We start from the raw sequence: 101,295 nt of genomic DNA, 5'->3' as shown, positions 1-101,295 counted from the left end.
CCGTTCACATACAAACTTCACCACCTCCCCGCCGGGGGCGGGGGGGGGGGGGGGCGGGCCGGGGGGGGGGGGGGCGGGGGGGGGGCGCCCCCCCCCCCCCCCCCCCCCCCCCCCCCCCCCCCCCCCCCCTCGCCTCCTTGCCCGCCCTCAGCCCGAACTGAGTGCCTCGGTCGGTGGCAGCCGTGCCGCTCGGCCGGCCGGGTAGAGACCGGCCAGCGCACCGATCGCCACCGATGCCGCGACTCCGCCCAGGATGGCCGGCCACGGCAGCACCAGTGGCCAACCCTGGGCTCGGGCGTACCCGCTGGTGACGATCAGTCCGAGAACCACGCCGGCCACGCCGCCCAGGCCGGACAGCGTCACCGCCTCGGTCAGGAACTGCAGGCGGATCTGGCCGCGCCCGGCACCCAGCGCCCGGCGCAGGCCGATCTCCTGACGGCGTTCGAGCACGGAGATGACCATCGTGTTGGCCACCCCGACCCCGCCCACCAGGAGCGCGACCGCGCCCAGGCCCACGAACAGCCCGGTGAAGGTGTTCTTGGCGGCAAGCTGTGCCTCCAGCGCGTCGGAGGGACGGCTGACCTTGACCCCGGCGGGGTCGGCCGGATTGGCCGTCGCCGCAAGCACGTTGCGCACGTCGGCCACCGCGTCCTCGGCGGAGCGCTCGTAGATCCTGGTCGGGTGCCCGTCGAAGCCGAGCAGGTCCCGCGCCGCCGACCAGCCGACCAGCGCGGAGTGGTCCACCTCGGGCGCCAGTGGCACCGGGGCCAGGACGCCGATCACGGTGAACCACCGCTCCCCGATCCACACCTGCCGGTTCGGCCCGTCGACCCCGAGCAGCTCCGCCGCCCGGGCGCCGAGCACGACCGTCGGATAGCGCGAGTTGGCCGCGTTGAACCACTGGCCCTTCGCCACCCGGCCGCCGATCGTGTCGAGCAGGTCCTCGCGGGTGGCCGCCACGGTGATGCCCTTGGTCACGCGTGGATCGATCCGGTCGGTGCGCCGTACGCTGCGGCCGTCCAGCTGGGCGGTGGCGCTGGCCGACGTCACCGGGCCGATCCGGCGCACCATGTCCACCGCGTCCTCGGGCAGCGGCACCTTGCCGCCGAACATCGAGTCGCCGGGTCCGACCGAGAGCATGTTCGTGCCCAGGCTCCGGATCTGGTCCGTCAACCGGGCCTGGCTGGCCGTACCGATGCCCAGCACCGCGACCATCGCGGCGATCCCGATCGCGATGCCCAGGCCGGACAGGATCGCGCGCATCGGCCGCCCGCGTACCCCGAGCAGGCCGACCCGCACCACGTCGACCGGTCCCAGCCGCGCGGTGTCCGGCAGTGGCACCGGCGTCGGACGGGCGGCAAGGGTGTCCTGATCCGTCGTCGTCATCCGAGCACCCCCGCCGGCAGCGCGCTCGACACTCCGCTGTCCGCGTGGATGCGGCCGTCCAGGATCTCCACCCGGCGCGGCAACGACCGGGCGATCCCGGGGTCGTGCGTGATCACCACGATCGTGGTCCCGTCCGCGTGCAGTTCGTGCAGCAGTCGCATCACCGTCGCCCCGGAGCGCGAATCGAGCGCTCCGGTCGGCTCGTCGGCCAGTACCAGCGCAGGCCGGGCGACCAGCGCGCGGGCGATCGCGACGCGTTGACGCTCACCGCCGGACAGTTCGCGCGGGACGTGGTCGAGCCGACTGCCGAGCCCGACCCGGGCCAGCGCGTCGGCCGCGCGCTCACGCCGCTCGCGTACCGGAATCCCGTGGTAGTAGAGGCCGTTGGCCACGTTGTCCACGGCGGTGAAGTGCTCGGTGAGGAAGAACTGCTGGAAAACGAAACCGATCCAGTTCGCCCGCACGCCGGAGAGTTGACGGTCCTTCAGGCCGGCGATGTCGTGCCCGAGCAGCCGCACCACCCCCTCGGTCGGTCGATCCAGGGTGCCCATCAACTGGAGCATGGTCGACTTCCCGGAGCCGGACGGCCCGACCACGGCGAGCAGTTCGCCCGCCTCGATGGTCAGGTTCGCGTCGATCAGGGCCCGCACCCCGCCGGGGTAGGACCGGCCGACGCCGTCGAGTTCGATCACCGGTACCGTGCCGCGGACGCCGGGCGGCCCCGGTTCGGCCGCCGTGCGCGGCGCTCTGCGATGCCTCCTCATCCCTTGGGCACCCCGACCTTCAGGCCCTCGGTCACGCCGTCGCCGGTCACCTCGACCCGGCCGTTGGCGAACATTCCGAGTTCGACCTTCAGCAGTCGGGTGCTGCCGTCCGGTTCCACCGCCTCGACGCCGTAGCCGCCCTCGGTGAGCGCGAGCAGCGCATTGACCGGGACGGTGAGCACGCCCTTCTTCTCCTTGCCGGTGAAGCCGACGGTGACCGGCGCGCCGTCCAGGGTGCCGGCGTCCTTGGGCTGGTCGAGCGCGATGTCGACCGGGATGGTGGCCTTGTCCCCGCCGGGGGGCATGCCCGGGGTCGATTCGCCCTCCTTGGCCACCGTGCCGACCTGGGTGACGGTGCCGCCGGCGGTCTTGCCGCCGGGCAGGGTGACCTGCACCTTGGCGCCCTTGCTCGCCAGCGTCTGCTTGTTGACCGGCAGGTTGACCGTGACCCGACGACCGGTGCCACTCGCCTTGAGCAGCGGTCCCTGCGAGGTCGAGCCGAGAACCGCGGTGACCTCGCTGACCCGCACCGAGTCCGGCAACACCACCGCGTCTCCGGCATCGAACCGGCCGGTCTGCTTGTGGCCCATGTCCTTCTGCCACTTCTTCACCGCCGTGGCGGTCGCGTCGGTGAACTTCTCGTCCACGGTGAATCCGCCGTAGCCCAGGGCCTGCAGATTCTGCTCCAACTCCCGTACGTCCACGCCCTTGTCGACTCCGACGGACAGCGCCCGCCAGAACGGCGTCTCGCCGTAGAACAGCGGCACCTTCGTGCCGTCGCGGCCGTACACCCGATCGCCGCGCGCCAGGGTTTCGCCCACGCCGGGAAGCCAAGTGATGGTGCCGGGACCCGCGTTGTTCCCGGTGTCCGGAAGCGAACCGCCCTGGCCCCCGCCCGAACCCCCGGTACCCGGGGCGGACCCGCCGCCCGAGCCCGCACCCGGTGCGGATCCGCCGCCCGGGCTCCGACTCGGCCCCGGAGTGCCGCCGCCCTCCGGTTTGTTCTTGCCGTCGCCGGCCGGCGGGGTCTCCTTGTCCGGCCCCGGCGCCGCCGCGTTCACGGAGTACGTGCCGGCGTATCCGAGTTTGCCGTCCACGTTCTGCCGGTCGACCAGGTCCGCGCGGGTCACCGGGACCGCGTCCAGCTTCGTACGGTTCGCGGAGGCATCGGAGCCGTCGCCACCGTCGGAGAGCAGTACGGCCGCCGCGCCGCCCGCCGAGGCCAGCACCAGAGCGGCGGCGAGGACCCGACGCCGACGGCGGCGCCGACGCTCGCGCGGGTAGGCAGTGCGGTCCGGCTCGGCCGGAGCCGACACCGGCTCCCCGTCGTACTCGTACTGCTGTGGGGTGTCGATCGAAACCACGAGGCCGCCCCTACTTCTTCTTCGTCAGCGGCGGAACCTTCTTGTTGCACAAATCCATCGCCTTGGTGACCTTCTCGTCGCCCGCGTCGATGGTGACCATCGCACCGCCCGCGCCGGCGTCGCCCACGTTCACCCCGTTCTCACGCAGACAGTCCATGTGCTTGGCCTGCCACTCCTTGAACTTGGGGTCGTTCGGGTCGAAGTCGCTCTTCGGCTGGAACTTCTCGCACGCCTTCATGGCGTCCTCGGTCTTCGACGACCCCTCGTCCGCGGCCACCGCTCCCATCCGCATCGCGCCGCCCTCACCGGGCTCCGGGTCGGGCATGTCGATCCCGTGCTCACGCATACAGCTTGCGAACTTGACCATCTGGTCGCGGCGCTCGGCGTCGTCACCCTTGCCCGAGTCCGAGCCGCCGCTGCCCTCCGCCTTCGCGCCGCCGCTGCCGCCGCCCGAGGCCACCTTGGTCTTCGGCGAGCCGCCGTCGTCGCCGCATCCGGCCGTCGTCAAGGCGAGGCTGCTCGCGAGAACCACCCCGACCGCCACCCTGAGCGCCAAGGGCCGCCCCGATCCCGTGCGCCCGAACCTCGTCATCACTGCCGCTCCTGCCTGTAGTCCACCGTCGGTCGTGTGGTCACCCGTCGCCGTGCGGGCGAGGGGTACGACAGCAGGTCTACGCGGCGGCGGGTTACCCGGCCGTCTCCCGAATTGGTTATCCGGAGCTAACACGGGGTCGCGTATAAACGGTGGGGTTGGTCCGATGTGTGCAAACCCCCCATCCCCCCGGCCCGAAGCGGAGCGACGAGACCTTGCGAGTCCTGGTGACCGAGGACGAGGAACTGCTGGCCGACCTGGTCGCCCGAGGGCTACGCAGGGCGGCGATCGCCGTGGACGTCGCGTACGACGGCGACAGCGCGCTGGAGCGGCTCGCGGTCAACGACTACGACGTACTGGTCCTCGACCGTGACCTGCCCGGCACCCACGGCGACGACGTCTGTCAGGCCGTCGTGGCCGGTCGGATGCGTACCCGGATCCTGATGCTGACCGCCGCCGGCACGGTCCCCGAGCGGGTTGCCGGGCTGCGCCTGGGCGCGGACGACTACCTGCCCAAGCCGTTCGAGTTCGCCGAGCTGTTGGCCCGCGTGCAGGCGCTGGGCCGGCGCGCCATGCCGGCCGTACCGCCGGTGCTGAGGAAGCACGGCATCGTGCTGGACAACGCTCGGCGTCAGGTCACCCGAAACGGCGAGTACATCCGGCTCGCACACAAGGAGTTCGCGGTGCTCGCGACCCTGATGGCGGCCGACGGAGCGGTGGTCAGCGCCGAGGAACTGCTGGAGCGGGTGTGGGATGAAAACATCGATCCGTTTTCCAACACCGTGCGGGTGACCATGTCCAAACTGCGCGCCAAACTCGGCGACCCACAGGTCATCCGCACCGTGCCCGGCTCGGGATACCTGATATGAGCGGCCTGCGCAGACCCGGCACGAGCGGCCCCGGGGCAGCGGCCGGGAGGCGCCGCCGCAGGGCGACAACCACCACGAACAGCTCGAGGACAGCCGGTACGAACCGCCTGGTCGCGGACGGGCGGCTGATCCTCCGGGCGCTGTTCCGTCGACCGTCGGCGCGGGCCCGGCTCGCGCTGATGTACGGCGGCATGTCGCTCGTAGTCGGCACGGTGTTGCTGGGCATCGTGTACTGGTTCGTCGACCAACGTCTGTCCCAGCAGTTGCCGGTGGCGATGGCGAGGACGTTCGCGGCGGATTCCCCGTACGGCTACGACCAGAACCAGAACGTCACGGGCCGGGCAGTACCCGCCCAGCCCACCGTACCGGGCGCGGCCCAGATCACCGTGATCCCCGCCGACTCGATCCGTCGGGCCACCGATGTCGGCCAGGACGTGACGATGAGTCAACTGCTGACCGTGCTCGGCGCGGCGCTGCTGCTTCTGGCCGCGGCGTCGATCCTGGTCGGCTGGTGGATGTCCGGCCGAGTGTTGCGCCCGGTGCACAAAATCACCGCGACGGCGCGCCGGTTGTCCGAACACAACCTGCACGAGCGGATCGCGATGCCCGGGCCGGACGACGAACTCAAGCAACTCGCCGACACCTTCGACGGGATGCTCGATCGACTGGAGAAATCCTTCGACAGCCGGCGGTTGTTCGTCGCCAACGCCTCACACGAATTGCGCACGCCGCTCACGATCCAACGCACGGCGATCGAGATCGGCCTGGCCGACCCGCACTCGCCGCAGGACGTCGTCGAGACGCGCGAACAACTGCTGGCGCTGAATCGGCGCACCGAGCGCCTGATCGACGGGCTGCTGAACCTGGCGGTGAGCGAGCGCGGCAACGTCCGGGCATCGCCGGTCGCGCTGGACGAGCTGACCGCCGACGTGCTCCGGCAGACCCGGCCCGCGGCCGATCAGGCCGGCATCCGGATCGACGCGAACCTCGCCGGCAGCATGGTGTCCGGCGACCCGCTGCTGCTGCGCCAACTGATCACCAACCTGGTCGAGAACGCGGTACGCCACAACCACGCGGGCGGCTTCGTCACGGTCGGCGTCTCGGCCGGTTCCCTCCGCGTCCGCAACACCGGCCCGGTCATCCCCGCCGGCCGCATCCCCGAACTCTTCGAGCCCTTCCGCCGTTTCCGCCCCAACCGCACGGGCTCCGCCCAGGGCTCCGGCCTGGGCCTCTCCATTGTCCAAGCCATCGTGCACGCCCACGCGGCCCACATCACCACAACGGCCAACCGTCACGGCGGCCTCACCATAGCCATAGCCCTCCCCAAACCTCCCCCCGCACCCCACGACCCGAACCAACGCCGAACACCGGCCGAGCCCCGGGATCGGGCCCGCCCGGCACTCCAACCCATCGGCCCGCCCGGCACTTGAGGCCACGCGGCCCGGCGGACGGGCGGCCTCGGGCCGCCCTGTCCGCACCGGTTCCCTGCACTGCTCCACGCACCGGACGCCGAACCCCGCCGTTCCGTGACACCGCCCGATCGGTGGCCCATGTCACACGGCCACGACTGTTACGGGCGACGGGTCGCCGGCGTCTCGTGTTCGTCAGGGCACGACGCCGAGAGCCGAACGAGATGGGGAATTCGATGCACGACACCACTTCCGAGGGTGCGCCCTCCCACGCCGGGGCGGGCACGTTGGTCGTGCCGGCCCGGGTGGTGCACGGTCGTGGCGCGGTGACCCTGCTGCGGGTCGTGGCCGCCCTCGCCTGCCTCGAGACCTTGGTGCAGGGGCTGCTCGCCGGGATGCTGCTGAACGGCGACGTCGATTCGATCGACCCGCACGGCTTCAACGCCTACGTCTTCGAGTTCCTGGTGTTCCTTCAGGTCGTGGCCGCCGTCCTGGTGTGGCGCCGCAACCGCGGTCTGACGTGGCCGCCGAAGGCCACCGTCGGCATTCTGCTCGCCACCTTCACCCAAACCGCCCTGGGCCTGCACAGCTCACTCGCCGCGCACGTGACCCTCGGCGTGGCCCTGTGCGCCATGGAAACGGCACTCGTCCTACGAGCCTTCTCACTCCACCCGGAGAACCCCACCACCCACCCGGCCGGCACCTGAAGCCACCCCAAGACAACCAACAGCCAACACACCAACACCAAATCCAGCCCGGCCGGCGCTTGAGGCCACCCCAAAACAACCAACGACCAACGCACGCCAACACCACATCCAGCCCGGCCGGCGTTTGAGGCCACCTCGGCCGGAGGCCGGGTCCAATCAGCCCGGCCGGCGCTTGAGGCCAAGCCCGGCCGGCGACTGAGGCCAACACCCGTCGGCGACCCGCAACAACGCGTCGGCCACCCGGTCCGCGGCATCGCCCGTCCCCTCCGCCGCCCACCGCCGCATCGCCACCCGAACCGCAACGTTCGCCACACCCGCAGCCAGGTCCACCGCGAGCCCGTCCACCTCCACCGCCTCCGCCGCCCCCGCGCGCGCCGCGTCCACCGCGCCCACCCGCGCCGCGATCACCGGCCGCAACCGCTCCTCGCAGTCGTGGTGCACCCCCAACCACACCGCCCGCAATGCCGGATGCCCGTCCGCGGTCCGCAGCACGACCCGCAATTGCGCGTCGTCCACCCCGTCCACCTCCCGCGCATGCCGCATCGCCGCGCGATAACTGGTGGTCATCGCCTCCAGCAGGCCGACCGCCGGATCACACGCCGCCAGCCGCTCCACCCAGTCCGCAATCCCGGCCGACAACACCGGCGCGACGGTCTCCTCCTTGCTCCGGAAGTAGCGGTAGAAGGTCCGCAGCGCCATTCCGGAGGCCTCCGCGATGTCCTCCACGGTCGTCTCGTCGAACCCGCGCTCCGCGAACAACCGGATCGCCGCCCGCGACACCTCGGTCCGGGTATCGGCCTTCCGCCGCTCCGTCAACGACGGCCGCCCGACCCGAGCAGACCCCCCACGCCGAGCCACCCGATCCGAACCCACCGCATCCGAAGCCACCGAATCCACCGAATCAACGGAATCCACCGAATCAACCGGGCCCACCGGGTCCGAGCCGACCGAATCCGAACCGACCGCAGCAGCATCCATCAGCCCAGTCTAATGACCCTCAAGGAATTAATGGCACAACGTGCACGTTAGGCGTAGCGTGCAAGAACGGGAACGACCCCGACCCACCCGCCCGGAAAGAAGGACTCGCATGAACCGCTTCGACACCCGCCGCATCCTGGTCACCGGCGCCGGCTCCGGCATCGGCCAGGCGACGGCCCTACGGCTGCTCCGCGAAGGCGGCCGGGTCGTCGCGGCCGACGTGGTCCCCGACGGCCTCGCCGGCACCCGCGACCTCGCCACGAAGGAAGGCACCGCCGAGCGCCTCACCACCCTCGTGGTCGACATCGCCGACGAGACCTCCGTAGCCGAAGGCGTCCGTACCGCCGTCACCGAACTCGGCGGCCTCGACGTGCTGGTCAACGCCGCCGGCATCCTGCGCGCCGAGCACACCCACCTGACCTCGCTCGACATGTGGAACCGGATCATCACGGTCAACCTCACCGGCACGTTCCTGGTGACGCGCGAGGCGCTGCCCGCCCTCCTGGCCACCGGCAACGGCGTCGTCGTCAACTTCAGCTCGACCTCGGCGGCCTTCGCGCACCCGTACATGGCGGCCTACGCGGCGAGCAAGGGCGGCATCCAGTCCTTCACACACGCCCTCGCCCTGGAATACGGCAAGCAGGGTCTACGTGCCGTCAACGTCGCCCCGGGTAGCATCAAGTCCGGTATCACCGACGCGACTTCGGGTTACCTCCCGGCGGACACCGACTGGGAGCTGTTCGCCAAGCTCTCCCCCATCCTGGCCACCGACCTCGAATCCGGCGGCGCCCCGATGGCCGGTCCCGACGCCATCGCCGGCGTCATCGCCATGCTCGCCTCCGACGACGGCGCCTTCATCACCGGCACCGAAATCCGGGTGGACGGCGGCACACACGCCTGACGGCCCCCGGGTACGCGCGCGCTCACCCAACCGCGTACCCGGGCCACACCCCCCATGGGCCCACCACGCCAGGGCCCCTCAACCGTCCGCGCCCACCCGCCGGGCGAGAGGCGCAGGCAGCGGATACGGCTTCTCCGCCGGCAACAACCGCTGTGCCTGTGCCGCGCGGCCGTCCTTGAGCAGCCCTGCCACCCGCCGCACCAACGGCGTCAGGTCGGTGATGCCGACGATCCACTCGTCGTTGAAGGTGCGAATCAGCTCGCGCCCGATCCCGACCTGGATGCTGTAGTGGTTCAACGCCGCGCCACGCAGGGACCGTTCCGGATCCCACTGCACGTGCACCGCCGCGCCCGCCACCGATCCCTCGGTCGACACCGCCCTCCCGAGCGCGTGCTCGAACCCCGACCGGCTGATCCGCACGGCCAACACCCGTTCCTGGCCCGCCTTCCGGCCCCAATCGCTGCGATGCATCAGCCAGCGGAACGACGGCTTGACCCACGTCATCCGCCCGAACGAGAACGGCGCCACGAACCGCCCCTCCCGCAACGCCGGTTCGGCGATGGCCGGCGCATACGCCTGGTACACCACCAACGACGCGGCATCGAAATCGGCCCGAACCTGCCGCGACATCACCATGCCGCGTCACGCTGCCAGGCCCCCGCCCCCCGAGCCACGCATTTTCCGGGCCGCTCTCGGGCCGAACCCGACGGCGGCCCGGAAGTCGGGCGGCGCTCAGGTGCCGACGTATTCGAAGACCGCGCCGTCCGGGTGGCGCAGGACCGCGCGGCGGCCGTTCGGCGTGGGCGTCGGCGGGGCGATCGAGGTGGCGCCGTGGGCGGTCAGATCGGCGATCGTCGCGTCCAGGTCCTCGACGCCGAGGGTGGCGGCCACCGCGGCGAAGCGGGCCGCCGGCTCGTCCGGGCCGGTGAACACCAGGAACGGCCCGATGGCCGCCAACTCCAGCCCGGCAAAGGCGAATCGATTCGCCGGTTCGCCGCTCAGCCGCTCGTAGAACACGATCGCCGCGTCCAGGTCGGGCACATGTCGACGCACTGTCACCGATGTGATCGTCATGCGCACAGTCTTCCGCACCGGGTCGGGCCTCCCCCGCAGGCCCCTGCCCGCCCCACTCCGCACCTCAGCGCAGTACGCCGCGCTCCGCCCGCATGTGCGGCGCCACCAGGTTGCGCGGCCGGTTGAACAGGATCACCGTCGCCTCGATCACCGCGACGGCCAGCAGGACCACGATCGCGACCATCGACAGGTAACCCCAGAACGCCGCCGGGCTCTCGTCCTCCGCCGCGAACCACGGCGATACCGCGATCACGATGGACAGGCACCACATCTGGATCGCCACCAGCGCCATCGCCCGTACCAGCCCGCGCCGAGCCGGGTCACTCAGCGGCAACGCGCGGAACGCCGACACGATGTCGTCGGCCGCGCGCGCACTTCGCCAGATGTCGCTGGTGCGGTTCGTCAGACCCACCGAGGACATGAACGCGAAATAGGACAACCACAACCGCATGCGTACCCACCCCGTCCCCCAACGACCCGACCCGTGGCTCCGCGTCACACGTGTCACCGGCCATTCTCGCGCAGCGCCCTCCGGCCCGGTACAGCGGCTCGGAACAACGCGAACCGCGACGTGTGCCGGTGCAACGCGCCGAGCCTCTCGGAACTCCGCGCGCCCACCACTCGATCCCCCGGGCACCGTACGCCCCCACCTGCCGGCGGCGCACGACGCGGCCCGCGCGGGCGGGCCGGCGTGGCGACCACCGGAAACAGGGTCGAGCCGGGAGGCCCCACCGGAGGCGGTCCGGGCCGGCTACTCGATGACGGGGTTGCGCTGCTCCCGCTCCTCGATCGTGCGTCGGTGGTCCTCGACGTTGCCGGTCAGTGCCTCGGTGCGGTGGCCGCGGGCGATGTAGTCGAGCACGATCGCCTCGATCGCGTCCTGGGCGTTGCGCACGCCGGACAGGACCATGACCTCGATCACGACGTTCGCGTCCAGACTGATGTTGACCTTGGCCATCGACGACTCCCTCGACTCGACCCGCTCCGTCCGAACCCACGCCCGCCGGCGCGAGATCCGCGCACCGATCCGCGGACGGGTCCGCACACCGAGCCGGTGACGCGCCCGGATCCACGCACCCGACCGACCGCCCGCCCGGCGACCGCACACGTGTCACCCGCGCGAGGGGACTCTATCGGCCGTTAGAGGGGTTGGCGGTGCCGGCGCGACTGAATCGACCCGCCGAGGTCCATGCACCCGGCATGTGCGCTTGCGCACGGCCCCTGCCCCCACGTCGAAGGCGAGTCGGATACCTGTGACCTCGGAAGACCCACTCGTCGTCCTCTCCGGCGTGAACAAGCACTTCGGGTCGCTGCACGTTCTGCGCGACATCGACCTGACGGTGTCCCGCAACGAGGTGGTCGTCCTGATCGGCCCCTCGGGCTCCGGCAAGTCGACGCTCTGTCGCACGATCAACCGGTTGGAGACGATCGACTCCGGCAGCATCACCATCGACGGCCGGCCGCTGCCCGCCGAGGGTCGTGGACTGGCCCGGCTGCGCTCCGAGGTCGGCATGGTGTTCCAGTCCTTCAACCTGTTCGCGCACAAGACCGTGCTGGACAACCTGACCCTGGCCCAGATCAAGGTACGCAAGCGCAGCAAGGCCGAGGCGGAGAAGAGGGCCCGCGAACTCCTGGACCGGGTCGGCCTCGCCGACCAGGCGCCCAAGTATCCGGCGCAACTCTCCGGCGGTCAGCAGCAACGGGTCGCCATCGCCCGGTCGTTGGCGATGGACCCCAAGGTGATGTTGTTCGACGAGCCGACGTCCGCGCTCGACCCGGAGATGATCAACGAGGTCCTGGAGGTCATGCGCACGCTCGCGGTCGAGGGCATGACGATGGTCGTGGTCACGCACGAGATGGGCTTCGCCCGCTCGGCGGCCAATCGTGTGGTGTTCATGGCGGACGGCCGAATCATGGAGTCGCGCAGACCCGAGGACTTCTTCGACCACCCGGAGACCGACCGGGCCAAGGACTTCCTGTCCAAGATCCTCAAGCACTGACGGGGGATCGGACATGCGCACCCGAAACCGGACCCAAACCCGTACCCGCAGCCGAAACCGCACCCGCACCCGCACCCGCACCCGCACCCGCGATCGCGCCCACACCGCCGCCGCCCTCCGAAACACGGCCGGAGGAAACACGTCCCGAAAAGGTGCGTTCCGAGAAAACACGCTACGAGGCGACTCGTCCCGGCCCGCGGCCCTGCTCGCCCTCCTCCTCGCCGCCCTGCTGCTCGCCGGGTGCGGCAAGTCCGGCACTCCCCCGCCCAAGGGCCCCAAGGCCAAGGACCTGCCGTCCTATCAGGTGGCCACCGACGTCGACATCGACTCGCCCACCTTCCGCTCGGCCAAGTCGCGCGGGCGACTGGTCGTCGGCACCAAGGCCGACCAGCCCTATGTCGCGCAGCAGGACCCGGCGACCGGCTACTACTCGGGTTTCGACGTCGAGATCGCCAAGATGATGGCCGCCTCCCTGGGCTTCCCGGCGGACCGGATCGAGTTCAAGACGATCACCTCCGCCAACCGCGAGACGTCCTTGCAGAACGGCGAAGTCGACTACTACGTCGGGACCTACACGATCAACGACAACCGCAAGAAGCTGGTCGGCTTCGCCGGCCCGTACTACCTGGCCGGTCAGGCGCTGCTGGTCCGCAAGAACGACAAGGACATCAACGGGCCGCAGGACCTGGCCGGCAAGAAGGTCTGCTCGGTCGCCGGGTCCACTCCGTACCAGCGCCTGGTCGCCGACTACCCCAAGGCCACCGCCGTGGCCTACGACAGCTATTCGGTCTGTGTGGACAACCTGATCAGTCTTCAGGTCGACGCCGTCACCACCGACGACACCATCCTCAAGGGCTACGCCGCCAAGGTGCCCGACCAACTCCGGCTCGCCGGGGAGCCGTTCTCGAAGGAGCCGTACGGAATCGGGGTGCCGCGCGGGGACCGCAACTTCCGCCTCGCGCTCGACGACGCGATCGTCGCGCACGAACAGAACGGCGACTGGAAGCGCGCCTACGACTCGACCCTCGGCCTCTCCGGCGTACCGGCTCCCCAGCCGCCGCCGGTGGACCGGTACTAGCGGAGGGAGTCGACGATGAATGTCCTGCTCGACAACTTCACCCTGTTCCGCAAGGGCTTCGTGGGCACGCTCGAACTCACCCTGGTCGCCTCGGCGATCGCGCTCGGGCTCGGGGTGCTGATGGCCGGGTGCCGGGTCTCCCCGGTCCGGCCGCTGCGCATGCTCGGCGGCGTGTGGGTCACCGTGCTCCGCAACACCCCGCTCACCCTCCTGTTCTTCGCCGTCGTGCTGGGTCTGCCGCGATTCGGCGTGGTGCTCCCGTTCTTCACCCTCGCGGTGCTCGCTCTGGGTTGCTACACCTCGGCGTTCATCTGCGAAGCGGTCCGCGCGGGCATCAACACCGTGCCGGTCGGCCAGGGCGAGGCGGCCCGCAGTCTGGGGATGAACTTCGGTCAGACGCTCAACCTGATCGTGTTGCCGCAGGCGGTGCGCGCGGTGATCCCGCCGGTGGGCAGCACGCTGATCGCGCTCGCCAAGAACACCGCGATCGCCGGTTCGTTCAGCGTCGTCGAACTGCTGGGCACATACCGCACGCTCAACGAACTCGGCTACGACATCGTCATCACGTTCATGTGGATCGCGATCGGCTACCTGATCATCACGCTGTCCATCAGTGCCCTGTTCCGCTTCCTGGAGAAGCGCCTGGAGGTGGCCCGATGAGCATCGAGACTTCGGCGCTGTACGACGTCCCCGGGCCCAAGGCCCTGGCCCGACACCGCACGTACGGCCTGATCGTCACCGTGCTGTTGCTCGGTGTGCTGGCGTGGGTGGTCTACAAGCTGTTCGACACCGACCAGTTCGCCCACGACAAGTGGGCGCCGTTCGAATACGTGGGCGTGCAGAAGCTGTTGCTCCGCGGCCTGGGGCACACCCTCCAGGTCTTCGCGTGGGCGGCGGTGCTCTCGCTGGCCTTCGGCGCCGTGTTCGCGGCCGGCCGGCTCTCCGAACACCGGGTGGTCCGCTGGTTCTCGGGCCTGGTGGTGGAGTTCTTCCGGGCCATGCCGGTGCTGGTGATGATCTTCTTCATCTTCATCGCGATGAAGGTCGAACCCCGACTGGCGTTGATCTGCGGACTGACCCTGTACAACGGATCGGTCCTGGCCGAGGTCTTCCGCGGTGGCGTCAACGCGGTCCCCAAGGGCCAGCGCGAGGCGGCCTACGCGCTGGGCATGCGCAAGACCGCGGTCATGGTGTACATCCTGATCCCGCAGGCGGTCCGCACCATGTTGCCCACGATCATCAGCCAGTTGGTGGTCACCCTCAAGGACACCTCGCTGGGCTACCTGATCTCCTACGAGGAATTCCTCTACGCCGGCAAGCAGATCGCCACCAACCTCGACTACAGCCTGCCGTTCATCCCGGTCGTCATCGTGATCGCACCGATCTACATCGGCATGTGCATGCTTCTCTCCGGCCTGGCCCGCTACCTGGAGAGCAGCGGCAGACGCCGGCACAGGTCCGCCTGACCACGCCTGACCACGCCCGACCACGCGCGCGGGCCCCGGGCGCCGACCAAGGTCGCGGGTCGCGGCCCGAGTTCGGCTCGCCGCCGAAATAACCCTTCGATGGCGGGCCGTTCGACGCGCTAGGGTCGCGCCCGGCAACGTTTGCCCCGTCGCGGTGTTCGGTGCGGTGCATCGGTGTCGCGCCGGAACGTTCTCGTACTGGAGTACTCGGACGTTTCGGCGGGGCGGCGAGGTGCCGTGCCGGGCGCCGCGACGGGGTGAACGTTGCCGGGCGCGGCACTAGGCTCGGCGTGCGGGGGCGGCTCCGCGGTGTGCTTCCTTCTCACTCTTCGATAACAGACAGCGCGCCCACTCTCCGCCCTCGCTTCGTCTTTTCTTCGGGGGAAACCGGTCCATGAGTGGTGGCGTGCGCAGCGTCGTTCGCGTCGATACGAGCACGGCGGCCGATGATCTCGACGGCCTGCTGGTGCGCCGACTCGCGAGCGTGTATGTCGACGCGAAGCGGGTGGTCGGTCCGGACCGGGTGGGCGTGAACACCCGCGGGATCGCCGCGCTGGAAGCGGACCTGGTGCAGCGCGGCCATGTGCTGACCGCACCGTTGCGGACCGCGCTGGCGGGCCTGCGGCCGGTGGATCTGGCCACGCACGGAATGCGGCTGCTGGCCCGGTTGGATGCCCGGCTGGGCAACGACCGCCGGCACCGGCCGCTGTTCGCCGGCTTCCCGGCGCAGGTGCCGAACTACGCGCAGGCGCGCTACTCCACCCGGATCCGGGCGTTCCTGCTCAACCAACCGAACCAGCCCTGCGCGATCTGCGGCCGGGCCGGCGACATCGGCGCACTCGCGCCCTGCGCGCACCTGCTGTGCTCGACGTGCGCACCGGTCGAGGAGTTGCGCGCATGTCCCGTGTGCGCCGAGCCGATCCGCGTGCGCAAGCCGCATCTGACCCCGGCCGGCAACCGGACCGCGGACATGCTCGTCCCGCTCACCGGCACCCTGGCGCCGCTTCGGCTCGGCGTCGACCGCGAGGCGGACGCCCTCGGCGAACTGCTGGCCCTGCTCGCTCGACGCACCCCGCTCGGGCCGCAGGATCGGCACGATCTGATCCTGCTCGCCGCCCATGCGCCGACCGACGCCGAGCGGTGGTTGCCCACCGAGATCCCGGTGCGCGAAAGCAAGGCCGTCGTCCTCGCCGGCCTGCTTCCCGACCACCTGCCCGCCGGCCGGCTGGACACCGCGACCGACGTGCTGCGGGTGTTGTGGGCCTGGTCGGGCGCCCATCCCGATCTACTCACCCCGCCTCGGCTGCGCACGGTGCCGCGTCGACTGCGCCGCACGCTGCTCGCGGTGCTGGACGGGCTCCCGCTGGAGCACGTGTACGAGGACCTGCACCGGCATCGCCAGGCGTGGCTGCGCGCGGGCGAACTGCTGCACCCCTTCGACTACATCGGCGCGTATCCCACCGCCGCGCTCGCGTTCGCGGCGCTGCGTGGCACCGACCCGCAGGCCCATCGGTCCGGGCCCGCCCTGCTGCTCGCCGCCGAGGCACACGGCGACGCGGTGACGGTCGTGGCGGACCGGATCGTGGTGCGCACCTTCGCGTCCCGGGTCGAAACGCGGCTCGCGGCCGGCGACACGGCCGGCGCGACCGAGCTGCTGGTCCGGCGTCCCGGTGAGCTGGTGCGCCGGCTGCACCACCTGCTCCGGGTTCGGGCCGGCAGCGGCGAAACCTCGCTGCCCGCCGAGCTCGTCGCCGCGCTGCCGGGCGTGCTGCGCCGGGTCGGCCCCGGACCGCTGCTCGGCGCGTGGGGTCGGCTGCGGGCCGAACGCACGGCGGGGGAACGGCGGGTGTGGTTCCCGCGCGGCAGCGTCGCGGGAGCATACGCGCGCAACGACCCGGGCGCGCCCGTCCCGGTCGCGCTCAGCGCCCCGGTCTGCGCCCTCATCGAGCGGGAACTGACACGCCGGGCGCTGGAGTTGCCGCGGCACGAGGTCGCGCTTCTGGATGCCGGACTGGACGACCTGATCGCGCCGTTCGCCGAACACTCCACCGCAAAGGCGCTGGTCGCGATCCCGCGCGGGAGCACCCAGCCGATGCCGCGCGGCGGTCGGATCCGGCTGTTCCTGCACTGGATGCAGGCCGCGCACCAGCGGGTCGACCTGGACCTGTCGATCGCGCTGTACGACGCGAATTGGGAATACCTCGGGCTGTGCGACTACACGAACCTGGTCTACGGCCCGGACCGCGCGATGGTGCACTCGGGTGACTTCACCTCGGCGCCCGCACCGCACGGCGCGACCGAGTTCGTGGATCTGGACATCGCCAAGCTGGCCGCGCAGGACGTCCGGTACGCCGTCGTGGTCGTCTTCAGCTACAACGACGTGGCGTTCGACGACCTGCTCGACGCGTTCGCCGGCTTCCAGGACCTGGACGCGGTGGCCGCCGGGCGCACGTTCGACCCGAGCGCGGTCCGGCAGCGCTTCGACCTCGCGGGCGACGCCCGGATCTGCGTCCCGATGACCGTCGACCTGGCCGCAGGCACCGCCCAGTGGACCGACCTGAACCTGTCCGGCCAGGACGGCCTGCACAACGTCTTCCGGCACACCGATCGCCTCGCCGAACTGGCCCGCGACCTGCGCATCCACTTCGCCCCTGGAGGCCGGGCCACGCTCGGCGACCTGGCCCGGATCATCGCCGCCGCGACCACCGACCGGGTACTGATCCGCGGTCGGCGGGCGGGGGAGGTCACCGAGTACCGCCGGGGCGCCGACGAGGACGCCGACGCCTTCGCGGCCCGCCTGCGCGACGGCGTCGGCGGTACCGCGGCCGTCCTCGACGCGGGCGGGGAACTCGCCGCCGGCCGCGCGTTCGTGGCCCTGGTCCACGGTGACATCCCGATCACCGGCGGGGGCACCCTGTACCGCCTCTACCCGGGCCCCGCCGACACCGCACCCGCCGAGATGCGGCGCTGGTCGGCGCCGGACCTGGCTTCGGCCTTGGCCCCGACGGAGTAGGCCGCCGGCCCAGCCGCCGCCGAGCGTCGCCGGCGGCGTCGATGTGGTCGACTCCCGCGGGCTCGCCTCAACGCGCCGCGACCGCCCGCCGCCGGTCCCACGCGACCGCGAGGTACGCGGTCGCGCCCGCGAGCGCGAACGAGAACAGCGAGGCCGAGGTCCACGCCTGCGCGTGGATGTGCAGCGCGTCCTGGATGTGGCCCCAGAACGTCGCCCACCACTCGACCGAACCCGGGTTGATCAGCTGGTACATGCAAAAGCCCAGCGCCCACGGCGCGATCATCACCCAGCGGGCCGGCGCGTGGTCGCCCAGGTCCCAGCCGGCCCGCCCGCGCCCGACGAACAGGTCCACCGCGAGCACGCCCAGCAGCGGGATGAAGATCGAGCCGATCAGCGACAGGAAGCTCGCGTAGGTGTCGAAGTCGTTCACCATCAGCGCGAACGCGGTGACCAGCGCACCCACACCCAGGCACAACACCCGGCGGTCCACGCGCGGCGCGAGGTTCTGGATGGACATCGCGGTGCTGTAGACGTTGGCGAAGCTCTGGTCCACCTCGCGCACGACCAGGACGGCGAAGAAGACCCAGCCGGCGGTGACACCCAGGAACGAGTCGAAGATCTTGTCCGGGTCGCCGCCCACCTGGGCGAGGGCGACCAGACCGAGCAGGTAGCACCAGATGCTGGTGATCGAGAATCCGCTCAGCGCGGCCCAGAACGCGGGCTTGGTACCGCGCGAGTGGCGGGTGTAGTCGGACGCGAGCGGCACCCAGGAGACCGCGACCGCGAGCGCCGCGTCCATCGCCGGGAAGAACCCGGACCACGAACCCTCGGTCATCGGCGGCAGGCCCTCGCGCCACAGCTGGACCGAGAAGTAGAGCATCGCGATGCCCACCGCGACCGTCACGTAGCGGCGCAGGATCCGCAGCATGCCCAGCGGGCGCAGCGTCATCGCCGTGGTGACCGTGCCGGCGGCGACGATGTACAGCCAGTGCGGGCCGTCACCGTCGGTCATCGCCTCGATGCCGATCGAGATCACCAACAGCTCGAAGGTGCCCCAGCCGATGCACTGGACGATGTTGAACACCGTCGGCACGTACGAGATCTTCGTGCCGAACAGGCCACGCAGCACGGTCATCGCGGGCGCACCGCTGCGCGCACCGGGGATGCCGGCGACCGCGACCATGAGGGTGCCGATCAGCGTGCCGCCGACGGCCGCGACGATCGCGGCGACCATCGACAGTTGCGGATACCCCGCCGGGGCCAGCACGTACAGCGCGCCGGAGAAGCCGAGCAGGCTCACACCGAGGTTGGCCCAGAACGCCGCCTGGTCGCGGAACCCGAGGGTGCGCGGCGGTGCGGTGTCCAGGATCAGGGGCGCCTCGGCGCCGCCGTGCGGCACCTCGGGGCGTGCGTCGTCGATGACCGGAGCCGACATGGCTCTACCTGCTCTCCCTACGCCGGCATTACCCGGACAGGTTCAAGCGGTCGGTGGCCCCGGACGCGCCGGCTCGTCGCCGACACCCCATGCCGCCCTCTCAGCCCGGTTGGTCCGAGCTCCCGCGATGGCGTGGCGAACAGTACGCGCCACGCGACCCCCTTGGGAAGGCGGGGTGCCAAAACGAGCCCGGGGACGGCTCGCCGAGCGATCGCCGGGCGCCGTCACGTGCCATCGCCACGCGCCCGACCGCGAGGCGCTCCCCCGGCGATGACGGGCCGTCGTCACGCGTGAGCAGGGTAGGCGCTCCCCCGGCGACCACGGGCCGTCGTCACGCGTGAGCGAGGTGGGCGCTCCCCCGGCGACAACAGGCCGTCGTCACGCGTGAGCGAGGTGGGCGCTCCCCCGGCGACAACAGGCCGTCGTCACGCGTGGGCGGGGTGGGCGGTCGGGTGTGGGCGAGACGCGCCACCGCGAATGGGCCAGGCAGGCGGTTGCGTTCGGGCCCGAGCACCGCCGTGACCGGTGAGACGCGCGATCACCTCCAGGCGAGACGCACCACCGCGAGCGGACGAGGCCCGCGGTCCGAGCGGGACGCATAACCACGAGCGGGCATGGCGCCCGATCGCTCACGGGCGAGATGCACCACCGCGAGCGGGCAAGCCACGCGGTCCGAGCGGAACGCCCCACCACGACGGCGCGAGGCGCCCGATCACTCACAGGCAGGACGCACCACCGCGAACGGGTAAGGCACGCGGTCCGAGCGGAACGCACCACCACGACGGCGCGAGGCGCCCGATCACTCACGGGCAGGACGCACCACCGCGAACGGGCAAGCCGCGCGATCCGAGCGGAACGCCCTACCACGACGGCGCGAGGCGCCCGATCACTCACAGGCAGGACGCACCACCGCGGGCGGGCGAGGCGCGCGGTCCGACCGGAACGCACCACCACGAGCGGGCGTGGACGCGCCACCGCGAGTGGGGGGACGACGCCGCTTCGTGTGAGTGCGGCTCGCCGGATCGGGTGGGGGCTCACCAGCCCGAGTGGGTGAATGCCGGCCAGGCGGTCATGTCGTCGGGGGCGATCGCGCGGGCTCGGGCGGCCAGTTCGGCCGGCATCGCGGCGGGGATTCCGCGCTTGGGGTCGCGCAGCCACAACTGCGCCGTGCGGACGGCCTGGGCCGGTGGCAGGTCACGACGGTCGAGGTAGTGGTGGGCCATGTACAGCACCAGCGCGGTGGTCGTCTCGTCCACCGGCCACAACGTCGACACCACCGTGTGGGTGCCCGCCGCCAGGTACTCGGCGCCCACCCGCCAGGTCTCGTCGTGACCGCCGGCCGGCACGAACGCGATCGGGTCGCCGGCGGCCCGCCCGATCTCGATCGGATACCGCCGGGCCCGCGCGCTCGCCGGCCGCGCCGCGACCTCGCACAGCAGGCGCGGCGCGCCGATGTACGAGATCTGCGCGTTCTGGAGCGCATGCCGGCGGCGGCCGTCCACGAGTGTCCAGGCCGCGTGCCACGGCACCATGCCGAACGGTCCGGCGGGCAGCAGGACCAGGGACGGCGCGCGGCCGAACGAGCCGGGCACCGCGGTCAGTACCGGTTCCATCACCGTGGTCCAGACCCATTCGCCCAGCGCATCGAGCATGTCGGCCCAGTTCTCCCGGTCGCCTCCGGCCAGGTCCAGGCCGTAGTCGAGTTCGGGCAGGTCGAGCACCCGCGTCGTGCCGTCGGCATCGGTCAACACTGCGGCGCCCGGCACGAGTTGCACCAGCGCGTCGCTGCCGAGTCGGCCGAGTGCGGCGGCGATCTCGGCGGCAGGCGGCGGGTCGAGCAGGGTGCGCCACGGCGTGCCGCGCGGGTCGAGGCCGACCCGGGCCGAGGCCACCTGCGCGGCGGCCCGGAACAGGTGGGCGTCCGCCGGTGCGGTCCGATGTGCGCGCCGGAAGCAGATCCGCGCCTGATCCCAGGCCGGCCGGCCGTCGGTGGTCGCCGCGCTCGCGGCGTACGCGATACCCGCCGCATAGGCGAATTCCGGCCAGCGTGTATCGGCAACCTCCAGCGCGCCGAGCGCGTCCGTCAGCAACTCGATCGCTTCCGCGAACAACTCGCGCACGGCGTCCGGACCCTCGTCCGTCGACTCCGCGGCCAGCGCTTCGGCACACCGTGCCCGCCCGCGCTCGCCCCGTTCCCACGCCCGCCGCGTCTCCGCGTCGACGTCCTCCACGCTCACCCCCGCTAGCGCCCGCTCGCCGGGACCACGGTACCGGGGTGGGAAGCACCCCTCACCGCGATCGCGGCCGAAGATCACCCCGGGAGCGCGCCGGGACTTCCCCACCCCCGTGCGCCCGACTCCCCCACCGGCTCCCCACCGGCTCACGCCCCGGTCGGCCGCCGCGTCTACGTCGTGCCGGCTCGCGCCATCCGGCCCCGAATCAACATGTCCGGAAACATGACGAGTCGGGCGTGAGCACTTGGTCGACCGGCCCGAGCCGACCCTCCGGATCGAAGCCGAACTCGAACCCTGCCGCCCGCTTCCCGGCGTCGCCTTACCCGGCTCGCACCATCCCGGCGTCACCTTGCCCGGCTCCTCCCACCCCACCGAAATCACCACGCCTGCCGACCCACCCGGTCGTACCGAGCCGCGCCGCCTGCCCAGGGATGCCGCTCCCCCGACTCGGGCCGCCTCGCCCGAATCACCCCAAGCCGCCGGCCCGCACCGCGTCGCCGCGCCCGGACCGCTCCGGCCGTATCACGACGAGTCGCCCCGTCGCACCGCCCCACTCCGCCCGGCGCCGCACCGCCCCGCTTCACCGCCGCCGTCACGGAACCCCACCGCCATCACCGTTCACCCCCGCCGCCGTCAAAACCGTGCGAAGCGGAGTTCCTCGTGGCCCTTCCGTCCTGATTTACCGGCGCGTAACTTACTCGTGAGTCACCTTCAGACGCCGTCCCTGGGCGTCGCTTCACCATGCTTTCTCGCGGGTCGGGCCACGCCCCGACCATGACGTCAGGAGACCCTCATGGGTCAATTCCGCATGCGCTCACGCGCTCGGGTGCGCCCAGGCGCTCGTGTGCGCTCACGCGCTCGTGCGGTCGCCGTCGTCTCGGCCGCGATTCTCGCCGGGACCGCCCTCGGGCCCGCCGCGTCGGCCGGCGCCGTCCCCACGCACACCCCCGCGGCGGCCGTGCAGACCGCCGCCGGCACCTCCCTGCGCTTCGTCGACATCCCCGGCGACGGCGGCACCAAGCTCGCCGCGAACGTCGTCACGCCCACCGGCGGCGCCCCCGGCACCCGCTACCCGGTCGTGGTACTGCCGACCAGTTGGGCGATGCCCCAGATCGAGTACGTCGTCCCCGCGCAAAAGCTCGCGGACAAGGGCTACGTCGTGATCGGCTACAACTCGCGCGGCTTCTGGCAGTCCGGCGGCGAGATCGAGACGGCCGGCCCCAAGGACATCGCCGACGCGTCCAGGGTGATCGACTGGGCGCTCGCCAACACACCCGCCGATCCGGGTCGAATAGGCATGGCCGGCGTCTCCTACGGCGCCGGGATCAGCCTGCTCGCCTCCGCGTTCGATCCCAGGATCAAAGCCGTGGTCGCGATGAGCGGCTGGGCCGACCTGATCGACTCGATCTACAGCGGCCGGACCGAACACGCCCAGGCGGCGGCGCTGTTGGGTGGCGCCGGCTTCCTCACCGGACGACCCAGCGCCGAACTCACCGAGATCCTGCAGAACTTCCTCTCCGGCAACCTGGCCAAGGAGGCGGAGATGCTCGCGTGGGGCGCCAAGCGCTCGCCCGCGACCTACCTGGACCGGATCAACGCCAACGGCGCCGCGATCATGCTCGGCAACGCCTGGGGCGACTCGCTCTTCCCGCCGAACCAATACGCCGACTTCTACGGGAAGTTGACCGGCGCCAAGCGACTCGAATTCCGTCCGGGCGACCACGCCACCGCCGAGGCGGGCGGCCTGCTCGGGCTGCCGAACGACATGTGGGCCGATTCGACCCGCTGGTTCGACCACCATCTGCGGGGCGTCGACAACGGCATCGACCGGGAGCAGCCAGTACAGCTCAAGTCCCGCACCGGCGACGCTGGCTACGAGGGCTACCCGAGCTGGCCGGCGGTGCCCTCCTCGACCCGCACCATCGCGCTCACCGGGACCCAGCGCGTCCTGGCCAACGTCGACTCCGGGGCGGACGGCGGCACGATCTTCCTGTCCAGCATCCTCGACCAGTTCCTCCAGGTCCCGCCGGTCGCCTCGATCCCGCTGCTGCCCAGGGCATTCGCGGGCGTGTGGCAGAGCGACCGCTACGGCACACAGACGAAGGTGCGCGGTACGACGAAGCTGCACACCACCGTCACCGCGTCGCACGAAAGCGGAACGATCTTCGCCTACCTGTACGACGTCGGCCCGCTGGGCATCGGCAAGTTGGTGACCCACTCGCCGCTGACCTTCCACGGAAAGACGCCGGGGGTGGCGTTCCCCGTCGACATCGACATGTATGCGACGGCCTACGACGTCCCGGCGGGCCACCGCCTCGCCGTCGTGCTCGACACGGTCGATCCGCTCTACCTGGAGCACAACCCGTTCGGCGCCGGACTCGCCTTCTCGTCGCCGTCGAACGACCCGTCCACGGTGACAGTGCCGGTCCGCGACTGAGTTCGCGCAACGGCCGGTCCTCCCCGACGAAGGGCCGGCCGTTGCTGTCCGAGGGGTGTCAGCAGGCGCCGGGGCCGACACCGTCGATCCGGCCACCGAAGTCGCCCAGGTAGCGCGAACGCCAGTCGCCGTTGAACACGTCGCGCTTCTGCACCGGGCTCCAGTTGATGAAACACGCCCTGGTACCGGAGACGAACGAACCGACGTGGTCGTGGAAGGCCGGCGGCATATCGCGGTAGCCGCTGCGCGAGGTCCACTCCCACGTGCTGCCGTGGAATCCTTCGCCGGTCCAGAAGCAGACCGAGCCGTCGCTACAGGACGGCGGCGCGGCCGGCGCGGCACTCGCGCTCGTCGCCGGGAGCAGGAGGGCGGTCAGCGAAAGGGCGGCGCCGAGCGCCAGGGTACGCATGTGCATCGGTTCTCCACGATCGAAACGACGACGGCGAACTGCCGCGACGCCCATGCTCCTGACCCGCCCCTCGAACTCGCCAGACTTGTCGATCATTTCCACCCGATCGGGGACATGCCCTCCCCAAACGGCCCAGCGCCCCGCCGCCCTGGCCACCGATGGATCACGCCACTACGCTGCGCCGGTGACTATTTCCCCTGCCCACCCGCGACCGGCCCTCAGGGCAACTTCGAGCCGCACCGGGCGCTGACATGGCGCCTTCCGTGTACCGCATCACTCCGTACGACCCGGCCGACGCGACCTCCGGTAAGCACATCCGCCACGACTGCCGCGAAGCCGTCGCAGCCGCATACTCCGCGGCACTGGGCACCTTCGCCCTCGACGCCGGTATCGACCGGCTCACGATCGACAACCCGATGAAGAACGGCTTCCATTCCTTCTCCGTGCGCTCGGGGCCCGGCGGTCACGGACTGGACGGCCTGTTCCCGTACAACCTCACCGGCTATCACGACGGCGCCCTCGTTCCACTCGGCACCGCTCTCGGCCTGGTGCGGGCGATGCTGCTCGGTCACGGCCTCTGGTGTCGACTGGTAGGCGACGACGGGTTCTTCATGCACGTCGGGTACGAACACGACGTCTACCTCGGCAGCGCCGACCCACTTCACGAAGCCAAGATTCGGGCACGTGCGCTGGGCCTGTTCGTAGACCAGGTCGACGCGTCACCGTACGACCCGGCCACCGACGAAGTAGCCGAGGACCGAGCGGCCGACGACGCCTTCTGGACCGAACTGACCGAACTGGTCGCCGCGCACGGCGGAGTCCTGTTGGAAGAGCGCCGCGTCGGCAACGCGTACCGCTGGCACCGCCTCACCAACGCGCCGGAAGTCGACGCGGTACGGGCAGAGTTGACCCCTCGTGCTCGATTGACGGCCTGGCCGGACCTGATCGAGGAGGGCGACGCGATCCGTGCCGCCATCGCGCGCCGGGAGTGCCTCGCCCTGCTCGTTCAGCAGTACCCGGGCGGCGGGTTCTACGACGCACGGATCGCCGAACAGACCACGGGCCGCGACCAAATCATCTCGGCTCCGGGCCACCGAGCCGCACTCGTGCCACTGGAACCGACCGATCGGGATCCGCTCCTCGCCGGTGTCCTACCCGACTCCGACGGCGTCCTGCGGGCCCGTTGGCGAAGCAATCGCACGCGGGCCGACGAACGCCGCACGTTCATGGCCTCGTTGCGGATCGGCGACATCGTCACCGGCGTCGTCGCGACCGGACTCGACGACATCGGCGTCCACGTCGACCTGGCCGGTGATCCGGGCGGCCTCCTGGGCTTCCTCCGCGTCCCCGAGATGTCCTGGACCCGCTTCGAATCGGTCGACGAGGTCGCGCCGATCGGCCGGGAGATCCGCGCAAAGGTCCTCTACATCGACTGGGATCGGGAACAGGTCAGCCTGTCCGTCAGGGAACTCCAACCCGATCCCTGGCAGCAGTACGCCGACACCCACCACATCGGGGACACCATCACCGGCGCCGTCACCACACTGCTCCCCTTCGGCGTGATCGTGGAAATCGGAGACGGCATCGAGGGCTTGGTACCGCTGCCCGAACCCCCGAGCCCACCAGTCCAAGTCGGCGACCAAGTAGACGTATCCATCACCGAAATGGACCGTGAGCAGCGCCGAATCGTCCTCGTGTTCACCCGGGAAAACACCGCCTGAACCTTCCGATCGGAGGCCGGGCTCGGGCCTCCGATCGGTGCCGGCCACCGCTGCCGGAGTCGGTCGACAAGCGAGATCCGGGCCGGGCGCGCCGCGGATATCACCGGGGATCGGGGTACTCTGCCGTCCCGGATGCCCCAGGCAGAGCTGATGATCGCAACTTCGACACCATCGTCATTTCCGGTGTAACCGGACTTGATCCCACGAGATTCGCGCTGAACTCGATGGATTCGCGAAGCTCCCGCCGATAATCCGGCGTCGGATACGACGGATCCGCGCTCTCCCACCGCCGGACCTGACGCACACTCACCGCCAACCGCATCCCCATCGCGAGGGCATGTTCCTCGAAGGCGTCGGCGAAACCGGCCTGGGAGTGCAGGCCGAGGGTGCGTCGTGCGGTCACCAGCTTGGAGTTGGCTCCGAGCGGTCGTGCGGGCATGGCATCTCCGGTTGGTCCATCCCCACGCGCCGGCCCCGGCGTTCGCGTATGCGGGGATCACAATGCGGCGAACTCACCTGCACACACGGTAGCGATCCGGGCAGACCGCATGTACCCGAACCGAAAACACGCACACAGAGCAGCGGCAACGAGCCGGATTAATGGGCGTACCCGGCACGCGGGACCACGATGGCGCGCCTGGCCGGTCCTGTTGGTGTCATGCCACTTCAGCCGGCCTTGGTGCCTCGAACCGCGTAACCGGAGGAGTTGAAACCGGGATGACGGCAGGGCGACCGATGCCCACACAGGACGACGTGCTCGGGTACTTCGGCACGCTGTCGAACTGGGGACGATGGGGCGACGACGACGAGCTCGGCACTCTGAACCACATCACCGACGACGTCCGGCTGGCGGCGGCTCGAGCCGTGCGCCACGGCAGGAGCGTGTCGTGCGCGTGGGAGGTTGCCGTACCGAAGGACATGGAGCGGTCGACGACGACGTGCCCGTGCGCCGCCGACATGCCGGGTGCCGAGGACATGCCGGTGGCCGCCTTCCGCAACGACCGGCGCTGGGGCTTTTCGTCCGAGCGGCTCGGCATCACGTTCCACGGCAACACCCTCACCCACATCGACTCGCCGTGCCACATCTTCTGGGACGGCACGATGTACAACGGGCGGCCGCACGCGTTGGTCGATGCCGCAACGGGATCGACGTGGGCGGCCGTCACGGCGGCGGCGAACGGGATCATCACGCGTGGTGTCCTGCTGGACATTGCCAGGGTCCGCGATGTGCCGTGGTTGGAACCGGGGCAGGGTGTGTTTCCCGACGATCTCGAAGAGGCCGAGCGCCGCCAGGGTGTGCGGGTGCGCTCCGGCGATGCGGTACTCCTGCGGACCGGCTATGGCCGCTTCCGGCACGAGGCCGGTGAGACCGGCGGTTTCACGCAGGCGGGCTGGCACGCATCCTGCCTGCCGTGGCTGCACGAACGGGAGGTCGCGCTGATCGGCGCCGACACCCCCCAGGACGTCCAGCCTTCGGGGTACGAAGACGTGTTGATGCCGGTTCACGCCGTGAGCCTCGTGGCGATGGGTCTGTGGCTGCTCGACAACTGCGACCTGGAGGTTTGCGCGACGACGGCTGCCGAGCTCGGCCAGTGGGACTTCCAGCTCGCAGTCGCACCGGTCCGCTTCGCCGGTACATCCGGCAGCCCGGTCAACCCGATCGCCACATTCTGACCACGGGACGGACTCGCGCGGATCACACGGCGGGTGCGTCAAGCAGAGGCCGCGGGGGTCTGGAGCCGGCTCCGGGTTTCTGTCGGTCAGACGTCCTCGGCGGAGAGCCTTGGGGGGATCCTTCAGCGGGTCAGCGATGTCGACTGGCCGTGCGACCCCACTCTGGAGGACTCGCACAGGCCATCGTCGGCGCGCGCGCCCCGCACTCGTTCGCCATTTCAGGTCATTTGCCCGACGATCCGCCCGACAGTCGTGTCGGCAGCTCTCGCCAGTCTCCTACTGCGCCCTGCATGAGCTGCACAACGCGTTCCTTGCCCTCGACCTTGAATACGTCCCGTAAACACGCACACTCGGCAAGGTTCCGATTGCCGACAAGGCATACGTAGATACCCGCGATCTGTAGGCCACGTGCGGCAGCTGTCAGCTGCGCGTCGAGAGGCAGCGGGATTGTCCGTGCCAGTTCCTGAGCGAAGGCCCGCTCGATCCGCGACCGTCCCAGAAAGCCGAGCAAGCCACCTGCGGACCGCGCGACCACATCGTGCAGATGCTCCTTGCCTCCGAGAATGTCCCGGGCCAGCCGGGCGAGGTCGTCGCAGCCCCTCCTGCGGTGCTTCTTCACGAGCGCTCTCCACGTCTCATCCGAGACGTACATTGCCGCTCGATCTGCGATGGCGGCGGCGCCCCCGCCATCCAGCGCATCTGCGCAGCAGCGGGCTACCGCCTCCATCTGCCGGCGCTCCTGCTGCGCGGCTGAGGGAGCCCTCGGCGATCGGCCACCACCACTACCGGTTGTCCATACGGCGGCCGGGCGGGGCGCTCGATACGGCGCAGGGGATCTCTTCGCCGAACGCCTTGCGGAAGCCGTCACACGCGCCCCCGACTGTCCCCGATGATGATGGCAGCGCTTGCCAGGATCGGTAACTCGGTTCCTGCAGAGCGTCCCGTCGTTCGTCTGCGCACGGCATCTGTAGGCCATGGCCGGAGTATGACAACACGTACCAAGTACCAACAAGAACGCCTATCAGCCATCTCCGCACCGAAATTGCGCCGAGGGTCAAAACCGTGCCGCGCGCCGGCCATCAGCAAGCGCCGCGAGCAGCCTCAAGCGGATCCCGACGCTCAACGTCGGTGTCGCACCGGCGGGTGAGCACGATGGCTCGGTCCGTGCCCACCCGCCGGACAGTGAGGTCCCGGGAGAAGTGCGGCACGAGCCGCAGCGTCAGCAGCGCGGGGCAACAATGTAGACCTGCCAGGAGTCGAACTCATCGGGCATCTCGCGCCATTGAACACCCGCCCGAGATCGCCAGATCACCCCGTCGACGGGTCGCGCAGTCTCTCGGGATAGGGGTCGTACTCGCCGATCGGCAGGGTCCGGGGTGCCGGTCGAGTTGCCGGCGGACGCGGCGGGCGTGCGCCCGGGTTGCGAGGTGTGTGACTCCTTCACCAAGGGCGAATGATCGTGTTGGTGTCCAGAGTTACAGAGCCGTTGACGGCCAGGACCTGGCCGTTGACCGTCACGCCGGCATTCACGGTGATCGAAGTCTGGGCCAGGACCCTTCCTGCAAAGTCGGTGTCGGTGCCCAGAGTGGCTGAACTACCGATCAGCCAGATGACGTTCCTGGCTGTGGCGCCGTTGATGAGGAGCACTCGGCTCGCGGTTGCCGTCGTCAGGGTCGATCCGATTTGGAAGATCCAGTCGGCGTTGCGGTCGCCCTGGGCATCCAGCGTGAGCGTGCCGGTGAGCCCGATGGAAGAGGCGGCGTTGTAGACGCCGGGAGGCAATGTCACGTCGCCGAGGTCTCCGGTGATGCCGGCGTCCGGGATCTGCTCGACGCCGTCGTTGTATGTCGTGACCAGGTTGGCATGGCCTGCGACGGCGGCTGTGTCCGAGTTGTGGATACTTCCGTTGACCTGGCCGGGCGGGAATCCGGTGATGGACACTCCCGGGCTTACTCCGACATCTCCGGTAACGCTCGTAAGTCCGGTGTTGGTGACCGACGCTCCGCCCAGGACCGCGAAGAGTCCCAGATAGGTGTAGGCGTCCGAAGCGGTGGTGGTGCCACCGAGGGTGGTGACGGAGACATCGGCCAGGCCGAGCTCTCCGGCCGGCAGCACGGCGTCGATCTCAGTGTCGGAGGCGACCCGGAAGGAGAGGGCGGCTATGCCGCCGAAGGTAACGCTCGTGGCGTAGGAGAACGCGGTCCCGGTGATGACGACGAGATTGCCGCCGTCCACCGGTCCCGAGTCGAGGGTGACGGCGGTAATGGAGGGCGAGTTGAGATAGGTATAAATGACTCCGCCGGCGATTCCGCCCCTGGTGATCACGGTAACCCCTACCGGCCCCGCGGAGGCCGCCGCCGGGACGGTCACGGTGAGCCGGCCGTCCGAGTCGACGGTGAACACGGCGGTCTGCGTACCGAATCCGACTTCGCTCGTGGTGTAGAGACCGAGGCCGGTGAAGATCACCGTATTGCCACCTCCCAGCGGACCCGCCGGAGGCGGGTCGATGCGGAAGGAGGGTGGCGGCAGGTAGTAGAAGGTGCCCACGATCCCCGTTCCGCCGGCGGTTGTGACGGAGACCGGGACGGCGCCGTGACCGGAAGGGGTGATGGTGTCGGTCGTGGTGTCGCTGACGACCATGAAGCTCGCAGCCTGGCGGGAGCCGTAGCGCACGGCGGTGGTTCCGGTGAAGTGGCTCCCGGCAAGGGTCACCGCGTCACCGCCGCCGGTGGATCCCTGGTTCGGTGAGACCGGCATGGGGCGCCCCCTTGGACGAACGCCGACGGACGGGGGAGCGTCTCGAACCAGTCCCCCTTCGACGACACAACGGTTCAATTACACCAAGTAACCCATCGGGTGCAAACCGGTGTCAATAGGCAAGGACTCATGCCGCCCACCACGGAGGTCGTGACGGTCTGAACCCGACACGCTTTGCCAGCCGGTGCGAGGGCGGGTCGGAAATGTGGTTGACGGCCGCCGGTCTGTGGCGGTCGGATGGCGACTCATGAGTGCGGTTCCGATGCATCCCGATCTGCATCCCATCGACGAGGAACTCGTGCGGCGGTTGGTGGCCGGGCGGTTTCCGCAGTGGGCCGGGGCGGCGGTGCGGCGGTTCCCCTCGGGGGGCACGGTCAACGCGATATACCGGCTCGGCGACGACATGCTCGTACGGCTCCCGTTGGGCAGGAGCGGGGCCAAGGACGTGGCGCTGGAGCGGGAGTGGCTGCCTCGACTCGCGCCGCTGCTGCCTACGGGCGTTCCCGAGATGCTCGGGGTCGGCGAGCCCGCCGAGGGGTATCCGTGGCCGTGGTCGGTGTACCGGTGGCAGGCGGGCGGGAATCCCGAGGCCGGGGCGTTGGCGGAGCCCGTGGCGCTCGCCGAGGATCTTGCCCGCTTCGTGGCGGCGATGCGGGCCGTCGACCTGCCGGCTGCGCCGCCCGCCTATCGGGGTGGGCCGCTCGCCCGGCTCGATGCCTCGACCCGGGCCGCGATCGAGGAGTTGCGCGGCATCCCGGAGGAGGGCATCGACTGCGACGGCTTGATCGCCGTGTGGGAGGACGCCCTCCGGGCCCCCGCCTGGGACGGGCCGCCGGTGTGGCTGCACGCCGATCTGATGCCGGGCAACCTCCTGGTGGACGGTGCCGGCCGGCTGACCTCGGTGATCGACTTCGGGTGCATGGGCGTTGGTGATCCGGCGTGCGATCTGATCCCGGCTTGGAATCTGCTGCCGGCCGGCGCACGGCAGGTCTTCCGCGCGGCACTCGACGTGGACGACGCGACCTGGCGCCGCGGCCGGGGCCGCACCCTCTCCCAGGCCGTGATCGCACTGCCGTACTACCGCACCACGAACCCGGCGATGGCCGACAACGCCCGCCACGTGATCCGGGCCGTGCCGGAACGGGATTGATCCCGGCGCCATTCGACCGTGTTCGGTGGCGGCGCCGATCGGGGTGGTGGCGCCGGGAGGACACCGGCTCGGCTCGGATGCCTTCGACCATGCCCGGTGGCAACGTCGATCCTTGACATCAAGTGCGCTTGAAGTTCTAGGTTCCGGGTTCGAGACGAGCGTCCGGGGCGGACTCGGGCGGCACGGCGGATACGGACGGAGCGCGGCGGACATGGCGACGTACACCGAGATCGAACGGGCGTACCTGCTCGGCCAGGGCCTGGGGCGATTGGCGACCGTGGGACCCGATGGCGAGCCGCAGGTGCGGCCCGTCGGCTTCCGGCTCAACGAGGACGGGACGGTCGACATCGGCGGGCCCAAGCTCAGCGCGAGCAAAAAGTGGCGCAACGCGGAGCGCAATCCGGCCGTGGCGTTCGTCGTGGACGACATGACGCCGGACGAGCCGGGGGCGTACAAGCCGGGCTGGGGGCGCGGCGTGGAGATCCGCGGCCGGGCCGAGTTGCTGCGCGACCACGAACCCCCGCTGGCGGTGGGGTTCTTCAGCAACGAGGTGCTGCGGATCCACCCCGAGCGGGTGATCGGCTGGAACCTCGAGGACGGCGGCAGCGGCACCGGTTCCTGACCCGAACGAGTGCGGGCGCGCGGAGCATCCTCCGGGCGCCGCCACACCCGGCACGATACGCACGCGGCCGGTCGCCGCCGCCCGTCGTCGACCCCGCGCGCGCGGCGCCCGGACCGTCCGGCGGCACCAGCCTTCCGGACCCGACCCGTCCACCCGCCCCGAGCGAAGCGCGACCGCACGCGGACGGCCCGGGCGGCGTCGGCCCTCCCGATCCGTCCTGTCCCGAGCATGCGCGACCGCACGCGACGCTGCGCCCCACCCCGAACAAAGCACGAACACACCCAGACCGTCCCGGCGGCGTCGGCCCTCCGGATCCGCCCCACCCCGAGCAAACCGCGAACGCACCCGGACCGTCCGGCCCATCGCCCCCCGAACCGCCCCACCCCGCGCGAAGCGCGACCGCGCGCGACACTCCGACCGGCCGACATCGCCCGGCTGCCCGGGCGATGTCGGTCCGCGTGCCTACTGTGGCCGTATGAAGATCCGCCGCGTGGTACCCAGCGTCTCCGCCACCGAGCTCGGCCCCAATCGGGACTTCTATCAGGACTTCCTCGGCTTCGAGCCGGGCATGGACGAGCCCGGGTTCCTGATGTTCCGCTCGCCGAGCAATCCGACCGCGCAGGTGATCGTGGTCACCGACGAGTGCGACTGGGACGCCCAGTCCGGCCGCACGGCGATGTCGATCGAGGTCGAGGACGTCGACGCGGCCTATGCCCAGGCGCGCGATCGGGGCTACGAGATCGTGTACCCGATCACCGACGAGGCGTGGGGTGTACGCCGCTTCTTCGTCCGCGACCCCAACGGCTACGTGCTCAACATCAACATGCACATCGCCGACCGGGGCTGAGCCCGCCGCCGCCCGACGGCCGACTCCTCCGGCCGAGCCACCGGGTCACCGACCGCCGATCGAGGCCCCCAGCGCGTGACCGCCGAAGCCGTCGTCCGCGTGCTGGGCGGCCCACCAGTCGACCATGTGCTCCGCCGTCATGACGGTCCAGTCCGGGGTGTCCTCGACCATCGCGTAGCCCATCGCCCTGGCCACCCGGACCAGGTCCGCGCCCGCCGGTTGCCGCTCCGCCCGGTAGCGCGCCAGCACGTCGTCCCACGAACCGTCCCGGCCCACCTCCCGGCACGCCGTCTCGAAGGCCACCGCGTCCTGGATGCCCTTGACCGCGCCGCTGGCCACGTGCGGACGGGCGATCGCCGCCGCGTCACCGGCGACCAGCGCGCGCCCGCTCGTATAGGCGTCCACCACCAGGTCGTTGATCGGCTGGATCAACGTCTCGCTCTCGGGTGTGGCGGTCACCAGGTCGGCCCAGAACGGCGGGAAGTACTTGCGGGCCAGTTCCAGCAGCGCCGGACGCGGGTTGTCCGTGCCGCCCACGGCGCTGTACAGGCCCCATGACAGCCGGTCGCCCTCGCTGCCCGGAATGCGGTACATCACGCCCTGGCCGTTCGGTATGCAGACCGAGATCAGGTGATCCATCGGCTCGTGCTCCCACGCACAACTCCCGCGCCACATCGTGTAGCCCGCGTATCGCGGCACGGCGTCCGGGAACAGCGCGCTACGCACGGCGGAGCCGTACCCGTCCGCGCCGACCACCACGTCGTAGTGCTCCCGGGTGCCGTCCGGCAGTACCACCTCGCCGTCCTCGCCCAGGGTGACGGGCGTGCCGCCGCGGTAGTCCACCTCGGCCGGCACCCGGCGGCGCAACCCCTGCCACAACTGACCCCAGTTGTACATCCGGAACGCGGCGGACTGGTCCCAGAGCAACCGGCCTCGCGGTGAACTCCCGTCGTCGACGAGCCACTTGCGCCCGACCACGTTGCGCCACGGGGTGCTGTCGTCGATGTAGCCGGCCGCCTCCAGCTCCACATAGCGGTCGACGTGCAACGCGATGCCCACGCCCCGGTCGGCGAGTTCGCCGGTGGTGCGCTCGTACACGGTCACCTCGGCCCCGCCGCGCGCCGCCGCCAGTGCGAAGGCGCAGCCCGTGATACTTCCGCCGACCACGGCGACCCTGCCTATCGGCATGCCCATCTCCCCTTGTCCGCATCCGACTTCGTACGGATGTCCGAACGCGTTGGCGTCCGGAAGGACCCTACGGGATGTCGGCGGCGATCCGATCACGGACAACGACCAGTTGGGCCCGCCGGGTTTCGTCGAACCGAATCTCGGCCCATTCCGTGCTCTCGTTGACCGGAAGTCGACGCCGGTCCTCGATCAACGCGGTCAGCCGCGGCAACGCACCGGCCGCATGCCGCCCCATGTCCGCCAACACCGGCAGCGCGTGCGCGCCGACGTACTGATCCCCGGCCACGGCGGACAATTCGGCAACGAGCCGATCCGCGATCCCGGCATCCGCGACACCCCGGTGTCGCCAAACCACCCCGGCCAACTCGTACTTGAGCACCGACTCGGGCTCGAACAGGGCCATCGCCTGCCGACCCTGACGCTCGGTCAACCCACCGCACGCCATCAGCCCGATCAGCGCTCGGCCGACCCGGCGCCGGGACTCGACCACGTCGACCGGCTGTTCCGCCAACCACGCATCGACGTCCGCTCGCCCATCCGGCGGCCGGCGGGCGGCGAAGACCGCGTCCAACTCCGGCAGCACCGCCTCGACCGGTGCCGGCGCGCCCGGTTCGTCCGACCACACGTCGCCGAGGTCGTCCGCTTGCGCCGCCCACAGGTCGACCGCCGCCCGCCACAGGTTTACGGACAGCCGCAACACCCGCAACGTCTCCGCACGCAGCGCCGGATCCGAGCCGGCCGCGACCTCGGCCAAGGCGGGCAGGAGTTCGACCGGGCCGGTACGCCACAGGCGAATCGCCGCCGCCGCCATGTCCAGCCCGACCCACCGCACATTCGGGTCCTCGGCCGCGAGCAGCAGCCGCACGATGCGATGACACTCGTCCTCGTGATCGTTGCGAGCCAATCGCCACGCCCAGGTCGAGCCCCAGGATCGGGCGCCGGGCCCGACTCGGCGCACCGCCGCCGGCAGATCGGCCGAGATCGCCTCGTTCAGCGCCTGAAGCCATGCCCACGGCACGCCTTCCACACCCAGCAGCCCCAGCGCGGCCACCACGCGCACCGCCGGATCGCCGTCCTCCAGGAGTTGCGTGAGCACGTCCTCGAACGCACCGGCTCGCCCGAGCAGGGCCGTCACGCCCGCCACCCGCACGTCCGGATCGGCCAGGTCCGGCAACCGCGCCGACACCGTCTCGGCATCGTGCGTCGCCACGAACAGGTCCGCCGCCGCGACTCGCACACCCGGCTCCGGGTCCACCACGTACGCCGCGGCGCGCTCGCCGACGATCGGCCAGGTTTGCCCGAACTCGGCCAGCGAACACAGCAGTTCGATCGCGCTCACCCGCTCCTCGGCCGCTCCCGCATCGGCGCGGGCGAGCAGCAGCCCGGTCATCGGTCCGTCCCGGTCCGCGCGTACCGCCTCGAAGATCGCCGTGCGCCGCACACCCACCGTGGCCGCCGCGCCGGAGGTCACGGCCCGTCTCGGCATCTCTTCATCGGTCATCGTGCCCGACGGTGTCACATCGGGCCGGTGCGCCCCAGCCGATCCCCGTCGGCCGTCAGGGGCGCTCGGCTCCCGTCCCGGCGCTGCCACAGGCTTCCTCGCCCTGCGGTCGCCCGGCAGGCTCGGGCGGGGTCGCGTGCGTCGACGCGGTCAGGTGCATCGTCATCCGGACCACCACGCCCTCGGCACACTCCGCCACTTCGACCTCGTCGCACAACGCGCGGGCGATCCACAACCCGCGGCCGGGGGTCTCGTGTTTGTCGGTCAGTCTCGGGAAGGCCCGCCGTCGGCAGCCGTTGTGCTCGTCGCTACTCGCGTGGATCTCACACACCACCCGGCCCATGCGGGGCACACAGCGCAGCAGGGCGGGCTTCGAGCCGCTCGTGACCGCACACGCGGCGATCTCGTGCACCGCCAGGACCAGACAGTCGGGTCGGTCGTCGGCCAGGCCGACCGCGTCGGCGTGCCGGCGCACCACCGCGCGCACCAGGCACAGGTCCGAAGCACCGAAGGGCAACACCTCCACCGGACCGCCGCCGGTACAGGCGCGGGCGTGATCGTGCTTCGGGCCGGTCACTGCGCTCCCCCACTACGCTCCCCGGACGGACGGTCCCCGTCCACGATCAAGCCACCGGTGCCGCTCCAGCCGAGCAGGTCGAGCACCTTGCGTACGGCCGGCCCCGGAGCGCGCAGCACCAGCCGCCGGTCCGGGCTCAGCGCGGCGGCGGTCCGGTACAACGATTCCATCGCGCACAGGTCGGCGAACTCCAGCGCGGACAGGTCGACCACCAGGTCACGTCCCGACTGAGCCGCCGTGGCCCTCCGCAGCGCATCCTCCAACAGGGCGCGGGTCGCCACGTCGGCCTCGCCGATCAGTCGCAGACCCCTGGTCGTGTCGGCGACCTGGAGGCTGGGCGGACGAGCGCGCCCGGTGCCCGCGACGAGCGGGTGCAATCGTTCCTGGGCGTCGACCTGGACGGAGCTGAACTCGCGCGGATCGTAGAGGCAGAAGCCCATCGCCTGACGGCCGGGAAGGCCCAGGCCCGCGAGTCGTTCGAACTCGTGCAGGTCGTCGTACGCGACGCCGCCCGCCGGGCCCCATGTCATGTCGCCGCACACCCGCAGGCCTCGAAAGCCGTCCGCCAGTGCCTGCTCCACCGCGGTGAAGAACGTCTTCGCCATCCCCTCGGGCGAGAACTCGCCCTCCCACAGCGGCGTTCGGCCGACGTCGACGACCACGAGCGAGCCGTCGGCCTCACGTTCGGCCGGCCATGTGGGTCCTTCGGAGAGCGTACTCATCAGCCAGGTCCGGTCGCGCCGACCGAGCAGACACAGCACTCGGTCGTCGGCGGACAGGCCGTCCCGAACGTAGCTGTGCACCGCGAGCCGGACGATCTCCTCGTCGGCCGACACGAAGCAACAGTGGCTTCCGTATGCCATCGATCCCACCGCGGCCACCGTGGCCCCGGCCTGGGAAGTGTCCATCTGCGTATGCCCCCTGGTCCTGGTGCGCCGCGGGCGGACCCGGGCGCTCGTCCCGCTCCAGACCGTAGACCCACCAGGTGGTGTCATCGAGCGAAAACAGTCCAGAAAGCTTCTTTCGGGGGTATCGGCCGCCCGGTCGAGGCACAATCGTTGGTTCCCGGTCACCACCTCGACCGGGCTACGAACCGGCGCCGGGTGCGACAACGTCTGCTCCGTCGCGGTGTCCGGTGCCATGCCTCGATGCGCCGCGGGAACGTTCTCGTACGGGACTACGGGAGTACGGGACTACGTGACCACCGGGCCACCGGAACGCTCGGACCGCTCGAACGTTTCGGCGGGGCGGCAAAGCGCCGTGCCGGGCGCCACGACAGGGCGCACGCCGCCGGGCGCGCCAGCGGCCTCCTCGCGATCGCGACCGCGACCGCGAACCCGATCGGGTGACGCCGACATCGGTTGGCCCAATACCACCCGGGTGCCGATCGTTCGGCGGCTAGTGCCGCGCCCGGCAACGTTTGCCCCGTCGCGGTGTTCGGTGCGGTGCATCGGCGTGCCGCCGGAACGTTCTCGTACTGGAGTACTCGGACGTTTCGGCGGGGCGGCGAGGTGCCGTGCCGGGCGCCGCGACGGGGTGAACGTTGCCGGGCGCGGCACTAGCGTCCTGACGAAACCCACTCGTCCCAGGGAAGGCATTGACCACGCATGCCCCGGCGCAGCGCGCCATCGGGCCCGACTCGCCGCGCGTCGACACGGTCGACATGACGCCCCGTCAGGCCATTCGGAAGAACCTGCAAGGAGTTTGCTGAGCCATGCGCGTCGCCATCACCGGAGCCACCGGATTCCTCGGTCTCCATCTGCTCCGCGAACTACTCGACCGACACCGCACGATCACCGTGCTCTCGCACGCGGGCTCGCGCGGCGCGATCGACCGGATTCGGTCCTTTCTGGAAGTCACCGCCGCTCCCGACGAGTTGGTGCGGCGACTTCCCGAACGGCTGCGGATCGTCGAGACCGACCTGACGCAGCCTCGACTGGGCCTGTCCCGGTCGGACTTCACCTCGCTGGCCGATTCGATCGATGTGATCTGGCACTGCGCCGGCGATCGCCGGATCGACGCGACGTTGGCCGAGCTGCGTCCGGTCAACGTCGAAGGCACCCGGCATCTCCTGGAGTTGGCCGAGGTCGGCCGGCGTCGGCCGCGCATGTTGCACATCAGCACCGCGTATGTGGCCGGCTCCCGGCGCGACGGCACGGTGAAAGAGGAACTGCCGGACGATTCGGGCGGTTTCGAGAACGACTACGAGCGATCCCGGTACGAGGCCGAGGTGCTCGTCCGGGACTGGGCCGCACGATCGGGCCGGGCGGCGATGATCCTGCGGCCGACCACGCTGGTCTCCGACAGGCCCGGCGTGCCGGGAAATACGCTGCGATACATGGTCGAACGCGCCGAGGCGACCGGCGGTTGCGCGGCGCTGGGCTGGGCGGCGCGGTTGCCGCGGCGGATGCGGCCGGTCCTGCGCCTGATCTCGGCGCCGGAGGGCCGGCTCAACTTCGTGCCGGTGCACGAGGCCGCTCGGGTGATGACCAGGCTCGCCGACCTCGCCGGATCGGGTGGCGTGGACGTCTACCACGTACGGCATCCGCACGACGTGCCGATCGAGGTCGTGCGCGAGGTGTTGGCCGAATTCCTGCCGGTCCGGCTGCGGTTCGTGGCCGAGCCGCCCGCCGGACCGACCGGCGTGGAGCGGCTCGCGGCGGCGCACACCGCGTTCATGCCGTATCTGACGCACCGTCGCGGCTATGACGACTCGGGTGTGCGGGCGCTGCTCGGCGAGCCGCGCTCGGCCGTCGGGATCGACCGGGACTACCTGGTGGACTGCGTCCGGCCGGGTCGCAGCGGGCGGCGGGTCGGCGCGCAGCGGCACCCGCACCCCGAGCACGGTCGGGCGGAGCGGGCCGGGTCGGTCGAACTCGGGTGCGTGTTGCGCTTTCGCGGCCTCGCGCCGACCGTCGAGGATCTGCGCGAGGCGGTGGCGGCGCGGCTGTGGCGGGTGCCCACGCTCGCGTACCGCACGGACGGCGGCCATCGCCGACGCGGCCCGCTGGATCCGGCCCGGCACGTACACGCGCACCCGATCGGTCCGGATCGCCTCGACACCGCCGTGGACGAAGCGCTCGCGGCCCGGCTGCCGCGGGATCGGCCGCTATGGGAGGCCCGGCTCGTACACGGCCACGCGCACGACGAATGGGCGGTGATCGTCAAGGCGCACCCCGCCCTGCTGGACGGCGCGTCGGTGGTCGAGGTGAGTCGGCGGCTGTTCGGCGTGGAGCCGATCGACGCCGCACCGGCGCATCCGGCGGCGGTCAGCGATCCGGGCGCGTGCGCCCGCGTACGGCGCCTGCTCCCGCCGGCCACCCGGCCGTTCGCCACCCGGGGGTTGACCGGCACGCGGCGCCTGGCCTGGCTGGGCCTGGACGCCGAGCGGCTGCATCCGGCGGGGGCCGACCCGGACGCGCTGTTCCTCGCCGCGCTCGCGGGCGCGCTGCGGGACTGCGCGGGTGTCCCGTGGCGGCGCGGGCCACGACCGGTCTGGGCGCTCGTCCCGACCCCTTCCGGCGCGGCGGAACCGGGTGCGCACGCCCGGCCCACGCGGGTGCGGCTGCCGTGCGACCAGACGGATCCCGCACGACGCCTGGCCCTGGTCACGGAGGCGATCCGGGCGGCGCACCCGGCTTCCGGCGCGCGTTGGCACGCGCGGGCGGCGACGTCACCGTGGCAGGTCGACCTGGTGGCGGGCCCGATCCACCGGTGGTTGCGCCGACCGTACGCATTCCGCGGGTCGCCGCTGATCGGCGCGGTCCCCTTCGGCGGCCTGCCCCGAGGCATGCCGTTCGGGATGTTCCTCGCCACCTTCGAGGACACCCTGTACGTCAGCGCCGTCGCCGACACCGGCCTGCCGGCGGAGTTGGCCGAGTCCCTGTGCACGTCGTGGTCGACGGCCCTGGACGAACTACCGAGGGACTGAGACGCGGCGCGGGGGTCGCCGAGGCGAGGGCGGTGTTCGGAGTCGGCGGAGGCGGTTGCGGGCTGCTTGCTCGGCTTCGCGCCGACTTTGCGGTGGTCATGGCCTTTCCTCCTGCGGTGGCAGGTTCGATCTGCCTCACGTCCGTTCGGGCCGGTACTGCCCCACACCCACGAGCGGGGCGGCACCCGGCCTTCGCTCCCACCCGCCTCGGCGCGACCCGCTTCGGTCCGCTCAGACCAGGTGTCGCCACACGTCCGCGTCGGCCGTGGCGCTCCATGTCGCGTCGCCGTGGCCGTAGTCCGGGACGACGGTGAAGCTCACCTTCGGGTTGCCGCCGGCCCGGATCAGATCGGCGCCGAGCGGGTGGTCGCCGCGGCCCAGGGCCGTGTTCACCCAGGTGACCTCGGCGTCGATGGCCGACCAGTCGATCCGGTAGACCGACTCCTCGCCGGCCCAGATCGCGGTCAGGTCGCGTAGCAGCGCGGTCGGGATCAGACCACCGCCGAACCGCGCGGTGGCCTCGGCCCACACCGACAGCGGACCGTGCGCGAGGCCGAACCGGTCCTCGGCCGGTGTCGCGCCGAAGGCGAAACTCCCTGCGGCGAAGCCCTGTTCGTAGACCCAGTTGGTCGGTCCCGGCAGGCTGCTCGTATGGATCAGCGCAAAATGGGCGAGTGCCGCGTTGGTGAACCTCGTGTTCGGATCGACCGGTCGCGGCACCGCCGAAACCCCATCCGGGTCGCCGACCGCGCGCGCGAGCAGGCCCTTGAGGCCCGGGTCGTTCGCGTACGTGCCGGCGGCGAGCTGCCGATCGAGCGCGGCCCTGGTCCGGGCGGCGCGGATCGCCAGGTCGCCCTCGTACGGCCCGGTCGTATCCAGCACCATCACCCGCCGCAGCCTGGCCGGCCGGTCCGCGGCGAGGTCCAGCGCGAGCGCGGCACCCGCGGAGTGGCCGAGCAGTTCGTAGGGCACCCGCAGCGCCGAGTCGACCGCGTCGATGACCTTGTGCGCGTCCCGCTTGTGCGCGGCCAGGCCCCATGCGGCGGTGAGGTCGGCGGGCGCCGCGTCGTTCTCGCGCGGTGAGATGCCGATCACGAGATAGCCGCGTTCGCGCAGGTGGTGGGCGAGGTTGTGGGCGGTGGGGGTGAAGAAGTTCGAGGAGAAGTCGAGGCCGCCGCCCGGGAGCAGATAGACGAGCCGGCGCGGCAGATGTCGGGTGTCCGCGACCACGTCCACCACCAACGGCACGGCCCCGTCCCGCACTTCCAGCCGGGTCCGGGTCCACTCCGGGCCGTGCTCGCGCCCACGCACCTCGAGGTCGCCGTCCAGGGCGCCGGCGATACGCTCCGCCGCCGGCTGCGCCCGCGCGCTACCCGCCCCCAGGCCCACCAATGCCGGAGCCGCCAGCACCGCCAACGCCTTCCTGCGCCGCATCCCGTCTCCCAACCTCGCCCCACCCCAGCCTGCCCACCGTCCCCACCCCACAAGCCCCCGCAACCCCGCAACACACCGGCCACGGAACCGGGTTCGATGGGCGCAACGGGCACGACGCGACGAACGCGGCGGACGTCGGCGAACGCGACGAGCTCGGCGGGGCGCGACGAACGCGGCAAGGAAGCGCCGAGCGCAGCGCATCACGGCGATGTCGGCCACCCCGGGTGATGGGGTGGCCGACATCGCGGTTGTGGGGCGTGCGGGGGCGCGTTGCGGGGGGGTGGTTTGCGGGAGGGCTTGCCGACTAGTCGGGGTCGGTGGTGGCGGTGGCGGAGGTGAGGTCGGCGAAGCGGGCGGCGGCGATCAGGTGGGGGTCGCCGGTGCGGAGTGCGTCCTCGACCAGGGCGGTGGCCAGCGCCGGGTCCCGTCGGGCGACCGAGAGGTAGGGCAAGGCGCGCAGCACGGCCCGGCGTTCGTGGGCGTCGCCGCGCCAGTACAGGGTGCGCAGGTGGGCGGACAGGTCGCCCTCGGGGGTGCGCGTCGCCAGTTCGGCCAGGGCCAGCACGCGCGCGGCGTCGTCGCAGGTCCAACCGGGCAGCCCGATCAGCGGGGCCCGGCCACATGTGCGGCCGGCGGCGGCGAACACGGTGAAGTCGGCGAGGGTGGGCCAGTCCTGGCTGCCCGGTTTGGCGGACGCGGTGAACGCGCTTCGCAGAGCTGCGATCGGCGGGTGGGGCATGGGCGGATTCCTCCCGGTGGCGGCGATGCGGAGTACGCATTCGTGGCTGTGCGTTCCCCATCCGGAGTGATCGCCAATCGACGAATCGCAGGCGGACGCATCGGCCCACGCCGGACGTGCCGGCGCCATACGTTTCAAGCCGATTCACATTTCCGGCAAAGCCCATGAATTGCCGCAAACAATCGCTCCCGCACCCGGTACCGCCCGCGCCCCGCCCGCACCACCCGGCCGCGGAGGCGCACACGGCGCGCGTACGGCGCAAACTTGACCTTCAGCGAACCGTTCGCGAACCGTTGGCAGGCTGACGTGGGCGTTCGCGAGATCTACCGTTGGTCCATGGTTCGTGAACCGCTCGTCGAGGTCAGTGTCGTGATCGCCGCGCCCGCCGAGGCGGTCTGGCATGCCCTCGTGGACGCGGACACGCGCGCCCTGTGGTGGAGCTACCTGGACCTGGACGCGCGGGTGAACGGCCGGCTGTCCGAGCGCTGGAGCGGAGCCGACGGCGAGGCCCGACTGACCACCGGTCGAGTGGAGGCGCTCGACCCGTGCCGGCTGCTGCGGTTCACCTGGGCCGACGACGACTGGGCGGTGTCCACGACGGTGACCATCGAGCTGACCCGGGCCCGCCCGGGTACCCAACTCCGGGTCCGCGAGACCGGCTGGAACCGCCTCGCGGACGGCCCGAACCTCGCCGCCGCACACCGCGACGGCTGGGGCGCCCACGTCGAAGACCTGCGCCGCTTCACCGAAGCCGCCGGCGGCCCCCGCTGATGACCACGCCCCCACCCGGGCCGCGCGGCAGGCAGGTCGGCAACCGGTTCACCCGGCAATCACCGAGACGTCGACCGCCCGCCCGTCCGGATCGGTCAGCCGGTGCCGCCCCGCCGGGAGCGGCGAGGTCTCCAGCGTCAGGCCGAGTCGCAGATATCCGGTGAGCCGATCGGGCCGCGCCGGATACAGCTCCACCACGACACCGTCGGCAAGGGTCGCCGCGTAGTGCTCGGGGCCGGTCCCATGGCGCTCGCGGACCAGATCGAGGCCAAGCGATGCGTAGAAGTCGCGGCACGCATCGAGCCGCGACGTATAGACGACGATCAGTCCCAACGACATGGCTGCCAGTCAAGCACGGCACCGCCCGCCCATCCGACTCTCCCGACGCGAACCGACCCGCACCGTGACCGACGACCCACGGACCACGACCCGCCACGCACCACCCACGACCGACGACCCGCGGTCGACAACCCACGCCCGACCCGTGGTCGCCGACGGTTGACGTCGGCACGGGCGGTAGTGTTGTGCCGCCGCTCGGAGGACGAACGGCGGAGCGAGCCGACGGCGGCTCGTGCGACCGGTTCGGCCGGTGGCACGGTCGCGCGGCTGCACCACTTTTGGGAGTCATCGTGTTGAACGCCCTCGGCGCCCTCGCCGAACTCACCCCTTTCGTCGTGGTCGCGGTCGGCTTCACGTTCGTGATCCGCGGCATCCTGCGTGCGGACCGGCGCGAGCGCGAGCACTACGCAAAGAAGGACGCCGAAGCGCAGACGCACTCGTCCTGACCGTTCGGCGTTCGGCCTTCGACAGTCGTTTCCCAGCGGTCGTCCCGAGGCCCGACGCCCGAGGGGCCGGTGGTGCCCGCCGATTGCCCGGCTCCGAGCCGGACCGACCCGCCCGCCGCGCTTCCGGTCCGCCCACTGGTTGCGTGCGTAGGTCCCGGATACGTCGTCACTCCTCCCCGACGTGAACGTCGAGGCTCCCCGCCATGGCGGGCCCGCCCCGCGCCGCCCCGACCTCGGCGAACCCAGTCCCGCCCGCAGCCCCGCGAAGTGCTCCCACCGCGTCGGCACGCACGGTGCGGCCGCAGGCAACGCACCGGAACCTCCCCCGCAGGTCGGTCATCCTCCGGCGTCACGCCTGCCCGCACAGCCCGGCTGCCCGCCGACACGCTCCACGTCGCCCGCCGCCTCACCGCGGCCCGAATGAGACCCTGCGGCGGCGGCGCGATCAGTACATACGCCCGCCCTCCCGCTCCACCCGCCCGACCGCCCGGCGACCGACGACTGGCGACCGACGACCGACGACCGGCGCCGCACATCGACCCTCGTGTCATTGCCCCGGCAACCCACCGCGCCTCCCCGGCCCCGAATCCGCCGCGCTCCGACCCCCTACCGCGGTATCACTCCGGAGTTGGCGCCGCGGTGTGATGTCCGCCGCCGTCTCGGCTCCTACCTTGGAAAACGGCGCCGATCCCGGCACCGAGCACCGAGGACCAACCGCGGGCGTTCGCGCACCACGCACCGCGACCGCGTAATCGTTGGGCACACCCCGAGGACCCGCCATGACGCTCACCACCGCCCGCCACGTCCCCACCCGCGCCCGTCGTGCCCACCCCGCACTGCACCGATTCGCACCCAATTCGGCGCGGGAGGCCGCTCGACGCTCGGCCTACGCGCTGATCGCGCTCCCGCTGGGCCTGCTGAGCATCGGCCTCGTGCTGACCGGCCGGTCGTCCCGCGCGGCCCGACTCCGACTCGCGGCGGCGCGCCGGTTCCTGGACCCGGGGTTGGGCGTGGCCGCCGGCAGGAACGCCCCCGGTGCGCTGCGGGTGCTGCGCTACGCCCTGCTCGATACCGCACTCGGCATCCCGACGCTGCTCCTGGCCGGGTACGCGTACGGCAACACGCTCCGCAACCTGACCTACCCGATCTGGTACGGCAGCACCGACTATTCCGACGCGTGGGGCGGGCCGACCCTGGCCGGGGTCTGGGCCGTGCACTCGATCGGCGGGCTCGCCTTCTTCGCGGTGTGCCTGTGCCTGATCAAGGTGCTCACCGACGTACAGGCGAGGCCGGCCCGCCGCGCGTTCGGTCCGTCGGCCTGATCCGCGCATCCGCCACCCGTACGCCCGTACCCGCACCCGTACTCGCACGCCGATACGTCCGTACCCGCACGCCCGTTCGCCCCGCCGCGGAGAGCGCCATGACCACCACCCTTGCCCGGCCCGGTCAATCGGGCCCTCCGGGCATACCATCACCAACCGTGGAGACCGTTCGACCCTCGATCGTCCTGGCCACGCTGCGCGAGGCGATGTCGCCGAACTCGGTGGCCCCGCTGCCGCACACCCGCCGCACGACGTTGGTGTTGTCGCTGACCGCGCTGGCGGTCGCCGTGGTCGGGTGGTTCGACCTGTACCAGCACTACGACCCGCACGGCCCCGGCGTGACCGTCGCCGCCCTCGCCCGCGCGGTCCCGGTCCTGCTGTGCCTGTATCGCCCGCTGGGGGCCTGGTGGTTGGCCCTGGCCGCGGCAATCGCGACGGCGGTGCCGACCCATCCGGTGTCCGACGCCGAGCCGTGGCCGTGGGCGGTGACCACGGTGATGTCCCTGGTCGTGGTGCTGACCGTGATCGCGCTGCGGGCGCCGCGCCGCGTACTGGTCGCCCTGTGGCTGATCCTCCTCGCGGCCGGCACGACCCTGGTGCTGATCCGTGGCCCGGTCCGGCTCAGCGATCTGTTGCCGATCACGATCCTGTCCGCGCTGGCCCCGCTCACCGCCGAGGCGATCGGCAGCCGAAGTGCCGCCCAGCGCCGCCTGGTCGTGGTCGAGGAGATCGGCCAGGCCGAACACGCCCGGCGTACCCTCCTGGAGGAACGCACTCGGATCGCCCGCGAGTTGCACGACGTGGTGGCCCATCACATGTCGGTGATCACCGTGCAGGCGGACAGTGCGCCGTATCGGATCGCCGACCTCCCGCCCGCCGCCGTAGACGAGTTCGGCTCGATCGCGGCCGAGGCGCGCCGCTCGCTCACCGAGATGCGACGCCTGCTGCACGTGCTGCGCCAGGACGCGGACGCCGGCGCCGAGCACAGCCCGCAACCGGGCCTGGCCGAACTGCCCGTACTGATCGAGACCGCGCACCGGGCAGGCCTCGACGCACACCTGTCCGTCGCGGACGGCGTGCCCTCGCCCGACCGGGTACCGGTGGGTGTGCAGCTCTCCGCGTACCGGCTGGTCCAGGAGTCGCTGAGCAACGTGGTCCGACACGCGCCGGGCGCAACGGTACGGGTCACCGTGACCGGGGACACCTCTGCGCTGCGGATCACCGTCCTCAACTCCGCCCCCAAGGCACCCGGAACGCCCGGAACACTCGGAACGCCGGGAGCCCCGGGAACGGTAAAAGCCGCAGGCCCCACAGGAGCCCTCCGCAGACCCGTCGAGGCCCACGACCGCACCGCAGGCACCGAACCGGACGGCACCGGCCAGGGTCTGATCGGCATGCGCGAGCGGGTCGCGATGCTGGCCGGCGAGTTGCGCACCGAGGCGCTGCCCGACGGCGGCTTCCGGGTCGCTGCCATGCTTCCCCTACCACCGGCCGACGCGACACCGGCCCCGACCACCCCCGGAGCGGCATGACCACCCTAGTGATCGCCGACGACCAGGCAATGATCCGCGCCGGCTTCGCCGCTCTGCTCGCGGCGCAGCCGGATCTGGAGGTGGTCGGCGAGGCGGCCGACGGCCGCGAGGCCGTGCGGCTGACCCGGGAGACCCGGCCCGACGTGGTCCTGATGGACGTTCGCATGCCGATCCTGGACGGCCTGGCCGCGACCCGCGAACTGCTCGGCGAGAAGGGCGGGTTCGACCGGGTGCCGAAGGTGTTGATGCTGACCACGTTCGACATCGACGACTACGTGTACGAGGCGCTGCGGGCGGGCGCGAGCGGATTCCTGCTCAAGGACGCCTCGCCGGCCGACCTGATCGCCGCGGTCCGCATCGTCGCGGCCGGCGACGCACTGCTCGCGCCCTCGATCACCCGCCGGCTGATCGCCGATTTCGCCCGCAACCGGCCGATCACCCGCGCGGGTTCGACCCGCCTGGGCACCCTCACCCCGCGCGAGACCGAGGTCCTCGGGCTGATCGCACAGGGCCGCTCCAACGGCGAGATCGCCGCCCATCTCGTACTCGCCGAGCAGACGGTGAAGACCCACGTGAGCCGCATCCTGGACAAGCTCGACCTGCGCGACCGCGCCCAGGCGGTGGTCTTCGCCTACGAGAGCGGCCTGGTCACCCCGGGCACACCGTCGTAGGCCTCCGAACACCCAGGGCGCTCCCTCGCGGGACTCCCGCCGATCCGGACCCTCTCGACGCAGGACTCCGAACAACCCGAGCACCGCAGGCCGGTCGACCAGCCCCGCCCCGCCCCCGCCGCGGAGTCGCTCCGTCGGCGCACCCGGGCAGCCCGGAGCAGGCCCACCGAAGCCGATACCGACACCGACACCGACGCCCCCGCGTCGGCGCCGGTGTCAGCGCCGCGCGGGTACCCGCGCCGGCATCGGCATTCCGCGCAGCCGCCCCGGGTCAGTCCGTGGGCAATCCCAGCAGCTTTGCGAGCTCCGGGTCGACCGGCCCGGTCGGACCGACCAGGTCCTGGTTCTCGGGCCGAGCCAGGCGGGTGGGGTCGGCGAGGATGTTGATCTCGACGATCTTGTCGCCGACGATGGTGAAGTCCATCACCCCGAACGCGCGGCCACCCGGCGCGTTCAGCAGGCCCGGCGCGCCGTTGATCAGCACGGGTCGGGCGTACTGCGCGAAGCGGGCGAAGCTCAGCGCCTGCTCGACCACCGCGCGGGCACCGCGAACCAGTTGCGACACGCCGATCGGGCCGCCACCGGTGTCGGCGCGGAGCAGGACGTCGGGGTCGAGCAGGTCCAGCAGCGCCTGGAAGTCGCCGCCCCGGGAGGCGGCGAGGAACGCGTCCACGACCCGGCGCTGGCGGGGCAGATCCGGCTCGGGCGCGGCCGAGGCCCCCTGTACCTTGCGCCGCGCCCGGCTGGCGAGTTGCCGGGTCGCCGCGGTCGACTTGTCCACGATCGGCGCGATGTCGTCGAACGGCATCGCGAACATGTCGTGCAGCACGAAGGCGAGTCGTTCGGCGGGCGGGAGCGTGTCCAGCACGACCAGCATGGCCAGTCCGACGGAGTCGGCGAGTACCGCGAGTTCCTCGGGGTCGGCCCCGTCCGCGCGGGAGAGGATCGGGTCCGGCACGTGGGTGTCCCACATGTCCTCGCGCCGGGACTTGCGCGAGCGCAGCATGTCCAGGCACACCCGCCCGACCACCGTGGTCAGCCAGCCGCCGAGGTTGTGCACATCGCTGATGTCGGAGCGATCCAGGCGCAGCCAGGCCTCCTGGACCGCGTCCTCGGCCTCGCTGAGCGAGCCGAGCATGCGATACGCCACCGCCCGCAGGTGGCTCCGGTTCTCCTCGAACCGTTCGGCCAGCAATTCGTGCTCCGTCATCGTTCGTTTCTCCCGTTCCCGTTCCCGCGGCGCTGTGACCGGCGGTTTCCAGACGATATGACACCCGGAATCCACCACCCCGACGCCCCGCCCACGGCCTGCGCCGACCGGGCTTCACCCGCACGGCCCGCCGGCCGCGTCGGTGGTGAGGGACTTCCCGCCGATCCACCCGCAGAGCTGTCCCCGGGGCCGAACCCCTGGTTGCATGGGCGCGGCAACCGGGATCAAGGAGGCGAGTGCGTGCCCAGGCCACGGCGGAACATGCCCGTGCGGCGTGGCGCGCTACCGCCGACCGTCCTCGCCCTGCTCGCCGCCGTCTGCTGCGCGGCCTGCGGCGACACCGCGGCCGCGGCTCAGGATCGGGAGATCACCGGTTATACGGACGGCATCGTGTCCGCCACGGCCGGCCGGCAGGACTGGCCGGCCGCCTTCGAGTTGGCCGTCGGCGTGACCACCGCGCCCGAACGGCCCCGGGTCACCGATCGCCTGCCGCAGGTGGGCACCGCCCCACAGGGTGCGACGTTCGTCCTGATCGGTCTGCACGCCGCACTGCGCCCGACCGCTGCCGGCGGCGCATCGGGCTGCACCTTCGCCTACGGTCAAAAGCTCGCCGACGAGGTGGTGCTGCGCCTCCCGGACGGCCGCCGCGTCCCGGTCCTGAACGCCTCCCCGCAGCCGAATCCCTACCTCGCCTCGGTCGAACTCGCGTTCCAGGTCCCCAGGTCCTTCCGCACCGGCACCCTCGACCTGACCCCGACCGGCACCCTGCACGCGACCTGCCCCACCGGCCCGACCGACGTCCCGCTCACCTTCCCCACCCACCACTTCACCCTCACGACCGACTGAACCGAACCCGACGGCCCGAGCCGAACCCAACGGCCCGAGCCGCAACGAGCGGACCGAACCGAGCGGGCCCGTCCCGGTCGACCTCACCCGATCCACACCAGATTGATCACGCTCACCATCACCCGGTTCTCCTGCACGATGTACGTGGCGAACCCGTGCGCCGCGAACGCCGCCTCCAGCGTGTCCCTGAGGCCCCCGCTCATCCGCGCCCCCGCATTCCACGGGTCGTTCCGCAACCGCCGCTCCAGTTCGGCCCAGGCCCGGCGCGCGGTGGCCGGCAGGGTGCGCCGGATCGCCTCGGCCTCGACGTGGTACTCGACGCCGTAGTTCACCGCTGCGCCCGGAACAACCGGTCCACCCGCGCCGGAACGATCCCCGACAGATCGCCGTCCCGAATCCGCCGGGCCCGCTCCAACACGGCCTCGTAGTCCCCGTTGCGGTGGTGGACCAGCCGCCGCTGCCACGGGATCAGCACGCTCGCCAGCTGGGCCAGATCCCCCGCCTCACGCGCATGGTCCAGCGCCCGGCCGTACTCGTCCTCGAACTCCTCCCGCGCCCCATCCGGCAGTTCGGCACGCAACTGCCCCGGCGTGGGCCACAGCGCGCCGCCGGTATGGATGGTCACGTCCGGGGCGGATGGATCACGAGGTGCGGTCATGCGCCCAAGCGTCGCACCACGCATCCGCCCGACACCGAGGCACGCCGAAAATCGCCGCCGCCGACACCGCCGGCGTCACCCGGACACGGCCTGGACGGCGCCGCTGCGCAACCTGCACGACTTCGACGCGGCCGGCGGGCCCGGCTTCAGCCGCCCGAACCGCTCACATCCTCGACTTCTGCCAGGCCGTGCGCAGCGCCTCCAACTCGCGGCGCGGGAACGGCCGTCGCCAATCGGCGTACCAGCCGTCCTCGCCGAGGTCGAAGTCCACCCGGTCGAAGCCGCGCAGCACGCTTCGCGCAAGCAGCTCGATCGGGTGGCGCGCCTCCCACAACACGTCGCCGGGCCGGGTGCGCACCGCCGCGTCGGCGTATTCGACGATCCGCACGTCCACCGCGTCGCCGTCCGGACTCAGGTGCCACAGATAGCCGTTCGGTTCGGCCTCGAACATCACCTTGTGGTCGCCCGGTTCGCCGAGCGCGAGTCGGGTCACCGCGCCGATCAGCTCCTCGGGGGCACAGGTGATGTAGGAGACGACCAACTGCGCCTCCCCGGAGATGTCGGCGATGGTGCAGTCGGCCCAGCCGGAACCCGACAGGGTCCAGGTGAACCACAGCGATCCCTTCATTCCGGACATGTTGCCGGCCGACCCGAGCCGCAGCCCTGGTGCAGCCCTAGGATCGCCGGATGGACCGCACGAATCTCACCCGGCCGGGCGGTGACTGGGATGCGCTGCGCCTGGACGTGCCCGAGTCGGCGCGGCCGTCGCTGCGCCTGCTGGCGGCGCACAACCGCAGATTCGTACTGGTCGACGCCTCGGTTGAGGGCGCTCCCGACCCCGACGCACCACCGCTGCTGCTCGCCGAGGTCGACGCCGGCTGGTTCGGCGTGGACTACCGCTGTCCCACCCCGTACCGCTCCCCGTTCGCCCCGCTGCGCGCCGCCGAGGCACGCGCCCTGGGCACTCCGAACGACCCTGCCTGGTATGCCCGTTGGGCACATCGCATGGCGGACGAGCTGAGCCGGACCGGGCCGCTGTACGGGGGTGCGTGGCTGCTGTCGCGGGACATGGATCGCACCCGGCTGCGCTTCCCGGAGTTCGCCCTGCCGACGCTGCCCACCTGGCCCGAGGGGCACATCGACTTCAACGCACACACCTACCACTACTGGGAGATCCTGCCGCTGCGCCCGCTCGCGTCGGCCGAGCACGGACGGGTCAAGGCGTATCGCAAGCAGGTCCGGGACGGTTCGCTGCCGCCGGTCCTGGTCTGGTGGATCAGCATGTTCCAGACGCACGTGGTCCTCGACGGCCACGACCGGCTCGCCGCGTCGCTCGCCGAGGGCCGGGTGCCGCCGCTGCTGGTGCTCTCCCGCCCGACGGAACACGACGCCTACGTGGCAGGCCCGGTGGGCGGCTACGAGCAACGCATGGCCGCGATCGCCGGGGTTCCCGAAGGCGCCGTCGGGAACGCGATACGCGACGCGAGCCGGCAACTCGCCCGGGACCTGCACCGGTTGCGCGAGGGCTACGGCCTGACCCGGGCCTGGCCGCTCAAGGGCGGCGTCCCCGCGTGGCAGCACCTGGTCGAGCGGTACGCCCCCGACTGGACACGCTGAAGCGCGGCACACCGCTCGACTCCGGGTCGACCCGGTCCGTACCGCCACGGATCCGCACACAAGAGAACCCCCTCTCCCCTCCCTTCCCCCCAACCGCATCCTGCACTAACGTGCGCCCACACCCACGACCCGACCACCCCCAATCCACCCCACCCACCGCTCGAAGACAACCGCCCGCACCTCGAACCACCGGTCCACCAACCCCAATCCATCCCACCCGACGCTCAAGGAAACCCGTCCGCACAACACCCCAACCCGCACCTCGAACCACCGGTCCACCAACCCCAAGCAGCCCGTCCGGCGTTTGAGGACAAAAAAGCCTCCACCCCCAGACCGCACCCACCCGCGAAAACCACCAAAAATCCCACCAGCAAAGCGCAGCGAACCCGCACGGAGGACCCCATGGCATCGACCCTCACAGGCGCCAAGATCGTCGTCACCGGAGTCACCGGCCAAGTCGCCGAACCGGTCGCCAAGATCCTCGCCCGGGACAACGACGTGTACGGCGCAGCCCGTTTCCACGACGACGAGGCCCGCGAGCGCCTGGAGGCCGCAGGCGTCACGTGCGTTCGGATCGACCTGGCCGCCGGCGACGTCGCGGCGCTGCCCGCCGACGCCGACTACGTGGTCAACTTCGCCGTCGCCAAGAACGGCGACTGGAACGTGGACCTGGACGCGAATGCGGGAGGCGTCCTGTCCCTGATGGAACACCACCAAGCCGCCCGGGCGTTCCTGCACTGCTCCTCCACGGCGGTGTACCAGCCCGCCGGCCACAAGGAGCTCGCCGAGAGCGCGTCGCTCGGCGACAACCACGGCGTGTGGTCGTTCCTGGAGACGTACAGCATCTGCAAGATCGCGGCCGAGGGCGCCGCCCGCTGGGGTGCCCGCCGCTTCGCGCTGCCGACCACGATCGCGCGCCTGTCGGTGCCCTACGGCGACAACGGCGGCTGGCCCGGGATCCACCTGGAGATGATGCTGGGCGGCGCACCGATCGACGTGCACACCAACGCGCCGAGCATCTACCACCCGATCCACGTGGACGACATCGCCGGCACCCTCCCCGCACTGTTCGCCGCGGCCACGCCCGAGGTCACCACGGTAAACTGGGGTGGCAGCGACCCGGTGAGCATCGAGGAGTGGTGCGGCTATCTGGCCGAACTCACCGGTGTCACACCCGAGTTCAACCCCACGGACACGACCATCGACTCGGTCACGCTGGACCTGACCCGGATGCACGAGATCACCGGCCGCACCACCGTGCACTGGCGGGACGGCATGCGCCGGATGGTCGGGGCGCTGCACCCGGAACTGCTCAAGTAGCCCGCCCGCCCTCCGCGTTCGACCCGGCCCCGCTCCCGGGGAACGCATGCTCGGTGACCGGCCCGAGTACCTCGAAGCCCAGCTTCCGGTACACGGGCTCACCCGCCGCCGAGGCCTGCAACACCGCGACGGGGTACCCCTCGTCGACCGCCGTGTCCAGCGCGGCCCGGGTCAGGGCCGCGCCGTATCCGCGCTGCCGGTGCGCGGCGAGCGTCGCGATGTTGTACACACCCGCGACGCCGGCGTGCGGGAAGACCTCGGCGGTGGCCACCGGCCGATCCGCCACGTACCCCACCAGGTAACGCGCGGCGGACCCGAGCGCGGCCTCCGCGGTCAGTTCGGCGAACCGTACGACGTCCTGCGCGGACGGCGTCCAGAGCGCGGCGAGCACCCCGGCGAAGTCGAGCAGCCCCGCGCGCGTGCGCACCGGCTCGATCCGCAACCCGGCCGGGAGCGCGGCCTCGGCGGGCGTGGTCCGACTCCACCGTGTCCACATCGCCACCTCGGTGTCGCCGACCGGCAGGCCGTGCGCCACCAGGTGCTCGGCCAGATCCGTCGGCCGCGACCCCTGCGTGACCCACCACGAGAACGGCCGTCCGGTCGCCGCGACCCGGCGCATCGTGCGCTCGACGACCGGCCCCACCGTCTCGGCGGTCAGCCGCGCGCCCGCGACGATGTTGTACGAGTCGTGCCCCAGGCCGCTGTCCGCGACGACCACGCCGTCGTCCTCGTCCACCCGCATCCCGGGGGTGCTCCGGTGCACGTGGCATGCGTGCTCGGCGAGATTGCGGTCCATCGCTTCGATCGGTGCGGCCATCCGGCCATTCTCACCGGGCCCCGGCTCCCGCCCAACCTCATTCGACGCCGAACACGTGCACGACGTGCGGGGTGTCCGCGAGGGTGTGCGGCGCGAACGCGTGGTAGGCCCACACATGCACCCAGGCGTTCCCGGTCCGCACCGTCAGCACCGTCTTGAACATGCCCGGCAGGAAGTAGGTGAAGAGCAGGAAAACCACCGAGAGCACCGCGTCGCCGGGAGTGTCGAACACCGTCCACGCGTCCCACACGTGCAGCACCGCGTACATCAGCCCGCCCAGGATCACCGTGCTCGCCACCGAACCGGTCAACCGCATGAAGCGCGGCACCAGGATCGCGTGGATGAACACCATCGCCGGCAACACCGCGCCGGCCAGGTACAGCACGAACGTCAACGGCACCCCGATCGCCAACTGCCGGGCGCCCAGGTCGAAGATCTCCGGCCGCAGCGCGAAGTACTGCACCACCGCCTCGATCGCGAGCACCACCCCGATCACCCGCGCGTCCGAGCGTCGATCGGTGGAGACCAGGCCGAGGTCCTCGGCGCGGTAGCGGGAGCGGAAGTACACGAGCGGGACGACGGCGTAGACGATCACGTTGTAGTGCGCCCAGGCGATCGCCTCGGCCGGCGAGACGTGCTCGTGCGTGCCGTACAGGGTCCCGGCCAGGTGCAGCCCGAAGGGATGCCAGCCGAACAGCGGTGCCACCGCGTAGCCGAGCGCCAGGGCCGCCGCGCCGTAGCCGAGCAGCAGCAGCGTCTCGCGCAGCGCGACGGTACGCTCCGGCGCCCGTTCGGCCAGGTCGGGCCTGATCCGGCGCCGGGTCAGCCACCACACCACGCAGCTCAGCAGCAGGATCTCCGGCATCACCAGGTGCACGTCGATCAGCGTGCGGCTCACCGACGGGGCGCCGGTGCCCCGGTCGGGCCAGTCGAACGGCAACGCGTCGCCGGCCGTGGCGAGTACCACGATCACCGCCGCGAGCCAGGCCAGGACGGTCAGTTGCACGCTGCGCCGACCGAGGAGCCGGCGGGGCGTGGAGGTGCGAGCCGCAGCGAAAGTGCGGCGCGAGGGAGTGCGGGTCGAGGACATGGCGACCTTCCCGGGCGGATTTCCGGCACACGTTTTATGGCACAGTCGTACTACTTCACGCACGCTAACACACCTGTGCTATAAAAGCGCCATGCCGAAGCTGGTCGATCCCGAGGAACGTCGGCGCGAACTCGCCGAGGCCGTCTGGCGCGTGATCCGCCGCGACGGACTCGAACATGCCTCGGTGCGCAACGTGGCCCGCGAGGCGAACCTGTCGATGGGTTCGCTGCGGCACTACTTCGCCTCGCAGGACGACCTGCTCACCTTTGCCCTGCGGCTGATCATCGATCGCATCGAGGCCCGGATCGCCGCGCTGCCGCCGCTGGGCGACCCGCGCGCGCGAGCCGAGCAGGTGCTCGCCGAACTGCTGCCGCTGGACGCCGAACGCCGCGCCGAGAACGAGGTCTGGTTGGCGTTCACCGCCCGGTCCCTGGTGCACCCCGAGTTGAGCGCGCTGCGCGACGAGGGCTACGAGACGCTGCGTTCGGGCTGCGCCGGTCTGATCCGCGCCCTGCTCCCGGCCGGCACACCCGAGCCCGCGCTCGACCTGGAAACCGACCGGCTGCACGCCCTCCTCGACGGCCTCGCGGTCCACGCCGCGATGCGCCCCGCCCTGGTCGGCTCGGACCGGATGCGCTCGATCGTCGCCGCCCACCTGGACGCGCTGACCGCGCCCCCGGGGTGCACCGAGCCGCCGGATGCCCGGTGACGGCGCGGCGCAACCCGTCGCCCCGTGTTCATCTGCGTCGGGTTCCCAATGTCGCCTTCGCACGGGAGCATGGAGGGCAACTGCCCTGGAGGTAGGTAGGGAGGAGCACCATGGACGGACTCGTCGTGCTCGCCGTCTCAGCGTGTCTGCTCGGCCTGACCGTACTCCTGGTGGTGCGTTCGCTCGGTCGTCGTGACCTCAGCACCGCGCCCAGGGACCTGCTGCGCGAGGACCGACTCACCGATCTCGACGAGACCGCGTGGGTGCAGGACACCGAATGGCCCCGACAGGCGGACCGGCGAACCGCGCCGGACCCGCACACCTGTCGCTGACCGTCCGGATCCGGCCGGCTTCGGCTCGACGCCGCCGCGGCGGCCCGAAGCCGGCCGGATCCGACTACGGCACCTCCGGCAACTCGCGGCGCGTCTTCGCATGCGGCGTCGGCGCATCCGGTGACTCGGGCGGTTCCGCGTCCGCGGCCACCACCTGGGCTCGGGCCCGGTCGATCCGGCGATGCCAGCGGGCCACACCCGGATCGCTGTCCGGGTCGGCGGAGCGGGCCAGCGCGACACCGTAGCCCAACTGGGCGCGCTGCAATCGGCTCTGCGCCCGGGCCGCCTTGCGACCGTGTTCGCGCCGGGCCGCCTCCACCGCTTCCTTACGCGTCTTGTTCGAGGCGAGCGCGGCGAGTTCGCGCAGTGGCAGCAAATCCGGCTCGTCGCCCACCGCGTGCGCGAACCAGCGGTACTCCTGCCGGGCGGCGAGCCGGTAGACGAAGCTCGCGATGGCGAGCACGACCAGCCCGTTGAGCACGATCTGCACGATGGTCAGGTACCAGTCGGTGCGCTCCAGGACGATCTCCAGGATCGGCGAGTTGTTCACGAAGTGCAGGGCCCACGCGACCGCGTACAGCGCGCCGGCCGCCGCGAGCCGAACCGCGAGCCGCCGCCGGACACCGACCACCACGTACGCCACGCCCGCGCCGGTCATCGCGGTGAACGCCGCGTGGCTCCACAGCCCGTTGACGATCGCCCGGACGAAGAAGCTGGCCATGATCCCGCCGGTCCAGGTCTCGCCCGCCTGGATCGCCGCGTACAGCGCGTACATCACGTTCTCGACCACCTGGAACCCGAGGCCGACCAGCGCGCCGAAGACGAAGCCGTCGAGCACGCTCTCGAAGACCCGGCGGTTGATCAGGATCAGCATCACCACGCCGAGCAGCTTGAGCGTCTCCTCGACCACCGGCGCCGAGATCGAGGCACCCCAGTCGGTGGCGAACTTGGGATCCAGCTTGGACAGATAGCTGAGCACGTTGTCGTTGGCCACGAGCGCGAACCCGGTCGCCACCACGCCGCCCCACAGCACCGCGGCCACGCAGAACGACAGCGGCTCGCGCTCGAACAGGTCCAGGTGGGTGATCACGGCAAGCGCCGGGATCAACCACAGCGTGTGGATCACCACGCTCAGCACGATCGCGCCGGAGGGCGCGGCCGAGGACAGCCGGACGAAGTTGGGCACCACGCTCGCGGCGCCGAGCGCGAGCACGATCGGATACAGCCAGAACGCGGCACGCCCGGGCTGCACGATGCTGCCCGCGTCCCGCCGGCCCCGGCGATCGGTCAGCGGAGCCACACTCACGAGTCGACCACCTCCACCGAATCCACCATGGTCACCACGTCGTCGGCGATCGCCTCGGTCAGCGGCGCGGTGTGCCGGGCGGTGAGCGAGATCCCCAGACCCTGGCCGCCGCCGACCAGGACGGTGAGCGTGCCGGCCACGGTGTTCCCGCTGATCGGCGCGACCAGGCCGGTGAGCCCGCGTGCGGTGGCCACCGTGGCCGGGTCGCCGCCGATCCGTCCGCGCCCGGTCGCCTCGTAACGACGCGCCGCCGCCCTGAACGCGCCCGCGGCCGAGGACTGCCGGCCCAGCGGGGTCAGTCGGTACGTGGTCGCGCCCTTGACCAGCACGCTGACCAGATCGGCCTGCGAGGCACCCCGGTCGATCTGCCAACCCGGCGCCGGCCGATAGCGGAAGGGTCCCAGCGTGACCACCTGGCCGGCCCGCACCGGCGCGGCGCCGACGACGGAGCGGTTGAGCAGGTACGGAATCGCGATCAGGAACAACATCACGAGCGCCACCACGACCGTCGCGCGCAGTCCGTGCGTACGCGGAATCGGCCCCGACCTCGAACTCGGACTCGAATCCGGGGAGGGGGGTCGCGGGACAGGCGTGGTGAAGGACAAGCGCGAACTCCTGGTTGCGGCCGACGGCGTCCTCGCCGGTACCCTCGCCGTCGCCGAAAGTCACTCGTGGCTCGACCGAAGGGGTGACTCGGTCACGGTAAAATCACGAAAACGCTGTTTTCGTCCCGCCGATCGATGGACGGCTGTTACAGAGCCGTCGAGTGACCGTTTCGATGCCCGGTTAAGGTCGTTTTTGTCAACAGCACCCCCTGACGCCTGCCGGAGCCCTTCCCTTGAACTCCCTTTCCGCACGCCGTCGTCGCGCGACGGCGCTGCTCGGTGCCGTACTCGTCGCGGTGACCGCGTCCGCGTGCGGCTCGTCCGGCGATTCGGCGGCCGAACACGCCAAGTCCACGGCGGCACCGTCGCAGTCCGGCGGCGCGGCGAGCCCGCCCGCCAAGCCCGCCGCGCCGACCAAGGCCGTGATGCCGACCGGTCCCACGACGAACTTCACGACCGCCACGACCACCTCGGTCGGGCCGATCCTGATGACCTCGTACACGGGCCCCAAGTCGGGGGTCACCGGCAAGGTGTGGGTGTGGCTGCCGCCGGAGTACAACGACCCGGCCTTCGCGAAGCACGGTTTCCCGGTGCTCACGCTCTACGCGGGTGGCCAGAGCAACGGCTACAACACCTGGACCGACAACCAGTTGCCGATCCAGCAGGAGGCCGTACGCCAGAGCCGGGCCGGCACGAGTCATCCGTTCATCATGGTGATGCCGGTGCAGAACCTGGAGAAGGACGAGAAGCGCAGCCTCGAATGCAGTGACATCCCGGGACAGCCGAAGATGGGCACCTGGATGGCTCAGGACATCCCCGACCTGGTCAAGGCCAACTTCCGCACGCTGCGCGACCCGGCCGGGTGGGGGGTGATGGGTGCCTCCACCGGCGCGTTCTGCAGCATCAAGCTCGCGCTCCAGCACCCGGACCGGTTCAAGGTCGCGGTGCCGATCGACGGCTACTTCAACCCGGACTCCCCGCTGTGGAAGGGCCACGAGGCCGAGCGGCTCGCCAACAGCCCGGACAAGCTGATCGCCGCGGGCAAGGCGGACATCGACGTGCTCGCGACCGCGGGCGGCGGGGACGCGGCCGAGGTCCGCCTGGTCAAGGCCTTCGTCGCGAAGGCAGCCCCACCCGTACGCATCGAGTACTACGAGCAGCCCGCCGGCAGGCATCTGACGTCGCACTTCAAGAAGATGATCCCGGATCTGCTCGGCTGGCTCGGCCGACACATGTCCCCGCCCACCGCCGACTGACCGTGTCCGGATCGTCGCTGAATCCCCCTGGAAGACCACAGTGAGCCTGACCGGTACTCCCTTCTACATAACGACCATCGTGCTCGCCATCGCGGCCCTCGTGCTGGCTCTGGTCGCATGGAACCGCATCCCCGGGCCGAAGGCGGTCAGGATCGTCGGACGGCTGTTCATGCTCGTCACGTGCCAGGCGACGGCCATCCTGATGGTCTTCGTGATGGTCAACAACGCGAACAGCCTCTACGACACCTGGGACGACTTCCTGGGCACCGGTGGCGGCCACGTGACCGAGGCCCGCGAACCGGCTCCGCCGCCGGCGCCCGAGCAGAAGCTGATCAGCAAGTTCGAGCCCGCCTCCGACGGCAAGATGGGCGACGGCGTCCAGGAGACCAACCTCAAGGGCCCGCAGTCGGCCGTCGAGGCCGAGGTCTACGTGTGGCTGCCGCCGCAGTACAAGGACCCGGCGTTCGCGGACAAGAAGTTCCCCGTCGTCGAACTGCTGCCCGGCTACCCCGGCTCGGCCAAGGCCTGGTTCGGCACGCTGGACGTCAACAAGCAGCTCAAGAGCCTGATGGCCAAGGGTGAGGTGGCACCGTTCATCCTGGTCTCGCCGCGGACCAAGCTGCTCGCGGGCAACGAGGACACCGGCTGCGCGGACGTGCCGGGCAAGGCCAACGCGGACACCTGGATCTCCGGCGACGTGCGCCGCATGGTGATCGACAACTTCCGCGCCGAGACCGACCCCAAGCACTGGGCCATCGCGGGCTACTCGGCCGGCGGCCACTGCGCCGTCCGGATGGCGCTGCTGCACCCGGACCGCTACGGCGCGGGCGTGAGCCTGTCCGGCTACAACGACCCCAAGGGCGAGTCCGACTCGGTCACGTCCAAGGACCCGGCCCTGCGCGTCTCGGCGAACCCGCTGACCATCCTCAAGGGCGCACCCCAGCCCCCCAAGGTCGCCCTGTACCTGGCCGGCGAGAAGGGCGACGGCTACGGCGACGCCCAAGCCCTCAAGGCCCTCGCCAAACCCCCCACAGCCATCACCCTCGCCGAAATCAACGGCGGCGGCCACGGCACCGACGTCTGGCGCCGAATGGTCCCCGACGTCTTCCGCTGGCTCACCAAAACAATGACCTGACCCCACCACCCCAGTCCCCACAACCACACTCAGCCCGGCCGGCGCCTGAGGCCAAGCAGCCCGTGCGGCGCTTGAGCACACTCAGCCCGGCCGGCGCCTGAGGCCAATTCAGCCCGGCCGGCGCTTGAGGCCACCCCAGCCCGACCAACGCCCAAGGTCAGCCGAACACCCCATCAGCCCGGCCGGCGCTTGAGGCCGATTCAGCCCGGCCGGCGCTTGAGGCCACCCCAGCCCGACCAACGCCCAAGGTCAGCCGAACACCCCATCAGCCCGGCCCGCGCCTGAGGCCAATTCAGCCCGGCCCGCGCCTGAGGCCAACCCGGCCACCTCCCGAACGTGCCCCCTCGCCCCCTCCGCAAGGAGCGAGTGCAGGGACAGAAACACCTTCCGAGCCTCGACCGCATTCCAATCCGCAGGCAACAACTCCGCCGGCAGCCCCGGATCCAGATACGGCAACCGCCGCCATTGCGTCAACATCGGCACGTACGTGCGAAACGCGTCGACCGTATCCACCACTGGCCGCCCCACGAGTTCGGCGGCGGCCGGACCGTACTCGTCGGTGAACAGCGCGTACTGCTCCTCGATCGCCTCGAAGTCCCACCAGTCCCCGACCGCGGAGCCCAACTCCGCGAATGCCGCATCGCCCGTGAACAGGTGTACGTAGTCCGCGAGTTCGACCCGAACCAGGGTGCGCCGAGCATCCTCCAGCAGCCGGGCCGGCGCGATCCACACCCCCGGCGACACATTGCCGAAGCCCAGCCACGTCAGCCGCGACCGCAGTTGGTGGCGGTGCGCGCGCTCGGACTCGGGCACCGAGAAGATCGCCAGCACCCAGCCGTCCTCCAGCCGCGCCGGCTCCAGGTTGCCGAAGATCCGCCGATCGCCCTCGTCGAAGATCGACTCCATCGCCGGACTGAGCCGATACCCGGTGCCGTCCCGCCGCTCCTGGGTGAGCGTGCCGCGCTTCTTCAGCCGCGAGATCGCCGATCGCACCGCAGGCGCGTCCACGCCGAGTTCGCCCATCAGCACGATCAGGTCGGCGATCGAGATCCACCCGCCGAGACCACGCACGAACGCGCCGTACACGGTGTTGATCAACGAGCTGGGCCGGGCCGGGGTCTCCGCCATGGTCGCCTTCCTCGCGGAGTCTGGTTCGCCGGCGATCCTATCCGGGAGCCGGCCCCGCCTCGGCTACCGGCGTACCCCGCGCCGCACGCCGGCGCAGTTCGCCGCGCCGCAGCTTGCCCGTGTCGGTGCGCGGCAGCTCGGACACGAACTCGACCAGCCGCGGGTACTTGTACGGCGCCATGGTCTGCTTCACGAATGTCTGGAGCGCACGCGCCGTGGCCTCGTCCGCGACCACCCCGGGGTGCAGCACCACGTATGCCTTGACCACCATCCCGCGCCGCTCGTCGGCCGCCCCGACCACCCCGCACTCGGCCACGTCCGGGTGGGCGCACAGCACCGCCTCCACCTCGGGGCCGGCGATGTTGTAGCCGGACGAGACGATCATGTCGTCGCTGCGGGCCTGGTACCAGAGGTAGCCGTCGGCGTCGCGGATGTAGGTGTCGCCGGTGATGTTCCAGCCGTCCCGCACGTAGTCGAACTGCCGCGGATCGTCGAGGTAACGGCAGCCGGTCGGGCCCTTGACCGCGAGCTGCCCGGGCGTACCGTCCGGGACCGGCTTGCCGTCCGACCCCAGCACCGCGGCGCGGTAGCCGGGCACCGGCAGCCCGGTCGCCCCCGGGCGGATCGCGTCGTCGGCGGCGGAGACGAACACGTGCAACATCTCGGTCGCACCGATCCCGTCGATGATTCGCGTCCCGATCGCGTCGTGATACGCCTGCCACACGCCGACCGGCAACGCCTCGCCGGCCGACACGCAGCGCCGCACGCCCGCGAGCAGGTCGACGAGCCCGGCGCCGAGGATGGACCGATAGGCGGTCGGCGCGGTGAACAGTACGGTGACCCGCCGCTCGGCCACGACGGCGGCGAGCTCCTCGGGGGTGGCCCGCTCCAGGAGCAGCGTGGCCGCGCCCGCCCGCAGCGGGAACACCACCAGCCCGCCGAGGCCGAAGGTGAAGCCCAGCGGCGGGGTCCCGGTGAACAGGTCGGTGGGCTCGGGGCGGACGACGTGCGCGGAGAAGGTGTCGGCGATGGCGAGTACGTCCCGGTGGAAGTGCATCGTGGCCTTCGGCCGACCGGTCGTCCCGGACGTGAACGCGATCAGCGCGACGTCGTCGCACGCGGTGTCCACCGCCTCGTACCCGGTGCTCTTCGCGGCGCAGCGGGCGGGCAGCGTGTCCTCGCCGGGCCCGCCGTAGGTCAGTACACGCAGGCCGGGGGTCCGCGCCGCGTCGAGTTCGGCGGTGAAGCGGTGGTCGCACAGTGCGGCGGTGGGCCGGGCGATCTCGTGGATGGCGTCGAGTTCGTGGGCGCGCAGCAGCGGCATGGTGGTCACCACGACCGCGCCGGCTTTCAGCGCGCCGAACCAGCTCGCGACCAGCCAGGGGTTGTTGGGGCCGCGCAACAGGACCCGGTTGCCGGGCACCACGCCCAGGTCCTCGGTCAGCACGTGTGCGACCTGGTTGGCCCGGGTGAGCAGGTCGCCGTAGGTCCAGGTCTCGTCGGCGGTGAGCAGGCAGCGCCGGTGCGCCCCGTGGCGCGCGATGGTGTCGTCGAGCAGCGCGACGGCGCAGTTGAGCCGGTCCGGATAGCGCACTTCCGGCAGCTCGAAGATCAGCTCGGGCCACTGCTCGACCGGCGGCAGCCGATCCCGGGAGAACGTGTCGACGTGTGCGGAGGGACGGAGCTGCATGGCCGGCACCTCATCATCCTGTTGCCATCGTGACGACAGTCAACGGTACGCGACATCCACCCTCGAGGACATCCCCTCGCCCCGGCGGGCGGCGGGCGGCAGGCAGCAGGCGCCAGGGGGCCGTCAGTCGGCGGTGCCGTCGACCACCAGCACCGTGCCCCGGCCGATCGCGCAGACCGTCTCGCCGCCGTCGGCGCCCCGCATGATCAGGTCGCAGTCGCAGACCGCCTGCCGGCGACCGGCATGCACGATCCGTGCCTCCGCGCGCAACACGGCACCGAGCGCCGGCCGCAGGTACTGAACGGACACGCTGCCGGTCAGCACGGCCGAGCCGAGGGTGCTGCCGGCCGCGAAGGTGATCGCGTTGTCGGCCGCGTAGGCGAGCACGCCGCCGTGCAAGTAGCCGTTCTGTTGCCGGAGTTCGTCGCGGACGTCGACCTCCAGGGTGGCCCGCCCACCGCCGAACTCGGTGATCCTGGCCCCGACGAGTCGGCTGAACGGCTGGGCGGCGAGCACGGATCGGGCGAAGTCGAGCGCCTCGGAGCCGGTCGGCTGGTCGGTGGGGGTCTCGGTCATCGCGGTATCACCTTTCGCTCGGGAAACAGGCCCGGTGGGGAGCGGATACGGGCAGGTGATCATCGAACCAGAGTCCGAATCACCGCGGCCGGGGCCGGTGTGCACAATCGGGGCATGTTCGAACTACTGCCGGGCGTGGGCGTGGTGTTGCCGCGCGGCGCCGGCATGCTGCGCTTCGGGATGAGCGAGCAGCAGGCCCAATGGGCACTGTCCACGGTGGTGGACGTGCGCCCCTACTGGTCGTGCGCCGGCACGCGCCTGGTCGACGACGGCCACCGGGAGTTCTGGAGCTTCGGCGGCCGATCGGGCACCCTGCGCATCGACGTGACCGGCTCCGAGCACGGGTGCCGCACGATCGTCTTCGAACGCGAGCCCGGCACCGAGACGGATCCGGTCGTCTGGCGGGACGTCGACCTGTTCGGTTATCCCGCCGCCGAGGTCGAGGCGGCACTGCCGACGACGGCGGTACGCGCGGAACTCGGGCTGATCCTGGACCCGGAGCCGACGATCGGCGCGGGCCGGATGGCGCGGGCGCGACTGACCGTCGAGGGCGTGTCGGCATACCGGAACCGCTGACCCCGCCGGATGCGGTTCGTCACACGGTGACGTCATGGCGAAATTGGACAGCTTCCCTTACCGTAGGCGCGCGTTTCGGCCCCGGCCGGCGCGCGGTGGATCCGCCCCCGCCGTGGCCGCGGCCGGCACCGAAGCCTCGGCCCCGAAGAAGGAGAGCGACGTCATGGCGCGGAACAAGCTGGGTGTGGCGATCGTGGGAACCGGTTTCGGGTGCATCACCCACCTGCCCGCCTTCCGGGACGCGGGCTTCGAGGTACGGGCACTGGTCGGCCGGGACCCGGTGCGTACCGCCGAGCGGGCCGAGCGCTTCGGGGTGCCGTACGCGTTCACCGACCTCGACGCGGCGCTCGCCCTGGACGGCGTGGACGCGGTGACCGTGGCCACGCCGCCGCACACGCACGCCGAGATCGTGCTCGCGGCGGTCGCGGCGGGCAAGCACGTGGTGTGCGAGAAGCCGTTCGCGAGCGACGCGAACGAGGCGGCGCGGATGTTGGCGGCGGCGCAGCAGGCCGGCGTCGTGCACATGCTGGGCACCGAGTTCCGCTGGCAGTCCTCGCAAGCCCTGCTCGCGCGGCTGATCGCGGCCGGCGCGATCGGCGAACCCCGGCTCGCCACCTGGTTGTTGCACATCCCGGTCCTGACCGGACCGGCCGCCGAGGTGCCCGCGTGGTGGGGTCGGGCCGAGGAGGGCGGCGGCTGGTTGGGGGCGCACGCCTCGCACTGGATCGACCAGATCCGGCACACGCTCGGCGAGTTCGCGGGCGTCAGCGCGGGCCTGCCACTGGTCGCGGACCGGCCGGGGCAGACCGCCGAGGACACCTTCAACGTCCGCTTCCGCACGGTGACCGGGGTCGAGGGCACGCTGCAAAGCTCCGCCGGGATCTACGGGCCGCCGCTGATGACCACGCGCGTGGCCGGCACCCACGGCACGGCCTGGGTCGAGTTCGACGACGTCTGGCTCGCCGACGCCTCCGGCGACCGCCGCGTGGAAACCCCCGCCGACCTGGTCAACCCGGACCCGATCGCGCCCCCGTCCGACCTGATGCACACCGCCTACGACCTGCTCCACTCGATGGGCATCGACCGCGCGCCGTACACCCGCCTCGCCGCCGCGTTCGCCGCCCTGATCGACGGCGACCCCGCCGCCGAGACCCCCCGGCACGCCACCTTCGCCGACGGCGTCGCCGGCCAACGCGTCCTCGACGCCATCCGCGCCTCCGCCGCCGCCGGCGGTCAGTGGGTCCCGTGCACCCGGTAGTCGAGGAATTCGGCGCGCCGGGCCGGGCCGTTGCCCCGGAAACGGCTCAGACGACCACGACTCGGCGCCCGCGCGTGTGGCCGGCTCGGCTGTCGATGTGCGCCGCCGCGGCCTCGGCGAGCGTGTAGGACTTCTCGACCGGGATGTGGAGCTTTCCCCGCGAGATGAGGTCGGTGGCCTCGGCGAGCGCGTCCGGCACGCTCCCGGCCGTGCCGGAGAACCGCACGCCGAACTCCGGCGCGCCGAGATCGGCGATGGAGACCACCTTCCGCGGGTCCCCGGTCAGCTCGACCAACTCGCGGATCACACCCGAGCCGGCCAGGTCCAGGGCCGCGTCGACCCGGCCGAGCCCGCGCACCCGCTCGACCCACCCCTCGCCGTACGTCGTGGCGAGGGCGCCCAGGCCACGCAGGTAGTCCTGGTTCGGGGCCCCGGCCGTGCCGATCACCGTGATGCCGCGGTCCCGGGCGATCTGTAGGACCGCCGATCCGACTCCCCCGGACGCACCGCTGACCAGCAGCGTCTGCCCGGGCTGCACGCCCACCTCACGGATGATGCGCAGCGCGGTCTCCACCACGGAGGGGTACCCCGCGGCCTCTTCGAACGTCAGGCCCTCGGGCATCCGCGCCCAGGCCGACAGCACGGCGAACTCGGCATAGGTGCTCGAACCTTCGCCGAACACGTGGTCGCCGACCTCGACCCCGTCGACGCCCTCGCCGACCTCGTCCACCACCCCGGCTGCGTCCAGCCCGACACCGGCGGGCAATTCGATCGGATGGGCCTTCAAAACCTGGCCTTCACGGACCCGCCAGTCGACGGGGTTCACACCCGCCGCCCGCACGGCTATGCGTACTTGGCCGGGGCCCGCGTGGGGCTCCTCGGCGTCTTCGAGGCGCAGCACGTCCGGACCGCCGAACTCGGCGAAGCTCACTTTCTTCATGCGTCGGACCGTAACACTAACGGTTAGCGTTTAACAACGGTTACGCATTCGCATCTGATAGCGTCAGGTCATGACCGTGCCGCCCGGACGCCGCGAACGCAAGAAGGCCGCGACCCGCCAGAAGATCGCCGACACCGCCCTGCGGCTCTTCCTGGAACGCGGGTACGACGCGGTGGGCATCCGGGACGTGGCCGCCGAGGCCGACGTGGCCGTCACCACGCTCTTCTCCCACTTCGCCTCGAAAGAGGCGCTGGTGTTCGAGCAGGACGAAGACTTCGAACAAGGTCTCATCCGGGCGGTCACCGGCCGGGCGCCGCACGAGCCGCTCATCCCCGCACTGCGCGGCGAGATCCGGGCCCTGGTGGACCATTGCACGGGGGACGGCGCCGCCCCGATCTGGCGCATGATCGACGAATCACCCGGCCTGCGGGAGTACGAGGAGTCGATGCGGCTGCGGCACGCGGAGTCGCTGGCAACGGCCATCGCCGCCGACCTCGACCTGCCGCGGACCACCACGGCCTGCCGGACGATCGCCAGGTTCGTGATCGACGCCTATTCACTGGCCCGCGAGGCGGCCGATCCGCAGGCCGCGGTGGACGAGATCTTCCGGATGATCGAGGCGTCCTGGGAGGTCGGCCGCCCCTCACCACGTGCGTGAGAAGCCGTTGCTGCGGATCGCCCCCTTCCGCTTTCCGGAATCCTTAATTCCGGAAAACGGAAATTCGATAACCCCACCCGGCCGGCCGGGGCCGAAACGGTCCGGTGTATCATCGGGAATTCCGGCATCGACGCGCGACACTTACACGTGTCAATGGAAAAACCTCGGTCTATTTCCGGTCGATCATCCGCCGGGCAAATATCCGACGCCGACTCCCGCTCATCCGCCCGAAAAGAATGCAATACGGGGCAGCGGGGTCCGGCATTTTCGCGCCGGCGCTCCATCGACCGGGAATACCGGCACCGGAACCGGCACAAACGGCCAAGGCCCGAGCCGGCCGAGCGATGGCCCGACAGCGGCCCGTCGGTGGCCGAATCCCATCACCTCGACCATCGGGTTGCTTGAGAGATCGATCCTCCCCGGCCATCCTCTGAGCCACCCGAACGCCAACCCCGGGTATGGCGACGGGCATCCCGACGGAGGCTGAAAATGATCAAGAAGATCGCCGGCGTACTCGCCGCGTGCGCGCTCCTGCTGCTCGCCATTCCACAGTCCGCGTCCGCCATGGTCATTCCGAATCATTTCTCGCGCATGCTCATCGGATCCAACTGGAAATGCCTGGATGCCGATGCCAACAACCTCAATACGAACGGCGCCACCGTCCAGCAGTGGCAGTGCATCGGCAATCCGGCCAACAGCACCACCCCGAACAATCAACTCTGGCTCGCCGTGCCGCAGAACAACGGCAGCGCGGCGTACAGCCTCGTGGTCGGCGGCACCGGGTTCAAGTGCCTGCAGGCGATGGGTACCGGAGAATTTTCCCCGGTCCGACTGTGGGACTGCAACGTCGGCACCTCCCAGGCATGGATCCCGATCAACGTCAACGCGTGGTTCAACCCGACCTCCGGACGGTGTCTGGAGGCCGACCCCAACCAGAACTACAACGGCGGTGCGATGTACATCGCGACCTGCCGGATCGCCGACAACAAGCCGGTCCTGAGCCAGACCTTCGGCTTCCTCGACTAACCCACCCGCGGTGCACGACACGGTGCGCATCGGCAACCCCGGTGCGCACCACACCCATCGCACCACGCGCGACAACGCACCGCAACGAGCCCCCCGAAACCGACCACCAGCCCCACTCGACCCCCGGAACGCCGCGACCCGCAGGGTCGATCAGCGCCTCCGCACCGATTCGTCGAAGTGGTCCAGCAGTGCGGCGACATACTCCTCCAGGCGCCCGGCCACGAGGGTCGAGGTCAGGTCGGGTCGACCCGCCTCGCGCCACGGGACGGCGATCTTCCCCGCGTCGGGGGCGTAGCCGAGCGCGTCGAGCAGGCGCCAGTACAGGTGGGCGGCGGGGTCCTCGGCGAGCCGACCGCCGGCCGCGGCATAGGCGGCGGCGAAGCTCATCCCGGCGGCCGGCCCGTGCAGCAGGGCCAGGGCGGTCGAGCAGTGCGCGACGTCCAGATCGGCCGGCCCCCATGAGGTCTCCACCCAGTCGACCACGCCGGTGACCCGGGTGTGCGCACCCTCGCCGGTGAAAAGCACGTTGCCCGGGTGGAAGTCGCGATGCAGGAAGCACCCACGATACGGCGGCGGTTCGCGCCGAATCAGGTCGATCGCACGCCGCCAGAGCTCGGGTCGCCCGGAATCCTCGGGTACGCGCACGCCCTCGGGGGCGGCCCACGCCTGATAGTCGCGAGGTCGATCGCGATCGTCGACCACGACCGCGTGCACGGCGACGAGTTGGCGGGCGAGCGGCCCGATCCGCTCGTCGGCACCGTCGTCGCCCAGCCGAATCCCGCCCGGGAGCAACGACATCAGCAGGGACGGATGATCGCAGTGCTCGCCACGCGGGTCCACGGCCAGGCACGTCGCGGCCGGAATGTCGGTGTCGGCAAGCAGCCCGAGGATCGTCGCCTCACGGTCCAGCAGGCCCTCCGCATGCGCCAGAAAGAACGGCTTCACGAACGACCGCAGCACCAGCGGCCGTTCACCCCCGGGCCCGACCACCCGCAATCGCCGCATCACCGAGGTCCAGCCCCCGATCAGCCGCTCGCCCCCCACCACCCGCTCCCCCGAGGCCAACCCCGCCTCGACCCACACCCGCGTCCGCTCCCACCCGACCTCGCCACCATCCACGTCGGCAGCGTATCCACACGAACCCACCACCAAGCCCCGCCGTCCAGCCCCACGGGCCGGCGTCGATACCGCGTTCGCACCGGGCAACGGACCGGGGCCGGGGGCAGTCGGTGGTCGTGGCGGTTGGGCGGTCAGGTGGGGTGGGGGGTCGGGCGGAGGTCGAGGCGGCGGAGGAGTTGGGCGTTGAGGGCCACGACGACGGTGGACAGGCTCATCAGGATGGCGCCGACTTCCATCGGCAGGACCACGCCCGCCCAGGCCAGGACGCCCGCGGCCAGCGGCACCGTGACGATGTTGTAGCCCGCGGCCCAGGCCAGGTTCTGTCGCATCTTGCGGTAGACGGCCGTGGACAGGCGACGGACCCCCAACACCGCGCGCGGGTCGTCCGAGGCCAGCACCACGCCCGCCGACTGGACGGCGACGTCGGTACCCGCGCCGATCGCGATGCCGACGTCGGCGCGGGCCAACGCCGGAGCATCGTTGACGCCGTCGCCGACCATGGCCACCCGCAGGCCGCGGGACTGGAGTTCGGCGACCTTGGCGTCCTTGTCGCCGGGCAGTACCTCGGCGAAGATCTCGTCCACCCCGAGGTCGCGCCCGACCCACTCGGCCACCTGCCGGGCGTCCCCGGTGAGCATCCCGACGCGCACCCCCGCCGCGTGCAACTCGTGGACCGCGGAGCGGGATTCGGGACGAATCTCGTCCTCCAGCGTGAGTGCCCCGGCGACCTCGTCGTCGGCCAGCACGTACAGCACCGCCGCGCCGTGTCCGACCCAGTCCCCGACCGCCGCCGACAGCCCCTCGGGCACTCGGACGCCCGCCTCGCGCAACAGCGCCGGCCCGCCGACCCGCACCCGGGTGCCGGCCACATCCGCCTCGACGCCCCGGCCCGTCATCGATCGGAACCCGCTCGCCGCGACCGGCCTGCCGCGCTCCTCGGCCGCCCGCACGATCGCCCGGGCCAGCGGGTGTTCGCTCTCCCGCTCGGCCGCGCCCGCGAGCAGCAGCACCCTCGTCTCGTCCCGGCCGGGCGCCGCCGCGACACCGGTCACCGCCGGCGCGCCGCGCGTGAGGGTGCCGGTCTTGTCGAACAGCACGACGTCGACGTTGCGCATCCGCTCCAGCGCGATGCGATCCTTGATCAGGATGCCCTGTCGCGCGGACAACTCCGTCGAGATCGCGATCACCAGCGGGATGGCCAGCCCGAGCGCGTGCGGGCAGGCGATCACCAGGACCGTGACGGTCCGTTCGATCGCCGATCCGCCCTCGCCGAGCAGGGACCACACCACCAGGGTCAGGACCGCGGCGCCGGCCGCGTAGTAGAACAGCAGCGCCGCCGCCCGGTCCGCCAACGCCTGGGCCCGGGAGCGGGATTGTTGCGCCTCGCCGACCAGCCGCCGGATGCCCGCGAGTTGGGTGCCCTCCCCGGTCGCGGTCACCGTCACCCGCACTGCGCTGTCCACCGCGACCGTGCCGGCCACGACGGTGGCACCCGTGCCGCGCGCCACCGGTCGGGACTCGCCGGTGATCATCGACTCGTCGAACTCGGCCGCACCGTCCGTGATCGTGCCGTCCGCCGGGACACGTGCCCCGGAACGCACCAGGACGGTATCGCCGGTCGCCAACGCGGCCACCGGGATCTGCTCGAACCCGCCGTCCGGACGCACCCGTTCCGCCTCGTCCGGAAGCAGCGCGGCGAGTGCGTCCAGCGCCCCCGAGGCGGCGCCGAGGGCACGCATCTCCAGCCAGTGGCCGAGCAGCATGATGTCGACCAGCAGGACCAGTTCCCACCAGAAGTCCAGTTCCTGCGACGCGAGTTCGAGGGTGGATGCCCACGAGGCGACGAACGCGACGGTGATCGCCATCGCGATCAGCGTCATCATCCCCGGTTGCCGCGCGGCCAGTTCGTCGCGTGCGCCGGTCAGGAACGGCCACCCGCCGTAACCGAACACGAGTGTGCCGAGCAGCGGCGGGATCCAGGACGAGCCCGTGAACGACGGCTCGTGATAGCCGAGCAGGTCCGCGAGCATCGGACTCAGCACGAGCACCGGGACGGAGAGCAGCAGGCTCAGCACGAACCTGTCGCGGAACATCTCGGCGTGACCGGCGTGACCTTGGTGCTCGCCATGCCCGCCATGCCCGCCATGCCCACCGTGCCTGCCGTGACCTGCATGGTCACCGCGCCCTGCCCGCCCGGCGGCCTCCGCGGAGCCCTCGTGCCCGGCATGATCCGGGCGATCCGAATGATCCGTACCGCCCGCCGGCTCCGGATGGCCCGAGTGTTCGTCCCGCCCGATCCGGCCGTGCTCCATCCCGTTCCCTTCCTCGTCCGCCGTCGACTCTTCATCTATACCACCCAGGGGTATGGATAACCTTCGATCGACCCGCGCTCATTCCTTGCGATTCCGGCAGAACCATCCGCATCTCGGGCCGGCGGCGGTATAACCAGAGACCATCCCCCTCTCCTCCGGGAGGCCAAAATGGTGCGTCAGCCACGATCCCGCAGCGTCGACTGGCTGTGGTGGGCGACCTCGTCGGGCGAACTGCAACCCTTCCTGGACCATCCGGATCACGATCAGCAGGAGATAGCCCGGGAGAAGTCGGCGGTCGCGGTGCAACTTGCCCGCCTCGGTGACCCACTCGTGGACTGTCTCGCGGCAATCGCCCCGGACGTCCTCGCCGACGCCCTGTGGCGATTGCCCAACCCCACCCGGACCGACACCCTGCGCGCGTTGCGCGTACCGCCCGCCCGCCGACCGACTCCCGCGATCGCCGAACACGCGCTCAAGCGGCTGCGCAAGCAGACCCCGAGCGTGCGCGGCTACACCGCGCAGGTGGTCACCCTGCCCGTGTTGCGCGTGCTGCTGCCCGCGACTTTGGACACCGACTCGGGCGCGCTGGACGGCGAGATCCTGGAAAGCCTGAAGGCCACGACCTTCCCGCCCGATCTGATCCGGCTCACCGCGGTCGCCGACTGGGGATTCAGTTGCCAGGCCGCCGCGCTGCTGCGGCTCGCGCTGACCGAGGCCGACCTCGCCCTGCCCGGCTGGCCCGCCGACATCATCACGGACGTGGTGGCCGCATGTCGCCGATTCGAGGCGTTCTGCCGGGACCGGATGTGCGGCGCCGGCGAGCCCCCGTCGCCGCTGCGCTCGCTCGACGACGCCCTCGGCCGGGCCCGGGCCGCCGCCGACGCGGTGACCGCGGCAGTCGCCGCCGGCCGCGCTCCGGAGGAGGCCGACCTGACCATGCTCGGCCTCGTCGGCCCGGCCGTGGCCGAGGCACGCGCGGCGGTCGGCGCGCTGGTCGAGGTCGAACCGGACACCCTGCCCGAGGACCGGCCGGGGCTGGCCGACGCGATCACCGCACACGAGACCGCGGTGCATGCCCGCGAACTGGCCGGCGTGGACCGCTTCCGGCACCTCGACGGCCCGCCGGCGCACGCCACCGCGATCGGCGAACTCCGCGAGCTGGCCGCCGACCTGAGCACCCGTCACGAGAACTGGGAACCGGCCGACCGCCGCCGGGTACTGGCCCTGGCCGACCTCGGCGGGCTGATCGACGCGATCGCGGCCGACCGGGACGACGGGGTGGACGAGTTGGCCGAGACGATCCGCCCGCACCTACCGGACCCGACGATCGTCAACGCCGCGTTACGTGGCCGGCTGTCCTGGGACGAGGCGCCGACCTCGTCCGCCGCGGCGGACGCGGCGACCGCGCCCGAGGACTCGGCACGGGCGACGTCCCCCGGAGCCGACTCGGACGCGGCCCCGGGCTCCGATACCGACACCGGCCCGACCCCGGCGCCCGACACGCGGCCCGCCGACGCCGACGAGGCATCGGCTGCGGAAGAAGACGGCCCCACGGAGGACGACGACCCGGGGAAGGCCACGCCAAACCACGCGGACGCCGAAGACTCCACGGACTCCACGAAGGCCGCCGCCGAGGAGCGCACTCCCGAGGCACCGGCCGATCCCGAGCCCGCGGCGCTGATCGGCGAGTTGATCGGCCGGGGCGACTACGCCTCGGCGGCACAGGCCATGTCGCCCGACGCGCCGGAACGCATATCCGCGCTGCGCGCCCTGGCCTATGCCGACGGCGCACGCTCGGACACCGGCGCCGTCGCCGTGTCGCTGCGCGAGGAACTCGACGAGATGGCGATGGGCGAGCCCAGCCACGACCGGGCGACCCAACTGCTGACGGTCGCCGCCGCGGCGCGCGCCGCCGTACTGTGCGGGCACAGCACGTACGGCCTGCTCCAGGAGGCCGCCGCCGGCCTGGGCGACCTGCCCGCGGTGGCCGGCCTGGCGCGCCACATCGCCACCGGCTCCGCGCAGGGGCTGCTCGGCGGCACCCGCAACCTCGGTGCGCTCGAGGCGCTCGCCGAGGCCGAGGCGGGCGCCGCGACGTGTGCGGCGGACGCCGCCGAGGCACTGCTGCACCCGCGCCACCTGCGCTTCCCACGGGCCACCTCGATCGCCCAACTGTGGTGGCGGCCCGAGGACGGCCTGCTCGGCCGACTGCTGCGACTGGCCGCCGGCAACGAGCGTCGCGATCTGGACGAGGTCGCCGAGGCGCTGCGCCGACTCAACAAGCACCACGAGTTGGAGAACCGACTCTCCGCGATCGACGAGGAGTTCCGCAACGGCAAGGGCCACCGCCTGGAAGGACCGGCCAGGCGTCGACTGCTCGAATACGCCCGCGAGTCGCTGGGCACCGTGAGCCGCTGGGTGGACGCCATGCGCCGGGTCGCCGAAACCGAGGCGGAGGCCGAGTCCTGGATCGCCGGTCCGCTGACCGACCTGCGGCACACCCTGCTGGCCGACCGCCCCGAAGCCGAACGCGAACTCGCCGAGCTCGCCGCCCACACCGGCGATCCCCTCACCGCCGGCGCCGCCCGAGCCGCCGCCGCGAGCCTGTCCGCAACCCTGGACCTCCTCGACGGCCACCTTCTGACCGGCCCCGAACCCACCCCCGAAGCCCTCATCGCCAACACCCCGGACCCGAACCCCGACAACACCTGACCCACACCGCGCCACGCCGTACGGCGGCGCTGATCGGCGGACCGCGAAAAGCACGAAACACAACGACACGACGCGGTGTGCGCGGCGGACGGAAGGAGGCGGCGCGGACCGCGCGGCGGGGCGGGGCGGGCCGATCCGGCGCGCGGCACGGCACCGGCAGCCGGCGGCCCGGATCGCCGAGGCGGCGGCGGCCCCGGACACAGCGTGGCGTGGTGCGCGTGCGCCCGGCCGTGCACCGCGATCGGCCCGACCCGGCCCGATCGTCGGTCGGCGGCGACCATCGGTTCGAGCACCCGGGTGGCCGGGTCACGGCCGTGGCGGGCGCTCTACGGGACCTCTTCCTCCGGGATGATGTGCATCGCCGCCTCCTCGGCCCCCGCCGCGCCGCCGTCGATGCCGACGTCGTGGGCGATCGCCTCGGATTCGGTGTCCTCGTGTGCGCCCTCGTCGTCGGCGACCAGCCGGCCGGCCCGCGGGTCGGGGCCGCCCTCCCACTCGTCGGAGATCACATCGTCGTAGGCGACGTCCGGCTCCTCCTCGGCCAACAACTGGTCGAGCGACTCGCCCCGTCGCTCCTCCTCCGGCGTGTTGCCGTATCGCTCGGCCGCCGACCAGCGGTCCGGCGGCACGATCCCGGTGTCCAGCGGGTCGTACGACAGGTCGTCGGTCGACAGCGTGTCCTCGGGGCCGAGCACACCGTCGTCGCCCGGCGTGTCCGGGGAGTCTTCGGTCGGGTCCGAAGTGTCGTCGCTCATCGCCTGCCGCCTTCCGCTGAAGTGCAAGTGCTCGTGTCGTGCGTCCAGGGCTCGACCCTGTGCCTCGCGACCCGAGTGACTCTGCCCAGCGCCGGCCGGTTCATTCGGAGCCGTCCGGCGGCCTTCCCACCTGGCAGCATGTCCGGGTGCCGGACAAACGAGTACCCGTCGCCGCCGCCCTGACCTGCCTGCTGATCGCCGCGACCGCATGCGGCGCCGGTCACGACGAGCCCGACCGGATCAAGGGCAACCGCACCGCGGAGCCGACCGAGGTCGCCGACGTCCGCCCCGAGCCCGCCGTGACCGTCGACTGCCTGCACACGATCGGCACATACCCCGCACCCACGAGCGCGAGCACCGTGTTCCTCGGCGACGTCGCATTGGAGACCGGTCGCAGGCTCCAGACCGCCGAGGCAGGCACCGGTGACCGGCACCCACTGTTCGCCAAGGCCGGCCTGATGGTGCGCAACGGCGCGGCGGTCGACATCGAGGTGCTGCCGGCCGCCGGCAACGGCACGTCCATCGGTTGGGGCAACGGCCTGCCCTCCGCGAGCTCCGTCCGCGTACCGGGCTGCACCACCGGCTCCACCGAGGACTCCTGGGCGGCCTTCCCCGGCGGCTACCACGTGGACCGGCCCGGCTGCGTCACGCTGGTCGTGCGCTCGCGCGGGTTGCAGACGAAAGTGCACATCCCGGTGGGTGCCGACTGCTGACCCGAGTACTCGGCCGACCCACCCGCGGCGCATCCGACCGGTTGGAGACGCGACCCCCGCCGCTGGGCGCACGGCCGGCGAAACCGCTCGTTCCGTCGGTGTAGACACCTCCACCCGTCTCATGCCTGAGGCTGATTTTTCCTGACGGATTTGGACGATCTTTGATCGCCGGCGCAGGGTGGGTCCAGGGGGCCAGGGAAGGAAGACCCGGTCCTACAGGGCCGGGGAGGGAGCGGACGGAATGCACGAGGCGCAGACACGCGAGACCAGCCGCCACGATTGGCAGACGCTGCACACCGGTACCCGGGAATCGGCGGCCCGGGCGCTGCGCGCGGATCTGGTCCACGCCGGCGTGGCCGAGGCCGACCTGAGCCGACGGGTGACCGAGGCCTGGGCCGGGTCCGTGGTGACCGTGCCGAGCACCGGCCGGCAGTTCCGGGTCACCCGGGTCGGCGTCCCCGCGCCGACCATCTCGATCACCGAACCGCAACGCACCGACGCGGAACAGGCCCTGCTCAACCGCTGACCGGGCCCGACCGCATCAGTCGCCACGAACCGGGGCGACTCGACCCGCCGAACGAACCACCCGCCCGCGGGCGTCGAAGCCGGGCGAGGCGGGACCTTCCACCGACCCCCCGCGCCGTGCTGTGCTGTCGGCCATGGTCGACGAAACCACATACCCCACGGTTCCGCACCGGCACCGAGGCGTCCCCGCCCACGAGGCGGAAGCCCGCAGCCGAGCCTTCCACGACGTGATGGCCCAGCGCCGCACCGTCCGCGACTTCTCCTCCCGGCCGATCCCCGACAACGTGGTCGACTGGGCGATCCGTACCGCCGGCACCGCGCCCAGCGGCGCCAACGTGCAGCCCTGGCGCTTCGTCGTGCTCAGCGACCCCGAGCGCAAACGACACCTGCGCGAGGCCGCCGAGAAGGAGGAGCGCGAGTTCTACGAGCACCGCGCGTCCGCCGAATGGCTCGAAGCCCTCGCGCCGATCGGCACCGACTGGCGCAAGCCCTTCCTGGAGGAGGCGCCGGTCGTGATCGTCGTGTTCGAGGTGCACAAGGGCCCGGACTCGCCCCGCCCGTACTACACCAAGGAGTCGGTCGGCATCGCCGTCGGCCTCCTGCTCGCCTCGCTGCACCAGGCCGGCCTGGCCACGCTGACCCACACGCCGAGTCCGATGCGCTTCCTCAACGAGGTGTGCGACCGCCCGCAGGAGGAGCGCGCCGCCTACGTCATCCCGGTCGGCTACCCGGCCGAGGACGCACGGGTCCCCGACATCCGGCGCAAGCCACTGGAGCAGGTCGTCATCCGGCTCTGAACGCACCGCCACGAACGCCGGACGGGCGGACACACGACGCCCGTCCGGCACCGAGGGCCGGCTCGCGCCACCCGAACACCTGCGCCGAAGCCCTTCCCTCTGCGATCCTGAACCGGCACGTCCGGATCCGCATCAGCCGTACGTACGGGGGGCGTTGATGAGTGTCGTCGCCGGAAAGATCATCGACGAGTCGATCGTGATCGCCGCCGATTCCCAGGTGACCTGGGGTCAGGCCAAGACCGAGGGCACCAAGCTGTACAAGATCGGCGAGGGCCTGATCTTCGGCGGTGCCGGACTGCTGCGCGACATCAACCTGATGCGCCTGTTCCTGGACACGCACACACCCGCGTCCGCCGAGGAACGCGACATCCTGGAGTTCTACGCCGAGTTCGTCGAGTGGGGCAAACGCAAGCTGTCCAGCTTCGAGCCCAAGTCGGAGTTCATGTTCGCGTTCGACGGCAAGCTGTTCGAGACGAGCAACGACTTCGACGTCTTCTACTACGACTACGGCGCGATCGGCTCCGGGTGGGAGTACGCACGTGCCGCGCTGCACCTGGGGCACACCCCCACCCAGGCGGTCGGCGTCGCGTGCGACCTGACCATCTTCTGCATGCCGCCGGTCACCGAGTACCGCATACCGCGCCATCCGCAGCCGTCGCCGGGCCGTGATCACGAAGCCATCTGAAAGCGCTCCTTCGTCGGGCCCGCCGCAATCCGGAGCTAACCCTGTGTTTACGTGGACTCTCGTAAGCTCTCTGGTATGTCCGAACAGCCCATTCCGGCGGACCTGATCGCGTTGCAGCGGGCCCGGGACGCCGCCTACGAGGCCATCGCCCGGCACGCGGGGCAGCTGACCGAAGAGGAGCATGCCCGGCTGTGGGCCCGAGCCCGCGACGCGGTCGAGGCGCTGCACGCACACCCGGCGATGACCGCCGGCGGCGACCGCGCCGACCTGGTGACCCGCCTGCGTATGGCCGCCCAGGCCGCCTGAGCGAGACGCCGAGGCCCCACGGCCCCAACGCGGCGCCGCCGACCCGGCTCGGCCCGGCCGGCCCTTCGACGACCGATGTCGCGCGCCCGACACAAAGCGTCCGATATCGGCGGACTTGACCAGAAAACACCCCGGGGCGAAGCCGTCGAGCCCACCTGAAGGCGCGCCGAAAGCGGCTGATCCGCCTCGCACCGAAAACGCCGCACCCGCCCCCGCGCCGAAAACGCCGCCGGCCGCGGCACGAACCCCGAAGGGTCCGCACCACGGCCGGCGGTGAAGCGCAGGAGAGAGCCGGCGGCTCAGATCCCCGCGGCAGCCTTGAGCGCGTCCACCCGGTCGGTCCGCTCCCACGTGAAGTCGGGCAGGTCCCGGCCGAAGTGGCCGTACGCCGCGGTCTGCGCGTAGATCGGGCGGAGCAGGTCCAGGTCCCGGATGATCGCGGCCGGGCGCAGGTCGAACACGGTGCCCACGGCGGCCTGGATGGTCTCCACCGGCACCGCCTCGGTGCCGAACGTCTCCACGAACAGGCCGACCGGCGCGGCCTTGCCGATCGCGTACGCGACCTGCACCTCGCACCGGCGGGCGAGCCCGGCGGCCACCACGTTCTTGGCCACCCAGCGCATCGCGTACGCGGCGGAGCGGTCCACCTTCGACGGGTCCTTGCCGGAGAACGCGCCGCCACCGTGCCGGGCCATGCCGCCGTAGGTGTCGATGATGATCTTGCGACCGGTCAACCCGGCGTCGCCCATCGGGCCGCCGATCTCGAACCGGCCGGTCGGGTTGACCAGGAGACGGTAACCCTCGGTCTCGATGCCCAGGCCGGCCAGCTCCGGCTCCACCACGTACTCGCGGATGTCCGGTGCGAGCAGCGAGTCCAGGTCGATGTCGGCCGCGTGCTGCGAGGAGACCACGACCGTGTCGAGGCGGATCGGACGGTCGCCGTCGTACTCGATGGTGACCTGGGTCTTTCCGTCCGGGCGCAGGTAAGGGATGGTGCCGTTCTTGCGTACGTCCGCCAGGCGCTTGGCCAGCCGGTGGGCGAGCGTGATCGGCAGCGGCATCAGCTCGGGCGTGTCGTCGCACGCGTAGCCGAACATCAGGCCCTGGTCGCCCGCACCCTGGCGGTCCAGCTCGTCCTCGTCACCGTCGACCCGGTTCTCGTACGCCGTGTCGACGCCCTGCGCGATGTCGGCCGACTGCGCGCCGATGGACACCGAGACGCCACACGAGGCACCGTCGAAGCCCTTCTTCGAGCTGTCGTAGCCGATCTCCAGGACCCGCTCGCGCACGATCGTGGGGATGTCGGCGTAGCCCTGGGTCGTGACCTCGCCGGCCACGTGCACCTGCCCGGTCGTGATCAGCGTCTCGACGGCGACCCGACTCTTGGGGTCTTCCTTGAGGAGCGCATCCAGGATGGAATCGCTGATCTGGTCGGCGATCTTGTCCGGGTGACCTTCGGTCACGGACTCGGAGGTGAACAGACGGCGGGACACATCGCTCCCTGGGGTTGCAGCGGCTGCTGGCTGGCAGGTGGACCCGGACCGTCGGGACAGGTCGGGACGGGCGGGTCCACCGAATACTGGGGCCGAGTTTATCCCCCCGACCCCCGCCGGGGGACGGGGTGTCCCAAGACATGGACGGCGTGGCGTTGCTCACTTTGTGTGAACCTGCCGCGATCGGGCGTTCGAATCGACCGACGAATCAGTCGAAACGGGGCACCGGAATCAGGCGAAACGAGGCACGACGAGATCCCACACCACGTCCGCCAGGTCCTCCTTCGGACCGTGCGGAACCGGGGTTTCGCTCCCGTCGGCGGCCAGCACGATCGCCTCGTTCACGTCGGTGCCGAAGGTCAGTTCCTCGCCCACCCGGTTGACCACGAGCAGGTCGCAGCCCTTGCGGGCGAGCTTGGCGCGGCCGTTCTCGAGCACGTTGTCGGTCTCCGCGGCGAAGCCGACCACGACCTGGCCGGGCCGGAGCCGGTCGCGGGCCAGTTCGGCGAGGATGTCCGGGTTCTTGACCAGCGCGATCGGCTCCGGTTCCGCGTCGGTCTTCTTGATCTTGCCGTCGACCCGGGTCGCCGGGCGGAAGTCCGCGACGGCCGCGGCCATCACCACGCAGTCCGCGTTCTCCGCCGCCTTGACCACCGCCTCGCGCAGCTCCAGCGCGGTGCCCACGTGCAGCACGTCGGCCCCGGCCGGGTCCGGCAGGCCGGTGTTGGCCTCGATCAGGGTGACCCGGGCGCCCCGGGCGATCGCGGTGCGGGCGAGCGCGTAGCCCTGCTTGCCGGACGAGCGGTTGCCGAGGAAGCGGACCGGGTCCAGCGGCTCGCGGGTGCCGCCGGCGGTGACCACCACGTGCCGGCCGGCCAGATCCGGCACGGTCACCCCGCGTACGAGGGTGCGCCGGACCACCTGGAAGATCTGCTCCGGGTCGGGCAGCCGGCCCTTGCCGGTGTCCTTGCCGGTCAGCCGACCCACCGCCGGCTCGATCACGATCGCGCCGCGGCGGCGCAGCGTCGCGACGTTCTCCACCGTGGCCGGGTGCTCCCACATCTCGGTGTGCATGGCCGGGGCGAAGATCACCGGACATCGCGCGGTGAGCAGTGTGTTGGTGAGCAGGTCGTCGGCGAGTCCGTGGGCGGCCTTGGCGAGCATGTCGGCGGTCGCCGGGGCGACCACGACGACGTCCGCGTTCTGGCCGATCCGTACGTGCGGGACCTCGTGCACCGCGTCCCACACCCCGGTGGCCACCGGTTGCCCGGACAGCGCCGACCACGTGGCCGCGCCGACGAAGTTGAGTGCGGACGCGGTCGGCACGACCCGCACCTCGTGCCCGGACTCGGTCAACGTGCGCAGCAGTTCGCACGCCTTGTACGCGGCGATGCCGCCGGCGACGCCGAGCACGACACGGGGTCGGGATCCGGTACTCATCGCTGCTCCTGGTCCTCGTGGCGACCGGCCCGTGTTCCGACCGGCACGGCGAGCCTACGACACCGTCCGCGACGGCTCGATCTCGTGTCGGCCGGGCGCTCGTTGCCGACGGCCCGGCTGCGCCGTCGTCGCCGGCGACCTGACCGGGCCGCCGCTGCGGGCGGGATCTGAGTACGAGTACGGATGTCCCCTCCCGCCCGCGCTGCCAGCATCGGGAGCCGGGAGTCCATCGGGGGAGATGACGTCGATGTTGAACGAGTGGCTGCTGGACGACGCGACGCGGTGTCCGGGCTGTGCGCAGCAACTCCGCATGCCGCGCACCGAGCGCTGCCACGGGTGCGCGATCCGACTGACCGGCCCGCAGGCCGACCGGTTGTGGCAGATCGGCGTATCGGCGGCTCGGCTTCTGCGGCAGCGCGAGGCTCTGCTCGAGCACATGCGCGTGGAGGCGCGCCAAGCGCTCACCCGCCCGGCCGTGCCACCGCCGGCCCCGACGCCGACGGCCGCCCCCGCGGCGGCTCCGGCACCGGTGCCGGCGACCGCGTCCGCTCCCGCCCGCCCGCCGGCCGCCCGGGTTCGCGAGATGGCCGAGGTCGGGCGGCGTCGGGTCGCCCGGATCGTGCTGGGCGCGGGCGTGCTGCTCGTGGTGCTGGCCGCGGTCGTGTTCGTCGCGGTCACCTGGAACCGCACCGGCACCGGCGGCCGGGCCCTGGTGATGGCGCTCGCGCTGGTGTTGTGCGCGGCGGGCACCACGCTCGCCGAGCGGCGCGAACTGCCCGCCACCGCCGAGGCGATGGCCGCGCTCACGGTCGCCATGGGCCTGCTCGACGGCTACGCGGCGTGGGCCGCCGACCTGGCCGGCGTGCGCGACGGAAGCGCGATGCTGGTCGGCGCGGCCACCCTGCTCGCGGTCGGTGGCGCGGCGGCGCTGGGCTCGGTGGTGGCGCCGCTGCGGGCATTGCGGATCTCGGCGGCGCTGCTGCTCCAGGGTCCGCTGCCGCTGGTGATCGCCTGGTTCGGGGTGGGCCGCGCATCGCTGCTGCCGCTCGCGATCGGGCTCGGCCTCCAGGCGGCCGTGGACGTCGTGCTGCTGCGCCGGATCTACGCCGAGGCCGCGCGCGGGTTGCGGATCGTCGCCGAGGTCGGCGTGCTCTGCTACTGGCTGACCGCGGTCGTCCTGACCTTCGCCGAGGGCGCGAGCGGCGCGTCGGCGGGCACCATGCTCGCCCTCGCCGCGATCGCCGGCGGGATCGCGTTCGTCCTGCGCCGGGCTCCCGTGGTGCGGCACCTGGCGTCCGCAAGCGCGATGGCGGGCTCGCTCGCGGCCACGGCCCTGCTGCTCGCCACCCGGCCCGCGGGCGAGGAGTCGGATCTGCCGATCGCCTGGGCGGGCGTGGGCCTGCTGCTGGTGGTCCTGGTCGCGATGGCACCGCTGTTCGCGGTGCCGCGCGGCTTCCGGGCCGGGCCGCTCGCGGTCCTCGTGCCGCTGACGGTGGCGCCCGCGTTCTGGGTGGTCGCGACGCCCGCGGTGGCGCTGGCCGGTCCGCTGTCCTGGCCCCGGCGGGCCTGGAGCCTGGGCTCGGCCGATACCGGCAGCCGGGACGCGATCATGGCGGGCTCCGACTGGGACTTCGGCCTGGCGCCGCTCGTGCTGCTGCCGGCGGCGGCGCTCGTCGCGCTGACCGGCGTCACCCTGCTGCGCGGCCGACCGGGACGTACGCCCGTCCTGGTGACCGCCGCGGTCGCCGCCGAGGGGCTGTTCGTGGTGCTGCCGCCGGCCCTGGATCTACCGCTGTGGGCGGCACTCGGCTGGCACCTGGTGGCGGCCGTCGGCTGGGGCTGCGCCTGGCGGGTACGGCCGTGGTTGCCGCTCCTCGGTCCGGCGCACGGCGCGCTGGCCCTGGCGTGGGCGACGGCGCACCCGCTGACCTCGATCGTGGTCTGGGCGATCGCAGCAGCGGGCCTGACCATCACCGCCGTCCTGTCGCCGGGACGTCCCGCGTCCGCGCCGAACTCGGCAACCGCCCCGGGGCACACCACGACGGCCGACGCTCACGTGCCGGTACAAAACACCGCCGATGCCTCCGAATCGGTCGAAGAGTCGATCGCCCCGCCGATCAGGAAGGTCGCCGCAGCTCCCGGCGGCCTGACCGACAAGACCACGAGTGCCCCGGACGACCGGGGCGGCTCGACCCCCCGACCGCACGACGCCGACACCGAGGGCGACACCGACTCCGACGCCGATGCCGGCACCGACGACGACGCGACCGACCACCCGGAGCGCCCCACTCCGCTCCCACTTCCCCACCTGATCCGATCGCGCGCAGCCGCACTCGCGCTCGCCCTCGCCGGCGTCGACGTGGCGATGACCGCGGCGCACGCGGGTGCCTCGACGACGATGGTCGGGTTCGTCCCGGCCCTGCTCTTCGCCCTGGTCACCCTGATCGCCCTGGCGCTGCGCCCCACCGCCCCGACCACCCGCGCCCTGACCCTGGTCGGCGCCACCGGCTGGGCGGTCGGCAGCCTTGCCACGGCCGGTGACACCCCGGTCCCGCTCGCCGTGACCCTCGCCGCGGCCCTGACGGTGAGCCTGGTAGGCACCGTCCGCGACCTGCCCGGCATCCGGCCGGCGTGGGCCGGGGCAGCCGCCCTGTGGTGGGTGGGCACCGTCGCGGCCGGCGCGCACGCCTTCGGTGCGGATCGGCCCGGCACCGTGCTCGCCGCCGTGATCGCCGCGGCCCTGCTGTTCCCGCTCGCCATCGCCTGCGCCGGCCGGCCCGGCATGGCCGTCGCGCTGGAGGGCACGGGGGCCGCAACCCTGCTCGGCACACTTCTGGTCGGCCGGGAGACCTCGCCCGTCGTATTCGCGATCGCGGCGGCGGCCACCCTGTGCGGCGCGTTGTTCGGCCGCACGATGTTGCGACCCGGGTGGGCGCCCGCGACCGCGGTGCTGCTGTACGCCACGACGGCGGCCACGCTGTACCGGCTCGACGTCGGCGTGTCCGGCCAGGCGGTGGCCGGCGCGTGTGCGGCGGCGATCCTGCTGGTGGTCGCCACGTACCTGCACGACCTGCCGATGGCCGCGATCATGATCGAAGCGGTCGCCGTATTCGCGGCGGCCGTCTCGATCGCCCGGTCCGACGGCCTGCTACCGGTCGCACTCGCCGTCGTCACCGCCGGCACGCTGCACAGCGCGCTTCGCGGGCACGGCGAGACCCGGCCGGTCTGGGCGCCCGCCACCGTCGTGCTGTGCACCGCGACGGTGGCGGCGACGCTGTACCGCCTCGACGCGACGGACACCGTGTCCGCGTTGGCCGCGGTCGGCACGGCCGCCCTGTCGTACATCGCCGTCGCCCGACTCCCCCGCCCCGCCCCGGCGGCCACACTCGCCGCCGCGGCGTGCGTGCTCGTCGCCGGCACCGCAACCGCCGCCGTGGCTCCCGAACAGATCTGGCTCGTCCTGGCCTGGGCCGGCGTCGCCGCGGCGACCACCCCGGCCGGACCGCTGCGCACGCCGGCCCGACTCGCCGCCCTGCCGCTGCTGTTCGCCGCGTACTGGCTCCGGCTGGCGTTGTCCGACGTCACCCACCCGGAGGCGTACACGATCCCACTCGGCCTGGTCCTGCTGGTCGAGGGCATGCTCCGCCGGCGGGCCCACCCGGACACCGACTCGTGGGCCGCGTACGGCGGGCCGCTCGCGGTGCTGCTGCTGCCCTCGCTCCCGCTCGCGGTGAGCCAGGGCGAGCCGATCCGGCCGAGCCTGCTGGGCGCGGCGGCGATCGTCACGCTCCTGGTCGGTGCCCGCTTCCGGCTCCAGGCGCCGCTGTTCCTGGGCGCGACGGTGCTGGCCACGGTCGGGCTGGTGCACCTGCTGCCGCACCTGGCCCCGGTCTACGACGCGGTGCCGCGCTGGGCCGTCCTCGGCACGGCGGGTCTGCTCCTGATCGTGATCGGCGCCGGCTACGAACGCCGCCTGCGCGACCTCAAGCGCCTGCGCCGCGCGGTCGGACGACTCGGCTAGAACCACCCCGGCACACCGCATACCGAAGCATCCACAACAACCGGGTCAACCGAAATCGACCGGAACAACCCGCATGATCCGAGCAATTCGAGGAGCCCTGACAAGCCCGAACAACCCGAGCAACCCGAACAACCGCCGACTCTCCCGGCGCGGTCGGTCGAAAGCCCACCGCGCCGACCGGCAGCCCGCCGACCCGCCCCCGCCTCAGGTGAGCGCCCGCAGCTCGTCCAGCACCTCCGACACGCACGCCGGGTCGGCCCGATAGGGCAGGTAGAACCCCAGACGGTCGGCGACCCCGTGGGCGCGCGCGGCCAGCTGGGCCGCGACGTCCTTGGGTTCGCCGATCGCCACCACCCGGCCGAGCAGCGTGTCGTCGATCGCGTGCGGGATGTCCGGCCATCGGCCCGCCCGGATCAGCGCGTGCAACTCGGCCTGCAACGGCCCGTAGCCCTCCACGTCGAGCACCGGCCGATAGGCGGGCGTGGAGGCGTAGAACGCGACCATCGCCCTGGCCCCCTTGAGCGCGGCGCGCATCTCCTCCTCGGTCCGCCCGGCGGCGACGATCACGTCGAGCATCACCGAGAACCGATCCCGGGTGCGTTCGGAGAGCACCAGGCCGTCGGTCACCGCGTCGGTGACCGGGCCGCGCACGAACAAGTCGGTGTTGAGCGGGTGGACCAGCAGCCCGTCCGCGTGCTCGGCGACCATGGTGATCATCCGCCGGCCCACCCCGCCCGCGAGCAGCGGCGGCAGCCCGTACGGGTTCGGTCCCGGGCGCAGCGTCGGCGGCATCAGGGTGAGGTCGAAGAACTCGCCGTGGAAGTCCAGCGGCGTCTCCCGCTGCCAGCAGGTGAGCACCGCGCGGACCGCGCGCAGCGTCTCGGCCATCCGGGCCACCGGACGCGACCACGTGGCGCCGTACCGGCGTTCGATGTGGGCCTGGATCTGGGTGCCCAGGCCGAGACGGAACCGCCCGTGCGAGGCCAGATGCAGGTCGTACGCGGTGTGTGCGAGGTGGGTGGGGCTGCGCGGGAAGGCGACCGCGATGTTGGTCATGATGTCCACGCCCGCGGCAGCGGCCGGCACCAGCGGCAGGAACACGTCGGTGGGGCCCTCGAAGGTGAACACCCCGTCGAAGCCCGCCTCGCCCAGTTCCCGGGCCCGGTCGCCGGCGCGGCTCAGCGGCACGTCCAGCAGTGTGTCCACCGGCAGCGCCCGCCTGCCCGGCTTCGGCGCGTCCGCGCCGCTCCCGATCCGGTCCACCCTCGTCGCCCACCCTCCGGATCACTTGCGCGTCGCGCGTGTCGCCGCCCACAGGTACGCCATCTGCGATCAAGGGTCAAGACGATCGGTCGGCACGCGGTACGTACGGTCGAAACGCACGAAGGGCCCGACGGAACTCCGTCGGGCCCTTCGCGTCCTACCGGTTCAGCGATACAGCGCAGATACGGCGCCGTCGAGTCGCGTGACTCGCTCAGCCCTCGATGGGCTCGGCGGTCAGCATGCCCGAGTTGATCTCGCGCAGCGCGATCGACAGCGGCTTCTCGTGCACGTGCGTGTCCACGAGCGGACCCACGTATTCCAGCAGGCCCTCGCCGAGCTGCGAGTAGTAGGCGTTGATCTGCCGAGCACGCTTCGCCGCGTAGATGACGAGGCTGTACTTGGAGTCGGTCGCCTCCAGGAGCTCGTCGATGGGCGGGTTGATGATGCCCTCGGGTGCGGTGGAAGAAGCTGACAAGGCGGGGGCCCTTCGAAAAGCTGTGAAAGCTGTGGGTGAAAGTCGGGCTGCCTGTCGGCTATCGGGCAGCCCGAACGATCAAGATACGTTCATCAAGGCTAGCAGTTCGCGGACGACGTCTTCGACGGACGTGTTGACCAGCGTCACGTCGAATTCGGATTCCGCGGCCAACTCGACCTTCGCGGCGGCCAGGCGCCGCTCGATGACTTCGGGGGATTCGGTCCCCCGGCCCACCAGACGGCGGACCAATTCGTCCCACGAGGGCGGGGCGAGGAACACCAGGCGTGCCTCGGGCATCGCCTGCCGTACCTGCCGGGCGCCCTGCAGGTCGATTTCGAGCAGGGTCGGTACGTCGGCGTCAAGCCGTTCGAGCACGGGCAGTCGCGGGGTTCCGTATCGGTTCCCGGCGAATTCGGCCCATTCGAGCAATTCATCCGAGGCGATCAGTTTGTCGAACTGATCGCCGTCGGTGAAGTGGTACTCCACACCGTCGCTCTCCCCCGGACGGGGTTTGCGTGTGGTCGCGGACACAGACAGCCAAACCTCGGGGTGACGGCGGCGCAGGTCAGCGACCACCGTGCTCTTGCCGACCCCGGAGGGGCCGGAGAGCACGGTGAGTCGACGGGTGCCGTGCACGGTACGGGGATCGGAGCCGGCGCCCGCGTCAGGACGCGGAGCCACCGAATTCCCGTTCGAGTGCTGCGATCTGGTTCGTGCCGAGACCGCGGACGCGCCGGGTCTCGGAGATGTTCAGCTTCTCCATGAGCTGCTTGGCGCGCACCTTGCCGACGCCGGGGAGGGACTCCAGGAGGGCCGATACCTTCATCTTGCCCACGACCGGATTGTCCTTGCCCTCCTTGATGACGTCGCTGAGCGAAGCACCGGAGTTCTTGAGCCGGTTCTTCACCTCGGCGCGCTCCCGCCGAGCCGCAGCGGCTTTAGCGAGCGCATCCGCGCGTTCTTCGGGGGTCAGGGGTGGGAGAGCCACGCCGTGTCACCTCGGACTTCGTTGCGATCCTCAAGGCCGCCCGGCTCGGACGGCCACCAACAAACAGTGGAACCTAGCTGGTCAGAGCGTTCGCGGCAACGCGCGACACTCCACCGGGCCGGCTCACGAGGGAGCCTAGTCGGCGAATCGGTCCGCGTCGCCCGAATCGATGGGAAAAGCCCGGCTACCTGCGGCAGAACCCGAACCTGACGGAGCGTCGGGCGGCTTCGGGGCGGTCGGCGGCGCCGATCGCGCTTCCGTACCCCCTCCCGGCGCTCTTGCGCGAGGCGACCGCGGAGCGAGCCCGGACGCCCGACCCGGGGTGAGCAGCACGCCGGGGCGGGGATCGGCCCGGGGGCGATCGGCTCTGCGGGACGCGGCACGGTCCCTTCGACCCCCGCCGGAGCATGCGGAAACCGCCGCAGCGGCCCCAGGGCGCCTTCGGAGCGCTCCCGGGCGGCGGCCGGCACCCCGGGTGCCGAAAGCCCGGTCCGGCGCCACACACACGCCCCAGCGGCATTCGCGGCCCCGCATGTCCGAGCAGCGCCCACCGACCGAGGCGGCACCACCGGCGCGCCCCGCCGCACCTACCGCGCGGCCAGGCCCGCCCCGATCGCGCGCGCCGCCTCGCCGACGTCCGCCGCGCCCGTGATCGGCCGCCCGATCACCAGCAGGTCCGCGCCGTCGGCCAACGCCTGCTCGGGCGTGGCCACCCGGCTCTGGTCGCCGAGGGCCGCGCCCGCCGGCCGCACCCCCGGGGTGATCAGCACGATGCCCGGGCCCACCTCGGCCCGCACCGCCGCGACCTCGCGCGGCGAACACACGATCGCGCGCGCCCCGGCTCCGACCGCGAGGCCGGCCAGCCGGCGGGCCGCCTCGATCGAGGGGCCCGCCAGGCCGATCGCCGCCAGGTCCTCCTCGGCCATCGAGGTCAGCACCGTCACCGCGACGATGTTCACTTCCGGTGCCGCGTCCGCCGCGGCGCGGATCATCGCGCTCCCGCCGCTCGCGTGCACGGTCAGGTAGGTCGGCGCCAGCCGCGCGACCGAACGCACCGCGCCCGCCACCGTGTTCGGGATGTCGTGCAGCTTCAGGTCCAGGAACACGTCCCGTCCGCCGCTGGCCTCACGGGCGCCCGAGACCGCGTCCGCACCGTCCCGCAGGAACACCTCCAGGCCGACCTTGACCGTGCTCACATACGGGCCCACGGCCTTGGCCCACGCGAGCGCGCGGTCCGCGTCCGGTGCGTCCAGGGCCACCGCCACGGGTGCGAGGTTGCTCATCGAAATCCCACTCTCGTCGACATCGAAAATTCGTCCGCCCCCGGGGGGCCGAGCACCGGCCCGAGCCGCAACCCGGGCCCGACCCGGGTACCGACCCGAGCCCGAGCCCGGACACGGCGATGCCGGCACGAACCCCGTCCGTACCGGCATCCCCGCCATGCGTCGCGAACCACTCAGCGGTGCGCGTACCCGATCGCCGCCTCCAGCGACCCGAAACCGCGGGCGATCAGCGCCGCCCGCAACTCGTCCAGGATCCGCACCGGCGCCGACGGGTCGTTGAAGATCACCGTGCCCACCGACACCGCCGCCGCGCCGGCGAGGATGAACTCCAGCGCGTCCAGGCCGGTTCGGATGCCGCCCATGCCGACGATCGGCACCTGCGCCATCTGCCCGTCCAGCATCGCCGCGTGCACCTGGTAGACGCAGCGCACCGCGACCGGCCGCACCGCCGGGCCGGAGAGCCCGCCGGTGACGCCCGCCAGGACCGGCTTCATCGTGTCGGTGTCGATCACCATGCCGAGCAGCGTGTTGATCATCGACAGGCCGTCCGCGCCCGCCTCCACACACGCCCGGGCGATGTCCACGACCGACGTGACGTCGGGCGACAGCTTGGCCAGCACCGGCACCAGCGGGTCGGCCGCGTCGCGGACCGCCCGGATCACGTCGTAGGACGTGGCCGGATTGCACGCGAACACCTGGCCCCGGTTGGCCACGTTCGGACACGAGATGTTGGCCTCGATGCCGACCACGCCGGGCGCGCCCTTGAGCCGCTCGGCCAGCGCCACGAAGTCGTCCACGTGGCCGCCCGCGATGGACACGATGGTGCGTCCGCCGCGCGCCGCCAGCCAGGGCAGGTCGCGCTCGACGAAGGCGTCGATGCCCGGACCCTGGAGGCCGATCGAGTTGAGCATCCCGGACGGCGTCTCGGCCATCCGCGGGGTGGCCCGACCCGAACGCGGGTACGGCATGATCGTCTTGGTGACCACCGCGCCGATCGCGGCCGGTTCGAAGAACTTGGCCAATTCCTTGCCGTAGCCGGCGCAGCCCGAGGCCGTGGTCACCGGATTCGGCAGCAGCGTCGAGCCGAGCCGGGTGGCCAGGTCGATCCCGCCGCCGGGCAGCATGATCGTGGACGGCGGCGCGTCGAAGTCGCCGGCGTCGCCATCGTCGTCGAAACCGCTGTACCCGTCGGTCATCAGTGCGCTCCCATCGCCGCTGCGCCCTCGATGTCCGCCGGAATCGTGCCGGCGTCGTCCCAGCGCACCTTGGTGCCGTCGAAGCACGGGCCGTCCACACACGAGCGGACGAACCGGCTGACCCCGTCGTCGCCGACCACCGGGAGCACGCACGTCATGCATACCCCGACGCCGCACGCCATCGATTCCTCGACCGCGGTGAATACGCGCGCGTCGTGCGCGGTCGCCACCGCGGTGACCGCGCGCAGCATGCCCATCGGCCCGCACGCGTACACGACGTCCGCCTGTACCGCGGTGAGCACCTCGGGCAGCGGGCCGGTGACGAAACCGCGCACGCCCTCGGAGCCGTCGTCGGTGGTGACCACGACGTCCTCGGTGATCGCCCGCGCCTGGTCCACGCCGTACAGCCGCTCGGCGGTCGCCGCGCCGAGCACGAAGGCGACCGAGCCGCCCTCGGCCACGATCTTCTCGGCGAGCGCGAACATCGGCGCGCTGCCATAGCCGCCGGCCACCATCACCGCGCTGACCGGCTCGCCCGGCAGCGGGAACGGCGTGCCCAGCGGCGCGACCACGTTCACGCTGTCGCCGACCCGCAGGCGGGCCAATTCGCGCGTACCGCGCCCGGCCTCGGCGAAGACCACGTCGATCGTCTCGGCGGTCGGGTCGGCCCGGTGGATGGAGAACGCGCGGCGCAGCAACATCGCCGAGTCCACGCCGCCGATCGCCACGGCGACGAAGTGGCCGGGTTCGACGCGGGCGGCGATCCCGGGGGCGCGCAGCACCATGCGGTGGTACGCGCCCGCGGGTTCGCGGCCGACGATCTCCGCCTGCACCTGCAGGGGAAGTGCCATCGGTGTCGTCAGCCCTTTCGGTGGGACGTGATGTGGTCGGCGTGCTCCTGGAGCGAGCGCACCCCGATGTCGCCGGCGATCAGCGACTGGATGCCCTGCACCGCCGCGGCGAAGCCCTGCACCGTGGTGATGCTGGGGATGCCCCGGGTGACCGCCGCGGTGCGGATCTCGTAGCCGTCGAGCCGGCCGCCGGTGCCGAACGGGGTGTTGACGATCAGCTCGACCTCGCCGTTGTGGATCATCTGCACGATGGTCGGCTCACCGGCCGGGCCGGCGCCCTCGCTGTGCTTGCGCACCACCGTGGCGGGCACGCCGTTGCGGCGCAGCACCTCGGCGGTGCCCTCGGTGGCCAGGATCTCGAAGCCCATGTCGTGCATGGCCTTGACCGGGAACACCATCGAGCGCTTGTCCCGGTTGGCGAAGGAGACGAACGCGCGTCCCTTGAGCGGCAGCGATCCGTAGGCACCTGCCTGGGACTTGGCGTATGCGGTGCCGAACACCGCGTCGATGCCCATCACTTCGCCGGTGGAGCGCATCTCCGGGCTGAGCACGGTGTCCACGCCGCGGCCCTTGGTGTCGCGGAAGCGGTTCCAGGGCAGGACCGCCTCCTTGACCGCGATCGGCGCGTCCATCGGCAGCGTGCCGCCGTCGCCCTCGGCGGGCAGCAGGCCCTCGGCGCGCAGTTCGGCGATGGTGGCGCCGAGCGAGACCCGCGCGGCGGCCTTGGCCAGCGGCACCGCGGTCGCCTTGGACACGAACGGCACGGTCCGCGACGCGCGCGGGTTGGCCTCCAGGACGTAGAGGATGTCGCCGGAGAGCGCGAACTGGATGTTGATCAGTCCACGTACCCCGACGCCGCGCGCGATGCCCAGCGTGGCCGCGCGCAGCCGCTTGATGTCGTGCGCGCCCAGCGTGATCGGCGGGAGTGCGCAGGCCGAGTCGCCGGAGTGGATGCCGGCCTCCTCGATGTGCTCCATCACGCCGCCGAGATAGAGGTCCTCGCCGTCGTAGAGCGCGTCCACGTCGATCTCGATCGCGTCGTCGAGGAAGCGGTCGACGAGCACCGGGTGGTCGCTGACCAGACCGGCGTTCTGCTCCAGGTAGGTGGCCAGGGAGGGCTCATCGTAGACGATCTCCATGCCGCGTCCGCCGAGCACGTACGAGGGTCGCACCAGCACGGGGTAGCCGATCTCGGCGGCGATCGCGCTGGCCTCGCCGAAGGAGAACGCGGTGCCGTGCTTGGGCGCGAGCAGGCCGGCCTCGGCCAGCACCCGGCCGAACGCGCCGCGCTCCTCGGCGAGGTGGATCGCCTCGGGCGAGGTGCCCGCGATCGGCACCCCCGCGTCCTTGAGCTTTTGCGCGAGGCCGAGCGGGGTCTGGCCGCCGAGCTGGACCAGGACGCCGGCGACCGGTCCGGCCTGGGTCTCGGCGTACACGATCTCCAGCACGTCCTCCAGGGTGAGCGGCTCGAAGTAGAGCCGGTCGGAGGTGTCGTAGTCGGTGGAGACGGTCTCCGGGTTGCAGTTGACCATCACGGTCTCGTAGCCGGCGTCGTGCAGCGCGAACGCGGCGTGCACGCACGAGTAGTCGAACTCGATGCCCTGCCCGATCCGGTTCGGCCCGGAGCCCAGGATGATCACGGCGGGCTTGGTGCGCGGCGCGACCTCGCTCTCCTCGTCGTAGGAGGAGTAGTGGTACGGGGTGCGCGCGGCGAACTCGGCGGCGCAGGTGTCCACGGTCTTGTACACCGGACGTACGCCCAGGGCCTGGCGCACCTCGCGCACGACCTCCTCGCGCATGCCCCGGATCGCCGCGATCTGCAGGTCCGAGAGGCCGTGCCGCTTGGCCAGGCGCAGCACCTCGGGGGTCAGCTCGGCCGCGTCGCGGACCTCGCCGGCGATCTCGTGGATCAGGTACATCTGGTCCAGGAACCACGGGTCGATCCGGGTCGCCTCGAACAGCTCCTCGGGCGTGGCGCCGGCCCGGATGGCGTCCATGACCACGTTGATCCGGCCGTCGGTGGGCTTCTCGGCCGCGACCAACAGGGCGTCCTTGTCCGCGAGTTCGGAGACGAAGTCGAACTGCGAGCCCTTCTTCTCCAGCGAACGCAGCGCCTTGTTCAACGCCTCGGTGAAGTTGCGGCCGATCGCCATCGCCTCGCCGACCGACTTCATCGTGGTGGTGAGGCGGTCGTCGGCGGCCGGGAACTTCTCGAAGGCGAAGCGCGGGACCTTGACCACGACGTAGTCGAGCGAGGGCTCGAAGCTGGCCGGGGTCTCCTTGGTGATGTCGTTGGGGATCTCGTCCAGCGTGTAGCCGATCGCGAGCCGCGCGGCGATCTTGGCGATCGGGAAGCCGGTCGCCTTGGAGGCCAGCGCCGAGGAGCGGGACACCCGCGGGTTCATCTCGATCACGATCACCCGGCCGTCCTCGGGGTTGATCGCGAACTGGATGTTGCAACCGCCGGTGTCCACGCCGACCTCGCGGATCACCGCGATGCCCACGTCGCGCAGCGTCTGGTACTCGCGGTCGGTCAGCGTCATCGCGGGCGCGACCGTGATCGAGTCGCCGGTGTGCACGCCCATCGGGTCGAAGTTCTCGATCGAGCAGACGACCACGACGTTGTCGTGCTTGTCGCGCATCAGCTCCAGCTCGTACTCCTTCCAGCCGAGGATGGACTCCTCCAGGAGCACCTCGGTGGTCGGCGACAGGGTCAGGCCCTGGCCGGCGATCCGGCGCAGGTCCTCCTCGTCGTGCGCGAAGCCGGAGCCGGCGCCGCCCATGGTGAAGGACGGGCGGACCACGACCGGGTAGCCGCCGAGCGTCTCGACGCCGTCGAGCACGTCCTGCATCGAGTGGCAGATCACCGAGCGGGCCGACTCGCCGTGCCCGATCTTCTCCCGCACCCGCTCGACCACGCCCTTGAACAGGTCGCGGTCCTCGCCCTTTTGGATCGAGTCGAGGTTGGCGCCGATCAGCTCGACGTTGTACTTCGCCAGCACGCCGTTCTCGCTGAGCGAGACCGCGATGTTGAGCGCGGTCTGCCCGCCCAGGGTGGGCAGCAGCGCGTCGGGGCGCTCCTTGGCGATGATCTTCTCGACGAATTCGGGGGTGATCGGCTCGACGTAGGTCGCGTCGGCGATCTCCGGGTCGGTCATGATCGTGGCCGGGTTGGAGTTGACCAGGATCACCCGCAGGCCCTCGGCCTTGAGGATCCGGCACGCCTGGGTGCCGGAGTAGTCGAACTCCGCGGCCTGGCCGATGACGATCGGGCCCGAGCCGACGACCAGGACGGACTTCAGGTCGCTGCGCTTAGGCACTCTTGGTCTCCATCAGCGTGACGAAACGGTCGAACAGGTAGGCGGAGTCGTGCGGGCCGGCCGCCGCCTCCGGGTGGTACTGCACGCTGAACGCGGGTCGGTCCAGCAGTCGCAGGCCCTCGACGACGTCGTCGTTGAGGCACACGTGGCTGACCTCGGCCCGCCCGTAGGGGGTGTCCGAGACGGTGTCCAGCGGCGCGTCCACGGCGAAGCCGTGGTTGTGCGCGGTCACCTCGACCCTGCCGGTCGTGCGGTCCTGCACGGGCTGGTTGATGCCACGGTGGCCGTACTTGAGCTTGTAGGTGCCGAAGCCCAGCGCGCGCCCGAGCAGCTGGTTGCCGAAGCAGATCCCGAAGAACGGGGTGCCCTGGGCCAGGACGGCGCGCAGCAGCTCGATCTGGTGGGTCGCGGTGGCCGGGTCGCCGGGGCCGTTGGAGAAGAACACCCCGTCCGGGGCGACGGCGTTGACCTCCTCCAGCGTGGCGGTCGCGGGCAGCACGTGCACCTCGATGCCGCGCTCGGCCATCCGGTGCGGGGTCATGCCCTTGATGCCCAGGTCCAGCGCGGCGACGGTGAAGCGCTTGGTGCCGATCGCGGGCACCACGTAGGCGGCGTCGGTGCTGACCTGCTCGGCGAGGTCGGCGCCGGCCATCTCGGGGCTGGTGCGCACCCGCTCCAGCAGCGCGGCCTCGTCCGCGCGGGCGGCGTCGCCGGAGAAGATGCCGACCCGCATCGCGCCGCGCTCGCGCAGGTGGCGGGTCAGCGCGCGGGTGTCGATGCCGCTGATGCCGACCACGCCGTAGCGCACCAGTTCGTCGTCGAGCGAACGCCGCGAGCGGTGGTTGGAGGGCACTCGGGCGGGGTCGCGGACGACGTAGCCGGAGACCCAGATCCGGGACGACTCGGGGTCCTCGTCGTTGACGCCGGTGTTGCCGACGTGCGGGGCCGTCATCACGACGACCTGGCGGTGGTACGAGGGGTCGGTCAGGGTCTCCTGATAGCCCGACATGCCGGTGGAGAACACCGCCTCGCCGAACGTCTCCCCCACCGCGCCGTAGGCGCTGCCGCGGAACGTGCGCCCGTCCTCCAGGACGAGCACCGCAGGCGTCGTGGCCCGTCCGGTCATTGCGGTCACGTGACCGATCCTTCCTGGTGGTTCCTTGTAGCGGTGCCGGCGGTCGCCGGCAGTTCCCCGGCGATCAGCCGGGTGATGGTCTCGATCCACGCGTCGTGGTCGTCCGGGTGGTCGCTGCGGAAGCCGGAGTCGAGCGAGGTGTCGCCGTGCGTCCAGGTGATCACCAGCAGGCCGCCCTCGGGCAGCACCTTCCCGGCGATGCCCTTCTCGTGCCGCACGCCGGTCAGCGCCGCGGCGGGCACGAAGAAGTCGGTCGCGGCGGGGCGCTCGACCACCAGGCCGTCCGGGCGCAGGGTCAGCTCGACCGGGCTGCGGGTGCCCAGGCCGTGCGCGACCACCCGGTCCAGCCAGTCGCCGGCGGTGGTGCTGCCGAAGTAGCGCCCGACCAGCGGCGGCAGCAGCGGCGCTGCGCCGGACTCGGGCGCGGTGGGCAGTGCGGGCAGCGCCGCCTGGCGCTCGCCTCGCTTCTTCCAGGCGCGCCACATCAGCAGGTAGACACCGAGCACGAAGACGAGGCAGATGCCGATCCAGAGGATGCGACCGCTCCAGTTCGTCACCTCCGCCGACTTCTGTTCGGTGGTGGCGAGCAGCAGCAGGTCGTGGTGGGCCGTGCCTGGAGTCACGCGAGCTTCCCGTCGATCACCGTGGGTACGCCGCGCAGGAACGTGGCGACCACCTTGCCGGGGAGTTCGAGTCCGGCGTAGGGGGTGTTACGGCTGCGCGAGGCGAGTTCGGACGGTTCGACCGTACGCCGTGGGGTCGGGTCGACCAGCACCAGGTTGGCGGGCTCGCCGACCTCGACCGGGCGGCCGTGCCCCTCCAGCCGACCGATCGCGGCGGGGCGCACGGACATCCGGTCGGCGACGCCGGCCCAGTCGAGCAGGCCGGTGTCGACCATGGTCTCCTGCACGATCGACAGGGCCGTCTCCAGGCCGAGCATGCCCATCGCGGCGACCGCCCACTCGCAGTCCTTGTCCTCGCTGGGGTGCGGGGCGTGGTCGGTGGCGACCGCGTCGATGGTGCCGTCGGCGAGCGCCTCGCGCAGGGCGGTGACGTCGGCGGCGGTGCGCAGCGGCGGGTTGACCTTGTAGACCGGGTCGTAGCTGCGCACGAGTTCGTCGGTGAGCAGGAGGTGGTGCGGGGTCACCTCGGCGGTGACGTTCCAGCCCTTGGACTTGGCCCAGCGCAGGATCTCCACCGAACCGGCGGTGGAGACGTGGCACACGTGCAGGCGCGAGCCGACGTGCGCGGTGAGCAGCACGTCGCGGGCGATGATCGACTCCTCGGCGACCGCGGGCCAGCCGCGCAGGCCCAGTTCGCCGGAGACGGTGCCCTCGTTCATCTGGGCGCCCTCGGTCAGCCGGGGCTCCTGCGCGTGCTGGGCGACGACGCCGTCGAAGGCCTTCACGTACTCCAGCGCCCGGCGCATGATCACCGCGTCGTCGACACACTTGCCGTCGTCGGAGAACACCCGCACGCGCGCGGCCGAGTCGGCCATCGCGCCCAGTTCGGCCAGTCGCTTGCCCGCCAGGCCCACGGTGACCGCGCCGACCGGGTGCACGTCGCAACGACCGGTCTCCTGGCCGAGTCGCCAGACCTGCTCGACGGTGCCGGCGGTGTCCGCGACCGGGTCGGTGTTGGCCATCGCGTGCACGGCGGTGAAGCCGCCCAGCGCCGCCGCGTTCGCGCCGGTGGCGACCGTCTCGGCGTCCTCGCGGCCGGGCTCGCGCAGGTGGGTGTGCAGGTCGACCAGGCCCGGCAGCAGGATCTGCCCGGCGGCCTCGATCACGGTGGCGCCGTCGGCGGTCAGGCCGGTGCCGATCTCGGCGATCACACCGTCGCGGATGAGCACGTCGGACGCGTCGCCCCCGAGGACCTTGGCGTCCTTGATCAGGTACGTGCTCACTTGGTGCTCTCCTCGGTGCCGGTGCTCGGGGTGCTCGGGGTGCCGGACGTGCCGGACGTGCTCGGGGCGCTCAGGGCCGGTTCGTTGCCGCCCAGGAGCAGGTACAGGACCGCCATCCGCACGCTGACGCCGTTGGTGACCTGCTCGACGATGGTCGAGCGGGTCGAGTCGGCGACCTCGGCGGCGATCTCCATGCCTCGGTTCATCGGGCCGGGGTGCATCACGATGGCGTGCTCGGGGAGCATCGCCATCCGGCGCAGGTCCAGGCCGTAGCGGCGCGAGTACTCGCGCTCGGTGGGGAAGAACGCGGCGTTCATCCGCTCGCGCTGCACGCGCAGCATCATCACCGCGTCGCTCTTGGGCAGCGGCGCGTCCAGGTCGTAGGAGACCGTGCAGGGCCAAGTCTCCACGCCGATCGGAAGCAGCGTGGGCGGCGCGACCAGGGTGACCTCGGCGCCCAGGGTGGCCAGCAGGAGCACGTTGGAGCGGGCGACCCGGCTGTGCAGGACGTCACCCACAAGGGTGATCCGGCGGCCTTCGAGATCGCCGCGCCCGCCGGCCAGCCTGCGCCGCATGGTGAACGCGTCGAGCAGCGCCTGGGTGGGGTGCTCGTGGGTGCCGTCGCCGGCGTTGACCACCGAGCCGCGCAGCCAGCCGGAGCCGGCCAGGCGGTGCGGCGCGCCGGAGGCGTGGTGGCGGATGACCACCGCGTCGGCGCCCATCGCCTGCAGGGTCAGCGCGGTGTCCTTGAGCGATTCGCCCTTGGAGACCGAGGAACCCTTGGCGGAGAAGTTGATCACGTCCGCGGACAGCCGCTTGGCGGCGGCCTCGAACGAGATGCGGGTGCGGGTGGAGTCCTCGAAGAACAGGTTGACCACGGTGCGGCCGCGCAGCGTCGGCAGCTTCTTGATCGGCCGCTCGGCGATGTGCGCGAGTTCTTCGGCGGTGTCGAGGATCAGGATGGCGTCGTCGCGGGTGAGGTCCGCGGCCGAGATCAGGTGGCGCTTCACTGGCTACTTCTCCGCGTCGGTGGGGGCCGCGGCGGGGTCGGCCGCGCGGGTGCCGAGCAGGACCGCGTCGCGGCCGTCGTACTCGGCGAGATGGACCTTGACGGTCTCGCGCAGCGACGTCGGCAGGTTCTTGCCCACGTAGTCGGCGCGGATCGGGAGTTCGCGATGGCCGCGGTCGACCAGGACGGCCAGCTGGACCGCGCGCGGGCGGCCGATGTCGTTCAGGGCGTCCAGTGCGGCGCGGATGGTGCGGCCGGAGAAGAGCACGTCGTCGACCAGGACGACGAGCTTGCCGTCGATGCCCTCGGCCGGGATCTCGGTGCGCTCCAACGCGCGGGCCGGGCCCAGCCGCAGGTCGTCGCGGTACATGGTGATGTCCAGCGCGCCGACCGGGACCTTGGCGCCGTCCTCGATCGAGGCGAGCCGCTCGCCGAGCCGGCGGGCCAGGGCCACGCCTCGGGTCGGGATGCCCAGGAGCACGACGTCGTCGGCGCCCTTGGCGCGTTCGACGATCTCGTGCGCGATCCGGGTCAGGGCCCGGTTGATGTCCGAGGGGTCCAGGACCGTGCGGGCGGTGGCCGGGTCGAGGTCCTTGGGGCGGGCGGCCGACGTGCCGCCGGTGGAGCCAGGTGCTGTCATGGAAAACAGACCTCCTTCCCCGTCTCACAGGACGGGCTTTAAAGGACGTCGGGGTACGTCCCTCACAGTATCAGCCAACATCATCAGTCTTTCGGCCGCCCGGACCGAGGGATCGAGCCGGGCGAAAGCGGAGTAAAGGTGCCTCTCACCTGCGCGAATCCGGCTTTGTAGGCCGTTCGGCTTGACGGACGCAAATTACTCTGCGTAACCTCACAATGAGTCACCACCGGGCCAAACGCGACAGTCGCGACGTGCCGAACCTCGCAGCTTCGGGGAGAGTTCGAGGTACAGAAAGCCGGCCCGGAGGTAGCCACCCCATCGGTTCGGCCAACCACCGGTGGACCTTCACGGTCAGTCACCTGTTTTGGGAGCGAGATGTCCAGCGACTACGCCAAGCAGCTCGGGGCGAAGCTCCGCGCGATCCGGACCCAGCAGGGCCTGTCCCTGCACGGCGTCGAGGAGAAGTCCCAGGGCCGCTGGAAGGCCGTCGTCGTCGGTTCTTACGAACGCGGCGACCGTGCGGTAACCGTGCAGCGCCTGGCCGAGCTCGCCGACTTCTACGGCGTCCCGGTGCAGGAGCTGCTGCCCGGCGGCACCCCGAACGGCGCCGCCGAGCCGCCGCCGCGACTGGTCCTGGACCTGGAGCGGCTGCAGACCGTTCCGTCCGACCAGGCCGGTCCGCTGCAGCGCTATGCGGCCACCATCCAGAGCCAGCGCGGCGACTACAACGGCAAGGTGCTGTCGATCCGTCAGGACGACCTGCGCACCCTGGCCGTGATCTACGACCAGTCGCCGAGCGTCCTGACCGAGCAGCTGATCGGGTGGGGCGTACTCAACCCGGAGGCTCGTCGGGCCGTGGAGAACCAGAACAACGCGTGATGCGGTAGTGCACGGAGCGTGACCGCTACGCGCGGAAACGTCGAAGGGTCCCGAGGCCGACCGGCTTCGGGACCCTTCACCTTTTGTACGATCACCGATCTCAGCCGGATTCGCGGACCATCACGCGCGGGTGCACGACCATTCGACCACCCGGTCGGTAGTCACGGCCGCGGATCAGCGTGGTGATCGCGTCCGAGGCGCCCGAGCCCATCGTCCGGGTGTGCATCGAGACGCTGGTCAGCCGCGGCCAGACCAGATCGCAGAACGGCAGGTCGTCGGCGCCGACCACGGCCATGTCCTCCGGCACCGACCAGCCGCATTCGCGCAGCGCCGAGATGATCATCAGGGCGAAGTCGTCGTTGCCGGCGAACACCGCGGTCGGCGGCTCGCTCTCACGCTGCCACTGGCGCACGATGGCGAGCACGTCCTCGCGCACGTAGCCCACGTCCACCCGGCGCAGCGAGACACCCGCGTCCTCGGCCGCGGCCTGGGCGCCCGCCCAGCGCTCCTCGCCGAGGAAGGCCAACGGTCCGGACGGGACCAGGCAGGCCAGCCGGCGGTGGCCGCGGTCGATCAGATGGCGTACCGCGACCCGGCCGGTGTCCCGGTTGTCGAAGATCGCGGTGGGCACGTCGGGGTGCTCCTCGCGGCCCCACGCGAAGATCGCCCGGACGCCGGCCCGCTTGAGCACGTCCACCGCGCCTCCGGTGAGCCGGTTGGACTCGGCCATCACCGCGAGTGGCCGCAACGCGGCCCACTGCCGGGCCGCGTCGGCCCCGCGCGAGGTGCGGTCGGCGTGGATGAGCAGGCTCAACTCGTGCCGGTTCAGGGCCTCGGTCAGCTCGTCGATGAACGCTTCCAGGAGTTGGCCCATCGGCTGCAGCGGCAGCGGGAACAGCACCACGTCACTGTTGCCCGAGCGCAGCGAACGGGCGGGCGCGCTGGGCGCGTAGCCCAGTTCGCGCACCGCGAGCATGACCCGCTCCCGGGTCTGCGCGCTGACCCGGACCCCGGGCGGCGAGTTGAGCACGTAGCTCACGGTGGATCTGGATACGCCGGCGAGCCGGGCGACGTCGGAACTGGTGGGGGGTTTGGCCCCCGCCTCCGGCGCGCTCATCCGTGACCCCCCGGGCGGCAAGTGACCGACTTCGTGCTCGTCATCTCGACGACACCCCCTACCGCACCCGCACGCGGGGCCGGCCCGCGCGCAACCGATGTCCACCGGATCACAGGGACGTGCGATCCGATACCGCTTGGTTAGCGGGCACAACCTTGGCCGTAATCGCTCGAATGCGCTACCGACGCGTGTCGGTCGTTACAAGATCACTCACGGTGACGATTCGGTGCGAATTGTGCTTCCTTCAAGCCTTGAACAATCAAA

At 71.5% G+C, this 101,295-nt stretch carries 94 protein-coding genes and 1 riboswitch; of the genes, 41 read left to right on the top strand and 53 right to left on the bottom strand.

Annotated elements, in window-relative coordinates; all coding sequences use genetic code 11:
* Positions 1-147: 147 nt before the first annotated feature.
* The 4 genes from ACIBM5_RS23750 to ACIBM5_RS23735 are packed head-to-tail and all read right to left on the bottom strand — an operon-like array spanning position 148 to position 4,106.
* Positions 148-1,386 carry an ABC transporter permease gene (locus ACIBM5_RS23750; RefSeq protein ID WP_391587439.1) on the bottom strand — a complete coding sequence of 413 codons (1,239 nt, stop codon included), beginning with the start codon at positions 1,384-1,386 and terminating at the stop codon, positions 148-150.
* On the bottom strand, positions 1,383-2,150 hold the full coding sequence (locus tag ACIBM5_RS23745; protein WP_396008649.1) for an ABC transporter ATP-binding protein: 768 nt from the start codon (positions 2,148-2,150) through the stop codon (positions 1,383-1,385). The genes ACIBM5_RS23750 and ACIBM5_RS23745 overlap by 4 nt, the downstream gene beginning before the upstream one ends.
* Positions 2,147-3,514 (bottom strand): peptidoglycan-binding protein, encoded by a 1,368-nt coding sequence (locus ACIBM5_RS23740; RefSeq protein WP_396008648.1) that lies wholly within the window; start codon positions 3,512-3,514, stop codon positions 2,147-2,149. The genes ACIBM5_RS23745 and ACIBM5_RS23740 overlap by 4 nt, the downstream gene beginning before the upstream one ends.
* Positions 3,515-3,524: 10 nt before the next feature.
* Complete coding sequence (locus tag ACIBM5_RS23735) at positions 3,525-4,106, bottom strand: hypothetical protein (RefSeq protein ID WP_396008647.1); 582 nt, start codon at positions 4,104-4,106, stop codon at positions 3,525-3,527.
* A gap of 215 nt (positions 4,107-4,321) precedes the next feature.
* Here ACIBM5_RS23735 and ACIBM5_RS23730 point away from each other — a divergent pair, with 215 nt between their 5' ends.
* The 3 genes from ACIBM5_RS23730 to ACIBM5_RS23720 all read left to right on the top strand — a co-directional run bounded on the left by ACIBM5_RS23730 (position 4,322) and on the right by ACIBM5_RS23720 (position 7,091).
* Positions 4,322-4,975, top strand: coding sequence for a response regulator transcription factor (locus ACIBM5_RS23730; protein WP_396008646.1), 654 nt, complete (start codon positions 4,322-4,324; stop codon positions 4,973-4,975).
* 191 nt (positions 4,976-5,166) lie between these two features.
* Positions 5,167-6,405 (top strand): sensor histidine kinase, encoded by a 1,239-nt coding sequence (locus ACIBM5_RS23725; RefSeq protein ID WP_396008645.1) that lies wholly within the window; start codon positions 5,167-5,169, stop codon positions 6,403-6,405.
* 215 nt (positions 6,406-6,620) lie between these two features.
* Positions 6,621-7,091: a hypothetical protein gene (locus tag ACIBM5_RS23720; RefSeq protein ID WP_396008644.1), complete on the top strand. Its 471-nt coding sequence runs from the start codon at positions 6,621-6,623 to the stop codon at positions 7,089-7,091.
* A gap of 156 nt (positions 7,092-7,247) precedes the next feature.
* On the opposite strand, the gene ACIBM5_RS23715 is transcribed toward ACIBM5_RS23720, so the two are convergent.
* Positions 7,248-7,907: a TetR family transcriptional regulator gene (locus tag ACIBM5_RS23715; protein ID WP_396008643.1), complete on the bottom strand. Its 660-nt coding sequence runs from the start codon at positions 7,905-7,907 to the stop codon at positions 7,248-7,250.
* A 271-nt stretch (positions 7,908-8,178) separates the two neighbouring features.
* Here ACIBM5_RS23715 and ACIBM5_RS23710 point away from each other — a divergent pair, with 271 nt between their 5' ends.
* Positions 8,179-8,970: an SDR family NAD(P)-dependent oxidoreductase gene (locus ACIBM5_RS23710; protein WP_396008642.1), complete on the top strand. Its 792-nt coding sequence runs from the start codon at positions 8,179-8,181 to the stop codon at positions 8,968-8,970.
* Between the two features lie 78 nt (positions 8,971-9,048).
* Here the strand turns inward: ACIBM5_RS23710 and ACIBM5_RS23705 are convergent, their stop codons facing one another.
* From ACIBM5_RS23705 to ACIBM5_RS23690, 4 genes are all read right to left on the bottom strand, one after another.
* Positions 9,049-9,606 (bottom strand): DUF4291 domain-containing protein, encoded by a 558-nt coding sequence (locus ACIBM5_RS23705; protein WP_396008641.1) that lies wholly within the window; start codon positions 9,604-9,606, stop codon positions 9,049-9,051.
* Between the two features lie 96 nt (positions 9,607-9,702).
* Positions 9,703-10,044, bottom strand: coding sequence for a VOC family protein (locus tag ACIBM5_RS23700; protein ID WP_396008640.1), 342 nt, complete (start codon positions 10,042-10,044; stop codon positions 9,703-9,705).
* 64 nt (positions 10,045-10,108) lie between these two features.
* Positions 10,109-10,495 (bottom strand): hypothetical protein, encoded by a 387-nt coding sequence (locus ACIBM5_RS23695; RefSeq protein WP_396008639.1) that lies wholly within the window; start codon positions 10,493-10,495, stop codon positions 10,109-10,111.
* Between the two features lie 300 nt (positions 10,496-10,795).
* A complete protein-coding gene (locus ACIBM5_RS23690; protein WP_391587450.1) occupies positions 10,796-11,002 on the bottom strand; it encodes a DUF2191 domain-containing protein in 207 nt (68 codons plus the stop codon).
* A gap of 295 nt (positions 11,003-11,297) precedes the next feature.
* Here ACIBM5_RS23690 and ACIBM5_RS23685 point away from each other — a divergent pair, with 295 nt between their 5' ends.
* The 5 genes from ACIBM5_RS23685 (at position 11,298) to ACIBM5_RS23665 (ending at position 17,601) form a co-directional block, all read left to right on the top strand.
* Positions 11,298-12,044, top strand: coding sequence for an amino acid ABC transporter ATP-binding protein (locus tag ACIBM5_RS23685; RefSeq protein WP_391587451.1), 747 nt, complete (start codon positions 11,298-11,300; stop codon positions 12,042-12,044).
* Between the two features lie 13 nt (positions 12,045-12,057).
* The gene (locus ACIBM5_RS23680) at positions 12,058-13,122 is read left to right on the top strand and encodes a glutamate ABC transporter substrate-binding protein (protein ID WP_396008638.1); all 1,065 of its coding nucleotides are present in this window, start codon (positions 12,058-12,060) and stop codon (positions 13,120-13,122) included.
* A 15-nt stretch (positions 13,123-13,137) separates the two neighbouring features.
* On the top strand, positions 13,138-13,782 hold the full coding sequence (locus ACIBM5_RS23675; RefSeq protein WP_391587453.1) for an amino acid ABC transporter permease: 645 nt from the start codon (positions 13,138-13,140) through the stop codon (positions 13,780-13,782).
* Complete coding sequence (locus ACIBM5_RS23670) at positions 13,779-14,588, top strand: amino acid ABC transporter permease (protein ID WP_396008637.1); 810 nt, start codon at positions 13,779-13,781, stop codon at positions 14,586-14,588. Before ACIBM5_RS23675 ends, ACIBM5_RS23670 begins: the two co-directional genes overlap by 4 nt.
* A 394-nt stretch (positions 14,589-14,982) precedes the next feature.
* Entirely contained in the window at positions 14,983-17,601 is a 2,619-nt protein-coding gene (locus ACIBM5_RS23665; RefSeq protein WP_396008636.1) for an MXAN_6230/SCO0854 family RING domain-containing protein, read from the top strand.
* Positions 17,602-17,668: 67 nt separating this feature from the next.
* Here ACIBM5_RS23665 and ACIBM5_RS23660 read toward each other — a convergent pair whose 3' ends face one another.
* The gene (locus tag ACIBM5_RS23660) at positions 17,669-19,036 is read right to left on the bottom strand and encodes a purine-cytosine permease family protein (RefSeq protein ID WP_396008635.1); all 1,368 of its coding nucleotides are present in this window, start codon (positions 19,034-19,036) and stop codon (positions 17,669-17,671) included.
* Positions 19,032-19,172, bottom strand: a riboswitch (TPP riboswitch). It overlaps the preceding gene by 5 nt.
* A gap of 898 nt (positions 19,173-20,070) precedes the next feature.
* On the bottom strand, positions 20,071-21,273 hold the full coding sequence (locus tag ACIBM5_RS23655) for a CHAT domain-containing protein (protein ID WP_396008634.1): 1,203 nt from the start codon (positions 21,271-21,273) through the stop codon (positions 20,071-20,073).
* Positions 21,274-22,063: 790 nt separating this feature from the next.
* Between ACIBM5_RS23655 and ACIBM5_RS23650 the strand changes: the two genes are divergently transcribed.
* Positions 22,064-23,707 (top strand): CocE/NonD family hydrolase, encoded by a 1,644-nt coding sequence (locus ACIBM5_RS23650; RefSeq protein ID WP_396008633.1) that lies wholly within the window; start codon positions 22,064-22,066, stop codon positions 23,705-23,707.
* 58 nt (positions 23,708-23,765) lie between these two features.
* Here the strand turns inward: ACIBM5_RS23650 and ACIBM5_RS23645 are convergent, their stop codons facing one another.
* Positions 23,766-24,122 (bottom strand): peptidase inhibitor family I36 protein, encoded by a 357-nt coding sequence (locus ACIBM5_RS23645; protein ID WP_396008632.1) that lies wholly within the window; start codon positions 24,120-24,122, stop codon positions 23,766-23,768.
* Between the two features lie 245 nt (positions 24,123-24,367).
* Here ACIBM5_RS23645 and ACIBM5_RS23640 point away from each other — a divergent pair, with 245 nt between their 5' ends.
* Entirely contained in the window at positions 24,368-25,837 is a 1,470-nt protein-coding gene (locus ACIBM5_RS23640) for a S1 RNA-binding domain-containing protein (protein WP_396008631.1), read from the top strand.
* Positions 25,838-25,937: 100 nt separating this feature from the next.
* Here ACIBM5_RS23640 and ACIBM5_RS23635 read toward each other — a convergent pair whose 3' ends face one another.
* The gene (locus ACIBM5_RS23635; RefSeq protein WP_396008630.1) at positions 25,938-26,276 is read right to left on the bottom strand and encodes a hypothetical protein; all 339 of its coding nucleotides are present in this window, start codon (positions 26,274-26,276) and stop codon (positions 25,938-25,940) included.
* Between the two features lie 161 nt (positions 26,277-26,437).
* On the opposite strand from ACIBM5_RS23635, the gene ACIBM5_RS23630 reads away from it, so the two are divergent.
* Complete coding sequence (locus ACIBM5_RS23630; RefSeq protein ID WP_396008629.1) at positions 26,438-27,511, top strand: cyclase family protein; 1,074 nt, start codon at positions 26,438-26,440, stop codon at positions 27,509-27,511.
* Positions 27,512-27,734: 223 nt separating this feature from the next.
* Here ACIBM5_RS23630 and ACIBM5_RS23625 read toward each other — a convergent pair whose 3' ends face one another.
* Together ACIBM5_RS23625 and ACIBM5_RS23620 are read right to left on the bottom strand one after the other, a co-directional pair.
* A complete protein-coding gene (locus ACIBM5_RS23625) occupies positions 27,735-28,238 on the bottom strand; it encodes a hypothetical protein (RefSeq protein WP_396008628.1) in 504 nt (167 codons plus the stop codon).
* Between the two features lie 713 nt (positions 28,239-28,951).
* Positions 28,952-30,268: an ice-binding family protein gene (locus tag ACIBM5_RS23620; protein WP_396008627.1), complete on the bottom strand. Its 1,317-nt coding sequence runs from the start codon at positions 30,266-30,268 to the stop codon at positions 28,952-28,954.
* Positions 30,269-30,515: 247 nt separating this feature from the next.
* On the opposite strand from ACIBM5_RS23620, the gene ACIBM5_RS23615 reads away from it, so the two are divergent.
* From ACIBM5_RS23615 to ACIBM5_RS23605, 3 genes are all read left to right on the top strand, one after another.
* Entirely contained in the window at positions 30,516-31,418 is a 903-nt protein-coding gene (locus ACIBM5_RS23615; RefSeq protein WP_396008626.1) for an aminoglycoside phosphotransferase family protein, read from the top strand.
* Positions 31,419-31,629: 211 nt separating this feature from the next.
* Complete coding sequence (locus ACIBM5_RS23610) at positions 31,630-32,040, top strand: PPOX class F420-dependent oxidoreductase (RefSeq protein WP_396008625.1); 411 nt, start codon at positions 31,630-31,632, stop codon at positions 32,038-32,040.
* 475 nt (positions 32,041-32,515) lie between these two features.
* Positions 32,516-32,887 (top strand): VOC family protein, encoded by a 372-nt coding sequence (locus ACIBM5_RS23605; RefSeq protein ID WP_396008624.1) that lies wholly within the window; start codon positions 32,516-32,518, stop codon positions 32,885-32,887.
* 45 nt (positions 32,888-32,932) lie between these two features.
* Here the strand turns inward: ACIBM5_RS23605 and ACIBM5_RS23600 are convergent, their stop codons facing one another.
* The 4 genes from ACIBM5_RS23600 to ACIBM5_RS23585 form a co-directional block, all read right to left on the bottom strand.
* Positions 32,933-34,075 (bottom strand): FAD-dependent monooxygenase, encoded by a 1,143-nt coding sequence (locus tag ACIBM5_RS23600; protein ID WP_396008623.1) that lies wholly within the window; start codon positions 34,073-34,075, stop codon positions 32,933-32,935.
* Between the two features lie 67 nt (positions 34,076-34,142).
* Entirely contained in the window at positions 34,143-35,576 is a 1,434-nt protein-coding gene (locus ACIBM5_RS23595) for a hypothetical protein (protein WP_396008622.1), read from the bottom strand.
* Positions 35,577-35,631: 55 nt separating this feature from the next.
* Positions 35,632-36,153, bottom strand: coding sequence for an ATP-binding protein (locus ACIBM5_RS23590; RefSeq protein ID WP_396008621.1), 522 nt, complete (start codon positions 36,151-36,153; stop codon positions 35,632-35,634).
* Positions 36,150-37,061: an MEDS domain-containing protein gene (locus ACIBM5_RS23585; protein WP_391587477.1), complete on the bottom strand. Its 912-nt coding sequence runs from the start codon at positions 37,059-37,061 to the stop codon at positions 36,150-36,152. Before ACIBM5_RS23585 ends, ACIBM5_RS23590 begins: the two co-directional genes overlap by 4 nt.
* An 806-nt stretch (positions 37,062-37,867) precedes the next feature.
* Here ACIBM5_RS23585 and ACIBM5_RS23580 point away from each other — a divergent pair.
* Positions 37,868-40,084, top strand: a complete 2,217-nt coding sequence (locus tag ACIBM5_RS23580; RefSeq protein WP_396008620.1) for an SDR family oxidoreductase — start codon at positions 37,868-37,870, stop codon at positions 40,082-40,084.
* 231 nt (positions 40,085-40,315) lie between these two features.
* Here ACIBM5_RS23580 and ACIBM5_RS23575 read toward each other — a convergent pair whose 3' ends face one another.
* Positions 40,316-41,518, bottom strand: a complete 1,203-nt coding sequence (locus ACIBM5_RS23575; protein ID WP_396008619.1) for an alpha/beta fold hydrolase — start codon at positions 41,516-41,518, stop codon at positions 40,316-40,318.
* 304 nt (positions 41,519-41,822) lie between these two features.
* On the bottom strand, positions 41,823-42,257 hold the full coding sequence (locus ACIBM5_RS23570) for an EboA domain-containing protein (RefSeq protein WP_396008618.1): 435 nt from the start codon (positions 42,255-42,257) through the stop codon (positions 41,823-41,825).
* A gap of 336 nt (positions 42,258-42,593) precedes the next feature.
* Between ACIBM5_RS23570 and ACIBM5_RS23565 the strand changes: the two genes are divergently transcribed.
* Positions 42,594-43,028 (top strand): SRPBCC domain-containing protein, encoded by a 435-nt coding sequence (locus ACIBM5_RS23565; protein WP_396008617.1) that lies wholly within the window; start codon positions 42,594-42,596, stop codon positions 43,026-43,028.
* Between the two features lie 48 nt (positions 43,029-43,076).
* Here the strand turns inward: ACIBM5_RS23565 and ACIBM5_RS23560 are convergent, their stop codons facing one another.
* Positions 43,077-43,367, bottom strand: a complete 291-nt coding sequence (locus tag ACIBM5_RS23560; RefSeq protein WP_396008616.1) for a VOC family protein — start codon at positions 43,365-43,367, stop codon at positions 43,077-43,079.
* A 290-nt stretch (positions 43,368-43,657) separates the two neighbouring features.
* Between ACIBM5_RS23560 and ACIBM5_RS23555 the strand changes: the two genes are divergently transcribed.
* The 4 genes from ACIBM5_RS23555 to ACIBM5_RS23540 all read left to right on the top strand — a co-directional run bounded on the left by ACIBM5_RS23555 (position 43,658) and on the right by ACIBM5_RS23540 (position 47,338).
* Complete coding sequence (locus ACIBM5_RS23555) at positions 43,658-43,813, top strand: hypothetical protein (RefSeq protein ID WP_391587483.1); 156 nt, start codon at positions 43,658-43,660, stop codon at positions 43,811-43,813.
* A gap of 779 nt (positions 43,814-44,592) precedes the next feature.
* Entirely contained in the window at positions 44,593-45,135 is a 543-nt protein-coding gene (locus ACIBM5_RS23550; protein ID WP_396008615.1) for a hypothetical protein, read from the top strand.
* A gap of 158 nt (positions 45,136-45,293) precedes the next feature.
* Positions 45,294-46,667, top strand: coding sequence for a sensor histidine kinase (locus ACIBM5_RS23545; protein WP_396008614.1), 1,374 nt, complete (start codon positions 45,294-45,296; stop codon positions 46,665-46,667).
* Complete coding sequence (locus ACIBM5_RS23540; RefSeq protein WP_396008613.1) at positions 46,664-47,338, top strand: response regulator; 675 nt, start codon at positions 46,664-46,666, stop codon at positions 47,336-47,338. The genes ACIBM5_RS23545 and ACIBM5_RS23540 overlap by 4 nt, the downstream gene beginning before the upstream one ends.
* 271 nt (positions 47,339-47,609) lie before the next feature.
* On the opposite strand, the gene ACIBM5_RS23535 is transcribed toward ACIBM5_RS23540, so the two are convergent.
* Positions 47,610-48,548 carry a sigma-70 family RNA polymerase sigma factor gene (locus ACIBM5_RS23535; protein WP_391587487.1) on the bottom strand — a complete coding sequence of 313 codons (939 nt, stop codon included), beginning with the start codon at positions 48,546-48,548 and terminating at the stop codon, positions 47,610-47,612.
* Positions 48,549-48,788: 240 nt separating this feature from the next.
* Between ACIBM5_RS23535 and ACIBM5_RS23530 the strand changes: the two genes are divergently transcribed.
* Positions 48,789-49,394 carry a hypothetical protein gene (locus ACIBM5_RS23530; RefSeq protein ID WP_396008612.1) on the top strand — a complete coding sequence of 202 codons (606 nt, stop codon included), beginning with the start codon at positions 48,789-48,791 and terminating at the stop codon, positions 49,392-49,394.
* Positions 49,395-49,477: 83 nt separating this feature from the next.
* On the opposite strand, the gene ACIBM5_RS23525 is transcribed toward ACIBM5_RS23530, so the two are convergent.
* From ACIBM5_RS23525 to ACIBM5_RS23515, 3 genes are all read right to left on the bottom strand, one after another.
* Positions 49,478-49,726 carry a hypothetical protein gene (locus tag ACIBM5_RS23525; protein ID WP_391587489.1) on the bottom strand — a complete coding sequence of 83 codons (249 nt, stop codon included), beginning with the start codon at positions 49,724-49,726 and terminating at the stop codon, positions 49,478-49,480.
* The gene (locus ACIBM5_RS23520; RefSeq protein ID WP_396008611.1) at positions 49,723-50,052 is read right to left on the bottom strand and encodes a DUF6247 family protein; all 330 of its coding nucleotides are present in this window, start codon (positions 50,050-50,052) and stop codon (positions 49,723-49,725) included. Before ACIBM5_RS23520 ends, ACIBM5_RS23525 begins: the two co-directional genes overlap by 4 nt.
* A gap of 163 nt (positions 50,053-50,215) precedes the next feature.
* Positions 50,216-50,680: a hypothetical protein gene (locus ACIBM5_RS23515; RefSeq protein ID WP_396008610.1), complete on the bottom strand. Its 465-nt coding sequence runs from the start codon at positions 50,678-50,680 to the stop codon at positions 50,216-50,218.
* A gap of 59 nt (positions 50,681-50,739) precedes the next feature.
* Here ACIBM5_RS23515 and ACIBM5_RS23510 point away from each other — a divergent pair, with 59 nt between their 5' ends.
* Complete coding sequence (locus ACIBM5_RS23510) at positions 50,740-51,669, top strand: hypothetical protein (RefSeq protein ID WP_396008609.1); 930 nt, start codon at positions 50,740-50,742, stop codon at positions 51,667-51,669.
* Positions 51,670-52,071: 402 nt separating this feature from the next.
* Positions 52,072-52,989 carry an NAD-dependent epimerase/dehydratase family protein gene (locus ACIBM5_RS23505; RefSeq protein ID WP_391587494.1) on the top strand — a complete coding sequence of 306 codons (918 nt, stop codon included), beginning with the start codon at positions 52,072-52,074 and terminating at the stop codon, positions 52,987-52,989.
* On the opposite strand, the gene ACIBM5_RS23500 is transcribed toward ACIBM5_RS23505, so the two are convergent.
* The gene (locus ACIBM5_RS23500) at positions 52,982-53,806 is read right to left on the bottom strand and encodes a GNAT family N-acetyltransferase (protein ID WP_396008608.1); all 825 of its coding nucleotides are present in this window, start codon (positions 53,804-53,806) and stop codon (positions 52,982-52,984) included. The two genes, ACIBM5_RS23505 and ACIBM5_RS23500, sit on opposite strands and share 8 nt — an antisense overlap.
* A gap of 37 nt (positions 53,807-53,843) precedes the next feature.
* A complete protein-coding gene (locus ACIBM5_RS23495; protein ID WP_396008607.1) occupies positions 53,844-54,896 on the bottom strand; it encodes a hypothetical protein in 1,053 nt (350 codons plus the stop codon).
* A gap of 91 nt (positions 54,897-54,987) precedes the next feature.
* On the opposite strand from ACIBM5_RS23495, the gene ACIBM5_RS23490 reads away from it, so the two are divergent.
* Positions 54,988-55,605, top strand: a complete 618-nt coding sequence (locus tag ACIBM5_RS23490; RefSeq protein ID WP_396008606.1) for a TetR/AcrR family transcriptional regulator — start codon at positions 54,988-54,990, stop codon at positions 55,603-55,605.
* 110 nt (positions 55,606-55,715) lie between these two features.
* Positions 55,716-55,937, top strand: a complete 222-nt coding sequence (locus ACIBM5_RS23485) for a hypothetical protein (RefSeq protein ID WP_391587496.1) — start codon at positions 55,716-55,718, stop codon at positions 55,935-55,937.
* 64 nt (positions 55,938-56,001) lie between these two features.
* Here ACIBM5_RS23485 and ACIBM5_RS23480 read toward each other — a convergent pair whose 3' ends face one another.
* Together ACIBM5_RS23480 and ACIBM5_RS23475 are read right to left on the bottom strand one after the other, a co-directional pair.
* Positions 56,002-57,243: a PrsW family intramembrane metalloprotease gene (locus tag ACIBM5_RS23480; protein WP_396008605.1), complete on the bottom strand. Its 1,242-nt coding sequence runs from the start codon at positions 57,241-57,243 to the stop codon at positions 56,002-56,004.
* Positions 57,240-57,848 (bottom strand): hypothetical protein, encoded by a 609-nt coding sequence (locus ACIBM5_RS23475; protein ID WP_396008604.1) that lies wholly within the window; start codon positions 57,846-57,848, stop codon positions 57,240-57,242. The genes ACIBM5_RS23480 and ACIBM5_RS23475 overlap by 4 nt, the downstream gene beginning before the upstream one ends.
* 233 nt (positions 57,849-58,081) lie before the next feature.
* On the opposite strand from ACIBM5_RS23475, the gene ACIBM5_RS23470 reads away from it, so the two are divergent.
* Both ACIBM5_RS23470 and ACIBM5_RS23465 read left to right on the top strand, forming a co-directional pair.
* Positions 58,082-59,104, top strand: a complete 1,023-nt coding sequence (locus ACIBM5_RS23470; RefSeq protein ID WP_396008603.1) for an alpha/beta hydrolase — start codon at positions 58,082-58,084, stop codon at positions 59,102-59,104.
* Positions 59,105-59,144: 40 nt separating this feature from the next.
* On the top strand, positions 59,145-60,239 hold the full coding sequence (locus ACIBM5_RS23465) for an alpha/beta hydrolase (RefSeq protein ID WP_396008602.1): 1,095 nt from the start codon (positions 59,145-59,147) through the stop codon (positions 60,237-60,239).
* Between the two features lie 249 nt (positions 60,240-60,488).
* On the opposite strand, the gene ACIBM5_RS23460 is transcribed toward ACIBM5_RS23465, so the two are convergent.
* The 3 genes from ACIBM5_RS23460 to ACIBM5_RS23450 form a co-directional block, all read right to left on the bottom strand.
* Positions 60,489-61,367: a PaaX family transcriptional regulator C-terminal domain-containing protein gene (locus tag ACIBM5_RS23460; RefSeq protein WP_396008601.1), complete on the bottom strand. Its 879-nt coding sequence runs from the start codon at positions 61,365-61,367 to the stop codon at positions 60,489-60,491.
* Between the two features lie 37 nt (positions 61,368-61,404).
* Positions 61,405-63,057 carry an AMP-binding protein gene (locus ACIBM5_RS23455; protein ID WP_396008600.1) on the bottom strand — a complete coding sequence of 551 codons (1,653 nt, stop codon included), beginning with the start codon at positions 63,055-63,057 and terminating at the stop codon, positions 61,405-61,407.
* Positions 63,058-63,180: 123 nt separating this feature from the next.
* Positions 63,181-63,633, bottom strand: coding sequence for a PaaI family thioesterase (locus ACIBM5_RS23450; protein ID WP_396008599.1), 453 nt, complete (start codon positions 63,631-63,633; stop codon positions 63,181-63,183).
* A 114-nt stretch (positions 63,634-63,747) separates the two neighbouring features.
* Between ACIBM5_RS23450 and ACIBM5_RS23445 the strand changes: the two genes are divergently transcribed.
* A complete protein-coding gene (locus ACIBM5_RS23445) occupies positions 63,748-64,209 on the top strand; it encodes a hypothetical protein (RefSeq protein WP_396008598.1) in 462 nt (153 codons plus the stop codon).
* A 163-nt stretch (positions 64,210-64,372) separates the two neighbouring features.
* Positions 64,373-65,467 carry a Gfo/Idh/MocA family protein gene (locus ACIBM5_RS23440; protein ID WP_396008597.1) on the top strand — a complete coding sequence of 365 codons (1,095 nt, stop codon included), beginning with the start codon at positions 64,373-64,375 and terminating at the stop codon, positions 65,465-65,467.
* 46 nt (positions 65,468-65,513) lie between these two features.
* On the opposite strand, the gene ACIBM5_RS23435 is transcribed toward ACIBM5_RS23440, so the two are convergent.
* Entirely contained in the window at positions 65,514-66,407 is an 894-nt protein-coding gene (locus ACIBM5_RS23435; RefSeq protein WP_396008596.1) for an NADP-dependent oxidoreductase, read from the bottom strand.
* A gap of 70 nt (positions 66,408-66,477) precedes the next feature.
* On the opposite strand from ACIBM5_RS23435, the gene ACIBM5_RS23430 reads away from it, so the two are divergent.
* Both ACIBM5_RS23430 and ACIBM5_RS23425 read left to right on the top strand, forming a co-directional pair.
* Entirely contained in the window at positions 66,478-67,065 is a 588-nt protein-coding gene (locus ACIBM5_RS23430; RefSeq protein ID WP_396008595.1) for a TetR/AcrR family transcriptional regulator, read from the top strand.
* 489 nt (positions 67,066-67,554) lie between these two features.
* The gene (locus ACIBM5_RS23425; protein WP_391587508.1) at positions 67,555-68,091 is read left to right on the top strand and encodes an RICIN domain-containing protein; all 537 of its coding nucleotides are present in this window, start codon (positions 67,555-67,557) and stop codon (positions 68,089-68,091) included.
* A gap of 150 nt (positions 68,092-68,241) precedes the next feature.
* On the opposite strand, the gene ACIBM5_RS23420 is transcribed toward ACIBM5_RS23425, so the two are convergent.
* Entirely contained in the window at positions 68,242-69,138 is an 897-nt protein-coding gene (locus tag ACIBM5_RS23420; protein WP_396008707.1) for a phosphotransferase family protein, read from the bottom strand.
* Positions 69,139-69,341: 203 nt separating this feature from the next.
* Positions 69,342-71,303 carry a copper-translocating P-type ATPase gene (locus ACIBM5_RS23415; protein ID WP_396008594.1) on the bottom strand — a complete coding sequence of 654 codons (1,962 nt, stop codon included), beginning with the start codon at positions 71,301-71,303 and terminating at the stop codon, positions 69,342-69,344.
* Positions 71,304-71,309: 6 nt separating this feature from the next.
* Between ACIBM5_RS23415 and ACIBM5_RS23410 the strand changes: the two genes are divergently transcribed.
* Together ACIBM5_RS23410 and ACIBM5_RS23405 are read left to right on the top strand one after the other, a co-directional pair.
* The gene (locus ACIBM5_RS23410) at positions 71,310-71,582 is read left to right on the top strand and encodes a hypothetical protein (protein ID WP_396008593.1); all 273 of its coding nucleotides are present in this window, start codon (positions 71,310-71,312) and stop codon (positions 71,580-71,582) included.
* Between the two features lie 108 nt (positions 71,583-71,690).
* The gene (locus ACIBM5_RS23405; RefSeq protein ID WP_396008592.1) at positions 71,691-74,234 is read left to right on the top strand and encodes a hypothetical protein; all 2,544 of its coding nucleotides are present in this window, start codon (positions 71,691-71,693) and stop codon (positions 74,232-74,234) included.
* Between the two features lie 326 nt (positions 74,235-74,560).
* On the opposite strand, the gene ACIBM5_RS23400 is transcribed toward ACIBM5_RS23405, so the two are convergent.
* Positions 74,561-74,989, bottom strand: coding sequence for a DUF5709 domain-containing protein (locus tag ACIBM5_RS23400; protein WP_396008591.1), 429 nt, complete (start codon positions 74,987-74,989; stop codon positions 74,561-74,563).
* 146 nt (positions 74,990-75,135) lie between these two features.
* Here ACIBM5_RS23400 and ACIBM5_RS23395 point away from each other — a divergent pair, with 146 nt between their 5' ends.
* The 5 genes from ACIBM5_RS23395 to ACIBM5_RS23375 all read left to right on the top strand — a co-directional run bounded on the left by ACIBM5_RS23395 (position 75,136) and on the right by ACIBM5_RS23375 (position 78,015).
* Positions 75,136-75,702 (top strand): hypothetical protein, encoded by a 567-nt coding sequence (locus ACIBM5_RS23395; protein ID WP_396008590.1) that lies wholly within the window; start codon positions 75,136-75,138, stop codon positions 75,700-75,702.
* Positions 75,703-75,943: 241 nt separating this feature from the next.
* A complete protein-coding gene (locus ACIBM5_RS23390) occupies positions 75,944-76,228 on the top strand; it encodes a hypothetical protein (RefSeq protein ID WP_396008589.1) in 285 nt (94 codons plus the stop codon).
* 133 nt (positions 76,229-76,361) lie between these two features.
* Positions 76,362-77,024: a nitroreductase family protein gene (locus ACIBM5_RS23385; RefSeq protein WP_396008588.1), complete on the top strand. Its 663-nt coding sequence runs from the start codon at positions 76,362-76,364 to the stop codon at positions 77,022-77,024.
* Between the two features lie 157 nt (positions 77,025-77,181).
* On the top strand, positions 77,182-77,709 hold the full coding sequence (locus tag ACIBM5_RS23380) for a hypothetical protein (protein ID WP_391587517.1): 528 nt from the start codon (positions 77,182-77,184) through the stop codon (positions 77,707-77,709).
* Between the two features lie 75 nt (positions 77,710-77,784).
* Positions 77,785-78,015 (top strand): hypothetical protein, encoded by a 231-nt coding sequence (locus ACIBM5_RS23375; protein ID WP_391587518.1) that lies wholly within the window; start codon positions 77,785-77,787, stop codon positions 78,013-78,015.
* 299 nt (positions 78,016-78,314) lie between these two features.
* Here the strand turns inward: ACIBM5_RS23375 and metK are convergent, their stop codons facing one another.
* Entirely contained in the window at positions 78,315-79,508 is a 1,194-nt protein-coding gene (gene metK, locus ACIBM5_RS23370) for a methionine adenosyltransferase (RefSeq protein WP_391587519.1), read from the bottom strand.
* 231 nt (positions 79,509-79,739) lie between these two features.
* Positions 79,740-80,948, bottom strand: a complete 1,209-nt coding sequence (gene coaBC / locus ACIBM5_RS23365) for a bifunctional phosphopantothenoylcysteine decarboxylase/phosphopantothenate--cysteine ligase CoaBC (RefSeq protein ID WP_396008587.1) — start codon at positions 80,946-80,948, stop codon at positions 79,740-79,742.
* Positions 80,949-81,195: 247 nt separating this feature from the next.
* On the opposite strand from coaBC, the gene ACIBM5_RS23360 reads away from it, so the two are divergent.
* Positions 81,196-84,969 (top strand): SCO7613 C-terminal domain-containing membrane protein, encoded by a 3,774-nt coding sequence (locus ACIBM5_RS23360; protein ID WP_396008586.1) that lies wholly within the window; start codon positions 81,196-81,198, stop codon positions 84,967-84,969.
* Positions 84,970-85,173: 204 nt separating this feature from the next.
* On the opposite strand, the gene ACIBM5_RS23355 is transcribed toward ACIBM5_RS23360, so the two are convergent.
* From ACIBM5_RS23355 to pyrR, 13 genes are all read right to left on the bottom strand, one after another.
* Positions 85,174-86,232: a TIGR03617 family F420-dependent LLM class oxidoreductase gene (locus ACIBM5_RS23355; RefSeq protein WP_396008585.1), complete on the bottom strand. Its 1,059-nt coding sequence runs from the start codon at positions 86,230-86,232 to the stop codon at positions 85,174-85,176.
* A gap of 211 nt (positions 86,233-86,443) precedes the next feature.
* Positions 86,444-86,707 carry a DNA-directed RNA polymerase subunit omega gene (gene rpoZ, locus ACIBM5_RS23350; protein WP_020551792.1) on the bottom strand — a complete coding sequence of 88 codons (264 nt, stop codon included), beginning with the start codon at positions 86,705-86,707 and terminating at the stop codon, positions 86,444-86,446.
* A 78-nt stretch (positions 86,708-86,785) separates the two neighbouring features.
* Complete coding sequence (gmk, locus tag ACIBM5_RS23345; RefSeq protein WP_020551791.1) at positions 86,786-87,388, bottom strand: guanylate kinase; 603 nt, start codon at positions 87,386-87,388, stop codon at positions 86,786-86,788.
* Positions 87,372-87,695, bottom strand: coding sequence for an integration host factor, actinobacterial type (mihF, locus tag ACIBM5_RS23340; protein WP_026218483.1), 324 nt, complete (start codon positions 87,693-87,695; stop codon positions 87,372-87,374). The genes gmk and mihF overlap by 17 nt, the downstream gene beginning before the upstream one ends.
* A gap of 587 nt (positions 87,696-88,282) precedes the next feature.
* A complete protein-coding gene (pyrF, locus tag ACIBM5_RS23335) occupies positions 88,283-88,978 on the bottom strand; it encodes an orotidine-5'-phosphate decarboxylase (RefSeq protein WP_391587523.1) in 696 nt (231 codons plus the stop codon).
* Positions 88,979-89,151: 173 nt separating this feature from the next.
* Positions 89,152-90,174 (bottom strand): dihydroorotate dehydrogenase, encoded by a 1,023-nt coding sequence (locus tag ACIBM5_RS23330; protein ID WP_391587524.1) that lies wholly within the window; start codon positions 90,172-90,174, stop codon positions 89,152-89,154.
* Complete coding sequence (locus tag ACIBM5_RS23325) at positions 90,174-91,025, bottom strand: dihydroorotate dehydrogenase electron transfer subunit (RefSeq protein ID WP_396008584.1); 852 nt, start codon at positions 91,023-91,025, stop codon at positions 90,174-90,176. Before ACIBM5_RS23325 ends, ACIBM5_RS23330 begins: the two co-directional genes overlap by 1 nt.
* Positions 91,026-91,033: 8 nt before the next feature.
* Positions 91,034-94,345 (bottom strand): carbamoyl-phosphate synthase large subunit, encoded by a 3,312-nt coding sequence (gene carB, locus ACIBM5_RS23320; protein WP_396008583.1) that lies wholly within the window; start codon positions 94,343-94,345, stop codon positions 91,034-91,036.
* Positions 94,338-95,471, bottom strand: coding sequence for a glutamine-hydrolyzing carbamoyl-phosphate synthase small subunit (carA, locus tag ACIBM5_RS23315; protein WP_391587644.1), 1,134 nt, complete (start codon positions 95,469-95,471; stop codon positions 94,338-94,340). Before carA ends, carB begins: the two co-directional genes overlap by 8 nt.
* Positions 95,472-95,476: 5 nt before the next feature.
* Complete coding sequence (locus ACIBM5_RS23310; RefSeq protein WP_396008582.1) at positions 95,477-96,103, bottom strand: hypothetical protein; 627 nt, start codon at positions 96,101-96,103, stop codon at positions 95,477-95,479.
* Positions 96,100-97,386 carry a dihydroorotase gene (locus ACIBM5_RS23305; protein ID WP_396008581.1) on the bottom strand — a complete coding sequence of 429 codons (1,287 nt, stop codon included), beginning with the start codon at positions 97,384-97,386 and terminating at the stop codon, positions 96,100-96,102. The genes ACIBM5_RS23310 and ACIBM5_RS23305 overlap by 4 nt, the downstream gene beginning before the upstream one ends.
* On the bottom strand, positions 97,383-98,396 hold the full coding sequence (locus tag ACIBM5_RS23300; protein WP_396008580.1) for an aspartate carbamoyltransferase catalytic subunit: 1,014 nt from the start codon (positions 98,394-98,396) through the stop codon (positions 97,383-97,385). The genes ACIBM5_RS23305 and ACIBM5_RS23300 overlap by 4 nt, the downstream gene beginning before the upstream one ends.
* Before the next feature lie 3 nt (positions 98,397-98,399).
* Entirely contained in the window at positions 98,400-99,035 is a 636-nt protein-coding gene (pyrR, locus tag ACIBM5_RS23295) for a bifunctional pyr operon transcriptional regulator/uracil phosphoribosyltransferase PyrR (protein WP_391587530.1), read from the bottom strand.
* 375 nt (positions 99,036-99,410) lie between these two features.
* Here pyrR and ACIBM5_RS23290 point away from each other — a divergent pair, with 375 nt between their 5' ends.
* The gene (locus ACIBM5_RS23290) at positions 99,411-99,914 is read left to right on the top strand and encodes a transcriptional regulator (protein ID WP_355535963.1); all 504 of its coding nucleotides are present in this window, start codon (positions 99,411-99,413) and stop codon (positions 99,912-99,914) included.
* Positions 99,915-100,014: 100 nt separating this feature from the next.
* Here ACIBM5_RS23290 and ACIBM5_RS23285 read toward each other — a convergent pair whose 3' ends face one another.
* Positions 100,015-101,031 carry a LacI family DNA-binding transcriptional regulator gene (locus ACIBM5_RS23285; protein ID WP_396008579.1) on the bottom strand — a complete coding sequence of 339 codons (1,017 nt, stop codon included), beginning with the start codon at positions 101,029-101,031 and terminating at the stop codon, positions 100,015-100,017.
* Between the last annotated feature and the right edge of the window lie 264 nt (positions 101,032-101,295).

Origin of the sequence: Embleya sp. NPDC050493, assembly GCF_044458105.1 — a bacterium.
In the GTDB taxonomy this organism is placed as follows: Bacteria; Actinomycetota; Actinomycetes; order Streptomycetales; family Streptomycetaceae; genus Embleya.
Note: the sequence above shows the minus strand (reverse complement) of the source record. Positions and strands in the feature narration are given on the sequence as shown.

Excerpts from the sequence above, each read along its gene's own strand:
- pyrF (WP_391587523.1), bottom strand. The coding sequence starts at position 88,978 with ATGAGCAACCTCGCACCCGTGGCGGTGGCCCTGGACGCACCGGACGCG.
- ACIBM5_RS23440 (WP_396008597.1), top strand. The coding sequence starts at position 64,373 with ATGGCGCGGAACAAGCTGGGTGTGGCGATCGTGGGAACCGGTTTCGGG.
- coaBC (WP_396008587.1), bottom strand. The coding sequence starts at position 80,948 with ATGAGTACCGGATCCCGACCCCGTGTCGTGCTCGGCGTCGCCGGCGGC.
- ACIBM5_RS23415 (WP_396008594.1), bottom strand. The coding sequence starts at position 71,303 with ATGTTCCGCGACAGGTTCGTGCTGAGCCTGCTGCTCTCCGTCCCGGTG.
- ACIBM5_RS23625 (WP_396008628.1), bottom strand. The coding sequence starts at position 28,238 with ATGGAGGCGGTAGCCCGCTGCTGCGCAGATGCGCTGGATGGCGGGGGC.
- ACIBM5_RS23285 (WP_396008579.1), bottom strand. The coding sequence starts at position 101,031 with ATGAGCGCGCCGGAGGCGGGGGCCAAACCCCCCACCAGTTCCGACGTC.
- ACIBM5_RS23665 (WP_396008636.1), top strand. The coding sequence starts at position 14,983 with ATGAGTGGTGGCGTGCGCAGCGTCGTTCGCGTCGATACGAGCACGGCG.
- ACIBM5_RS23500 (WP_396008608.1), bottom strand. The coding sequence starts at position 53,806 with ATGGCCGCACCGATCGAAGCGATGGACCGCAATCTCGCCGAGCACGCA.
- ACIBM5_RS23600 (WP_396008623.1), bottom strand. The coding sequence starts at position 34,075 with ATGCCGATAGGCAGGGTCGCCGTGGTCGGCGGAAGTATCACGGGCTGC.
- ACIBM5_RS23330 (WP_391587524.1), bottom strand. The coding sequence starts at position 90,174 with ATGACCGACGGGTACAGCGGTTTCGACGACGATGGCGACGCCGGCGAC.
- ACIBM5_RS23585 (WP_391587477.1), bottom strand. The coding sequence starts at position 37,061 with ATGGACACTTCCCAGGCCGGGGCCACGGTGGCCGCGGTGGGATCGATG.
- ACIBM5_RS23595 (WP_396008622.1), bottom strand. The coding sequence starts at position 35,576 with ATGACCGATGAAGAGATGCCGAGACGGGCCGTGACCTCCGGCGCGGCG.
- ACIBM5_RS23700 (WP_396008640.1), bottom strand. The coding sequence starts at position 10,044 with ATGACGATCACATCGGTGACAGTGCGTCGACATGTGCCCGACCTGGAC.
- pyrR (WP_391587530.1), bottom strand. The coding sequence starts at position 99,035 with ATGACAGCACCTGGCTCCACCGGCGGCACGTCGGCCGCCCGCCCCAAG.
- ACIBM5_RS23540 (WP_396008613.1), top strand. The coding sequence starts at position 46,664 with ATGACCACCCTAGTGATCGCCGACGACCAGGCAATGATCCGCGCCGGC.
- ACIBM5_RS23705 (WP_396008641.1), bottom strand. The coding sequence starts at position 9,606 with ATGGTGATGTCGCGGCAGGTTCGGGCCGATTTCGATGCCGCGTCGTTG.
- ACIBM5_RS23535 (WP_391587487.1), bottom strand. The coding sequence starts at position 48,548 with ATGACGGAGCACGAATTGCTGGCCGAACGGTTCGAGGAGAACCGGAGC.
- ACIBM5_RS23660 (WP_396008635.1), bottom strand. The coding sequence starts at position 19,036 with ATGTCGGCTCCGGTCATCGACGACGCACGCCCCGAGGTGCCGCACGGC.
- ACIBM5_RS23680 (WP_396008638.1), top strand. The coding sequence starts at position 12,058 with ATGCGCACCCGAAACCGGACCCAAACCCGTACCCGCAGCCGAAACCGC.
- ACIBM5_RS23400 (WP_396008591.1), bottom strand. The coding sequence starts at position 74,989 with ATGAGCGACGACACTTCGGACCCGACCGAAGACTCCCCGGACACGCCG.
- ACIBM5_RS23580 (WP_396008620.1), top strand. The coding sequence starts at position 37,868 with ATGCGCGTCGCCATCACCGGAGCCACCGGATTCCTCGGTCTCCATCTG.
- ACIBM5_RS23460 (WP_396008601.1), bottom strand. The coding sequence starts at position 61,367 with ATGGCGGAGACCCCGGCCCGGCCCAGCTCGTTGATCAACACCGTGTAC.
- ACIBM5_RS23425 (WP_391587508.1), top strand. The coding sequence starts at position 67,555 with ATGATCAAGAAGATCGCCGGCGTACTCGCCGCGTGCGCGCTCCTGCTG.
- ACIBM5_RS23385 (WP_396008588.1), top strand. The coding sequence starts at position 76,362 with ATGGTCGACGAAACCACATACCCCACGGTTCCGCACCGGCACCGAGGC.
- ACIBM5_RS23735 (WP_396008647.1), bottom strand. The coding sequence starts at position 4,106 with ATGACGAGGTTCGGGCGCACGGGATCGGGGCGGCCCTTGGCGCTCAGG.
- ACIBM5_RS23390 (WP_396008589.1), top strand. The coding sequence starts at position 75,944 with ATGCACGAGGCGCAGACACGCGAGACCAGCCGCCACGATTGGCAGACG.
- ACIBM5_RS23550 (WP_396008615.1), top strand. The coding sequence starts at position 44,593 with ATGACGCTCACCACCGCCCGCCACGTCCCCACCCGCGCCCGTCGTGCC.
- ACIBM5_RS23570 (WP_396008618.1), bottom strand. The coding sequence starts at position 42,257 with ATGCCCCACCCGCCGATCGCAGCTCTGCGAAGCGCGTTCACCGCGTCC.
- ACIBM5_RS23720 (WP_396008644.1), top strand. The coding sequence starts at position 6,621 with ATGCACGACACCACTTCCGAGGGTGCGCCCTCCCACGCCGGGGCGGGC.
- ACIBM5_RS23575 (WP_396008619.1), bottom strand. The coding sequence starts at position 41,518 with ATGCGGCGCAGGAAGGCGTTGGCGGTGCTGGCGGCTCCGGCATTGGTG.
- ACIBM5_RS23435 (WP_396008596.1), bottom strand. The coding sequence starts at position 66,407 with ATGAAGAAAGTGAGCTTCGCCGAGTTCGGCGGTCCGGACGTGCTGCGC.
- ACIBM5_RS23445 (WP_396008598.1), top strand. The coding sequence starts at position 63,748 with ATGTTCGAACTACTGCCGGGCGTGGGCGTGGTGTTGCCGCGCGGCGCC.
- ACIBM5_RS23505 (WP_391587494.1), top strand. The coding sequence starts at position 52,072 with ATGGCATCGACCCTCACAGGCGCCAAGATCGTCGTCACCGGAGTCACC.
- ACIBM5_RS23360 (WP_396008586.1), top strand. The coding sequence starts at position 81,196 with ATGTTGAACGAGTGGCTGCTGGACGACGCGACGCGGTGTCCGGGCTGT.
- ACIBM5_RS23695 (WP_396008639.1), bottom strand. The coding sequence starts at position 10,495 with ATGCGGTTGTGGTTGTCCTATTTCGCGTTCATGTCCTCGGTGGGTCTG.
- ACIBM5_RS23605 (WP_396008624.1), top strand. The coding sequence starts at position 32,516 with ATGAAGATCCGCCGCGTGGTACCCAGCGTCTCCGCCACCGAGCTCGGC.
- ACIBM5_RS23560 (WP_396008616.1), bottom strand. The coding sequence starts at position 43,367 with ATGTCGTTGGGACTGATCGTCGTCTATACGTCGCGGCTCGATGCGTGC.
- ACIBM5_RS23520 (WP_396008611.1), bottom strand. The coding sequence starts at position 50,052 with ATGACCGCACCTCGTGATCCATCCGCCCCGGACGTGACCATCCATACC.
- ACIBM5_RS23750 (WP_391587439.1), bottom strand. The coding sequence starts at position 1,386 with ATGACGACGACGGATCAGGACACCCTTGCCGCCCGTCCGACGCCGGTG.
- ACIBM5_RS23565 (WP_396008617.1), top strand. The coding sequence starts at position 42,594 with ATGGTTCGTGAACCGCTCGTCGAGGTCAGTGTCGTGATCGCCGCGCCC.
- ACIBM5_RS23725 (WP_396008645.1), top strand. The coding sequence starts at position 5,167 with ATGTCGCTCGTAGTCGGCACGGTGTTGCTGGGCATCGTGTACTGGTTC.
- ACIBM5_RS23635 (WP_396008630.1), bottom strand. The coding sequence starts at position 26,276 with ATGCCCGCACGACCGCTCGGAGCCAACTCCAAGCTGGTGACCGCACGA.
- ACIBM5_RS23670 (WP_396008637.1), top strand. The coding sequence starts at position 13,779 with ATGAGCATCGAGACTTCGGCGCTGTACGACGTCCCCGGGCCCAAGGCC.
- ACIBM5_RS23640 (WP_396008631.1), top strand. The coding sequence starts at position 24,368 with ATGGCGCCTTCCGTGTACCGCATCACTCCGTACGACCCGGCCGACGCG.
- ACIBM5_RS23375 (WP_391587518.1), top strand. The coding sequence starts at position 77,785 with ATGTCCGAACAGCCCATTCCGGCGGACCTGATCGCGTTGCAGCGGGCC.
- ACIBM5_RS23510 (WP_396008609.1), top strand. The coding sequence starts at position 50,740 with ATGGACCGCACGAATCTCACCCGGCCGGGCGGTGACTGGGATGCGCTG.
- ACIBM5_RS23620 (WP_396008627.1), bottom strand. The coding sequence starts at position 30,268 with ATGCCGGTCTCACCGAACCAGGGATCCACCGGCGGCGGTGACGCGGTG.
- ACIBM5_RS23430 (WP_396008595.1), top strand. The coding sequence starts at position 66,478 with ATGACCGTGCCGCCCGGACGCCGCGAACGCAAGAAGGCCGCGACCCGC.
- ACIBM5_RS23455 (WP_396008600.1), bottom strand. The coding sequence starts at position 63,057 with ATGCAGCTCCGTCCCTCCGCACACGTCGACACGTTCTCCCGGGATCGG.
- ACIBM5_RS23710 (WP_396008642.1), top strand. The coding sequence starts at position 8,179 with ATGAACCGCTTCGACACCCGCCGCATCCTGGTCACCGGCGCCGGCTCC.
- ACIBM5_RS23615 (WP_396008626.1), top strand. The coding sequence starts at position 30,516 with ATGAGTGCGGTTCCGATGCATCCCGATCTGCATCCCATCGACGAGGAA.
- ACIBM5_RS23630 (WP_396008629.1), top strand. The coding sequence starts at position 26,438 with ATGGGCGTACCCGGCACGCGGGACCACGATGGCGCGCCTGGCCGGTCC.
- ACIBM5_RS23405 (WP_396008592.1), top strand. The coding sequence starts at position 71,691 with ATGGTGCGTCAGCCACGATCCCGCAGCGTCGACTGGCTGTGGTGGGCG.
- ACIBM5_RS23675 (WP_391587453.1), top strand. The coding sequence starts at position 13,138 with ATGAATGTCCTGCTCGACAACTTCACCCTGTTCCGCAAGGGCTTCGTG.
- ACIBM5_RS23495 (WP_396008607.1), bottom strand. The coding sequence starts at position 54,896 with ATGTCCTCGACCCGCACTCCCTCGCGCCGCACTTTCGCTGCGGCTCGC.
- ACIBM5_RS23650 (WP_396008633.1), top strand. The coding sequence starts at position 22,064 with ATGGGTCAATTCCGCATGCGCTCACGCGCTCGGGTGCGCCCAGGCGCT.
- ACIBM5_RS23325 (WP_396008584.1), bottom strand. The coding sequence starts at position 91,025 with ATGGCACTTCCCCTGCAGGTGCAGGCGGAGATCGTCGGCCGCGAACCC.
- ACIBM5_RS23610 (WP_396008625.1), top strand. The coding sequence starts at position 31,630 with ATGGCGACGTACACCGAGATCGAACGGGCGTACCTGCTCGGCCAGGGC.
- ACIBM5_RS23450 (WP_396008599.1), bottom strand. The coding sequence starts at position 63,633 with ATGACCGAGACCCCCACCGACCAGCCGACCGGCTCCGAGGCGCTCGAC.
- ACIBM5_RS23515 (WP_396008610.1), bottom strand. The coding sequence starts at position 50,680 with ATGAAGGGATCGCTGTGGTTCACCTGGACCCTGTCGGGTTCCGGCTGG.
- ACIBM5_RS23290 (WP_355535963.1), top strand. The coding sequence starts at position 99,411 with ATGTCCAGCGACTACGCCAAGCAGCTCGGGGCGAAGCTCCGCGCGATC.
- ACIBM5_RS23485 (WP_391587496.1), top strand. The coding sequence starts at position 55,716 with ATGGACGGACTCGTCGTGCTCGCCGTCTCAGCGTGTCTGCTCGGCCTG.
- ACIBM5_RS23745 (WP_396008649.1), bottom strand. The coding sequence starts at position 2,150 with ATGAGGAGGCATCGCAGAGCGCCGCGCACGGCGGCCGAACCGGGGCCG.
- ACIBM5_RS23645 (WP_396008632.1), bottom strand. The coding sequence starts at position 24,122 with ATGCACATGCGTACCCTGGCGCTCGGCGCCGCCCTTTCGCTGACCGCC.
- ACIBM5_RS23380 (WP_391587517.1), top strand. The coding sequence starts at position 77,182 with ATGAGTGTCGTCGCCGGAAAGATCATCGACGAGTCGATCGTGATCGCC.
- ACIBM5_RS23690 (WP_391587450.1), bottom strand. The coding sequence starts at position 11,002 with ATGGCCAAGGTCAACATCAGTCTGGACGCGAACGTCGTGATCGAGGTC.
- ACIBM5_RS23490 (WP_396008606.1), top strand. The coding sequence starts at position 54,988 with ATGCCGAAGCTGGTCGATCCCGAGGAACGTCGGCGCGAACTCGCCGAG.
- carA (WP_391587644.1), bottom strand. The coding sequence starts at position 95,471 with ATGACCGGACGGGCCACGACGCCTGCGGTGCTCGTCCTGGAGGACGGG.